Raw genomic sequence first — 90,096 nt, 5'->3', positions numbered from 1 at the left:
CCCTCGGATTCCGGAACCTCACCAACTACATCGCGCGCAGCCTGCTCGAATCAGGCGGCTTCAGACCTCGACTACACCCTCAATTACGATGAGCCTCCAATCGTCCCGATCCACCGGCATAAGGACCTGCATGGACAACTACGCGGAATTCATCGAGCGACTCGACACCGCCTCCGCCACTCGGCGCCCGGCAGGAGTCGCTCCAGCTGTCACTCGGCATCTTGGAGGCAGTTCTCGCGCAGAACAGCGACGGCCTCACGCTCTGGACGCAGCGCCGGACACGCACTGACGCTCTGCTGGCGAAGCACGCAACGAACTCGGAGACGCAGCGCACCCTGACGGAACTGCGCGGTGTCGCGTCGACGATGGAGCCGATGTTCCGCACGAGGACCGAGCGGCTTGGTGAGAGAGTCGCCGTCGTCCGCCGGCGCAGCGACGAGATCGAGGAATCGCTCAACGACCTCGCGCGGAGCAAGCTCAAACTGGAGACGTCCCGAATGCTGTCCCGCGAGCGGGAGAACCTCCGCAAGGCGATGACTGATGTCTCCGGCACGCTGGAACAGCCTGTCGCGGCTGATATCGATCCCGGAGTGAGGGAAGACCTCAATGCCACGCATGAGGCGATCATCCTGGCCGAGGCCCTGCTGGAAGTGAAGGCGAACTGACCACGGCACCAACGAAAGTGACCCAGAAGGACATCATCGCCTTCACGTCGAAAGAATGGGACGGCAGGCCCGCCAAGCAGGTGCCGAGCATGTTCGTCGGCTTCATCGTGATCGGCTACGTACTGGGCCCGATTCTCATGATCCTCATCGCGCCCCTAAGGAGCTTCAATGTGCTGTCGCTGTTCGCCGTCATGACCGCCGTCCTCTTCACGGCCCTGGCGATCAGCGGCGAACGGTCGAGGCAGCAGAAGTTTCTGAGCGGACTTGCCGTGACCATCAACACGACCGTCCTCGAGCTGACCGGCAATCCGCAGGACCAATTGTCCCTGGCCAAGGTCGAGGACCTCGTCACGCACGGCCAGTGCATTCCCCTGCTGGTCAATGGAGTGTCGGGGCTCGAGCTCACAGCGCTTCGCGAGAAGCCACCTGAGCCTCCGCAGTGTATCAAGAAGGACCAGCGGATCGTCTCGACGGTGCCCGACGTCGTCGTCACGACGCGCATTGTCATCACTACTACCCCGCCGGAGTACGGCATCACCAGCTTCGACAAGCTCCTGGCCGCCGACACGCCAACGTGAAGCAGCAGCGATCGCGTGCGGACGCGGCTACGATCAGCTACTTGCCGGAGGCGGGCTGCTCAATGCCTGGCACTGGCGGTGACGGCGGCGCGGGGAGCGAACCAGCGATGTGTTGCAACGCTCCCCCACATACCAGGAGCACCAGGGCCAGCGTTACGAGGCACCACAGTGCATCGAGGCAGCCCTTCTGATTCCTTTGACGTCGCCGGCTGACAGGCCGTGTGGAACGCACCCGTGGGTCCGCTTGAATTCGGTGGACAGGTGTCGGCCTCGCAGCCGCAACCCGCCGGGCTGAGAGCGCGGCGGACGACGCGTTCGACCGGTCGAGCAGGGCAGTGGTCGCCACGGCCGGGCTCAACGATCCGGCCAGCAGTTCCTCGAGGTAGTCGTGGATCGCGTTGACGAACGGTTCCTCGAGAACAGGCGGCAGCGCGAGGACCGCATCCACCAGCTGATCAATGCCCACGACCCTCCCGCCCGTGCTCGTCGAACCCTCGAGGTCGGGCTGTCCCACCAAGCAGATCCACGCCTGCACCATCGTCCGATGCTGCGGCTCGAGCAGAACGGCGACGGCGCTGCATTGCTCGAGCAGGGACGCCGTTTCCTTCTTACGCGCGTAGCCGTTTTGGCTCAGCTCTCCATCGCGCAGGCGCACATCACCCGACCAGTTCTTGGCATCGATCATTAGGATCCCGCCGGGGCCGATCGCGAGGTGATCGATGTTCGCCCTCTGCCGGCCCGGCCAATGGACATCGTGGAGGACTCGCCAGCCGTGAGGTTCCAGCCGGCGCAGTTGCTCACCCACCCGTGCCTCACCCTCGGCCCCGGCAAGCCATGCCTGCTGAGCCTTGCGCGCCTGCTCGAGTTCCGTCTCCAGTCGGGAGACCCGCTCCCCCATCCGCCGCGCCTGTTCGGCTGCGCCCTGTCCTGCTTCCACGTTCCCCCCTACGTCTAGCGCCCCAGCCTAGAAGGGCTTGGGTGTCATGAAACGAAGGAAAGCACTAGGAGAAAGGCAGGATTCCGCTTGGCACCCGAATCGCTCCTCGAGTCCCGCTCCCACGCATTGGCAACGTCGGGACAACGGTACGCACGGCCCTCGCCGCCCGGGATAGACCCCACCAGAATCGAGCGATGGAACAGCGCAGCCCGGAAGAAACTTTGAAGGAGTCGTACCCCGGCATCGGGATCGCCCTCGGCGCAGGGGCCGGATGCGCCATCGGGGTGGCGATCGCCGGCGGACCCGGCATCGCGATCGGCACCGCCATCGGTGCGGGTGTCGGTCTCGTCGTCGGTGCGATCGCCCAGTCAGCGTCCCGGTCAACGCCAGGCTCCTCGTCGGGGAGTCACGACGCCTGATCTCAAACGCTGACGTCACACGCGAACGACCACGGCGGCCTCCACCTGAGTTCGCCACGCCTCAGGACGGACGGCTAGCCCGTCAGGCGCCCACGGACTGCCAGTCCGCCCGGGCTGCCCAGATCAGGAAGGCGAGCGCCGGGACGCTCCACAGCCAGAAGCCCCAGCCGAACAGCATGAGCCCCAGGTGGAAGGCGATGACGCCCGCCCAGCCGACCTTGGCCCACTGACCGCCACGCAGGAGCAGCACTCCCAGGGTGGCCTCGCCCACGGAGAGCGCAAGACCCCACCGCGCCGGAGCAGCCATGAAGATCTCGCTCCAGGCCTTTTCGACCAGCGGGATGAACGACTCCTGGGCGAAGGGCGCATACAACTGCGGATCGGCCATGACGATCCCAAGATGCACTCCTCCCGTGAACAGGAAGAACCCGCCCACGATCTTCCGGGTAAGGCCCGTCCGCTTCAGGCCCTCGCGCTGATCGGGAGCGGATGGCTTGTCCTTCGTGAACTTCAGCATGCTCGCCTCGGCTTCCGGATGGGCCCGCACGACGGGCGGCGGAATCGTGTCCAATTCCATTGTTTTGGTTAGGGCCCTGAGGGACAGGGCCCTTGGTCCCCGGACGGAGACCCGCAGGCAACTCCCCCGCTCCGCCCCGCGGACCTTTGGCCCTATCAGGGCCCGGGACCGCCTTGTGATGCTGGACGAGGATCCCGTCCCGCCAGCTCCGGAAGGCAGACGACACCCGATGGCCACCGACCTCGACAAGGACCCCACTCCCTCCACGCGCGTGCGGACGCTGATGGAACCCGTCTGGGCCGACCGCCGGGTGGGCGCTGCCGTAGCACTGGCCGTCGCCGTCGGCTGCGGCCTCCTGCTGGGTTGGTGGACTCCACGCGGCCCCCTCACCACTGCGGAATCGCTCGGCACGATGCTCCTCTGCCTGCTGGTCGGCGTCGCCACCGGATTGGTCCTCCGGTCGCGGTGGGCCATGCTGGCTGCGCCCGTGGTGGTCATCGTCGTCTTCGAACTCACGCGCATCGGCACTGACGGACCCACCGTCGACGAAATCGCCACAAGCCCGTACGGCATCTTCGCGTTCATCGTCGGGCGTGGTTTCCATGCCCTCCTCGCCCTGCCCGCGATGATCCTGGGCGCGGCACTCGGCGCCGGAGCAGCGCGACGACTCACGCGCACCCCTGGTGAGGCCCATCGCGCGAGTGCCGGCGTCGTCGTCCGCCGTGCCGTGGCGGCCCTCACGGCGGTGGCACTCATCGCGCTCGCGGTGGTGCTCGCCCGGCCAGCCGGCACGGCCCCCATGCAGGCCGCGGACGGGGAACCTATGCCCGAGAGCATCGCCGAACTCACAACAACGGAGACCGGCGGCAAGGACCTCGGCATCATGCTGCGCGGCGTCGACGTGGAGAAACCCGTCCTGTTGTTCCTCGCGGGCGGCCCGGGCGGATCCGAACTGGGCGCGATGCGCAACCATCTGCAGGAGCTGGAGGAGCACTTCGTCGTCGCCACCCTGGACCAGCGGGGCACCGGGACGTCCTACCCGGAGCTGGATCCGGCGTCCACCCTCACCCTCCAGAGTTCTGTCGAGGACGCGATCACCGTGACGAACGCCCTGCGGGAGCGCTTCGCCGAGGACCGGATCTACCTGATGGGCCAGTCCGGCGGGACGATCTACGGCATCCTCGCTGTCCAGCAGGAGCCGGAGCTGTACCACGCGTTCATCGGCACCGGGCAGATGGTGAGCCCGCTCGAGACGGACACCATCTTCTACGAGGACACCCTCGCCTGGGCCGAGCAGAGCGGCGATACAGCCCTGGTGGAGGAGCTGGAACGGATCGGTCCGCCACCCTACGAGGACATGCTGGACTACGAGACCGCCCTTGCCTACGAGCACCAGGTGTACCCCTACGACCACACCGGCAACTCGGAGGGCGAGGGCGGGTTCTCGGAGAACTTCATCGTCCCCGAGTACACCCTCACCGATCAGGTCCATCTGCTCGGCTCGTTCATGGACACCTTCTCCGTCATCTACCCCCAGCTCCAGGACACCGACTTCCGCACCGACGTGACCAGCCTCGAGGTTCCCGTCTACTTCGTGCAGGGCGCTCACGAGGCCCGCGGTCGCGCCGAACCGTTCGCGGAATGGTTCGAGCTGCTCGAGGCCCCGGTCAAGGAGTCCACGGAGCTCGCGACCTCCGGCCACCGTCCGCTGTTCGAGCAGCCCGACGAGTTCGTGGCCTATCTGCGCGACACAGTGCTGGTCCGGACGCCGCCGTCCTGAGTGGACGCCCCGCGGCCGGGAGCCCTCCGGGCAGCCGATGGTGCAGCAGTGTGCAGGTCAGTCCCCGCCTTAAATACAGGATTCGCCCGACGCGGGGAGGCCACCCGGCTCCATAGCCTCGTCCGCATGAACCTTCCCATGATCGCCGGAACCATCTCGACCGTGCTGTTCGCCCTGTCGACGCTGCCGATGCTGCTCAAGGCCGTGCGCACCCGCAACATGGAGTCCTACAGCCTGGGGCACATGGCGCTCAGCAATGTCGCCAACATCGTCCACTCGGTGTACGTGTTCAGCCTGCCGCCGGGGCCCATCTGGATGCTCCACGCGTTCTACGGTGTGGCGTCGGCGCTCATGCTCGTCTGGTATCTGCGTTTCTCGAGGACACCCCGGGACGCCGCCGACGTCGTCGCAAGCACAACCGACGACGACGCCGTGACGGCCGCCGGTCGGCGCATCGCTTGACGCGCGGACGGACGGGACAAAAACCCCGGCCAGCCGATAGAAATGCCGTGGTGCGGAAGGTCCCGCAGGACTACCGTTGATCCCCTGATGGACACCGAGGAGCTGACCGAACTCCTGAGCACCGGGCGGGCGGAACACGCCCGGGGCGAATGGCGTGCCGCGTTCGACGCCCTGAGCGCGGCCGACGCCTCCACTCCCCTGGACGTCGAGGACCTCGAACTGCTCGGCAGCGCCGCGTGGTGGAGCGGCAATGTGAAGGAGAACTGCGAGGTCTCGGAGCGGGTCTTCCAGCACCACTGCGAGAACCAGGCCCTCCCGCGGGCCGCGATGAAGGCGCTCGAGCTCGCCCTCCTCTGGGTGAACCGGGGAGACCTCGCCGTCGGCTCCGGATGGGTCAGCCGCGCCCGGCGCATCCTCCGGGACCTGCCCGAGAGCCCCGCCCACGGGTATCTCCTCTATCTCGAGGCCGTCCTGGAGCTGGACTTCTCCGGCACCGCCCCGCCGCCGTCGTACATCTCGCGGCTCCGCACGATGAGCGAGCGCTTCGCCGACCCCGCGCTGATGTCCCTCGGGCTCGTGCTGTCCGGACTCGCGGATGTGCGCAGCGGCGAGACCGCGCGGGGCTTCGCCGAACTGGACGAGGCGATGCTGCCGGTGCTCGCCAACCGGATAGCCCTGGAGTGGGTGGGCGACATCTACTGCACGGTGATCCACGTGTGCCACGAACTCGCCGACTACCGCCGCATGCGGTTCTGGACCGCGGCCACCGAACGGTGGTGCGCCCGCTTCGGCAGCGAGGTCATGTACACCGGGGTCTGCCGCGTGCACCGCCTCGAACTGCTGAGCATCGAAGGCAGTTGGCACGACGTCGAACCGCAGATCGAGCGCGCCAGCGCCGATCTCGTGGACAAGGACATCTGGGCCGCCGGCGAAGGCTACTACCAGCTTGGGGAGATCCGGCGGATGCGCGGGGATCCGGAAGGCGCGCGGGCCGCGTACGCGCTGGCGAAGAGCTGCGGCATCGAGCCGCAGCCGGGACTCGCGCTGCTGGAGGCGGCGGACGGCGACGACGAAGCCGCCTACGCGGGGCTCCTCGCCGCACTGCAGGGACGGGACCGGCTCGCGCGGGCGCGGCTGCTGGGTCCGGCCGTCGAGGCGGCGCTGCGGCTCGGGCTCGGGCAGGAGGCCGAGGAGCTGTGCAGCGAACTCGAGCACACGGCCGAGCACTACGGGAGCGCCGGTTTCCGCGCGTGGGCGCAGAAGGCGCGAGGCATCCTGTTGCTCACCAGCTCCCACCCCGCCGAGGCCCTCGCGTCGCTGCAGGGCGCCCGGCGATTCTTCGAGGATGCCCGGGCCCGCTACCCGAGCGCCGTCATCCACCGGTGGGAGGCCCTGGCGTACCAGGCGCTGGGCCAGCCACAGGCTGCGGCCTGGAACACCGCGGCCGCGCGGACCATCTTCGAGGAGCTCGGCGCCGTCGCCGAACTGCGACCCATGGTGGCGCGCAGCGCACCGGGCGGACTGACCGCGCGGGAACTCGAAGTCCTCGCCGCGATCGCCTCCGGCGCGTCGAACCGGGAGGCGGCACGTCAGCTGTTCATCAGCGAGAAGACCGTGGGACGGCACCTCGCGAACATCTTCGGCAAGATCGACGTCACCTCCCGCACCGCCGCCGCGGCCTGGGCGCGCGAGAACGGCGTCGCACCTGGTCCGGGCGGCTGAAGCTGCTTCCCGATCCGCCGCTTCTTGTGCCGCCGCTTCCGGTGCCGCGCCGCCGTCGCACCGCGTCCCGCCGTCGCCGTCGTGCATGATTCGCCGTCGTGCATCATTCGCCCCACTGCCGCCCAACCGGAATGCAGCGTTTGCCCGATGCAGCGCCGGGGCCCTGATTCCTAGGCTCGATGCAGCGGGACAAGCCCGCACGAACCCAGGGAGCACACCATGTCAGTCAGTACGGAACTCGGAACGGCCGACGCCGACCTCGCGGCCGTCGAGGCGTTCGGCGAGCGGTGCATCGGCCTGCTCAACGGCGGCAGCATCGCCGTCCTCATGAGCATCGGACACCAGACGGGCCTGTTCGACGCCCTCGCCATCCTGCCCGCCGCCACGAGCGCGGAGATCGCCCGGACCGCCGACCTCAACGAGCGGTACGTCCGGGAGTGGCTGGGCGGCATGGCATCGGCCGGAGTCCTCACCTACGAGCCGACCGACAGGACCTTCGCCCTGCCCGCGACGCACTCCGCCCTGCTCACCACCGCCGCAGGGCCGGACAACCTGGCCCGCATCATGCAGTACGTCAGCATGATGGGCGAGATGGAGCAGCGGATCGTGGACTGCTTCCGGAACGGCGGCGGCCTCTCCTACACCTACTACCCGCGCTTCCACGCGATCATGGCCGAGGAGAGCGCCGGGGTCAACGACGCCGCGCTCATCGACACGATCCTCCCGCTGATCCCCGATCTTCCTGCGCGACTGCGGGCGGGCATCCGGGTGGCGGACATCGGCTGCGGTAGCGGCCACGCCGTCAACCTGATGGCGAAGGCGTTCCCGGCGAGCACGTTCACCGGCTACGACTTCTCCGAGGAGGCCATCGCCGCAGCCCGTGCCGAAGCCGCGACGCTGGGCCTGGCCAACGCCCGCTTCGTCCTCCAGGACGTCGCCCGACTGGACGAGACGGACGCCTTCGACGCCATCACGGTCTTCGATGCGATCCACGACCAGGCCGACCCCGCGAGAGTACTGCGCGCCATGTTCACCGCGCTGCGCAGCGGCGGCAGCCTGCTCATGGTGGACATCAAGGCCTCGAGCAACGTGGAGGACAACATCGAGCTGCCCTGGGCCTCGTTCCTGTACGCCCTCTCGGCGGTCCACTGCATGAGTGTCTCGCTCGGGCTCGACGGCGCCGGCCTCGGCACCGTCTGGGGGACGCAGCTCGCGCAGACGATGCTCGGCGAGGCAGGCTTCACGGAGATCGAGGAGAAGGCGATCGCATCCGACCCGTTCAACGCCTACTTCACGGCGTCGAAGGAGTGAGTTGCCCCTCCGGGGACTCTGCTCCGCGATCGGCGGGCGGCCTGTCCGGGTCGCCCGCCGGTCGCTGGTCCGGGCCCGGCAGCATCGTCTCGAGGTACGCGATGATCGCTGCAACACCCGCCTCGAATCCGAGCTCCGAGCGTTTCCCTGCTAATGATGCATCCGCGAACGCACCGTGCAGCGCGGGTTGGCCCTCGGCGTCGGCGAGCCAAGACAGCTCCGGCGACGCCATATCCAACGCGGAGCCGAGCATGAAACTGTCGAGGACGGTCACGGCCACGACGACGTCGTTCGCGGCAAAGCCCTGCTCCACGAAGACCGCGGCGAGGTGCTCGTAGATGTCGAGCGTCGCAGTGTCCGTCACGGCCTCCCCCACGAGCAGCGGGATGGCCTTCGCGTGCTGGCCCAGAGCACTGCGGTAGCTCCTCGCCCACGCCGCTGCCCGATCGCGCCAGTCAGGGCCGGCCGTGAAGAAGTCCCCCGCCGCCAGTGCGTCCGATCCGATGACGGACCGGATCCCGTTGATGATCTCCGGGCGTCCGTCCACGTGGTGGTAGATGGAGGACGGGCTGACCGACAGCTGCTTCGCCAGCCCCGGCAGCGTAAAGTCTCCGAACTCATCCACGAGCTCCAGTGCTGCCCGATAGATCTTCTCCGGCGACAGAATCGCCTGGCGTGGCCGCCCCATACTCCCCCTATGTACCGACGGCTGTGCCGCCCTCTACTGTTCCGGTCCCCGCGCCGCTCGCGTCGTCGTCGTCGTCGTCAGAACACGATCACGCTGCGTGCCCGCTCACCCCGCCGCATCGCGTCGAAGGCCTCGTTGACCCCGTCCAGACTGATCCGATGCGAGATGAGCCGATCGACGGGCAACCGCCCCGCGAGGTACAGCGCCGCAAGCCGCGGGAAGTCCCGCCCGGGCACGGTCGAGCCGTAGTTGGAGCCGATGAGCGACTTCCCGCTCTCCGCGAGCATCAGCGCATCGATGGACACCGGGCTGTCCTCCGGCGGCAGGCCCACGATGACGGCCTTGCCTCCGGGGGCGATGAGCGACGGAAGGGACTCGATGGTCTGCACCCGCCCGATCGCCTCGAACGCGTACGCGGCGCCTCCCCCGGTGATCGCGGCGATCTCCTCCGCGAGCCCGTCCGACGGCACCAGTGTGTGGGTGGCGCCGAACTCCCGCGCCGCTGCGAGCTTCTCCTCGCTGAGGTCGACGGCGATGATCGGGTTCGCGCCGACGAGCCGCAGCGCCATGATGATCGAGAGCCCCACGCCGCCGGTCCCGACGACGACGGCGGCCGTCCCGGCCTCGACGCCCGCATCGTTCACCACGGCCCCGAAGCCCGTGGCGACGGAGCAGCCGATGAGGCTGGCGACGTCGAACGGGACCTCGTCGGGGATACGGATGGCGCCGGCTTCGGGGACGACGGCGTACTCGCTCATGGACCCGACGGTCAGGTACGGGAACACGCGCTCGCCGTCGAGGGTGAGCGGGCTGCTGCCGTCGGGCAGGAGGCACTCCTCGGACCGGCTGCCCGTGCAGACGTAGGACTTCCCCGACAGGCAGGCGGTGCAGCGCCGGCAGGGGTAGAACCAGGAGAGGATCACGTGGTCGCCCACCGCGACGTCGGTGACGCCGTCGCTGATCGCCTCGACGGTCCCGGCGCCCTCGTGGCCCATCACCGTGGGCGAGGGCAGCGTCCAGTCGCCGTCGAGCACGTGGCGGTCCGATCCGCAGACGCCCGACGCGCCCATGCGGACGAGGACGGTGCCCGGGGCGGGGTCGGCGACCGTGACGATGGTCAGGTCGAGGTCCTGCGAGCCGCGGCGGTGGACGGCGGCGCGGGCGGTGCGGCTCATGCGCGGCCCTCGGCCTTCTCTACGTCCACGTCGGCCGCGTAGCCGCCGACGCCGCGGCGGACGTAGAGGACGCGGGCGAGCACGTAGTAGACGATTCCGCCGACGATCGCCGCGGGGAAGGACGCCGTGATGTAGCCGAAGACGGGCAGGGCGGTGAGCGTGACCGGGTTGTAGATGACGAGGTAGAAGGCGGCCCCGACGACGACGGCGGCCATGCCTGCCCAGTTGACGCCTCCGTGGAAGTGGTAGGCGCTCTCATGGCGGTGGCGATAGAGGTCCTCGAGCACGACGCGCTGGCGGCGCAGCAGGAAGTAGTCGGCGATGATCGCCCCGCACATGGGCGCCAGGAACGCGCCGCTGAGGGTCACGAACACCATGAACCGCTGATACATGAAGCCCGGGAAGAACGCGAGGACGGCGGGCAGGACGAAGAACGCCGCGCACAGCCACGCCCACCGGACCCCGGAGAGCAGATTCCCGCTGGCCTGCCGGATGGCGAGCACCGTCGAGTAGACGATCGAGGACGTGCTGGTGATGTTCGCGAACGCGATGAACAAGAGGATGAACGCGCCGACGATCGGACCGCCGAACGGCAGCATCCAGACGGTCGGATCGGAATCGCCGAGGGTCAGGGCCGCGGCCATTCCGACGACCTGCGCGATCAGCGTGGCGCCGAACAGCCCGAGGTAGGACGGCCAGAGGGCGGCCTTCGGGGTCTTGGTCAGCCGGGCGAGCGAGCCCATGACCGGGTACCAGGACACGCCGACGCCCACGTTGAACTCGACGGCGAGGGCGAAGTTGAGCCGCTCGTCGTCGAACGGTGCGAGCGGTGCGGCGCTGAACAGCGTGTCCCACGAGGTGTTGAGGACGAGGAAGACCATGAGGAAGACGGTCACGACGATCAGGCCCGGCGCGATGAACTTGTTGAACCGGCCGATGGTCACGGGTCCGCGGGAGAGGATCCACCAGGAGACGGCGATCGCGACGAGGGCGAAGACCGTGACCATGAGGCTCTCGGGCCCGAAGTCGGTGCTGAACGCGGAGTTGGAGACCTGGGTGACCGCCCGGCCCACCATGATGGCCAGCAGCGAGGACCAGCCCATCTCAGTGATCAGGATGACGGTGAAGACGAGGATGCCCACGCCCACGAGCCCGAAGACGGGCCGGAGGATGGTGTACTGCTCGACGCCGTAGCGCTGGCTGGCGACGACGCTGGCCAGGATCATGAATCCGAGGCCGATCGCGTTGCCGATGATCATGGCGGCGATGCCCTGCTGGAAGCCGACGAGCAGCGCCGTCGAGCCTCCGACGAGGAACGCCCACGTGGCGATGGCGAGGCTGATGTTGACGCCGGTGAAGTCGGCGCCGTTCCAGATGCGCTCCCTGCGCAGCAAGGGCAGGGAGCCGAGCGAGCCGCCGGTGCCGGCGTCGCTGCTCTTGCCCTGCGTGCTCTTCGTGCCCTGCGGGTTCTTGGTGCTCACAGCGCCAGCACCAGGAAGCCCAGCAGGGTGATCCCGAGGGTCACGAGGGTGTACAGGCCGAGGTCCCTGCCCGAGAGCGCGGCACGTGAGGCGTCGCCGTGCTCATGCGCCGCGATCTCGCCGAGCCTGGACTGCAGATTGCTGGGCGTCGTTGCGTCAGCTGAATCCATGATGCGTTTCTCCAATAATCGAATGTCATTCGGTTTGGGTCCATCGTTGTGCCTATCATGAGGGCTGTCAATGGATCGGCCGTCATAATCCGTGCGAAAAACCTTCGCACAGCCGGCCTCCCGGAAGGAGAAGCGATGCCCGCTCTCGCTGTGCTCCAGGCCGCAGGGACGGTCGACGCCGTGGAGGAGAACCTCCGCCGTCTCGACGGGTACGCCGCCCGCGCCGCCGCCCAGGGCGCGGAGATCCTCGTGACCCCGGAACTCTTCGCCACCGGCTACGCTCCTGCGCTCGCCGCCGAGTCCGACGGGCAAGCCATCCGGGACGCGCTCGCCTGCATGGCGCGGCGGTACAGGATCGCACTGGTCGGATCGTCCGTCGAGGCCACCCCCGACGCGCGGCACATCACCGCCTCCCTGTTCGACCACCAGGGTGCGGAGCTGACCCGGTACCGGAAGGCGCACCTGTTCGGGGCCGAGGAGCGGGCCGTCTTCGCCCCGGGCAACGAGCTCCCCGAGCCGGTCCGGTTACTGGGCATGACCGTGGCGCTCGGCATCTGCTACGACGTCGAGTTCCCGGAATTCGTGCGCAGTGCCGCGCAGCGCGGCGCCGACCTGCTCCTCGTCCCCACGGCGGTGCCAGCCACGGGCGACGTCGGGAACCGGTCGCCGGTCCACACCTACAACGCGAAGCGCATCTCGACGCTGCTGGTGCCCGCGCGGGCGTTGGAGAACGGCGTGTACATCGCGTACGCGAACCACACGGCGCCCGGCTTTACGGGGCTGAGTTGCATCGCGAGCCCCTACGGGACATTCCTCGGGCTCGCAGGGGACGGCGAGGAGCTGCTCTTCGCGGGGGTGGACCAGGCGGAGGTGCGCCGTGCCCGGGAACTCAACACCTACCTGACCTGCCGACGTCCGGAGCTCTTCGCCTGACGTCTCCCGGCTGTCGTTACCGCCGGCGGTGGCGACAATCGAGGCGTCCGGGGCTCACCTGTAGACGTGCAGCGCCCCGCCGTACCCGAGGGGTATGCCATGCCCGCGCAGCCAGGAATCCAGCACCTCGGTGACCGCAGCGAACTTGAGCTGCTGGATCGGCGCGACGATGGCGTGAGGCTTGTTCCCGGCGTCGACCGCGTCCGCGCCTACTCCGATGCGCCAGTTGTGGACTGCTGCGTCATCGCGGTACGCGACCTCCAGGTGGTAACCGCTCCCCGTGTTCATGACCTGGGCGTAGCGGCCCGAGGGACCGTGGTCGAGGTTCTTGGACTGGAGGATCAACCAGTCGCCCGCCGTGGCGATCAGCCTGACCAGACGGACCACCTCGGCCCGCGAGTCGAGGTCATGCCAGGTGCTGCAGTGATCGTCGACGCTGACCATCCACTCGAACGCCTCCTCTGCTGCCGGATGCAGGAGGAGGTCCAGGAGGGTTTCGTCGACGGGCGCAGCAACCAGCGGGGCGAAGCCATTTGCGGTCATGATCACGTCCCCCACAACGAGAGCTCCCAGCATCCGACTCCTTTCATACGGTGGTGACAATTCATGATTTCCCGTACCACTGACATTCCGACTGCGTCGGAACGACGGCCTTAGTCTGGGTGGGACCACCAGACCAGGAAGCACCGGGAGAACCATGACCTACGAACTGCGCACCTATACCGCCAACCCCGGCAAGATGGACGCCCTCGTGGAGCGCTTCCGCTCCTCGACCATCGGCCTCTTCACCGAGCACAACATGAAGAGCCTCGGCTACTGGACGCCCGTCGGGAGCGACGACGTCCTCGTGTATCTCCTCGAGCACGACGGCGACCCCAAGGCCAACTGGGCGGCGTTCGGCGCCGATCCGCGGTGGACCGAAGCCAAGGCGGCGTCGGAGACGGACGGTGCGCTGGCGGCGAGGATCGACTCCGTGCTGCTCGAGGCGACGGACCTGTATCCGGTGGCGCAGGCGCGATAGGACCCGGGACCTACGCCAGTAGGGTCCGGCGTCGGCATGGCGTGCCGGCGTGGTGGGCTCCACCAATTGTCCGAAGAGCCCGCTATTCCTATACCCGGAGTCCTGTCCTCTGTACGATCAGGCTGAGCTCCAACGAGGGAGCCCCGGCGAAGGGAGCAATGTAATGGAGCATAGGCTTTTCGACCTGGGGGATTTCAGCCTTCAGAAGGGCTCGGTCCTTCCGTCCGCTCAGTTGGGGTACACGACGCTGGGTGAGCTGAATGAAGCCAAGGACAACGTCGTGATCTGCCCGACCTGGTTCACCGCCACTCCGGCTGACACTGCCATGTGGATGACGGGCGAGGACCGCGCCCTGAAACCGAGCAAGTACTTCATCATCGTGCCTAACCACTTCGGCGCGGCCGTTTCTTCCTCGCCGAGCAACACACCTCCCCCGTTCGGCAGGGGCACATTTCCGCGGGTCACCGCCTATGACAACATCAATGCGCAGTACCGGCTCGTGACGGAGGAATTCGGTATCGAGAAGATCCGGCTCGTGTCGAGCTGGTCCATGGGTGCCTGCCAGGCGTATGCGTGGGCGGCACTGCACCCGGAGATGGTGCAGGCCATCGCGCCGATCTCCGGCTCCGCCCGCACGGCACAGTACAACAAGGTGTTCCTGCACGCGCTGACGCGGGCCATCACCGCCGATCCCGACTGGAACGACGGTTTCTACGGCGACAAACCCCCGGTCCGCGGCCTCCGGACCTTCGCCTCCATCTACGCCGGATGGGGTTTTTCAGAAGCGTTTTACCGCGAAGAGGTATACCGCGGATTCGGCGCGAGCAGTATCGAGGAATTCATCGAGATCTTCTGGGACCCGTTCTTCCTCAAATGCGACGCGAACGACCTGCTCGCCCAGATCCAGACGTGGAAGCACAATGATCTCGGAGACCATCCGAACTTCGGCGGTGACTTCGATGCCGCACTCGGAGCCATCCGCGCGAAGACGATCATCATGAATGCCGAAACGGACCGGTACTTCCCACCCATCGACAGCGAGTACGAAGCCGGCCACATACCGGGCGCGACCACGAGGCCCATTCCCACCATCTGGGGGCATCTTGCTCCCTTCAATCCCGTGGACCAGCAGTTCATCGACCAGGGAATCACGGAACTGTTGGACAGCTGATCGAAGACCCCACGACGATGCCCGGCACCGAGCGTGCCGGGCATCGTCGTGTCAGGCGACTGACAGCTTCACCGACAGGCTGCTAGCGGCTGAGCCGTCAACCGGTTGACAGCTTCACCGACGGGCCGCTAGCGGGTGAGCGGCCGATCGTCACCAGGCGAGGTCCGCCCGGTCCACCACTTCCGCGTACTTGGCCTGCAGGTCGTACAGCGTCGCACGCTGCACCGCGTCCTCCCGGTCCCCGACGGCGTCCCGCACCACGATCGGCACGAAGTCGTGCTGGATGGCGTCGACCGCCGTCGCCCGGACGCACCCGCTCGTGCTGACGCCGACGATGATCACGGTGTCCACCCCGGCCTCGCGCAGCAGGACGGCCAGCTCGGTGCCGAAGAAGGCGCTGGCCGACTGCTTGACGATCACCTCCTCGCCCTCGCGCGGCGCCACCTCGGGCATCAGTTCACCCATCGGTGATGCTTCTCTGGGCGTCGGACCGATGAGCAGCCGCAGCGCCGGGACCTTCCGCAGGAAGACTCCCCCGTGCGCGGCGTCGTCGAATCGCACCACGGTATGGAACACCGGGACACCGGCGGCCCGGGCCGACGCCAGGACGGCGGCGGCCCCGGCCAGGCTGTCATCGGACGGGAGGCACAGCGGACTCGACGCGTCGAAGTACGCCCGCATCAGGTCCACCGCGATCACCGCCCGCTGCCGGCCGGGCGTCAGGGTCCCGTCGAAGCCGGACGAGAAGCCCGACGACGCTGCGGGAACAGCGCCGGACGGCGCCGCACCCCCCGCGGCGAGCCCTGCAGGCGATTCCGCAGCCGGCTCCCCGGACGGCTCCACAGCCGGCTTCCCGGACGGTTCTGTAGGCGAAGACGGGCCGCCCGCGGAGCCCGAATCAGCAGCCACTACACCGCCAGCGGAGGCGTGGGGGCCGGCCGCCCGGTCTCGGCCATGCTGTTGGCCAGCAGGTTCTCCATCGTGTCGCCGCGGTTGAACAGCGGCAGCGGCTCCTCGCGGCCTTCCCGCATAGACGCGCGCAGGGAGGACGTGGCAGCGGCGTCGAGCTCGCCGTCGTCGTCGCACACCACCCCGTACGTCCGCGCGCCGGCCTGCGTCACAAGTCCACGCCGCACCTCCTTGCACACCAGTTCCGGGTCGCGGGCGAGCGGATCACCCCAGCCGCCGCCGCCCCACGTCACGAAGTGGAGCACGTCGTCCTTGCCGACGGCGACGTCGTGCACCTTGGAGCCGAGGACCTCGCGCGTGCCGTCCGCCCGGTCGATCCACTTGGTGCCGCGCGCGCCGGGCTCGCCGCCCTTGACGCCCCACGGGTAGGTGAGCCAGCGGTCGTCGTGGATGGCGATGGTGCCGGCCTCGAGGAACCGGTAGGCGACGTCCACGCCGTTGCCGCCACGGTGCAGGCCCGCGCCGCCGGTGTCCGGGATGGTCTCCCAGCGGTCGATGATCAGCGGGTAGTAGCTCTCCAGGTACTCGCACGGGATGTTGACGAAGGAGGGCCACAGCGAATGGCCGTCCGGCCCGTCGCCCACGGGACGCCCGGGGATGCCGCCGAAGCCGATCGAGTACAGCTGGAACCACTCGCCCTTCCGCTCGCCGGCGCTGTAGTTCCCCGAGTACATGAAGTGCGGGGAGGAGGAGAAGCCGGCCGCGTTGAGCAGGTCCGGGTTCGCCTGGCCGAGGAGCCCGCCGAAGAGGTCGAACAGCCGGCCGATGCCGTGGTTCCTGCCGTTGAGCGCCGCCGGATAGGCCGGCTTCCAGAACGAGTTCTCCGGGATCTCCACGTCCACGAGCGGATAGAAGCCGTCGTTCCAGAGGATCTGCGGGTCCGCGACGGTGATCATGTAGATGCCGAAGAACATCCGGATCAGGTTCTCGTTGATGTAGTAGTTGATGGGCCCCTGCGCCTGCGGGCTGCTGCCCGTGAGGTCGATCAGCACCTTGTCGCCCGTGCGCGTGATGGTCATCGTGAGCTCGTACGGGCCGTACCCGCGGCCGTCGTCGTCGATGTAGTCCGTGAAGGAGAGTGGCTTGCCCTCCTCGAACACCAGCGCGAGCAGCACCTTCATGGCGCGGTAGTTCCGGTCCAGTAGGGCGTTCAGCGCGGACGTGTAGGTGTCCACGCCGAACCGGGCGCACATCTCCTGGACCCGGCGCGACGCCGTCCGGCAGGCGGCGACGATCCCGTTGAGGTCTGCACGGTTCCAGTCGGGCTTGCGCACCTGGTTGAGGATGATGCCGAGCGCCGTGTCGTCCCGCTCGCCCTTCCGGTACAGCTTGAAGGGCGGGATGATCACGCCCTCCTCGAAGATGGTCCGCGCGTCCGTGGGCATGGACGCCGGCGTCTTCCCGCCGACGTCGGTCATGTGCCCGAACTGCGACGCCCACCCGACGATGCGCCCCTCGAAGAAGATGGGCATCACCACGAGCCAGTCGTTCGCGTGGCTGATGGCCGCGCCGCAGGAGTACGGGTCCGACGTCATGAGGACGTCGCCCTCCTCGATGGTGCCGCTGAAGTTCGCCAGGAAGTCCGGGATGGAGAGCCCGAACTGGCCGACGATCATCTTCCCCTCGGGGTCGGCGATGAGCGGGAACTCGTCGTGCTGCTCGCGGATGCCCGGGGACAGCGCGGTGCGGAACAGGGTCTCGTCCATCTCGTAGCGGGCGCTGCGCAGGGCGTTCTCGATGAGGTCGAGCGTCACCACGTCCACGTCCACCGCGGTCAGGGGCGAGGTGGAGGTCTCGATCAGCTGTGCCATGGGTCAGTCCTCACTCGGGCTCGAAGTGGTTGCGGCGTCGTGCTCGATCGGCCGGATGAGCAGGCTCCCGTGGTGGTGCACCGTCGCCTCGTGCCCCGGCAGCACCAGCGTGGTGGAGTCCATCTCGGCGACGACGGCGGGACCGGTGATCACGTTGCCGGCCTTCAGCAGGTGCCGGTCGTAGATGGACGCCTCCTGGTGCTGACCGCCCACGAAGATGGCGTGCGTGCTCCGCAACGCGGGCAGGGGGTCTTCGGGTCCGGCGTCGAGGGTCACCGAGGCGACCTGGGGTCGCGGCCCGCTCACCGTGGCGCGCGCGGTGACGAACTCGTGTTCGTTGTCGAGGAGGAACGCGAAGAGCCGCTCGTGCTCGGCGTCGAAGTCCGCGCGCAGGGCGGTCAGGCCGCCGTCGCCGCCGCTTTCGGCGAAGGTCCGCAGGTCGATGGCGATCGGGATCTCGAAGCCCTGCCCGTGGTACCGCAGATCCGCGGAGTAGGTGACCGTCAGGTCCGCCTCCTCGAGGCCCGCTGCGAGGAGCAATTCCTTCGCGGTGGCGGCGAGTTCCTCGAGGACGGCACGCACCTGGGCGTCCTCGAGCTCGCTGAACCGCCGCACGAGGGTGCGGGCCGATTCGTCGCGGAGGCTCGTGGTCGCATCGCCGTAGGCGCAGAGCACACCGGGCGACGGCGGGATGATCACCGGCCACGCGCCCGTCAGTTTGCCGAGCGCGTTGGCGTGCAGCGGGCCGGCGCCGCCGAAGGCGACGAGGGCGAAGTCCCGCGGGTCGAACCCCTGCTGCGTGGATACGAGCTTCAGCGCGCCGTAGATGTTCTCGTTGACGATGTCGATGATGCCCTCGGCCCCGGCCTCCATGCTGTCCAGGCCGAGGGCCTCCGAGATGGTCTTCACCGCGGTGGCGGCGGCCTCGACGTCGAGCCCGATCTCGCCGCCCGCCAGCTGCGAGGGGAGGAATCCGAGCACCACGTTCGCGTCGGTCACCGTCGGCTCGGTGCCGCCCTTGGCGTACGACGCCGGGCCGGGCACCGCGCCCGCGGACTGCGGACCGACGCGCAGGGCGCCGGTGAGCTGGGGGACGTGCGCGATCGACCCGCCGCCGGCGCCGACCGTGCGGACGTCCACCGAGGTGGCGCGGACGGTGAGGTCCCCGACGGTGGTCTCGCGGCCGATGCGCGGCGTGAGGTCCTGGACGAGGGCGACGTCGGTGGAGGTGCCGCCCATGTCGAAGGTGAGGAGGTTCTTGAAGCCTGCCTGCTCGGCGGCCCACACGGCGCCGGTCACGCCGCCCGCCGGCCCGGAGAGCAGCAGGGACACGGGGTTGTCCGCGGCGACATTGCCGGAGACGAGGCCGCCGTCGCTCCTGAGGATGGAGAGGTGGCCCTCGATACCGGCGGCGTCCAGCTTGTCCTCGAGGTTGCCGACGTAGCGCGAGACCTGGCCCTGCACGTAGGCGTTGGCGACCGTGGTGATGGTGCGCTCGTACTCGCGGAGTTCGGGCAGCACGATCGACGAGCGGGAGACGGGGACGCCGGGCAGTTCCTCGGCGGCGAGCTCGGCGATGCGCGCCTCGTGGTCGCCGTTGGCGTAGGAGTTGATGAGGCTGATGCTCAGGGCCTCGATGCCGCGCTTCTTCAGGCGGCGGAGCTGGGTGCGGACGTCGTCGTCATCGAGCGGTATGCGCACCTCTCCGGTGGTCGTGGTGCGCTCGCTGACCTCCACGGTGTCCTCGAGATCGGCGAGCGGCTCCGGTTTGGGCCAGATGATCCAGCCCGCCAGGCCGCCGGGCACGAACGACCGGGCGATCTGCAGCACCTGCCGGAAGCCCTTCGTGGTCACCAGGCCCACGCGGGCACCCTTGTGCTCGAGGATCGCGTTGGTGGCCACGGTGGTGCCGTGCAGCACCTCGGTGACCTCGGACATCGGGACGCCTGCGGCCCTGCAGACCTGCTCGATGCCGTGCAGGACCCCGATGGACTGGTCCTGGGGGGTGGAGGCCGTCTTGTACCGGTGGGTCTCGCCGGTGGCCCCGTTGATGAGGAGGATGTCCGTGAACGTGCCGCCCACGTCTACGCCGAGCCGAAACGCCATCAGTTCTCCTCAGGTTGGTTGATCGTCGCGGGCACGCCGGCCTCGCTGCCAGTCAGCGTAGGGGCGCCCCGTCGGCAGGTCAATGGATTGCATACAACTACTTGGACCGGTCGCGTCATCTCCTTGACTCACCCCGCCTGCGGTGTGAAGTTGTATACGTTCGGGCGCCCCGCCCGTGCTGATCCGAAGCCCGGAGGCCTGCCGATGACTGCCGACCCGTTCGCTGAAGCATCCGCCGACGCACCCGCCACGGGCCCCCTCGCGGGTCTACGCGTGGTGGAGATGGGCCAGCTCCTGGCCGGTCCGTTCTGCGGCCAGCTCCTCGGGGACCTCGGCGCCGACGTCGTCAAGATCGAGGACCCGGCGGCGGGCGACCCGCTGCGCCAGTGGGGCCGGCAGCTGCCGCAGGGGCAGTCGCTCTGGTGGTCCGTCGTCGGGCGGAACAAGCGCTCGGTGACCCTGAACCTGCGCGACCCCGAGGCCCAGGACCTCGCACGGAAGCTCATCGGCACGGCGGACATCGTCGTCGAGAACTTCCGGCCGGGGACGATGGAACGCTGGGGGCTCGACTACGCGACCCTGGCGGAAGCGAATCCCGGCCTGATCATGGTGCGCGTCTCAGGGTTCGGGCAGGACGGGCCCTACGCCCAGCGTGCCGGCTACGGGGCGATCGGCGAGGCGATGGGCGGCCTCCGCTACGTGGTCGGCGATCCGTCCACCCCGCCGTCGCGCATGGGCATCTCGATCGGCGACACCCTCGCCGCCCTCTTCGCGACCATCGGCGCCCTCGCCGCCGTCCGCGAGCGCGAGGTAAGCGGGCGCGGGCAGGTGGTGGACTCGGCGATCTACGAGGCGGTGCTCGGCGTCATGGAATCCCTGGTGCCGGAGTGGCAGATCTCGGGGTACCAGCGGGAGCGGACCGGGGCGATCCTCCCGAACGTCGCACCGAGCAACGTGTACCCGACCCGGGACGGCAAGTGGGTGCTCATCGCGGCGAACCAGGACACGGTGTTCGGTCGGCTCGCAGCCGTCCTGGGCCGGCCCGAGCTCGCGACCGACCCTAGGTACGCCACCCACGGCGCGCGGGGCGAGCGGCAGGAGGAACTCGACGACCTCATCGCCGCGTACACCTCCACGCAGGACGCCGCCGCGCTGGAGGCGTCGCTCGAGGAGCACGGCGTCCCGGCGGGCAAGATCTTCCGGCCCGTGGACATGCTCGCCGACCCGCAGTACATCGCACGGGAGTCCATCACCGAGGTGCAGCATCCGGTCCTCGGCCCCGTCGCCCAGCAGAACGTGTTCCCGCGGCTCAGCCGCACCACCGGGACCATCCGCTGGCCCGGTCCGGCGCTCGGCGCGCACACCGCCGAGATGCTCGCGGAGGTGGGGGTCGACGACGGCGCCCTCGCCTCCCTGCGCGAACGGGGGCTGGCATGAGCATCCCCGGGCTGCCCGCCTCGATCCGCCTCGTGGAGGTGGGCCTCCGCGACGGACTGCAGTCGGTCCCACAGATGCTGCCGACCGCCGACAAGGTGGAGCTGGTGCAGCTGCTCATCGACGCCGGCGTCCGCGAGATCGAGGCCGTGAGCTTCGCGCACCCGAAGGTCCTCCCCCAGCTCGCCGACGCCGCCGACGTCATGGCCGCCGTCCCCCGCGTGGACGGGGTGCGTTACCGCGGCCTCGCGCCGAACCTACGCGGCGCCGAACGGGCCGTGGACTGCGGGCTGGACGAGCTCGTGGTGGTCGTCTCCGCGGACGAGGAGGTGAGCCTGCGGAACCAGCGGCTCACCGTCGACGAGATCCTGGCCGACGTCGAGCGGATCGGTGCGCTCGCCGCGGCGTCCGGGGTGCGGCTCGTCGTCGCCGTCGCGTGCGCGTTCTTCGCGCCGGCGCGCGGACCCGTGCCGCGGGAGGAGCGGCTGCGGGTGGTGCGGGCCGCCGTCGACGCCGGCGCCGACGGCGTCTACCTCGCCGCGACGTCGGGCGAGGAGGAGCCGGGCGAGATGTACGACGGCGTCGCCGAGGTGCGGGCGCTCCACCCCGGGCTGGACGTCGGCGTGCACCTCCACAACCGCAACGGCTTCGCCCCCGCCAACGCGCTGGCGTGCATGATGGCCGGCGCCACCTGGCTGGAGGGATCGTTCGCGGGGCTCGGCGGGGACCTGTGGTTCCCGGGTGACCCGACGGTGCTCGGCAACGCGGCGCTCGAGGACCTCGTGCACCTGTGCGACGGGCTCGGTATCGCGACGGGCATCGACCTGGCGGCGTACATGCTCGCCTCGGACCGGATCGTCGAACTGACCGGGCGGGCGTCGTCGTCGTTCGTGTCGAGGGGCGGGACGCGCAGCGCCCTGGCCGCTGCACGCTGGCCCGACGCGCTAGCGTGACAGGCATGGACACCCTTCCGACCGCCTCCCCCGAAGCCTCAGGTGACAGCGCCTACGGGCAGGTGCGCTCGATGATCGCCTCGGGCGAACTCGCCGCCGGGTCGTGGCTGCGCGAGACGACGCTCGCCGATCGCATCGGCGTCAGCCGCACCCCCATCCGCGAGGCCCTCAACCGGCTCGCCGCCGAGGGGCTGGTGGAACTCAGCCGCAACAAGGGTGCGCAGGTGGTCAGCTTCTCCCCCGACGACGTCGCCGGCCTGTACGACGTGCGTGCCGGGTTCGAACCGCACGCCGTCCTGCTGTCCGTCCCCCAGCTGACGGACGACGACGTGGCCGAGCTCGCGGCCCTGTCCGAGCGGATGGAGGCGGTGGTCGCGGAGGGCGGCGACCTGGCCGGGCTCGGTGCGCTCAATGCGGCGTTCCATGGCATCTTCATCGAGCGGTGCGGCAACCGCCATGTGGCGACGGCGCTGCAGACCGTGATGCGGCCCGCCGTCGTCGCCCACACCTTCCGCAGGTACAGTGCCGAGGCGCTGCGCCGGTCCATGCAGCACCACGCGGAACTCGTCGCGGCGGCGGCGGCGCGGGACGGCGAGTGGGCCGAGGCCGTCATGCGGACGCACATCCTCGCCGCGCGCAACGCGGCGGGCGCCCACCCGTCGACGCGCTAGGGCGGCCGGACCCTCGCACCGGACGGGCACCGCCCCCGGCCGCGACAGCACAGGGGACGTCAGCCTGCGTTGGGCAGTGACACCTCGACCAGTCCGGCCATGACGCGGGTCCTGAACGCCGGCTGCGGCGACGTCGCAGGACCCTGCACGACCTCGCCGGTCTTCATCGAGAACGTGCTGTTGTGCCAGGGGCAGACCACGCAGGCGTTGCCGCGATCGTAGGTCAGTGTGCCTTCGCTGAGCGGCCCGGATAGGTGGCTGCAGGTGTCCGAGAGGACGGAGACGTCATTGCCGCGGCGGAAGACGACGAGCGGGACGTCGCCGAGCATTGTCCGCTCGAACTTCCCGTCGGGGAGGTCGGCGAGTGCGCCGATCGCGTGCCAGCCCGGCTCGACACGGTGCGGGACGTCCTCGGCGTGGTTGGCGCCGAGCGACTGCCGATAGGACATATGACCGCCGAGGAATCCGCCGGCGGAGACGACGACGAGGCCGGTGTAGGAGAGCAGCTTGCCGGACTTCCCGCGCAGGCGCTGGACGAGGGAGAGCGTGTACAGCCCGACGGCGACGATGTTCGCCGCAGCGTGCACGATGCCGACGCGCTGCTGCTGTTCGTGTGCCTCCGACCAGTCGGTCCAGCCGGCCACGGCCGTGGGACCGGCAGTGACCACCCCGGTGCCGATGAGGATAGCCGATGCCTTGGTCGAGCCGGGGATCGCATCGAGGATGGCCGCGGAGAACCACGTTCCCGTCGGCACGAGGATCATGAGCGGGTGCAGCGGGTGGCCGATCGGCACGCCGTGGAGGATGTCGCGGAGGGCGCCGGGCTTGATGACGGCCTGCACGACGTCGCGCATCGTGGTGACCATCGGGTCGAGCCCGGTGGCGTTCTCGAGCTTCTCGACGGATTGCAGGGGGCGGAGGGTCTTCATGGTGTCTCCTCAAGGTGCGGGTGGGCAGCAGCGGAGCTATCGCCTGATTTTCGAAGCATACTGAGGATCACCGACCTGTGGCAGTGGGATCCGGTACGACTTGTCGACCTTGCCCTCACCGGGGACGCCGTCGACGCGCCGGGCGGTGTTGCCGGGGAGGATCGCGGCGACGAGCGACATCAGCGGAAAGCGCTGGTCCTGGCCGTGCCGTCGTAGCCGCCGCTGGGCGCCTTGATCCCGAACAGCGCCCCGAGCGTCGGGGCGACGTCGACCGTTCGAGCCTGCTGCGTGGAGACCTTTCCTCGTACCACCCGCGGACTGCCGCCGCCCACGAAGAACGGGATCGGCTCGGTTGCCGGGTGCCCGTGGTTGCCGGGGATGGGGTTGGAGAGGATCGTGGGGTCGGAGAACCGCCAGCCCGCCCGGCAGGTCGCGATCAGGTCGCCCGCCTCGGCTCCGAGCCGGAGACTGGAAGGGTTGCTGACTGCCAGGACGCCCGGATGCGCGGCGACGAGGCCGGAGATCTCAGCGAGGCCACGGTCCTTGGCGTCGGCCGATCCCGTCCAGTAGAGCAGGTCCGCTCCTCCGTTCTGCGCGATCACGATCTGCGAGCGGAGGTCCTCGCGGCCCCGCAGGATCAGGTCGACGGAGATGAGGTTGGTCGGGAGTGACCAGTCCATCGAGTGATCGGCGAGAACCATGAGCACGCTGCTGTCCCACGTGCCGGTCGATTTCAGGTGACCGACGAAGCGGCCGATCTGCGCGTCGGTGGCCACCAGCGCCGCCGTCCGTGCCGCCCGGAGCGTGGTGCCGGTGAGATCGCTGTGGCCGAGACGGTCGATGTCCCCCAGATTGGTGAAGACCAGGTCCGGGTCCGCGGCGTCGACCATTGCGATCAGCGCGTCCATCGTGGCGACGTCGGGTGCGTGCCCGGTGACCGGGATGAGCGGCTGCGGCTCCCACCGGTAGGTGGCCCGCTCCCCGAAGATCCCGTAAAGGTATTCCTTGCTCAGCACGGTCCCGGTGGTGCGGCCCGTGGCGTTGAGGCGCTCGAGCAGGGTGGGGAATCTGAGGTCGGACGGCCGGTCGAGGTCACGGAGGACCGCCTCGGCGCGATCGAAGATCTTGTTGGCCGGCACTCCTGTCCGGTCGGGCCGGGCCCCCGTCATCATCATCACGTGGTTGGGGATGGTCTCCATGACCGGTAGGGACCGCGCCGCCGGGAAGGTGGTCCCGGCGGCGCGCACCGCTGCGAGATTCGGTGTGAGAACCGGGCTGATCTCGTCCGGGCGGCACCCGTCGATCACCAGGACGTAGGCGCGGAGGCGCCCGGCCGGCGTCTTCCCGGGACGCGCCCAGGCCGCTGCCGGCGCACCGGACAGGATCACGGCAGCCCCGGCGGCGGACCCCCACCGGAGGATCTGACGGCGCGTTGCTGAGTCGTTCATGTCTGCACTCCTGTTGGTTCCATCCGCACTCATGCCCGCGTCACCTTCTGGGTGCCGGCAACTACCTGCCAGGACTCCGACAGACGCGCTGTGGCGGCCCTGTCCGTCCGCTCCGACAGCACGTACCAGTCCATCCGCACCCCCTCCGGACGAACCTCCATCACCGAGTACCCGTGGGAATCGAAGTCGAGGTACTTCACGTGGGGGTTGTTCGTCCTGAACGACGCTTCGACGGACAGGGAGGCCGTGCGCGGCGGGACCCTGAGGATGTCATCCAGGTTGTCGCTCGTCACCGAGGTGCAGACCAGTTCCGTGCCCACGGACGCCCCCGTGAGGGGATACGTGGCCCGATCGGCCGGGAGGTCGCACGCCCACCCGGAGTGGATGTCGCCGGTCAGGAAGACGGTGTCCGCGATGGCGTTGTCCCCGAGGTGCCGGAGCACGCGCGACTGGTCGGCGGTGTAGCCGTCCCACTGGTCGATGTTGTAGGGGACGCCGTCGACCGTGGTGGAGCCGACCAACTGCTCCATGCCGGCGGTCGCGGCGGCGGGGAGCGCGGGAGGGAAGCGGACCGGGGTGATCATGACGGGGTTGCCGACGAGCTTCCACTGGGCCTGCTGCGCGGACAGCCCCTCGAGGAGCCACTCCATCTGCGCGTCACCCGTGATGCTCCGGTCGGCGCTGCCGATCGCCGGGTCGGTGGTCCCGGAGGCCTGCTGGTCCCGATAGGAGCGGAGATCGAGCATGGAGAGGCTTGCCAGCGATCCGAAGGTCAGGCGGCGGTACAACTGTCCGCCGACCTCGTAGCGGACCGGCATCCACTCGGCGTACGCCTGCAGTGCCGCAGCCTTGCGATCCACCCACGCACCTTCCACGCCCTCCGTATGGTTCTCGGCCCCTCCGGACCAGGCGTCGTTCGCCGACTCGTGGTCGTCCCACGTCACCACGAAGGGCGCGACGGCATGCAGCGCCTGCAGGTCGGTGTCCTGCTTGTACTGCGCGTGCCGGCGCCGGTAGTGCTCGAGGGTGGTCATCTCCACGGGCGGGTCGTGAGGCCGGACGACGACGTCGCGGGCCTGGTACTCGCCCGGCGCGTATTCGTACAGATAGTCGCCGAGGTGGAGCACGAGGTCGAGGTCACCGCGCGCGGCCAGATGCCGGTAGGACGAGAACCACCCTGCCTGGAGGTTGGCGCAGGACACCACGCCGACGCGCAGCAGGTCCACGGACGCGCCGTCCGCCGGGGCGGTGCGGGTGCGTCCGATCGGTGACCGCTCCGCGCCGACCCGGAAGCGGTACCAGTAGGTCGTCGCCGGCTGCAGCCCGCGCACGTCGACCTTGACGGTATGGTCCCGCTCGGCTCCGGTCTTCGACGTGCCGCGCGCCGCTATCCTCCGGAAGTCCTTGGTGGTGGACATCTCCCAGACGACCGGCACGGCCGGCCCCTTGCCGGATCCGGGCGTCGCGTCCCTCCGGGGCGTCACCCGGGTCCACAGCAGGATGCCGTCCGCGAGGGGATCACCGGAGGCGACACCGTGGGCGAAGATGCCGGCGGCGGCGGCTGCCGGGCGGGAGGGAGCGGTGGCAGCGGAGGCGACGGCGGTGCCGGCGACCGACAGGGTGCCGGCCCGGAGGACGGTGCGGCGGGAGATGGAGGTCATGTCCCGATTAGATCCCGCGGGAGGCCCGCGCTGGTCGCTCGAGCACGATCGTGGCGCAGAGTTCGCCCGGCGTTCACCCGCTGTCCGGTCCGGCTGCGCCTGGGAGGACGAACCGGCGCCGGCCGGAGCCCGTTTCGGCGCAGGACGGGAAGTCCTTGACAAAAGGGGGGGGGCACCGCCGGAGGTTCGAGGTCCACCATCGACCCAGGGAGCCCCGTGACCGAAACCCTCTCGGCATCGGTACCAGCTGCACCGGCTGCACCTCAGGAGGACACGGCCCGGGGCCTCGACGCGGGCAGGGCCTCGGGCTGATCAGTGCTCTCGGAGCGTCCGCCGGTCCCGCCACGCTCCCGTGGACCACAGCGCCCACAGAACCAGGACGGGCTGGAAGAACAGGCGGGTGAGGCGGGCGCCGTCGGTGTCGAGCCCGAAGGCGCTGACGCCGTCGACGTACTGGGCGATGTTCCCGGGGAAGATCGCGACGAAGAAGGCCGCGACCGTCCAGCCGACGACCACCCGGTACCGGCCGAGGGCCACCAGGGCCGCGCCGAGCACCAGTTCGACGACGCCCGACGCGACGACCACGAAGTCCGTGTCGAGGGGCAGCCAGGCCGGGACCTGTGCGGCGAACTCAGCCCGGGCGACCGTCAGGTGGGCTGTACCGGCGAACAGGAGGAAGGCGCCGAGCACGATGCGCGCCGTCGTCCGCAGGGTGGAGGTGCGCTTCGGTGCTGCGAGGGACGCCATTCTGGGCACGATAGCACCTGCGCTTGCGCCGTCCGTCCCGCCTCCGACGAGTAGTCGGCGGAGAGAAACGGGTAGTTGCACGGTTCTTCAGCCGCGACCGGGTCTCCTACTCTGGGACGGGCCGGCGAGCGTGCCTCGAGCGCATCGGTCGGTGAGATGGGGGAACATGAAGAAGTGCCGTCCTGGCGATAAAATCGGTGTGCTGTCGTCATCGGACCTCGAACCACGTACCGTGCCTCGTGTAAGCAGGCCGCCCGGATCCCATCCGCCCTGAGCGCGGTCGACCGGTCTTGATGACCGGCAGCCAGCCGCAGGACCACCACGAAGGAGATCGTCATCGCCCCCCGCAACAGCACCAATGCCCGTCTGCGCACCACCCTCGCCCTGCTAGCCGACCACCAGGCGTCCGGCTCCGTCGTCGCGCCCAGCGAGCTGATGGCCAAGGCCGTCGCGGAGGTCCCGTTCGATGACAAGGAAGCGGAGCTCCTCGCGGGCGGCGTCCCCCGTGGCTTCAAGGCCCTGACGACGGCGACGTCGAAGCTCGTGAAGGCCGGCTGGCTCGTCAAGGGCCGCAGCGGCTGGACCGCCACCGATGAGGGCGTCCGAGCCGTCGCGGCCTTCACCGACCCCGAGCAGTTCGTCAACGCCATGATCAGTGGCACCCCCGTGCCGGAGCAGGCCGAGAGCGTCGTCCACGCCCCCCAGGCGCCGGAGCAGCTGGGCGAGGAGGCGCACGCCTCCCCGGCCGAGGATCCGACGACGCCGGACGTCCCCCCGATCCCCGACGTCCCGTCCGACGCGGTGACCGAGCCGGCTCCGGCCGGGCTCGTCGCTGCAGCCGCCGAGGCCCTGGCCGCGTCGCCGACCGACGCGCCCACCGGGTCCGCCGCAGACGTGGCCTGGCAGGACCAGCCGCAGTCCGTGGCGCTGTCCGGCGACTTCGCCCCGCTGTTCGGCGACGCCGGCCACTGGAGCACGGACCTCCGCGAGCTGCAGTTCGCCTGGGATGCGACGGAGAACCTCTGGCTGCACACCCTCCAGCTGCCCGCCGGGACCTACCAGTTCAAGATCCTCGTCAACGGATCCTGGGAGGAGAACTACGGACGGTTCGGCACACGCGACGGCGCCAACCACGAGCTGCACCTGATCACCGACACCACAGTGACGATCTGGTTCGACTACGAGACGAAGGACATCCGGACCTCCTAGGTCCGGATCGACCCACGGCCCCGTCCGCTGCCTCCGGGCGGCGGGCGGGGCCGCCGTCGTTGTCGGGGTGGGCGCCGACCGCTGCTAGCGGCGATCGATCAGGGACGTCGCAGCACGCGACGCCGATGGCGACCCCGAGCGCAGGATCTGCAGCGCCAGGAGGCAGGTGGCCTGCCCTTCGAGTGACGTCAGCGACAGGCGGAGCAGGCCCTCGAGCTTCCCGAGCCGCTGGGCCAGTGTGTTGCGGTGGATGAACAGCTTCCCCGCGGTGCGCCCCGGCTGCGCGTCGTGCTCGAGGAACGACTCCAGCGTGCCGAGCAGATCCACCGAGTGCGCGGCGTCGTATGCCAGAACCGGCGCGAGGAGCTTGTGTGCACCGGCGCGGGCACCGGAGGAGGCCGTGGAGGCGATCAGCGAGCGGATGCCGAGATCCGGTGCCCGCACGGGCGCGCTGACCTCCCCGACCATCGTCCCCGCCTGATGGATGCCAAGTCGCAGTTCATCGATGCTGTGGCAGGACCCCTTGAGCACGAGGGGCTGGCCAGGGAGCTCCCGGACACACGCCGCAAGCAGCCCGGCCGCGGCATCCTCCGCGTCCGCGCCGTCCAGCGGCCCCTGGGCGAAGGCGTAGAGGACACCCGCCCTGACCTGCACCCGCACGTCGTCGAACCGGGACTGCATTAGGAGCCGGATCCGCCAGGCATTGGAGAGATTGCGGCGTCCCGCGCTCGCAGCCAGCACGAGTGTGGGCTCGTGGACGTCCAGCCCGGTGGACCGGAACGTCGAGGTGAACTCCTCCAGGGCGACGCCGGACCAATCGGGCACCTGGTCCAGGAGGGTCTCGAGTTCGCGTTCCTTGTGCCTGGTGGTGTGGAGCGCGGTCTGCAACTGCACGGCGATGATCGACGCCGCGGGTGCGAGCAGCGTCGCCACGGGGTGGTCCGACGTCGCCTCCCGCACGACCAGCTGGAACGAGTCACCGCTGCCCATGGGCAGCGGGATGCTGCCATGCCCGCTGCCCGGTGCATCCGTGAGATCGGCCTGGGTCCAGACCGAGGCGGACGGCGAGCGCGCGATGACCACGCCTGCTGCGTCCACGATGGCGAGTTGCCCCACGGCCGCCTGCGCGGCGGCGTCGAGCACCGCCTGCAGGTGCGAGCCGGAGGCCGCGAGCTGTGCACACTCCTGCGCCAGCTCCCAGGACCGGTTGACGGCCGTGAAGCGCTCCACCTCCAGGACGTTGGTCACGTGGCGGTGGACCTGCAGGAAGGGGACGGACTGCGGGATCTCCAGCAGCGGCACGTCGAGGGCAGTGGCGGCCCGCACGAGCCCGGGTGGGATGAGTCGGTGCGCCGTCCCCGTCCCGAAGGCGATGGCCGCCACCCGGACCCGGACGAGCCGCTCCACATAGGCGGTCCACGTGCGCTGGTCTTCGATGTTCAACCCGATCCCGTTGGTCAGCAGGACGACATTGTCACTGAGGAACGGTGTGGGGTCGATGGTCTCCGCCGGGGCGCACCAGCTGATGTCCCGGCCCAGCCGCTCCACCGACGACGGCGTGTGGAGGCGCAGCTGGAGGGCATCCGCCGCGAGCAGATCGGCAACGATCATCGAGACCTCCTATGTGCGGCTGCCCTTCCGCAAGGGAGAACCGAGGGCAAACGCCCACTATATCGACACCCGAACGCTCTCTATGGTTGTCGCATGACGGACGTTGCAGAGCGGCGCGGGACGCCGATGATCAATTCGGACATGGGCGAGTCCCTGGGCCTACACTCCTTCGGGAACGATCTCGCCCTCCTCGAGACCGTGGACGCCATCAATGTGGCCTGCGGCTTCCACTCCGGGGATCCGGACACGATGGCGGCGACCGTCGCCGCGGCGAAGGAGAAGGGCGTGCTGGTCGGCGCCCATCCCGGGCTCCCGGACCTCGTGGGCTTCGGGCGCCGGGAGATGAAGCTGTCACCCCAGGAGGTGGAGCACATCGTCCTCTACCAGGTGGGTGCGCTCAGCGCGTTCCTGCGTTGGGAAGGCGTGAGCCTCAGCCACATCAAGCCCCACGGATCCCTCTACGGCATGCTGGCCCGGGACGCAGACCTCATGAGGGGTGCCGCACGCGTGGCCCAGCTCTTCGACGTCCCCGTCTACGGCATCGCCGGGACCGCCCACCAGAGCGTCTGCGAGGAACTCGGCGTGCCCTTCGTGGCCGAGCTCTACGTGGACCTCAACTACGGGCCGGCCGGCGAGCTCCTCATCCAGCGCCGCCCCAAGCCGACCGACCCTGGCGCGGCCGCACGTCGCGTCACACGTGCCCTGACGGACGGCGTCGTCGAGGCCTCCGACGGCACGCTGCTCACCATCCCGTTCGACACCGTCTGCGTCCACTCGGACGCACCCAACTCCCCCGAGGTGGCAGCAGCAGTCCGCTCCGCCCTCGACACGCTCTGACCCCCAGACACCCACCCGAAAGGACCACTGTGGCCGACATCGTCTCCCCACTGCCAGGCATCTTCTACCGCAAGCCCGGTCCGGACAAGGACCCCTACGCGAACGAGGGTGATGCCATCGAGGCGGGCCAGACCATCGGAGTGGTGGAGATCATGAAGCAGTTCTCGGAGATCCGCAGCGACGTGGCCGGCACCCTGCAGAGTTTCGCCGTCGAGGACTCCGGGACCGTGAACCCCGGTGACGTCATCGCCACCGTGTCCGAGGACTAGCAGATGGAACGCCTGCTGATCGCGAACCGCGGGGAGATCGCCGTCCGCGTCATCCGCGCGGCACGGGAACTGGGACTGGAGACCGTCCTCGCCGCGAGCGAGCCGGACGCGGATTCCTACGCGGCATCGCTCGCCGACACCGTCCGGGTGGTGGGCCCGGCGCCCGCCGCGAAGAGCTATCTCGACGGTGCCGCGATGCTCGCGGTCGCCGAAGCCTCCGGATGCGATGCGCTCCATCCCGGGTACGGCTTCCTGTCGGAGAATGCCCGCTTCGCCCGCTCCGTCCTCGACGCGGGCATCACCTGGGTGGGCCCGTCCCCCGACGCCATCGAACTGATGGGTAACAAATCCCGCGCACGGCAGGCCGCGCGGGACGCGGGCGTGCCGACGTTGCCCGGGAGTGACGGCGCCCTGGACCCCGACGTCGATCCCCTGCCCATCGCACGGGAGGTCGGCTATCCCCTCGTGGTCAAGGCGTCCGCCGGCGGCGGAGGCCGCGGCATCCGACTGGTGACCCAGGAGGGGGACCTGCTCCAGACACTCGACGTCGCCCGGGCCGAGGCACAGGCCGCGTTCGGCGATCCGACGGTGTACCTGGAGCAGTTCGTCTCCCGCGCGCGCCACGTCGAGGTGCAGATCCTCGGCGACGGCGAGCGCGTCATCCACCTCGGTGACCGGGACTGCTCGCTGCAGCGCCGCCAGCAGAAGATCATCGAGGAGGCTCCCGCTCCGCTGCTGTCCGACGACGTCCGCGACACCATCCGCGCCTCGTCCATCGAGCTCGGCCGACAGTGCGGCTACGCCGGTCTCGGCACCGTCGAGTTCCTCTACGATCCGGACCGTGAGCAGGCGGCCTTCATCGAGATGAACACCCGGCTCCAGGTGGAGCATCCGGTGACGGAGATGGTGACCGGCATCGACCTCGTGCGGGAGCAACTGCTCGTCGCGGCCACCGGTCGGCTGCGCCTCAGCCAGGAGGACATCACCTTCCGGGGCCACGCCTTCGAGTTCCGCATCAATGCCGAGGACCCGTCCCAGGGGTTCATGCCGAGCCCGGGCACCCTGTCGCGCCTCGACTGGCCGGGCGGCCCCGGCGTAAGGATCGACTCCGGCGTTGTCGCGGGATCCGCCGTCGCACCGTTCTACGACTCCCTGCTCGCCAAGCTCGTGGTGTGGGACGAGACCCGCACCGAGGCCATCCAGCGGTCGGCGCGGGCACTGGCGGAGGTGAGGATCGAGGGCGTCAAGACCACGCTGCCGCTCCTGTCCACGGTCCTGCACCGGCCCGAGGTCCGGGACGTGACCCACCATTCGAAGTTCATCGAATCGACCCCCGACCTCCTCGGAGCTGACGCATGAGCCACGCACCCCAGCACCTCGACGCCGCCCGCTACACCTGGGGCGGCGACGAATTCCTCTTCGTCGAGATCTCCGAGAGCATGAGCCTCGCTGCCAACTTCAAGGCGAACGCGATGGCGGCCCGACTCGCCGCGCGTGCGATCGACGGCGTCGTGGACATCTGCCCGGCCAACGCCTCCCTGCTGCTGCGTTTCGATCCCGACACGGTCCCGCCGGACGACCTGGAAGCACTCGTGCGGCAGGTCGAGGAGGAGGTCGCGCACCTGAGCGAACAGACACTCGAGACCCGCATCATCGAGATCCCCGTCTGGTATGACGACCCCTACACGCGGGAGACCGGCGCGCGCTTCCGCAAGGGCCACCAGCGGCCCGAAGGCACGGACCTGGACTTCGCGGCGGAGGAGAACGGCCTGTCCTCGCCGCAGGAATTCATCCGGAAACACCACGAGTCGCCGTGGCTGGTGTCGATGGTGGGGTTCGTCGCCGGCCTGCCGTTCATGTTCCAGATCGTCCCGCAGGAGGATCAGCTCGAGGTCCCCAAGTACCTCAGCCCACGCACCGACACGCCGCCCCTGACCGTGGGGCATGGTGGGTGCTTCGCCTGCATCTACTCGGTGCGGGGCGCCGGCGGTTACCAGATGTTCGGCATCGCCGCAGCGCCGATCTTCGACCCTGCCCAGAAGCTCGCCGACTTCTCCGACTTCATGATCTTCTTCCGACCGGGAGACATCGTAAAATTCAAGCCGATCGACGAAGACGAATACAAGGCGATCCAGGCGGAGGTGGAAGCGGGAACCTTCACCTACCGCCAGACGCCCGTGACCTTCGACCTGCAGAAGGCCGTGACCGACCCCTCCGCGCACAACCAGGACATTCTGGAGAAGCTCAATGGCATTTGACATCCTCGAACCCGGCCTCGCCACCTCGGTCCAGGACCGGGGCCGGTTCGGCTACTACAACGTGGGCATCCCGCAGGGCGGGGCCATGGACCAGCTGTCCGCATCGATGGCGAATGCGCTGGTGGGCAACACGGACGATGATGCCGTCCTCGAGTGCGCCTACCTCGGGCCGCGTTTCACCACCGACACCGACGCCGTCATCGCCGTCACGGGCGCGCCCGTCGAGGTGCGGGTGAACGGGACGCCGATGGACGAGTGGAGTCGCCTGTCGCTGGCCGCCGGGGACGAGGTGTCCTTCGGGATGCTCTCCGGCGGGACGCGCTACTACATCGCAGTGCAGGGCGGGGTCGATGTGCCCGTGGTCCTCGGGAGCCGCAGCACCTACACGCTGGGTGCCCTCGGCGGCCTGCAGGGCCGCACCCTCAAGGCCGGCGACACGGTGCCGGTCGGCGCCCCCTCGGGCTCCAGGCCCGCGATGGAGGTGATTCCCGAGAACCTGCGCCCCGTCTTCGCGAAAGAGGTGACGGTCCGGATCCTCCCCGGCCTCTACGATCACCGCCTGACCACGGAGGGCATGGAGACACTCGTGAGCACGGCATGGAAACTGACGCCCGTGGCGGACCGCATGGGCCTGCGGTACGCGGGGCCGGACCTCGAATGGAAACCGCGCATCCAGCCGTTCGGCGCGGGATCGGACCCCTCGAACATCGTGGACGCGGGCTACGCCATCGGATCCATCCAGGTGCCGGGCGGCAAGGAGCCGATCGTGCTGCACCGCGACGCCGTCTCCGGCGGCGGGTACGCGATGGTGGCGACGGTCATCAGCGCCGACATGGACGTCGTCGCCCGAAGCGCACCAGGGACGCTGACCCACTTCGAGCCCGTGACGATGGAGCAGGCCCTCGCTGCCCGGGCCGAAGCAGCCAGGATCCGCCGCGCCGTCTGGGGGTAGTGCGCCCGATCAGGCGATCCGAGCGCTTTCACTTTCACCGACGGGGGCTTCCCGGATGAGGGCGTCCCGGACGGGGGCGTCCCGGACGGCGACGGAGGCGCTGCTCTCCCGCACGAAGAGTTCCGGCGGGTGGCGCACCGACGCGACCTCCTCGCCGGCCATGACGCGCCGGAGCATCCCGGCGGCGGTCCTGCCGATCTCGAGCATCGGCGAGCGCACCGACGTCAGCGGGATGGGCAGCTGCGCGGCCAGGGACGTGTCGTTGAACCCGACGACGGCGATGTCCTGGCCGACGACGAGGCCCGCGGCCCGGAAGGCGCCCATGGCCCCGATGGCGGCGAAGTCGTTGACGGCGAACACCGCTGTCGGGGCCGGACGGACCTGCTCCAGCAGCTCTTCCCCTGCCCGGCGGCCGCCCTCCGTATCGAAACGTGACGGCAGGACCCGGTCCCCGGGCACCTCTCCCCCCAACTCATGCCAGCGTTCGACGAACCCGGCGGTCCGGTCCACGCCCGTGCTCGCGTACGGCTCGCCCGCGATGATCGCGACGGAGCGGTGCCCCGTGTCCCACAGGTGGTCCGCGACGAGGCGGCCCCCGCCCGTGTCGTCGCAGGTGGACGAGGGGAACCCCGGGTAGCGGCGGTTCATGAGGACGAAGGGCACGTGCCGCTTCGTGAGGTCGTCCACGAGGCTGCTGCCCGCATGGACATCGCCGAGGATCAGGCCGTCCACCCGTCGGGCCAGCATGATCTCGGCCTTGCGGCGCTGCTCGTCGAGGTCGTCGTGGGAGTTCATCACGAACGTCGAGTGGTTGCTCTCGGCTGCGGCCTCCTCGACGCCCTCGTACATGGTCGCGAGGACGATGTCCGAAAGCCGGGGCACGATGACACCGATGGCCCGCGTGCGCCGGGTCCGCAGGCCGGTCGCCTGGGGGTCGGGTGAGTAGCCCCGCAGCTTCGCGAGGTCGCGCACCCTTCGGGCGGTCTCCTCCGACGCCGCACCCCGCGCCACGTCCTTGTCGGAGTGGAGGACACGCGAGACGGTCGAGACGTGGATCCCCAGTTCCGCCGCGAGGTCCTTCAGGGTCACTGCCGCACGCCCCCTGCCTGATGCATTCACGCGTCCTCCTCCTTTCCTGCCCATGAGTTTATTTCCGTCCCGTGAAATCTCGCGCAATCCATTGACGAGACCCAGCTCACATCCTATGGTTTTCCTCAGTCAACCCAAACGTTTGGGTTTCGTCCAGTCCGCCGCACGTCCACCCCGCAGGACACCTCATCCCATCCCGGAAACCCTTCGTCCCGCAGTACTCACCCAAACGATTGGGTAAGGAGAGAGCACCGATGGAATCACTTACCGGGCACGTCGCACTCCTCGCGACGGGAGGCACGATCGCCTCCCGCGTCGACGGTGCGGGCGGGGCCACCCTCGCTGCCGACGCGGGCAGCGCGGTCCTCGCTGCGGCCGGCACCGGAACCGTCGCGGTCGACGTGGTGGATCTCATGCAGAAGGGCTCCTACCTGCTCACCTTCGACGACATGCTGGCGGTCTGCGCGGCCATCCGGGCGGCGCTGGAATCCCCGACGGCGCTCGGCGTCGTCGTCACCCACGGCACGGACACCATGGAGGAGACGGCCTACCTCGCCGACCTCCTCCACGACGACCCGCGACCGGTCGTCTTCACGGGCGCGCAGCGCGCAGCCGACAGCCCGGAGCCGGACGGTCCGGGGAACCTGCGTGCCGCACTCGCCCTTGCGGCGTCACCCGATGCACGGGGCAGGGGCGCGCTGATCGTGTTCGACGGCGAGGTCTTCACGCTTCCTGCCACACGGAAGACCGAGACGGCGAAGCTCCGTGCGTTCAGCAACCCGGACCTGGGGCCCACGGGATCGATCACGACCACCGGTGAGATCCTGCTGGGCCCTGCGCACCGGCGGCCCACACCGCTCGGGACTCCCCCGACGGGGGCCGGCGTCCGTGTGGACATCATCGCCTGCTACCCGGGAGCGGACGCGACCCTCTTCGCCGCGGCGCTGGCCGCCGGCGCGCGCGGCATCGTCCTCGAGGCCACCGGCCTGGGGAACGCGAACGCGGAACTGTGCGACGCCGTCCGCGGCGCCGTGCAGGGCGGCGTCGTCGTCGTCACCAGCACCCGCGTCCACGCGGGAGCGGTCCAGGGCGTGTACGGAGCGGGCGGCGGCAGGACGCTCGAGGATGCGGGAGCCGTGCCCTCCGGACTGCTCCGACCACCCCAGGCCCGCACCCTCCTGCAGGCCCTGCTCTCGCTCGGCCTGCCCACCGAGCAGGTGGTCGGGCGCATCCGCCGGCGAGGCGACCCCGACCTCCTCGGTCCAGCTCCGTCCGACTGACCGATCTCCCGATTTCCCATCCGCACCAGGAAAGGCCGCCCCATGACGAAAAACATCCAGATCGCCTTCGGCGTCGACGTCGATGCAGTTGCCGGAATGCTCGGCTCCTACGGCGGCGAGGACTCGCCCTGCGACATCTCCCGTGGACTCTTCAGCGGAGAGGTCGGCGGCCCGCGAATCCTCCGGCTCTTCGAGAAGTATTCCCTTCCCTCCACCTGGTTCGTCCCCGGCCATTCGCTGGAGACCTTCCCTGATCTCACGCGCATGATCGTCGACGCCGGTCATGAGATCGGGGTCCACGGCTACTCGCACGAGAACCCGATCGCCATGACCCGCGAGCAGGAGACGGCAATCCTCGACAGGTCGATCGAGCTCATCGAGAAGGTCTCGGGGCGTCGTCCCACGGGCTATGTCGCACCGTGGTGGGAGTTCTCCCCCATCACCAACGAGATCCTGCTCGAGCGCGGCATCAAGTACGACCACTCCCTCATGCACAACGACTTCGAGCCGTACTACGTGAGGGCCGGGGACAGCTGGACGAAGATCGACTACACCAAGCCCGCCGAGGCCTGGATGAAGCCGCTCGTCCGGGGGCGAGAGACCGACCTCGTCGAGATACCGGCGAACTGGTACCTCGACGACCTCCCTCCGATGATGTTCATCAAGGCATCGCCGAACTCGCACGGCTTCGTCAATCCGCGGGACATCGAGCAGATGTGGCGCGACCAGTTCGACTGGGTCTACGCGGAGATGGACTCCGCCGTCTTCACGATGACGATCCACCCCGACGTCTCGGGCCGCCCGCAGGTCCTCCTCATGCTCGAGCGCCTCATCCAGCACTTCAACTCCCACCCGGGTGTCACCTGGCACACCTTCGACCAGATCGCCGACTCATTCCTGGCACGCAACCCCCGAAAGGAAGTCAACTGATGTCCATCAAAGAGGCGGGCGTCGATCTCTCGACGCCGACCGGGAACGAGCAGCGCCAGTTCCCCGTGTTCTCCAAGAAGAAGACCAGCACGGCGACGATCCTCGCCCTGTGCGCCTGGACCGTCGCCGTCTTCGACTACGGCCTGTTCGGCACCCTCCTTCCGGCCATGCAGTCGGAGTTCGGCTGGACCGCACCCGAGGCCTACGCCATCAACACCTGGATCGCTGTCGGAACGGCGATCGTCTGCTTCGGCATCGGCCCCGTGATCGACCGGCTGGGCCGCCGCAAGGGCATGATGCTGACCGTCGGCGGCACCGCCGTCGTCTCGGGCGTCACCGCCTTCATCCCTGCCGGCCTCGGCGCGCTCAGCAATTCGCTGCTCGTCGTCGTGCGTTCCTTCGGTGGACTGGGCTTCTCGGAGCAGGCTGTCAACGCGACCTACATGAACGAGGTCTACCAGGTCACCGAGGACGAGCGGAAGCGCAAGCGTCCGGGCTTCCACTACTCCTTCATCCAGGGCGGCTGGCCGCTCGGCTTCCTCCTCGCGAGCGCCCTCGCCCTGGTGTTCCTCCCGATCCTCGGCTGGCGCGCCCTGTACCTGATGGCCACGCTCCCCGCGGTCATCATCGTGCTGCTCATCAGCAAGAAGCTCAAGGAGACGCCGCAGTTCGAGCTGCACCACAAGCTGACCGAGCTCGAGAAGGGCGGCAAGACCGAAGAGGCGCACGCTCTGGCCCGCGCCTACGGCGTCGAGCACTCCTCCACGGCCCCCCTGAAGCGCATCTGGGAGCCGGAGTTCCGCCGCAACACGATCGTCTTCTCCCTCGCGTGGATCCTGAACTTCTTCGGCATCGCGATCTTCAGCGTCCTCGGCACCTCAGTGCTCGCCAACGCCAAGGACGTCCAGCTGTCGGACGCCTTCTGGATGCTCATCGTCATCAACCTCCTCGCCTACTTCGGCTACGTCTTCCATGGCTGGGTCGGAGACAAGTTCGGCCGGAAGCGGACCATCATCGTGGGCTGGATCATCTCGGGCCTGTCCTTCGCCGTGATGCTGAGCCCACTGGTGTCCAGCCCGTTCCTGATCATCGTCACCTACGGCACCGGCCTGTTCTTCCTCGTGGGGCCCTACGCCGCGATCCAGTACTTCATGGCCGAGTGCTACCCGGTGAGCTGCCGCGCCACGGGGCTCGCGTTCATCGGCGCCATGAGCCAGCCGGGGACGATCATCGGCGGCGCCCTGTTCACCATCGTCGCCACGCAGTCCGGCACCGGCGCCGCCGCCCTGTGGGTGGGAGCCGTCGGCACCCTCCTCTCCGGCGTCCTGATGATCGCCGCGCGTCCCGTCCCGGCCGTCGCACTCGAGGAAGCGCATGCAGCACTCTGAGGTAGCGATCGTCACCGGTGCCGCCAGCGGCATCGGTCGCGCACTCGCCGTCCACTATGCGACCAGGGACGTCCGGACCGTCATCGGCACGTTCCCCGGCGACCCGCACGATCCGGAGGAGACCCTCTCCGGCGTGCGGGCCGCAGGCGGCGACGCCGTCATCCACGAAGTCGACGTGCGCTCCACGGAGTCCGTGGACGCCTTCGCCCAGCGCGCCCTGGACGAGTACGGGCGCCTCGACTACGCCGTCGCCAACGCGGGCATCCTGCGCAACGCCCCGCTCGACGACCTGACGGACGACCTGTGGAACGCGATGCTCGACGTCGACCTGACCGGCGTGCTCCGAACGCTCCGGTCGGCGTCCCAGCGGATGACCGGACCCGGTGCGCTCGTCGCGGTGTCCTCGATCGCCGGGGGGATCTACGGATGGGAGGAACACGCCCACTATGCCGCGGCCAAGTCGGGCGTCCTCGGGCTCATCCGCAGCGTCGCCTCGGAGCTGGGGCCGCGGGAGATCCGTGCGAATGCGGTGATCCCGGGGCTGATCGAGACCCCGCAGTCCCTCGATCCCGTCAACTCCCTCGGCCCCGAAGGCCTCGAGCGCGCGGGCAAGGACATCCCGTGGGGTCGTGTCGGCAGGCCGGAGGAAGTCGCGGACGTGATCGGATTCCTGACCTCCGACGCGTCGCGCTACGTCACCGGGCAGTCGCTCGTCGTCGACGGCGGCCTGACCATCAAGATGCGCGCGTGACAGCGACGGGCGTCGGTCCCCGCCGCGCGGGGCCACGGGGCGTGGTCGTGACCGGAGGTGGCAGCGGCATCGGGGCGGCGATCGCCGAGGCGTTCGCCGCCCAGGGGGACAGGGTGGTGGTGATGGACCGGGTCCCCGGCCGGGGGATCATCGAGGTCGACGTCGCACGCGAGGAGAGCGTGCGGGATGCCTTCGCGGAGGCCCGGGACGGGATCGGCACCGTCGACGTGCTGGTCAACAGTGCCGGACTGCTCACCGAGTCCCCGCTCGAGGACATGACGCTCGCCCTGTGGACGGAGACCATCTCGGTAGACCTCACCGGCGTGTTCCTCTGTTGCCGGGAGGTCGTCAAACCCATGCGGCTCCAGCGGTGGGGGCGGATCATCAACATCTCGTCGCAGCTCGGCATCAAGGGGGGCATGGGCCTGGGCCATTACAGCGCGGCGAAGGCAGGCGTGATCGGCATGACCAAGGCGCTCGCGCTCGAGGTCTCGGCGGACAACGTACTCGCCAACTGCATCGCCCCGGGGCCGATCGAGACGCCGCTCGTCGACGCCATCTCCGAGGACTGGAAGGTGGCCAAGCGCAAGGAACTACCGCTGCGGAGGTTCGGCCTGCCGGCCGAGGTTGCACCGACGGCCCTGCTCCTTGCGAGCGATCCCGGAGGGAACCTCTTCGTCGGCCAGACCCTCGGCCCCAACTCGGGTGACGTGATGCCGTGACGGCTCGCACCCCGGACCTCTGATGTGCGGCGCCTGCGGCCGCGCCGTCGTCGCCGATCCTGTGCTGGGACCGGTCCGGCGAATGCGGGACCTGCTGCTCGTCGCCCAGATCGTCAATGTACTCACCGACGGCATGCCGGGCGGGCCAGTCGTCCGGGTAATCGGGGAACGATGGACCGTCGCAGGGCGCACGGGACGGACGAGCGCGTGTGACACCGTACGGGAACTCTGGCTCGCGATGCTGGACCACCACGGAGCGGGCGCGGCTTCGCGCATCGCGGAACGGCTGGCGCAGGGTCTGCCCGGTGCGTCGCCGCTCGCGGACCGGGTGCTGCGCGAGGGGCTGGAGGCAGCGAACGACGTCCTGGGCGGCGCCGCATCCTCCTAGGCACCATCCTCGGCCCCGCCTGCTGCCCAACCGGGCGGCAGGCGGGGCCGTCGTCGTTCCGGTGTTTCGCCTGTCCGCCGCCCGGGTCCGACGTCGTTCCAGGGTTTCCAGCCCGGCTCAAGGTGGTCCACGTCGTCGTTCCGGGGCTCCTGCTCACCAGGGTGACGACCGCCGTCGTTCGCGCTGCGGGGCGCCTGGCGGCCGTCGTCGTTCGTGGTTTCTACCCGCATCGCGCTGGTCGGTCCGGGACACTCCGAGCACCACGCCGTCCGGCGGGGGAAGGAAGGAACGACGGCGCGGCTGACGCGCCGACCGATCCGCGAGCGGCAGCCTTCCCTCAGGTTTCCCCAAGGACTCGCGATACTCCCCCCCCTCCGGCATCGGCAGTACAGCAGGATGGGGCGGGGATCAGTCGGCTGGGGGAAGTGCGGGGCGCATGGGGTCAATGGATCGCGAGTGGTACCACGAGGGTCGCGATGCACGGATGAAGGCCGCTCAGGGGTCGCCATCGGGCAGGATTCCGCGGTGGACACTCGACGACGAATCCGGCGCGCCGTCCGCTCCCCCGCACTGGCGGGTCGCCCCCTCCTTCGAGCAGGCACCGACCAGGAGGCGCACGGCACCGGCCACCAGGCGCCGGAGGCGACTCGGCACGATGGCCGCCCTGGTCCTGATCACCGCCCTGTATGCGACGCCGTCGCTGTTCGACCGTTTCGTCCTTCCGGTCGCATCGCCCTACCTGCCCGGCGCGGACGTGCCGCCGCCCGGAGTCGAGGCAAGTGGCGTGCCGCTCGGGACGCCGCCGCCCGCACCGGCGTCCACCGCGTTCAACCTGATGGATTCGCCCGTCGAGGACCAGGAGTGGGTGGCCTACGACCCGTGCCGCCCCGTGCACTACGTCGTCCGGCCGGACAACGCACCGGCAGGATCGGAGGGACTGGTCCAGGAGGCCGTCGCGGCAGTGTCCGCCGCCACGGGCCTCCAGTTCATCGACGACGGCACCACGACGGAGGCACCCTCCGAGGAACGCGACCCCTACCAGCCGGAGCTGTACGGGAAGGCCTGGGTACCGGTGCTGATCACGTGGACCAGCGAGGCGGAGATCCCGGGACTCGCCGGTGACGTCGCCGGACTCGGCGGCAGCGACTACGCCCAGGCGCTCGGGCAGCCGCTGGTCTACGTGGGCGGGCAGGTGCAGCTCGATGCACCCGACGCCGCCGCATCCCTCAGCTATCCGGACGGGCGCGCGTATCTGAGGGCGACGATCATGCACGAGCTCGCGCACGTCGTCGGACTCGACCATGTGGACGACCCCGACGAGCTGATGTACGAGCAGAACGTCGGGCGGATCTCGTTCGGGGAGGGCGACCTTGCCGGCCTCGCGCTCCTCGGCGCAGGGCCGTGCGCGCCGGGACTCTGACGTCGACGGGTTATGCCTGGTGCGCGGTCGACGGCGACGAGAGGCACACCTGAAGCCTGGACCGCGCCCCGAAGAAAAATCCTAAAGAACTGAGGAAAACCCCTCTACATCCCCTTGACGACGTAAATTAACTAGATGAGCAATGATGCCCTCCCGACAGCCGTCAGACCGTTCGATCCCGACGGCGGCAGCGAACAGTCTGCGGAGGCGCTCGAGGCGCTGATCACCTCGGTCGAGAGGGAAGTCGCCGAACTCCAGTTCACCCGCTTCACGAACGACGACGCCGTCGCCCTGGGGCAGCTGATCGTCCAGCTGGGTGCGGGGCGCAACCTGCCGATCGCGGTCTGCATCCGGCGGCCGGACCACATCCTGTTCCGGGCCGCGCTCGACGGGACGACGCCCGACAACGACTTCTGGCTCGACGCGAAAAGCCTCACGGCCGAGCGCTACCTCGTCCCCTCCCTGCTCGTCGGCCTTCGGGGCCGACGCAACGGCGGGCGGGTGGAGGACGATCCCCTGTTCGATACGACGACGTACGCGGCGCACGGTGGCTCCTTCCCGCTGTACATCAAGGACGTCGGTCCGGTCGCCACCGTGACGGTCTCCGGCCTTCCGCAGCTCGAGGACCACAGGCTGGTCGTCGAGGCGCTGCGCACGTTCCACGCCGCCGACGGCCTGTAGGAGCCCACGACGACGCGATGCGTCCTCGCGTTACCGGCGTGTAGGGGTGCCTCCTGCTCGACCGGCATCCTCACCATCTCGTGGCACCGCCGGCCGATCCGCGAATTGAGGGGTGTCGGTGCTGGGGAACCGGCCTGGCGTGCCGGTGCTCTCGCGGCGGGATGGCAACGCGTCGGTGCGAACCACGGAGGTCCGTCGGCGGGCGGGCACCGGGGCAACAACGGATCGTCAATCGGAATACCGAGGCGATCCACACCGGGCGACTATGTGGACAACTGAGGACGTCTCTCCCTCCACATTCGTTCTCCTCGAACGCCATTAGTACGTACGTTCGATAAAATTCAGGCATGGCTACCGCACCGATCGAGCGCTACACCGCACGTCCGAGTCTCCTCGACTCGGCATGCACAGCGCTTGCCGACTGCGCACGCGAGGTAGGTCAGGGCTACGGCATCCAATCCCGACAGGACGCCGCAGATCTCATCATGAAGATCGAACACGTATCGAGGATCGTCGACCATCTACAGGTCCTGGCTGCCCGCATCGCCGAGGAGCATCATCTTGCTGACGACGATGGGGAGCAGCCCACCGGCGGCTCCCTATTGGCGCGGGCAGAGCAGGCGATCGCCGGGAACGCCCAGTCCGGCCTTGCCTCCGAAAGCACGTCCACATCGACGGGTAACGGGTCCAGGAACTGCACCGACTTCCTCCGCGCCACGCTGGGCATCAGCCGCGCCGAGGCGAAACGACGGCTGACTCTTGCAGACCTGGTACTCCCCCGTACCTCGCCGACCGGCGCACCTGTTCCCGCCAGACTCACTGCGCTGGGCGCAGCAGTGACCTCCGGCAGTATCAGTGGGCGAGCAGCGACCGTCGTCGCTCAGGCGGTGCAGCGGGTGGACTCGTTCGCGACACCCCAGCAGCTCGAGTCGATGGAGCACCACCTGACACGACAGGCGATGGAGGCCGACGAAGACATCCTCCGGGTGCTCGCACGTCGATGGGAGGGCGTCCTGGACCAGGATGGGCAGGAGCCAAAAGAGAAGGTACTGCGCGCACGACAGGGCGTCTTCTTCCGAGGCCGGCGCCATGGACTGCACTTCCTCGAGATCGGTGCCACGGATGAGCAGTTCGAACTGCTCGCGACGGTCATGAATTCGACGGCGAACCCGCGCGGCGCAGCGGGTAGGACCGGTGGCCCTACACCTGACCTTGCACCGGGGGCTACGGACGCGTCAGGTGCCTCGGACGTCCGGGGCGCCCCGGGCACCCTGGACGCTGATGACACGAGAATCCTGGCCGCCGGCCTTGGCCTGGACGAGGGCAGAATCCCTTCCGATGATCCGCCGGCGGCAACGAGGGCCCAGACCCTCCTCGACGGGCTGGTCACCGCCTGCAAGGTCACGTTGAGCACAGCAGCGCTGCCGTCGGCAGGCGGCCATCGCCCGCAGGTCATGGTGACCATCGACTACAAGGACCTCATCGGCGCCACACACAGGCCGGGGTATGCCGTCTTTTCCGGGCAGATGGATGCAGGGAGCATCAGGAAGCTGGCATGCGATGCTGACATCCTCCCGCTTGTTCTCGGAGGTAAGAGTCAGGTACTCGATGTCGGCCGGGCACAACGGCTCTTTCCGCCGCACCTCCGGCGAGCGCTCGTTGCGAGGGACAAGGGCTGCGCCTTTCCCGACTGCTCAATTCCTGCCAGTTGGTGCGAAGCACACCACCTGAAGCCCTGGTCATCCGGCGGCACGACGAGCGCCGACAACGGCGTCCTGCTGTGTTCGCGCCATCACCACGTCATTCATCAGGGGACATGGTCGGTGTCATCCCGGAATGGCATTCCATGGTTCACCGGGCCCGGGACGCTTGGTCCTCCGGGAAGCGCCCGGCGGAACAGATACTGGCAAGCAGGCCAATCCGTCGATGAAGCACTGATCGACGACGCCTCGGGGCCGAGCCCGGACGTCTCGAAGCGCAACTCCCGCTTTCTGGAGCACAGCACCGGATGATGGAGCGTTTGGTCTGAAGGGTCCGAAGGGTCCGAAGCGTTTGAAGCGTTTGAAGCGTTTGAAGCGTTGAAGCGTCGTATGCGTACGAATCGTTGTATGCGTCCGGATCGTCCGCTGGACCGGACCATCTGGCGCGAACACTCGTGAAGCAGGACCGCACCCACCACACACCAAGCGCCATCGTCGCCCGGCCCACACAGAAGGCGACGCCCTCAACTGGGCGCCGCCTTCACCCCGCTGAGACCGGACTACAGTGCGGCCTCGATGGCCTCAGCGACCGGCGTCTCACCGCTGTTGAACTGGATGGTCTTGTCCACCGTGCCGAGGTTGCCGAGCACGACGGCCGCCACGAGGGCGACATCGTCGCGGGCCACCGAATCCTGCTGCGGCTTCGCGGACACCTCGATCTTCCCGGTTCCGGGGTCCGTGGTGAGCGATCCCGGCTGGAGGATGGTCCACGCGAGTGTCGAGTTGCGCAGGTGCTCATCAGCCGCAGCCTTCGCCTCCCCATAGTGGAAGAAGCCGTTGTCCTCCGGAACGCCATGATCCTTCCGTGCACCGAGGTAGGACACCATGACATAGCGGCCTACGGACGCCTCCCGGGCAGCATCCATCGAACGGATCGCAGCATCCCGATCCACGGCATACGTGGCTTCGGGGCTCGCACCACCTGCACCGGCAGACCAGACGACTGCGTCGTGGCCACGGAAGACATCAGCCATCTGCGCCACCGACAGTTCGGAGACATCGGCCACCACGGGGGTTGCACCTGCCTGCTCGACGTCGCCGGCGTGGTCCTGGTTGCGGAAGATCGAACTGACCTGGTGGCCCTGGCTGGTGAGGATCTTCGTGAGGTGCAGTGCTACTTTTCCGTGCCCACCGATGATGGCTACGCGTGACATGGGAACTCCTTCTGTCGAGTGACTGGTCGTCGGATACCTTGTCTTCGACGCTAGTCCTCCATGGTCGGGCTGGCCACCTTCCCGTGATCGTTCCGCCGCCAGCGCAGACCTATTCCCAGGTGCCATCACCAAGTGGCAGCGCCGCTCGTTTCCGGCTGATGCGTTGGAACCGGACGGGTCCAAGCGCCAACCCGGCCCAACGTCACCAGCCGATCCGCCGACACGTCAGGGTCGGACGGGCTGAAGCCGATACTGCGCGCCGCGGTGCTCGTCCGGCAGACGATCGCCCTTCCCGAAGAGCTTCTGGCGCAGTGTTCCTTCCGTGTACTCCGTCGGATAGGCACCACGCTTCTGCAGTTCCGGCACGACGAACTCGATGATGTCCTCGAAGGTCCCGGGCGTGATCGCATAGGCGAGGTTGAAGCCGTCGACATCGGTCTCCTGGACCCATGCCTGAAGTTCATCGGCGACCTGCACACCTGAGCCGACGATGCGCGGCCCCAGCCCCCCGATCCCCGCCGATTCGGCGATGTCGCGCACAGTCCACGGCGAGCCGTCGTCGTTCACCTTCTGGAAGTTCGCGACGGCGGACTGGATGGCGTTGGACTTCACGTTGCCCAGCGGCTCGTCCGGATCGTAGACGGAGAGATCCACGCCGAGCCATCCTGAGACGAGCACGAGGGCCCCCTCGTAGCTGACGTACTGCTGGTAATCCGCGTGCTTGGCCTGGGCCTTCTCCTCCGTCTCGTCCGTGATGACGGTGAGCAGCGTGTAGATCCGCACCGAGTAGCGATCACGGCCTTCGGCCTCGACCGCATCCCGGATCTTCCTGACGACGTCCTTCAGCTTCTCCTTCGTGGGCGCAGCGACGAACACCGCCTCGGCGTTGCCGGCCGCGAAGGCGATGCCACGGGAGGACGCTCCGGCCTGGAAGATGACCGGTGTCCGCTGGGGCGAGGGCTCACTGAGGTGGATTCCCGGGACCTTGAAGTACTTGCCGTCGTGGTTGATGTCATGGACCTTGCCCGGATCGGTGAAGACACCGGTCTCGCGATCGCGGACCACTGCGTCGTCATCCCACGACCCTTCGAGCAGCTTGTAGAGGACCTCGAGGTACTCATCCGCGTGGTCGTAACGCGCGTCGTGCTCGAGCTGATCCTCATGACCCATGTTGCGTGCAGCGGAGGGCAGGTAGCCGGTGACCACGTTCCAGCCGACGCGCCCCTTGGTGAGGTGGTCCAGCGTGGAGAGCCTGCGCGCGAAGGGGTAGGGGTGCTCGTACGCGGTACCCGCGGTGACACCGAACCCGAGGTGCTCCGTGACGAGCGCCATCGCGGAGACGAGCAGGAACGGATCATTGACCGGGGTCTGCGTGCCCTGCCTCAGCGTGGCCTCGTTGGAACCGCCATAGACGTCGTACGTGCCGAGGACATCGGCGATGAAGATGCCATCGAACAGTCCCTTCTCCAGGGTCTTCGCCAGATCGGCCCAGTACCTCAGGTCCTTGTAGCGCCAGGACTGGTCCTCGGGGTGGCGCCACAGACCGGGCGACTGATGACCCACGCAATTCATGTCGAAAGCATTGAAGCGGATATGGCGCGGTGATGTGGGCATGAAGAATCCTCATATCGGGGCACTGCCGTGGCGGAAGCGCCATACTTGCCCGCACTGCCTGTGCCGGGCCGAATCCTCACCTGGGGCACCCCACTACAGCGAGAGGGTTGCCGTCCAACGAACCAGGGTTTTGCGTTGGAGCTCTTGATTCTGGTGTCGAGCGTAAGTGGGCCCGCACGCCGTCGTCCACCCGCGGCCGTCACGGCGCGTCACGAATCCACCGTCCCTCACGGCGCGGAGAGCGCGTCGAACCAGAGCACAGGAGTTACTCCGAATGTTCTTCTGCAAGCAAACGGCACCGCGTTCATCGCAGCAGCGATCCTCACTCACCTCCGCAGAGGGCACCACCGCGGGGCTCCACCACGCCCTGAGCGCAGAACGGACCGGCAGGTCCTCGCCCACAGCGGGCGTCCATCCCGCCGAGGCGTACTGCCGGCGACTACCGCAGGTAGGACGCCCCGTTGACGTCCACCACGGTGCCACTGACCCAGAGCGGAGCCTCGGTTGCGAGCCACACGACGGTCTGCGCCACCTCCTCCGGCGTCGCGACGCGGTTGAAGGGACTCTGTGCACGCACCGCGTCGCCGGCCGGACTGTCGAGCACGGTCCTGCCCATGTCGGTCTCGACGAACCCGGGCGCGACGGCGGCAGCGAGGATCCCGTGGGGCGCGAGTGCCACGGCGAGGGACTGGGTCATGGAGTGCAGCGCCGCCTTGCTCGCGCCGTAGGCCGGCGTGACGGGCTCCCCCCGATACGCACCGCGCGATCCCACACCGACCAGCCGCCCGCCCTCCGGCCCTGTCGGCCGGTCGAGGAGATGCCGTGCGACGAGCCAGGACAGGTTCGCGGGCCCCAGGAGATTCACGTCCAGCGTGCGACGCCACGCTTCCTGCCAGTCGTCGAAGGACACGGTGTCGATCGGGTGCGCCTCGAACATCCCGGCGTTGTTCACCAGCACGTCGAGCCCACCCAGCCCATCTACCGCCCCGTCGACGATGCGCAGGCAGGCCGCGGGGTCACCCACGTCCCCGACGACCACCACGTGGCCGTCACCCGGAAGCGCATCGCGCACCGCCGTGGCGGCGCGCTCATCACGGCCGGCATGGACGGCTACACGGTGTCCACGGCCGGCGAGGTCATGTGCGATGGCAGCGCCGATGCCTCTGCTCGCACCGGTCACCAGAATGTTCGAAGTCATGGTTCAGACCGTACATCGTGGACCGCGCCGCAGCGGGGAGGGCTGAGTCCTCCATGGAAGAAAAAAGGCCGAACGACCCGAACGGGCACGTTGACCCCGGTCACCACGGATGCGAGGGTGGCTGGATGAGCACCGACGCGGTAGTCCAGATCAGCAACAACGAGGCCGGGAGCCGCTACGTGGCCACCGTCGACGGCGGTCCCGTCGGCACCGCGGCCTACGAACGGTCCTCCGATTCGATCACCTTCACGCACACGGTCGTCGATCCGGACGTCGAGGTCACGGAATCGGCAGCAACCTCATCCGGTACGCACTCGACGACGCCCGCGGGCAGCACCTGAGGGTCGTTCCCCAGTGTGAATTCGTGGCGGCCTTCATCCAGGAGCACGCTGAATACCAGTACCTGACGGCTTAGGCCGTTCCCCTGCTCCCCTATCGTGGGGCCGCGTCGAGGACACACCGCACAGCAGGCTCTGGATACACGGCCCCGAGATCAACGAGATCCGGCTCTGCTTCCTGTCGAAGCAGGCCACCGACCGACGACGGGGCACCGGCAGACCCGGCGTCCCGTCGTCGTCCGGGCTCTGAAGGTCAGAGCCAAGACTCTCGGGCCCGACCCGTCCGAGCTGGACATGTCCGGCCCAGAACCGTCCGGGCCGGAACCGTCGGAGCCAGAACCGTCCGGGTATGACTGTCGAGCCGGAACGGCCCGAGCCAGAACCGCCCGGCCCGATCTGTCGGGCCAGACCTATCGGGCTGGAACCGTCCGAGCCAGAACCGCCCGGGGTATGACTTCGGGCCGGAACCGTCCGGGCTAGAACTGGATGCCGCGCGTGAGCGCGCCGTCGATCAGGAGGTTCGCACCGGTGGTGCGGCTCGAGCGCGGGCTCGCGAGGAACACGACGGCGTCCGCCACCTCCTGCGGAGTGCCCATCCGACCGGTGGGGTTGAGGGCCATCGCGGTCGCGAACAGCTCCGGGTTACCCTGCTCGATACCCGGCCACACCCCACCCTCGTGGTACGTGTTGCCCGGCGAGACGGTGTTCGCCCGGATCCCCTGCCCGGCGAGCTGGAACGCGAGACCCGCCATATAGGCGATCAGCGCCGATTTCACCGTCCCGTAGGGGCCGGAGGCGAAGTCCACCTCGCGTCCCGAGACGCTCGAGATCGCGGTGATCGACGGCGTCGCACTCCGGGCCAGGTACGGCAGCGCGGCCTTGACCAGGCGCACCGTGCCCATGAGGTCCACCCGCAGGCTGGCTTCCCAGTTCTCCTCGGAGTCCTCGATCGCGAGGGCGCTGACATTGCTGACCACCGCGTCGATCCCGCCGAATTCCTCCCCCATGGCTGCCACCCAGGCGGCGAGCGCCGGTCCGTCGCCGACGTCGACCACGTGGCCGACCACCCGGCCGGTCGACGACGACAGCGCCGCCTCCGTCTCCGCGATCTCCGCGGCATTGCGGGCGCAGAACGCGACGTTCGCACCCTCGGCCGCGAACGAGTCGACGATGGCGCGGCCGATGCCTTTCGTGCCGCCGGTGACGAGCGCGGTGGTGCCGTCGAGATGCAGATCCATGGGACTCCTTCGATCAGTAGGTGGTGTCGGGTGGGGCCGTCAGCGGAGGTCGGCGCTTTGCCGTCGCAGGTGCGCGTGGAGGCCGCCGTACGCGTCGACGGCGGGGAACAGCGCCTTGGGAGCCTTGACCACCACGCTGTAGTTGGCGTCGACGGCATTGGCGATGGGGGCCTGCGCCGTCTGCGTGAGGAGCTGGTAGGCGTCCAGCTGGTGCAGACCGAAGAGGTCCCCGAACCAGCGGACCATCTCCAACTGGCCGATGCGCCAGGAGTCCTCCATGGGGCGCGAGGACCCCACGGCCATCCAGTGGTAGTCCGTCTCGAGCCTCGGCCAGGCGGGAGCCCCGCCCTTGATGAGCTCCACGATGATGGTCGAGTGCATCGCCCCCTCGACGGCGGTGCCGCAGGCCTCCCCCTCGCCCTGGCGGTAGTGGCCGTCGCCGATGGAGAACAGCGCACCCTCCACGTTCACCCCGAGGTAGACCGTGGTACCCGCCTTCACGTCGGGGGCGTCCATGTTGCCGCCGAACCGCTCGGGCACCAGCGACGACCGGACCTCCCCGCCGGGCGGGGCGACGCCGACGGTCCCGAGCATCGGCTCGAGCGGCAGGGCCACCTCGAAGTCCCCGAGCCGCGACTGGAATCCGACGGTCCGGCGCTCGGTGTCGACGTGGTAGATCCAGGTGATGTCGGGCAGGGGATCCTGCAGGGACGCGGTGCGGTCGGTACTGGTGAGTCCCCCGAAGAACGGGATGGTGGCGGACGCCCCGTAGGAGCGCGCCGGCGTGAGGTCGACGACGTGCAGCGCCAGCGTGTCCCCCGGCTCCGCCCCCTCGACGTAGAACGGTCCGGTCTGCGGGTTGACGAAGTTCAGGTCGACCTTCTCGCCCGACACGTCATCCACCGAGGTGAGCGCATTGTTGAACGCGTCCTCGGACCAGAGCCGGAGCGCGGTGCCGGGCCGGACCGTCAGGACGGGAGCACTGCCGCCGAAGGTGTACACGAGCTGATCACGCCGGGGGTGGTACTCGATGATCTCCATGACCGGATGCTACGGGGCGGTTCCGGTACGGACAAGGGTGGGAGAAGCACCGGGGCGACGGTCAGGCACGGCCCTTCAGGATGAGGTTCCAGTAGACCTTCGGCAGCACGAACCGCTCCATCACGTACGTCAGCCGCCGCTCACGGGCGAGATTGTCCCACCCCGGCACGGTCGGCATCGGGGAGTACTTGTCGTCGAACTCCGAGAAGACCACGGTGTTGTGGCTGACCACGAACGGGCAGGCCGAATAGTGGTTGTACTCGGCAGTGGGCTTCTTCCCCTTGAGCACGGCACGGAGGTTCTTCGCCAGCACCGTGGTCTGCATGCGCAGTGCAGCCCCGGACTTCGAATTGAGCGTGGACGCGGCATCACCCAGGGACCAGATGTTCGGGAAGCGCGGATGCCGGAGGATGACCGGATCAACCTCGACAAATCCCGCCCGGTTCCCGTGCGCCGGCAGGTCCGTGGACTTCAGCCACTCGGGGGCGGACTGGGGCGGCACGGCGTGGAGGACGTCGTAGCCCAGGGTCTCCGAGGTGCCGCTGACACTGTTCGCCAGCTCGACGGTACGGCCCTCCGGGTCGACGGAGGCGAGTTCAGTGCTGTACCGGACCTCGATGCCGTACTCCTCGATCTTCCGGTTGAGTTCCTCGTCGATGATATCCATCCCGAAGATGGTGGGCGTGGACACGGCGAGGACCACGCGGATGTCCTTGAGCACACCCTGGCGCTGCCAGTGGTCGCACGCCAGGTACATGGGCTTCTGCGCCGCACCGTCGCACGACGCCGGTCCGGGCGGCTGGGTGAAGACGACGGTGCCGCGGGTGAGGTCCCGGAAGAGCTTCCAGGCCTTGGGTGCGAGCTCGTATTCGTAGTTCGAGGCGCCGTGTGGCCCTTCCATCGCCTCCTTGAGGCCGGGGATGGCGGTCCAGTCGTTCTGGATCCCGGGACAGACGACCAGGTGGTCGTACGTGACGGCGCTGCCGGACTCGAGCAGCACCGTGTTGGAGCCGGTGCTGACGTCCGTGGCCTTGTCCTGGATCCAGGCGACCCCCGACGGCATGACGTCCGCCTGAAGCCGCACGGCCTCGAAGGCGTCTGCCGTACCGCCGGCGATGTGCGAGAAGAGTGGCTGGTAGAGGTGCCGGCTCCTCGGCTCGATCACGGCGACGTCCTTGAAGCGGTACCTGCGCAACCGTCCGGCCAGCGAGACGCCGGCGTTGCCGCCGCCGATGATCAGCACCTGGTGGTGGCGTTTCTCGCCGGGAGCCGGCCTGACGGGGACGGCGTGTCCGGCCGGTGCGGTGCTCGTGCGGAAACGGATAACGGCTACCTCTTCTGTGTCGCCCTGCGCGGCCTGTCTTCCGACAGTACCTCCCGGCACCGGCCCACGTCAGGACGCATTTCCCCGGTGACGCAGCCCCCGAAATGCGCCTCAGTCCCGCGCGTACCGCCGCACGAAGGCGCCGAGGATGGCTGCGGGATGGTCCACTGCGGAGGCACGTGCCCGCTCGATGTAGTCGTCGGCCTCCTCGGGCGGGAAGTACCCCGCGTGGCGGTAGGTCCTGATGCGGCCGACGAGCGCCTCGACGTCGAGTTCGGGGTGGAACTGGGTGGCGTACACGTTCTCGCGCACGCGGAACATCTGCACGGGGCAGGTTGCGGACGACGCCAGCAGGACCGCCGACGACGGCAGCGCGGCGCATGCCTCCTTGTGTCCCACATAGGCGGAGAACGACGACGGCAGCCCGGTGAGCAGCGGGTCGGCGCGGCCCTCGTCGGTGAGCGTGATCTCGATGGCGCCGATCGGCTCCGCGTAGGTGGTGTCGATGATGGCGCCCTGGTGCCGACCGAGGGTGCCGACGCCGTAGCAGGCTCCGAAGAACGGGAAGTCCTCAGCCACCACAGTATCGAGCAGCCGGCCGAGCTCGCTCTCGACGCGCACCTGCACGGCGCCCTTCGACTCCTCGGGGTCCGAGGAGTTGAAGGGGCTGCCCCCGAGGAAGATCCCCGAGTAGTCCGCGAGGTCGAGCTCGGGCAGGGATTCCGCCTCGAGCCGGACGCGCCGCAGCTGGCCCTCGGTGAGGCCACCGAAGCTCAGGAAGCTCTGGTATTCGGCTTCGGCAGCGTAGTCGTCGACGCGGGTGGCCAGGAGCAGGAACGGTTTCACTCCTCGATGCTACTGGGCCGGCAAGGCAAGCCGATCCTCTGTAGCAGGACGAGGGGTGCGGTGCTTTACTGCTTCCATGACGGATATGCCGGTCCAGCGCAGCGAACCTCATGACAGCAGCGTGGCAGGGCGCCTGAACTGGCTCCGCGCCGCGGTTCTCGGTGCGAACGACGGCATCGTGTCCACCGCCGCGACCGTCGTCGGCGTCGCCGGCGTGACGAATGCGGTCGCGCCCATCCTGGTGGCGGGGACGGCTGCCGTGGTCGGCGGATCCGTATCCATGGCGCTCGGCGAGTACGTCTCCGTCAGCAGCCAGAAGGACAGCCAGGAAGCCCTGATCGAGAAGGAGCGCCAGGAGCTCGCAGAGGATCCCGACGGCGAACTCGCCGAACTCGCGGGCCTGTACGAGCAGAAGGGGCTGACTCCGGAGACGGCCCGCCAGGTCGCAGACGAGTTGACCGAGCACGACGCCCTCGCGGCACACCTCTCCGCGGAGCTGAACATCGACGAGCTCGAGGTCGCCAATCCCTGGCACGCGGCATTCGCGTCCGCGGCGTCCTTCGCCGCCGGTGCGGTCCTCCCCCTGCTCGCCATCCTCCTGCCGCCGGCCGAACTCCGGATCCCCATCACATTCGTGGCTGTGCTCGTCGCCCTGGCCATCACAGGTGCGATCAGTGCCCACGTGGGCGGCAGCTCCCGACGGCGCGCGACGATCCGGCTCGTGATCGGCGGCGCACTGGCCATGGCCTTCACCTATCTGGTCGGGGCGCTCCTGGGCACCACCGGCATCGCGTAGGCACCCGGCTGCACCGGCCCCGCGATACCAGCCCAGCGATACCGACCCCGCGGCACCAGCCCAGCGATACCGACCCCGCGGCACCAGCCCAGCGATACCGACCCCGCGACACCGACCCCGCGGTCCTCTCATCGGCTTCGGCCGGTCGGTCAGTCGGCCGGCCGATGGGACAGCCGGCAGGTGAGACAACCGGCAGGTGAGTCAGCTGGCATGGGACAGCCGGCAGGTGAGTCAGCCGGTCGGTGAGTCAGCTGGCATAGGACAGCCGGCAGGTGAGTCAGCCGGTCTGTCGGACAGCCTGTCGGCCGGCCGAGCCGCTCGACACCGCAGGCGCACAGGTCCTGATGGACCAGGACAGGCACCCCAGACGACACCAGGCCACCGGGATCACCCGGCGGCCTGGCGAGCTACTGCTCCTGCTGCTCCTGCTCCTCCTGCTAGTGCCTGTCCGGACTAGCGGTCGGCCCCCGCACGGTCCTCCACATCGGCGTCCAGCGCGGACAGACCGGTCAGCTCGTCGAGCTCATCCAGTTCATCCAGCTCGGACAACTCGGTCAGCTCCCTGGCCGACAGTTCGGACAGCTCCCTGGCTGCGCGATCTACATCGGCCCTGAGGATCTCCACCGGACCGGCACTGTGACGGCCATGGGACGGCTGGACGGCGACGACGTCGGACTCGCCCGAGGTCCGACGTCCACTCTCGTCGCCCCGGTTCGGAGCAGCTGCATCCAGCTGCGCGGCGTCAGCCGCAGGCTGCCCATCAGCATCCGCGAGCTGCGTACCCGCCGGGGAGCCGGACTGCGTCCCGGTGACGGCGAGCCGGGTACCCGACTGGGTGTGCAGCGTGCCGCCGGTCGTCGACATACCGGACCGGGGCTCCGACGGCGCTCCGGCGACCGACGGCGTCGCACCGGGCGCAGCGGTCGCGGCTGGCGACATGGAGGCGGCCGGACCGGCCGGTGCCGCCTGCGCGAAATCGACCGTACGACGCAGCGGGGTCTCCTTGATGAACAGGACACAGACGAGTCCGACGACGGCGATGACCGCGGTGATGAGGAAGATCAGTGCCGTGCTGTCGCCGTAAGCGGCCCGCACGATGTCGGCGATCGGCGCAGGCAGGTCGACGAGGTCGAGCGAACCACCCGCCGCACCCCCACTGGCGGGGATGCCTGCAGCAGCGAGTCCCTCGGTGGTCTTGTTCTCCACCTGCGTGCCGAGGATGGCGCCCAGGACGGCGACACCGGCCGCTCCACCCATGGAACGGAAGAAGGCGACGGACGCGCTGGCCGTGCCGATGTCCTTGACCGCCACGGTGTTCTGGACCGCGAGGACGAGGTTCTGCAGCAGGAGGCCGAGACCCAGGCCGAAGACGAAGGTGTAGATGCCCACGACCCACAGGTCGGTCAGGTGGTCGATGGTCCCGGCGAGACCGAGCCCCGCGATGAGGAAGAGGGACCCTGCGACCAGGAACCGCTTCCACTTGCCGAACCTGGTCACGAGCAGTCCGGCGCCGATCGAACCGATGAGGTTGCCGGCGATCATCGGCATGGTGAGTAGCCCGGCCTCCGTCGGCGTTGCGCCGCGTGCCACCTGGTAGTACTGGCCGAGGTAGCTGGAGCTGGCGAACATGGCGACGCCGACGGTGATCGAGGCGATGATGGCCAGGGCCGTGGTGCGCTGGGAGATGATCTTCAGCGGGATGATCGGCTCGGTCACCTTGGACTCCACCAGCAGGAGGAGGGCGAGCAGGATGAGACTGCCACCCACCATGAGGGCGCTCTCGCGGGAGAACCACTCGTAGTAGCCCTCCTTGCCGGCGAAGGAGACCCAGATCAGGAGCAGGCTGACGCCCGCGGTCAGGAGGATGGACCCGAGCCAGTCGATGCTGGCCTTGCGGCGCGTGTCGGGGAGCTTCAGGGTCACCTGCAGCAGCACGAGTGCGATGATCGCGAGCGGCACACAGACGAAGAACGTCCAGCGCCAGCCGAGGGGCGAGTCCACGATGAAGCCACCGAGGAGCGGTCCGCCGGCCGTCGCCACAGCCATGACGCCGCCCATGTAGCCGGAGTACCGGCCGCGCTCACGCGGGGCGATGATGGTGCCGATGATCGCCTGCGCCAGGGCGGTCAGGCCACCCATGGCGACACCCTGGATGACACGGGCCGTGAGGAGCAGCGGGATGGTCTGGGCGAACCCTGCCAGGACCGAGCCGGCCACGAAGATCACGATGCTGAGCTGCACCAGGACCTTCTTGTCGAACAGGTCGGCGAACTTGCCCCAGATCGGCGTGGTCGCGGCGTTGGCCAGCAGCGCCGCCGTGATCACCCAGGCGAAGTCGGTCTGCGAGCCGTTGAGGTCGCTCATGATGGTCGGCAGGGCGTTCGCGACGATCGTGCTGCTGAGGATCGCCGTGAACAGGCCCGCGAGCAGGCCGGTGAGGGCCTGCAGGATCTGCTTGTGGCTCATGGGCTCGCCGGCCCCGTGGTGGTGCGACGTCGACGCCGGTTGCTGCTCGGGGACTCCGGCTGCCTTCGTCCTGGTGGGATGGGTGGCCATCAGTGGTCTTCCTTCACGATCTCGGACGCGGGGTCCAGGTGGTGACGGCCGTCGTTGCCCGTGCTGTCTGATGCTGCATGTGATGCTCCGGTGGGTGTCGCGTGGGGCGGTCCGTCAGGGTGCGGCCCCGTCGACCGCAAGGCGATCGTGAGGTGCTGGACGGAGAGTGACGCCGCTTCGGCCTCGCTCTCCGTCCAGTCGGACAGGATGCCCCGCAGCGTCTCCGCCCTGCGCTCGTAGGTCTCGGCGAGACACGCCCGGCCCTGCGGTGAGAGCGAGAGCAGGCAGGCCCGCCCGTCCAGCGGATCCGCGGTGCGGACCACGAAGCCGTACTGCTCGAGGTCCGCGAGCTGTCTACTCAGGGCGGACGCGCCGATACCGAGCCGGGCCGCGAGCGCCGACGCGCGCAGCGGCCCGCCCTCGGCGATGAAGAAGAGGACCCCCGTGTGTGCCGGACCCAGCTCCGAATGCTTCATGCTCGCCGCTGTGACCGCCCGCAGCGCACGCTGCAGGTCGAAGATGTTGTGCACCAGCTCTGCGGCGGTGGACTGCCCTACGGACATGGAGGCTCCCGGCTCATATACTTCGTTGCTCTAAGTAACGGTACTTCTGCCGTTTCGTTAGGTCAACTAACTAAACCGGGATCCGACGTCGTTCATCGCACAAACGGGCCCTCTCGAGTCAAACCGCGCCGCACGGATGTCGAAGGCTTGCGGCCGCCCACGGTAGCCTGTTAGGCCTGAGGTATCAGGGCGGGTAGACCACCTGTCGAGGAGTGCCCATTTCTGGGCCGCGAAGGAGGACGTCCGCGATGACGCGCAAGGAACCCCGTGTAAACGAAGTCGACGAGAAGGACATCGAGGTCTCGAAGCGGCCCAAGGACTGGGCAGCGGGCATCCCCGGTGTCTATCACTCCATGAAGCCGGCGATCGAGCACATGGGCGTGAAACGCACCCTCCAGACCGTCCTCAAGATGAACCACAAGGACGGCTTCGACTGCCCGAGCTGCGCCTGGCCCGATCCCGCCAAGCGCAAGACCTTCGAGTTCTGCGAGAACGGTGCCAAGGCCGTCACCTGGGAAGCGTCTCCCGTGGTGATCTCCTCGGACTTCTGGGCCGAGAACTCCATCACCGACCTGCGTGAGCGCTCCGAGTACTGGCTGGGCATGCAGGGACGGCTCGTGGAGCCCGTCTACAAGCCCGCCGGCGAGGACCACTACCGGCCCGTGAGCTGGGACAAGGCGTTCGAGATCGTCGGCAACAAGCTGAAGAGCCTCGACACCCCGGACGATGCCGCCTTCTACACGAGCGGCCGCACCTCGAACGAGGCGGCGTTCATGTACCAGCTCTTCGTCCGCGGCTTCGGCACCAACAACCTGCCCGACTGCTCCAACATGTGCCACGAGTCCTCCGGCTGGGCCATGGGCCAGACCATCGGCATCGGCAAGGCGACGGTCACGTTCGACGACTACGCCGACGCCGACCTGATCATCGTGATGGGCCAGAACCCGGGAACGAACCACCCGCGCATGCTCACCGAGCTGGAGGCCTGCAAGGAGTCCGGCGGCCAGATCGTCTCGGTGAACCCGCTGCCGGAAGCCGGCCTCAAGCGCTACAAGAACCCCCAGAAGGTCAAGGGCGTCGCAGGCAAGGGCACCGAGATCTCCGACCAGTTCCTCCAGATCCGGCTCGGCGGCGACATGGCGCTCCTGCAGGCCGTGTCCAAGCGCGTGTTCGAGGCCGAGGCCAAGAACCCCGGCACGGTGCTGGACCATGCGTTCCTCGAGGAGCACTGCGAAGGCCTCGACGAGCTGCGCGACTACCTGCTGAAGCTCGACGACGCCACGGTCCTCGAGGCCACGGGCCTGCGGATCGAGGAGATCGACGAGCTCGCTGCCCGCTATCTCGCCGCTGACAAGGTGATCATCACCTGGGCGATGGGCATCACGCAGCAGAAGAAGGGTGTCGCCACGATCAAGGAGATCATCAACCTCCTGCTGCTCCGCGGCAACATCGGCAAGCCCGGCGCCGGCGCCTCCCCCATCCGCGGCCACAGCAACGTCCAGGGCGACCGCACCATGGGCATCTGGGAGCAGATGCCCCAGACGTTCATGGATTCCCTCGGCAAGGAGTTCAACTTCGAACCGCCCCAGGAGCACGGCGTCGACGCCGTGGAGTCCATCCGGCGCATGCGTGACGGACAGGTCAAGGTCCTCGTCGCGCTCGGCGGGAACCTGGTCTCGGCGATCTCCGACACCCAGGTGGCGGAGAAGGCCTTCGAGAACACCGACATGACGGTGCAGATCTCCATCAAGCTCAACCGTTCCCACCTGATCACCGGCGAGGAGGCGCTGATCCTCCCCTGCAAGGGACGCACGGAGATCGACCGCCAGGCCACGGGCGAGCAGTTCGTGTCCGTCGAGGACACCGTGTGCGCCGTGCACCCCTCCTGGGGCAGCGTCGAACCCGTCTCCGACAACCTGCTCTCAGAGCCGGCGATCATCAGCCGGCTCGCCCGTGCCACGATCGACGGCAAGATCGACGCCGACTGGGAGGGCTTCGAGAAGGACTACGACCTCATCCGCGAGCACATCGCCCACGTGGTCGAGGGCTGTGAGGACTACAACGTGAAGATCCGCCGGAAGGGCGGCTTCATCATGGCAAACGGGCCGCGCGACTCACGGACGTTCAACACGCCCACCGGCAAGGCCGTCCTCACCGTCAACGACCTCGAGTACCTCGAGCGTCCCGAGGGCACGCTGATCCTCCAGTCGCTGCGCTCCCACGACCAGTGGAACACCACCATCTACGGTCACAACGACCGTTACCGCGGCATCAAGAAGGGCCGCCACGTGGTGTTCATCAACCCCGAGGACATCGCCGACCTGGGACTGGAGGACGGCCAGAACGTGGACGTCCACGGCGTGTACGACGACGGTGTGCAGCGCGTGCTCCGCGCCTACCGCGTGGTCTCGTACCCGACGGCGCGCGGCTGCGCCGCCGCGTACTACCCCGAAGCGAACGTGCTCGTCCCCCTCGACGAGGTCGCAGAGGGAAGCAACACCCCGAGGTCCAAGCAGATCATCGTCCGCTTCGAGAAGAGCACCCACACGGCACCGGCGTCGCACGACCACGTCGCTACCGTGCAGGCGCCCGACGTCGAACCGGACGGCTTCCCGACCAACGGCACGACGACGCGCGCGAAGAAGGCCGAGGCGGCGAACGCCTGACAGCAGCCGCCCGGCAGGCGACCCCCGGTCCTGACCGGGGTCGCCTGCCGGGTACGGCCGGTGCTCGGGTGTTGGCCGAGATCAATGGACGGCCAGGAGTGGGTTCGGCGGATTCTTCCGCCGGACCCACTTTCATGTCCGGATCCATGCCCGGATCGATGCCCGGATTGCGGCGTCGCTCATCGCCGCCCGGCGAAGCCACGTGGGGTGTCTCCACGGATGCCTCCGGGGAGAAGCGTGATCGCTCCCGTAGCGGGACCATCGGCCCTATGGGAGCCCTCCTCGTGGCCCTACCGTGATGCTTGAGTGCGGAGGGCCCGCCCCCGGGCCCTCCCCGTTCTCACCACACACCCGCACGGCGCAAGGAGATCGGTCATGGACGTTCTGGAAGGTATCTGGGATTTCGTCTGGTTCTTTTTCTGGACCTTTGCGTTTATCGCGTATCTGATGGTTCTGTTCTCGATCATCGGTGATCTGTTCCGCGACCACGAGCTGGGCGGATTCGCGAAAGCGGTCTGGCTGATCTTCCTTCTGTTCCTCCCCTTCATCACGGCACTGGTCTACGTGATCGCCCGTGGGAAGGGCATGAGCGAGCGCCAGATGAAGATGATGCAGCGCGATCAGGAGTACGAGACCCAGCGCATCCGGTCGATCGCGGGCTCCAGCTCAGCCGACGAGATCAGCAAGGCGGCCTCGCTGTACCAGAGCGGAGCGATCACGGCGGAGGAATACGAGTCGCTGAAGGAGAAGGCCCTCCACTAGCGGCGCCCCGTACGACTCGCCGCATGACCGGCGTCCCCTCTCACACATCGATTCCCAGGAGGAACCGCAGTGACCACCACAGAAACGTCAGCAGTCGACGACGAGACTCTCGTCGCCCCGATCGACTTCGTCCTCCTCGAGTTCTCACCCGAGCGCCTGACCGGCGAGGCTGCCCCCGCGCTCATGGACCTCGTGGAGCGGGGAGTGATCCGCCTCTTCGACCTCCAGATCGTCCGCAAGGCCGAGGACGGGAGCGTCGACGTCATCGAGCTCACCGATCCCATCTCGGAGAGCGGCGGGTTCTCCTCCTTCACCGGGGCGTCCTCCGGGATCCTCGGCGTCGACGACATCCGTCAGGCGACGGACGCCATGAGCCCGGGCACGATAGCCGCGCTCATCGTCTACGAGAACACCTGGGCAGCCCGGTTCGTGTCCGCGGTCCGCCACAGCGGCGGAGAGCTGATCGCCAGCGCACGGATTCCGGCCACCGACATCATCGAGGCGCTCGATGCGCTCGATGCGACCAACTGAGGAGATCACGACATGCCAGGTCTATTGCGCGGGGTAGCCCGCACCGCCGTCGTCGCCGGCACCGCCACCGCCGTGAGCGGACGCGTGCAGCGCCGCCAGGCCGCCAAGTTCGCCGACCGCGACGCACAGACCGCCGCCGACCGCAGCCGAGCCTACGAAGAGGACATGGCGGCAGAGGAGCCGGCACCGAGGGACGAGGCAGCGGCTCCTGCCGCTGCGGCGGAGCCGCCCCGGGACATGATCACCCAGCTCAGGGAGCTCGCAGCCCTGAAGGAGGACGGGATCCTCACCGAGGAGGAATTCGCGGCGCAGAAAGCCAAGCTCCTCGCCTGACGGCCCGGCGGGGCGACGGGGTCGCAGCCTCGGCCCTCTCCCGGCCGGTGCATTGCCCTCTCCACAGCCGGTGCACATCCCGTGCGCGGGCGTCCCTCGTTCGGTTTCCTGAGCGCAGCTTCCGCCCGTGCCCGCCCGTGCCCGCCCGTGCCTACCCATGCCTGCCCATGCCTGCCCATGCGCAGGTGCCTGCCTCTGCCTACCCACGACCTGCTCAGCTCCGGCCGTGGCAACGTGGTCGGTCCGAAGGAGGGACGCGGCAATGCTGTCCGCCATGTCAGTGGATGATCACCTTGAGGCCGATCATCGCGAGACCGAAGAGCGCCGTCGTCAGGGCCCCGAGGAGGCGTATCGGCATCGTCGCCCCTCGCTTGAAGAACGCGAAATATCCGAGGACCGCAAGGGCGGCGACCTCGACCCAGAGCGCGAACCACATGGCATTCTCGTCGTCGATGACGCGGGTAGCCCCCAGCAGGAGGATGACGGCGGGGACCGCCGCCCCGATGACCAGACCCGATGACCGCCGCACGGACGCCCGGAACGCCGTCCGCAGTTCCACACGGTCATGTCGACCGACGTTCAGGTGTGCGAGCGTCCCGGCGTAGATGTGGGCTAACCAGAACACCAGTACCGTTCCGACCACGGTCCAGAAAACCGCCCAACTGCTGTCGCCGTGCCTGCCGGCGGTGACAATGATCCCAGCCACGAGGATCAGGGCATAGATGGCCTCCTCCGACACGAATCCTGCTTCGACAATCGGACGGTCTGGCGCTTCCGGCTCAGTCATGGCCACAGGATACGCCGTGGCACTCCGCCCACGGATGGGGTCGCCCACCACGGCTGCGTCTCGCCCGGGTCCGTCACGTGCGCTGCACCACCTCGTGGGACTCGCGCCCGGCGGCTGCGCGGATAGACTGCTCCGGTCGTGACGACGGGGAGGAGCAGACGCCGTGGCAGAGCAGCGGGACACGCAGCAGACGGAGCAGCCGGTCGGCCGGCAGGGTCAGCAGGGCCGGGTCATCCGAGTCCTCGTGTGCGCCCAGATCCTGGGCGGACTCGGGGCGGGGGCCACGCTGTCCCTCGGCGCGCTGCTCGCAGCCGAGACCTCCGGGTCGAGCGCATGGTCCGGGATGGCCGCCACCATGGCCACCCTGGGCGCCGCGGCCGCGGCCGTCCCCCTCGCAACGCTCGCCCAGCGCAGGGGACGCCGGGTGTCCCTGGCCACGGGCGCCGTCGTCGCCGGTATCGGCGCGATGCTGGCGATCCTCGCTGCATCGCTCTCCGCGTTCCCCCTGCTGCTCCTCGCGCTGGCGCTCCTCGGCGTGGGTTCCGCGACGGGACTGCAGGCCCGTTTCGCAGCCACCGATCTCGCCACCGAGTCGACCCGCGGGCGGAGCCTCGCGATCGTCGTATGGTCGACCACCATCGGGGCGGTCCTGGGTCCCAACCTCTTCGAACCCGGCGCGGCCGTGGCCCTGGTGCTCGGCATCCCGCCGCTCAGTGGGGGCTTCGTCTTCTCCGCAGCAGCGCAGGCCGGCGCGGCGGCCGTCTACGCGCTGGGGCTCCGGCCCGATCCGCTCCTGACCGCACTCGCCCGACAGGCGGATGCCCGGCCTGCGGGCAGTGCGCCACCGGCCCGCCGGCGCGGCCTGCGCATCCTGGCGGACAACCCGACGGCCCGCTTCGCCGTCGTGACCATCGCGGTCAGCCACGCCGCGATGGTCTCGCTCATGTCCATGACCCCGGTGCACCTCCACGACCACGGCGCAGGGCTGTCCATCGTCGGGTTGACCATCAGCCTGCATGTGGCCGGGATGTATGCGCTGTCGCCCGTGTTCGGCTGGGTCGCGGACCGTTTCGGGAAGACGCAGGGCATCCTGTGCGGGCAGATCTTCCTGCTCCTGGCCCTCATCACGGCGTGGCGTGGATCGGAGTCCGAGGCATGGGTGGCCACGAGCCTCGTGCTGCTCGGGCTCGGCTGGTCGGCCTGCGTGGTCTCGGCGTCGGCGCTCCTCACCGGGGCGGTGGGTGCTGCGGAGCGGGCACCCGTCCAGGGCTCCTCCGACCTCGTGATGAACCTTGCCGGCGCACTGGGCGGAGCCCTCGCGGGCCCCGCCCTGGTGCTGCTCGGCTACTCAGGCCTCGGCCTGGCCGCCGCGGTGCTCGTCGCCGTCGTCGTGGCCTGGACACTCACGCGCCTGGTATCGACGCGGCGCGGGGTGCCCGCGGCGGCGTGACGCGCTACTGGGCCGAGCCGGTCCAGCCCTTCTGCTCGTTCGTCTGCTCGTCCTTCTCGATGATGGTCAGCACGGTCTTCACGGCCTTCTCGATGGCGGCGTCCGTCTCGGCCCGTCCCTCGGTGGTGACGGTGCCCGCGGCATAGCCGACCATGAAGGCACTGATGACGCCGGCGTCCGCGGTCAGCAGGTGCGAGGTGCGTGCGGCGAGTTCCACGATCCTGGCGTGGTCCAGTTCGAGGTCGAGGACCTGCAGGGCCTGGCCGAGAGTGCGGCTCCAGTCGTTCAGGGTGCGCTCTGCGTCGTCGGGCGTTGCCATGGTGTCTCCTCGGGTCGGGGGTGGTCGTTGCTGCCAACGGCAATCGGCTGCTCGTACCAACCTCTACCACTGGGACTGCTCTCGTTCAACGCCGACACCTCGATCCCCGGCTCTCCTTGACTTCACCCAGCGCGGGGGATGTAATTCACAGACGATCCGGTGACACGATTCACCACTTGTCTCGTTCAGGCCCACCTCGACGGAGAGGAACCTCCCCACATGACCATCCCCCACCCCACGATGACCGGGCGTACGCGCCTAGCCGCCGCCCTCGGAGCCACCGTGCTCCTGGCCACCGGCACGGGAGCCGCAGCCATCGCAGCACCCTCGCCGGCCCCGGCAGGGACGACGCCGGTAGCAACCAAAAAGGCTCCCCCGGCGTCGGCCCCCGACTTCGGACCCAATGTGACGATCTTCGACCCGGGCATGCCCGTCAGCGAGATCCAGGCCGCGGTCGACGCCGTCAACGCCCGGCAGATCGACAACGAGATGGGCACCGAGCGTGAAGCGCTCCTCTTCCTGCCGGGCACCTACGGCACGGACGCCGAACCCCTGCAGTTCAAGGTGGGCTACTACACGGAGGTGGCCGGCCTCGGCGCCTCCCCCTCGGATGTGACCATCAACGGCAAGATCGAGGTCTACAACCGCTGCCTCGAGGACAACGGCACCAGCAACTGCATCGCGCTCAACAACTTCTGGCGCACGCTCTCCAACCTCACCCTCGAGGTCAATGGTGCAGGCCAGGACGGCTGCCGTGCGAGCGCGAACTTCTGGGCCGTGTCCCAGGCCGTCTCGCTCCGGCGCGTCAATGTCACCGGCGGCACGCTCTCGCTGATGGACTACTGCACCGCGGGCCCCCAGTTCGCCAGCGGCGGTTACCTCGCCGACTCGAAGGCCGGTGACATCATCAACGGGTCCCAGCAGCAGTGGTTCACCCGCAACGCGGAGATCGGCAGCTGGTCAAACGGCGTCTGGAACGCCGTCTTCTCGGGTACCGAGGGCGCACCCGCGGACGGTTCCTTCCCCACTCCCCCGTACACGACACTCGACCGGACCCCGGTCAGCCGCGAGAAGCCCTACCTCTTCACCGACACCTCCGGGTCCTACAGCGTGCGCGTTCCCTCCGCCCAGACCGAGTCGCGCGGCATCTCGTGGGGTGACGGCCTGACAGCCGGGCGCACCATCCCGCTGTCCGAGTTCTTCGTTGCACGACCGGGCGATTCCGTCCAGGCCATCAACAACGCGCTCGCCCGCGGCAAGCACCTCCTCCTCACCCCGGGCGTCTACGACATCGCGCAGACCATCGCGGTGAAGCGCGCCGACACGGTGGTGCTCGGCCTCGGTCACGCGACCCTGACCGCCGTGAACGGCGCCACGCCGATGCGCGTCGCGGACGTGCCCGGCGTCGTCATCGCGGGCGTCACGATCGACGGTGGCACCGTGAACTCCCCCGTCCTGCTGCAGGTGGGCACGAAGAACGGCAACAACGGGGCGAAGCACAGCGATCCCTCGAACCCGACGACGCTGAGCGACGTCTACTTCCGGATCGGCGGCCCGCACGTGGGCAAGGCCGACGTGAGCCTGGAGGTCAACAGCGACAACGTGCTGATCGACCACACCTGGGTGTGGCGTGCGGATCACGGCAACGACGGCGCGTTCGGCTGGGACATCAGCACGGGGCGCAACGGCGTGATCGTGAACGGGGACGACGTCACCGCGACGGGCCTCTTCGTGGAGCACTACCAGGAGTACAACGTGATCTGGAACGGCGAGCGGGGCCGCACGGTCTTCTTCCAGAACGAGTTGCCGTACGACCCGCCCAACCAGGCGGCGTGGCAGCACGACGGCGTCCTCGGCTGGGCCGGCTACAAGGTGGCCGACGACGTCGAGAACCACACCCTGTGGGGCGGCGGCTCGTACATCTTCACGAACGTGGACCCGAGCATCCACGCCACCCGCGGCTTCGAGGTGCCGGAGACCCCCGGTGTGGTGCTGAACCACCTCCTGACCGTGAACCTGGGTGCGGGCACGATCGACCACGTCGTGAACAACACCGGCGCCCCCGTGAGCAACGCCAATACCGGGATCCCGAGCTACGTGGTGCGGTACCCGGCTCCGTAGCGTGGACCCAGTCGTAGAGAAGAAGTAGACCAGCAGTGACGGGAAGGGTCGGAGCGAGCTCCGGCCCTTCCCGCGTTGGGTAATGGGAGATGCGCCGTCAGCCCGACTGCCGCTCCACGAGCCGCAGCCCGTCACCCGGCGGCTCGGGCTTCTCCTCGGAACCGTCGAGGTCCGCCAGGACCAGGGCCGCGAGGTAGCGGGCCTGCACCTCGATGGACTGCGCGACGGTCGTCAGCGGAGGCGCAGCGAGCGCTGCCGCAGAGACGTCGTCGACCCCCACCACCGCCACGTCGTCCGGGCAGGACAGCCCCGCGCCCCGCAGCCCCGCGAGCACGGCGAGCGCGACGTCGTCGTTGTAGGCCGCCACCCCGGTGACCCCCTGCTCCCGCCAGGCCCGGGCGGCAGTCGCCGCGGCTTGGGCGGCGAGCGCGACAGGACGGGCGACCGGCTCGGGGAGGCCGAGCTCCGCACAGGCACGCTGCACCCCGAGCAACCGGTCCCGCGCGAAGCCCTCGAGGCGGGGATCCGCGGGCCACGCGTAGCCGAGGTGCCGCGCTCCGCGCGCGGCGAGGCGCCGGGCCTGCAGGGCGCCGATGGCGAGCTGGGTCTCCGACGGGAGATCCGGGTCCCGCTGATGCTCCTCGCCGAGGGTCCCGAGCACCTGGATACCGGCCTGCCGCATCATGAGGAGGTCCTCGCCGGCGAACGGGGCGAAGCCGATCACCGCACGCGGCGTCACAGCCCGCCACAGCTCGGCGAGCGGGCGGGTCCGCCGCCCGTGATGCACGAGGACCGACAGCCCGCGGCCGGACAGCCCGTCGGCGAGTTCGTCCAGCAGGGTCTCGATGACGGGACCCACAGGCCAGTCGGGCAGGATGCACAGCACCAGGTCGCTGCGACCGGTGCGCAGGGCGCGGGCGGCAGCCGACGGCGCGTAGCCCAGCCGGGCCGCGGTCTCGCGCACACGGCGTCGGGTCTCCTCGGAGACGGTGACGCCCTCCCTGCCGGTCAGGACGTAGCTGACGGTCGTCCGCGAGACACCGCTCTCGCGGGCCACGTCAGCGCTGGTGATCCCGGCCACCGCTCCCCCTTCCGTCCCCCGACTCCTGCCTGCCAGTGTAGGCGGGGCCCGGCCCGGACCCGCCGCGGGAACGCACCGCCCGCGGCGTCGTCCCGCACCACCGGCGGACGCAGCGCGTGAGGGCGGACTGCTCGGACAGCCCCACCAGGGCGGCGACCTGCTGCAGCGGCAGGTCCGTCCGGGTGAGCAGCCGCAGCGCGGCGTCCCTGCGGGCGTCGTCGAGCAGGGATTCGAAGGACGTACCCTCGACGGCGAGCCGCCGCTGGAGGGTCCGCGCGTGCATGCCGAGGAGCCTCGCGGCGGAGTCGATGCGCGGTGGCGCCGTGCCCAGCATGCGGTCGATCGCGTTCCGGACCTGCGGCGCGACCACACGCCCCGGCTCGGGGAAGTGGCTGTGCAGGTAATCGAGGGCGATCTCCCGCAGCGTCCCGTCCACACCGGCGAGCGGGCGGTCGAGCAGGCTCCTCGGCACGCGCAGGAGCGAGGCAGGCTGACCGAACCGCACCTCCGCGCCGAAGAAGTCGACGTACCGGGCGACAGGCGCCTTCGGCAGGTGCGAGAGGTGCACGGAATGCAGGGCGTACGGCCCGTCCACCAGGAAGCGGATCATGCGGTGCGAGAAGGCGAGGATCGCGTCGATGGCCTGCCGCGGCGGCGCACCCTCGGCGGATCCGTAGCAGAGACCCACGTCGCCGGGCCGCCCCTCCGGGTCCGCGACGATGGTGAAGCGCAGCACCGGGCTGTGGAGGAACAGGAACTGCGAGGCGCACTCCAGGGCCGCGCCGACGGTCGGCGAGTTCTGGATGGCGACCGCGAGCGGGCCGAGGATGCCGATGTCCTGGTACTCCGAGATGCGCAGGCCCAGGTCCGGGCAGGGCAGGGCGCGTGCAGCCCCCTCGAGGAGCTTCGCCATGGCGATGTCGGAGACGAGGACGTCGTCGCTGTCGATCGCCTCCAGGGGCACGCGGTACTGCGCCGCGAGCACCGCGGCGTCGCCTCCGAACTGCTCGACGACGTCGCGGAAGCCGCGCATGCCGGCGGATCGGATGACAGAGCCCATGTCGTCCAAGGGTAAATAGCTGTCGCGTGAAGTCAAGTAAGCGGGTGGGTTCGCCGCGAGAATGGGAAGCATGGAATCCCGCATCGAACACCTCGACGTCGTCATCGTGGGCGCCGGTCTCTCCGGCATCGGCGCCGCCTACCGGGTCTCGACCGAGCTGCAGGGCAAGAGCTTCGCCGTCCTCGAAGCGCGCAGCGCCATCGGCGGCACCTGGGACCTCTTCCGGTACCCGGGCGTGCGCTCCGACAGTGACATGTTCACGCTCGGCTACCCGTTCCGCCCGTGGACCGAGGCGAAGGCGATCGCCGACGGCTCGTCGATTCTCAAGTACATCCGCGACACCGCGGAGGAACCCCTGATCCGGGACAGCATCCGCTTCCGCACCAAGCTGGTCAGCGCCGCCTGGTCCTCGGAGGACGCCCGGTGGACCCTCGAGCTGGACATCACGGACGACGACGGCGCCGGTTCCGTCACGGTGGAGCGCCGCCGGCTCACCTGCGGCTTCCTCTACCTCTGCAGCGGCTACTACAACTACGACCACGGGTACGAGCCGACCTTCCCCGGGCTCGACTCCTTCGAGGGCGAGGTCGTGCGGCCCCAGTTCTGGCCGGAGGACCTCGACTACACCGGCAAGCGCGTCGTCGTGATCGGCAGCGGCGCCACCGCCGTCACCCTGGTGCCGTCCATGGCGAAGGAGGCCGCGCATGTGACGATGCTGCAGCGCTCCCCCACCTACATCACGGCCGTGCCGAGCCGCGACAAGTTCTCCGACGCCGCCCGCCGCCACCTGCCCGCCGGGATCGCCCACCACGTGGCCCGTGCCAAGAACGTCCTGTTCACCCAGGCGTTCTACCAGCTGTGCCGCCGCCGCCCGGAGATCGCCAAGAAGCTCATCCGCACCCAGACCGCTCGCATCCTCGGTGACGAGAAGACGGTCGCCGAGAACTTCACGCCCGCCTACAACCCGTGGGACCAGCGCCTGTGCGTCGCGCCCAGCGCGGATCTGTTCAAGGCCATGAAGCAGGGCTCGGCGTCGGTGGTCACGGACACCATCGCCACCTTCACGCCGCACGGCATCCGTCTGGCCTCCGGGCAGGAGCTCGAGGCCGACGTCGTCGTCACCGCCACCGGGCTCTCGATGCTGCCGCTGGGAGGCGCGACCTTCACGGTCGACGGCGCCCCGGTGAACCTCGGCGACTCCTGGGTGTACCGCGGCCTGATGGTCAGCGGCGTCCCGAACCTCGCCCTCTGCGTCGGCTACACGAACGCGTCCTGGACGCTGCGGGCGGACCTCAGCTCGCGGTACGTCTGCCGCCTCATCCGGTACATGGACCGCCACGGCCACCGCTCCGGGGCACCCGCCGTCGACGGCCCCATGAAGGCGCGTCCCATCCTGGACCTGACCTCCGGCTACGTGCAGCGCGCCGTGTCGGCGTTCCCCAAGCAGGGCGACCGGCAGCCGTGGACCATGCGGCAGAACTACCTGCTCGACGCCCCCACCGCGCTGCACGGCAACCTGGCGAAGAACGTGGTCTTCGACGCGCCCGCACCGCCTGCCCCAACGGCACCCGACCTCCAGGAGATCCACGCGTGAGCATCCAACCCTTCCAGTTCACCGGTTCCATCGCCGTCGTCACCGGCGCCGCCGGGGGCATGGGCGAGCACCTCGCCCGCGGCCTCGCCGAGCGCGGCAGCACCCTGCTGCTCGTGGACCGTGACGCGGACCGGCTCGACGCCGTCGCCGCGTCGATCCGCGCCACCTATCCGGGCGGCAGCGTCACGACCTTCACCGCAGACCTCGCCGATCGCGACGCCGTCGAGCGTCTGGCGACCGACCTGCTCGCCGCGACCGACCGCGTGGACCTGCTCATCAACAACGCCGGCGTGGCGCTCGCGGGCCGCTTCGACCAGATCAGCATGGACGACTTCGACTGGGTCATGGCCATCAACTTCACCGCCCCCGTGCTGCTCACGCACCGGCTGCTGCCGCGGATCGCGCCCGGCGGGCACATCATGAACGTCTCGAGCCTGTTCGGCCTCGTGGGACCCAAGGGCCAGACCGCCTATTCCGCCAGCAAGTTCGCGCTGCGCGGGTTCACCGAAGCCCTCCGCAACGAACTGCTGCCCCGCGGGATCGGCACCACTACGGTGCACCCCGGCGGCATCAGGACGAACATCGCCCTCAACGCGCGGATCGGCGGGAACCTGAGCGACCGCGACGTCAAGCACGCGAAGGAGGACTTCAACAAACTCCTCACCTTCCCCGCGGACCGTGCCGCCGAACTCATGCTCGAGGCCGTCAAGGCCCGCAAGGCCCGTCTCCTGATCGGGCTCAGCGCGAAACTGCCCGACGTCGTCGCCCGCGTGGCGCCCATGTCCTTCGGGACCCTCGAGCGGCGCGGCACGAGTCTCGCCCGCCTTGCGGGAAAGGTGCGCCGGTGAGCGGCGTCCGGGCGGGCGTCGGACAGCCGACCGGGGTCCCGACACAGGGGGGCGCCACACCAGCGACCTCCGCACCCGGGGTCTCCACACCAGCGACCTCCGCACCCGGGGTCGACGACGGCTACCTGCGGGTGGACGGCGTCCGCGTCCGCTATCGCGACGCAGGGGCTCGGGAGAAGCCGCCCGTCCTGCTGCTGCACGGGATCGGCCGCAGCCTCGAGGACTGGGAGGGGCTCTACGGGCGCCTCGCCCCTGACCACCGGGTGATCAGCGTGGACCTGCCCGGCTTCGGCCTGTCCGAGCGCACGGCGGGCCGGTACTCGATGGAGTCGATCGCCCGCTTCGTGATCGCCGCGCTCGACACCCTCGGGGAACACCGGCCGCTGCACGTGGTTGGCAACTCGCTCGGTGGTGCCATCGCCATGAAGATCAGCGCCCTCGAGCCGCAGCGCGTGCGGAGCCTGGTGCTCGTGAACAGTGCCGGTTTCGGCAAGGAGGTGACGATCGCGCTGCGCCTGCTCGCCGTCCGTCCGCTCGGCCGGCGGCTCATGAGGGACAAGTCCCGCAAGGCCGCCTATCGGACGGAGCGGGCCCTGTTCTACGACAAGCGGTTCGTCACGGAGGAGCGTCTCGACCACGCGCAGGAGGTGGGCCGGAACCCGGTGTACGACTACGTCCTGCTCGCCGTCGCGCGCCACCTCGGCACCGTCCGCGGCGTACGTCGCCGCTGGCGGACGGAGCTGCTCCGCACGGTCGCGGCGCAGCACAAGCCCACCCTCGTGGTGTGGGGCGACGAGGACCGCATCCTGCCGGCGTCGCACCTCGAACATGCCCGGACCGTGTTCCCGCACGCCGAGGTGCACCTGTTCGAGAAGTGCGGTCACATGCCGCAGATCGAGCGGGAGGACGAGTTCGACGCCCTCGTCCGGCGATTCGTGAGCGGGGTCGAGGCGCAGGGATAACCCGGTTCCGCCGCGGGGACCGCGCGTCCCGTCGCATCGTCGGATCTGCCCACCGGGCATCGCCACACGGTGGGTATGGTCTTTCATGCCCACCGGGCGGCCTCACGTGGTGGGCACATTCGTTCCTGACCGTGTGGCCTCACGTGGTCGGCACATTCGTTCCTGACCGTGGGGCCTCACGTGGTCGGCACATTCGTTCATGCCCACCTGGCAGCCTCACGTGGTGGGCGCATTCGTTCATGACTGCCGGGCGTCGCCCTCTTCTCGAGGCGTGGACTGCATGGTGGAATGACCCATGCCGCGCATCATCTTCTACACCGCCACGACCCTCAATGGCTTCATCGCAGACGAGCACGACTCGCTGGAGTGGCTCTTCGCCGTCGAGCCCCCTCCCCCCGAGCACTACGAGCGCTTCCTCGACGGTGTGGGCGTGCTGGTGGAGGGCTCGACGACGTACGAGTGGGTGCTGGCCTTCGAACGGCTGCTGGAGGAGCCGGCCAAGTGGGGTGCGCTCTACGGCGACCGTCCCACCTTCGTCTTCACCAGCCGAGGACTACCGATCCCGGAGGGCGCGGACGTGCGGCTCGTGTCCGGGGATGTCCGGGCCGTGGTCGGGCAGGTGCGCGACGCCGCTGGGACGCGGGACATCTGGGTGGTCGGCGGCGGCGACCTGGCGGGGCAGTTCCTCGCGGCGGGCCTGCTCGACGAGATCCGGATCGCCGTCGCGCCCGTCGCACTGACGGGTGGAGCACCGCTGCTGCCCCTGCGGGTCGAATCGGACCGGCTGACGCTGAGGTCCGTCGAGCAGCAGGGGCAGTTCGCCGTCCTGACCTACGACGTCGCGGCAGGAGACCGCTAGGCCACCGTGTCTCAGCGGCGGTTGCGGCGAGCTGCGGCCCTGAGCTGGATGATGCGGACCGCGCCGATGAGCGCCACGACGGCGCCGCCGCCGACAGCCGCGATGAGCAGCGCGAGCCCGAGCGCAATGGTCCCCTCGAGGCCGAAGAACGTCACGAGGACCGGGGCGTCGTTCTGCAGGAAGAACTCGATCAGGAGAAGCAGGAGCACCAGGGCGGCGATGACCGCCGTCCAGATGGCACCCGCCCGCGTGTGGGACTCGCCCTTGCCCGCCGGCGCCGTCGTGCCGTGATGCGGCTGGGGCGTATCGCCTGAGGTCATGGTGGATCCCTTCCGTCGGAGGGCAGGCCGAGAGCCCTGCCCGAAGACTCCAGCCTACTACTAAGCATGCTTACTTGTAGGCCGGTGCCATCCGGGAGGGACCACGATCAGGAGGACCCCATCACCCCCGGTCGGCACCCGGCACGTAGGCCTCCTGCCAGCGCTCGAGCTCCTCGAGGAACTGCGTCCGGGCCGGCTCCGGCGAGAGCGCGAGGTCGTGGATACCGCCCTCGATGCGCACGAGGGTGACGAGCCTGCCGAGCTTCGGCGCGCGGCCCGCGATGTGCGCGACGTCGAGCACCACGTCGGTGGACGAGATGCGCGCGGGCTCCTTCACGGGATTCGAGGTGGCGTCCGAGCATGCGACGAGCACGGGGCAGTCGATCGCGAGGCCGCGGTTCAGTTCGGCGTGCCCGCGGCGGATGGCGCGCAGCCAGCCGGCGACGACGGGGAACCCGCCGTGGGGCTTCCACGCCAGGTCGTAGTGCCATTCGCCTCCCGACTCCCGGTGCAGATACCGGCCGTACGCGGATCCGAGTTTCCCGACGACGACCCTCGGCCTGAGCGTCCCGAGGCGGTGCACCGCCGCGGTGCCGAGGGTTCGCTGGAACAGGCTCGCATTGAGGTCGAACCAGGGACTGTTCAGGACGAGGCCGTCCACGATCCCCTGCCCCCGACGGCGGTGCGCCCACAGGGACGTGACCAGGCCGCCCGTCGAATGGCCCATGACCACGAGCACGTCGTGGCCCTCCTCCTCGCGGATGATGCGCGCGGCCTCGTCGAGCTCCTCGTCGTACGCCTCGAGCGACGTGATGTAGTTCGGCGTCTGGTGCTCCCGGACGGACCGCCCGTACTTCCGGAGGTCCAGCGCGTAGAAATCGTAGCCGGCCGCCAGCCAGGTGTCGGCGAGGTGGGTCTGGAAGAAGTAGTCCACGAAGCCGTGCACGTAGAGGACGGCGCGGCGCGAGCCACCGGGGAGGGCTCGGCGCACGAGCGTCGCGACGACGTCGCCTTCCTCGTCGGGACGCAGGGAGAGCGTCCGCACCTCGTAGTCCGCCCCCAGGATGTCCTCGCGGTAGGCGTCCTGCTGTTCTGTATTTGTTGTCATCATGATCCTCGTCGATCTGGTCCTGCCGGACGGCCGCCGGCGCTGCACGGACGGTCCGCCGCGCACCGTTCACCCGGGGCAATACCGCCGTCACCAGTGTGTCACCCGTCACCGATACGCTGTCGCCACCGCACCACGAACAGGAGCTGATTCCACGTGTCACAAGCTTTCACCAAGGGGCATCGCCGCGTCGCAGCGGCCGTCGCCGTCGGCTGCGTCGCAGCACTCGGACTCGCGCCCGCAGCATCCGCCGCACCCGGCGGGGCCAAGGGTCCCAGGGACGCCACGGCCACCATCACGGTCATGGGCACCAGCGACCTCCACGGCTATATCGAGAACTGGGACTACTTCACCGACACCGAGTACGACGACGCCGCGCACAACGACGTCGGACTCGCCAAGGTCTCGGGGCTGATCAACCAGGTCCGCGCCGATCGAGGCGAGGAGTCGACCCTCCTCATCGACGCCGGCGACACCATCCAGGGCACGTCGCTGACGGACTACTTCGCCAATGTGGAGCCCGTGACCGAGACCGGCGAGACCCACCCGATGGCCGCCGCGATGAACGCCATGGACTACGACGCCGCCGCCCTCGGCAATCACGAGTTCAACTACGGCCTGCCGCTGCTGCGCACGTACGAGGATCAGCTGGACTTCCCCCTCCTCGGGGCCAACGTCCAGGACTGGGACACCGGCGCGGCCGCGTTCACGCCGTACGTCATCAAGACCGTCAGGCTCAAGGGCCAGAAGCCCATCAGGGTCGGTATCCTCGGGCTCACCAACCCGGGTGCCGCCATCTGGGACAAGAACAACGTGCAGGGCGAGCTGCGCTTCTCCGGCATTGTCGAGCAGGCACAGAAGTACGTCTCCGAGATGAAGGCGGCCGGCGCGGACGTCGTCGTCGTCAGCTCGCACTCCGGCACGTCGGGTACCTCGTCCTACGGTGGCGACCTGCCCGTCGAGAACGCGTCGACGCAGCTGGCCGAGGAGGTCCCCGGCATCGACGCCGTCCTGGTCGGCCACGCGCACCAGGAGATCCCGGAGCGGTTCGTCACCAACCGGCAGACCGGCGAGCAGGTACTGCTGACCGAACCGAAGAACTGGGGCATGCGGCTCTCGGTCATGGATTTCGAACTGACGAAGGTGCGCGGACAGTGGGATGTCACGTCCGCGAGCTCCGAACTGCTGAACGCCGCCACCGTCCCTGCTGATCCGTCGGTGTCCTCGATCGTGGCCGAGCAGCACCAGCGCGTCATCGACTATGTGAACACCGCCATCGGCACCGCGACGCGGACCATGTCCGCAGCGGACTCGCGCTTCCGCGACACCGCTGTCATGGACTTCGTGAACACCGTCCAGGCCGACGCGGTGGACAGGGCACTGGACGGCACGCCGAACGCCGATCTCCCGGTCCTCTCGATCGTGGCGCCCTTCAACCGTGCCGCCGTGATCCCCGAGGGTCCCGTCACCATCCGCGACATGGCGGGCCTCTATGTCTTCCCGAACACCCTCTTCGGGGTCGAGATGACGGGCGCCCAGGTCAAGGACTACCTCGAGTACTCGGCGAAGTACTTCAACCAGACCGCTCCCGGTGCCCCCGTGGACCCGGCGACGCTGACCAACGCGGCGGGCACGCCGGATTACAACTACGACATGATGTCCGGGGTCTCCTACGACATCGACATCAGCAAGCCCGTGGGCCAGCGCATCGTGGGCCTGAGCTACAACGGGGCGCCGATCGATCCGACGCAGCGCTTCGCCGTGGCCACGAACAACTACCGGCAGTCCGGCGGCGGCAACTTCCCGCACATCGCCACCGCTCCGGTGCTCGTGAACCAGACCACGGAGATCCGGCAACTGCTGATCGACTACCTGATCGCGGAGGGCACGATCGACCCGGCCGCCTTCTTCGTGGAGAACTGGAAGCTCACCCGCAACGGTGAGCCCGTCTTCGAGTAGCACCGGACTCCCCGGCCTCTACGGCCTCTTCAGGAGCAGGACGCGGGCCTCCGGGTCCGCGTCCTGCTGCCGTTCGGCCTAGATTGGGAGCATGATCATCGATAGGACCATGGACGGGGCACGGGGAAGAACGGGCGGCGGCGACGGCGGCACCGGCGGCACCAGCACCGCTGACGGCACCACTGACGGCAGCGGCAGCACCATCGACATCACGGTGGCGGCCCCGGCCGACGCCGCGCAGCTCGCCGCCGTCGCGGCCGTCACCTTCCCCCTGGCCTGCCCTGCCGATTCACTCCCCGAGGACATCGCCCGGCACATCGAGACCCAGCTCTCGGCGGAACGCTTCACCGGATACATCGAATCCGCCCGGCACACGATCCTCTGCCTCCGCGAGGGCGAGCGCATCGGCGGCTGGAGCATGGTGGCGCTGGATCAGCCCACCGATGAGGACGTCCTCGGTGCGCTCTCGATCTCACCCACCGTCGAACTCAGCAAGTTCTACGTCCACCCCGACCACCACGGTCGCGGTGCGGCCGCGGCCCTGATGCAGCGCACGCTGGAACTCGCCGCCGGGTCCGGGCTGCCGGGAGTGTGGCTCGGCGTGAATCAGGAGAATGCGCGGGCACTCAGGTTCTACTCGAAGCACGGTTTCCGGCGCGTCGGGACCAAGCGCTTCCGGCTGGGCGACCGCTTCGAGGACGACTTCATCCTGGAACAGGCGCTCCCCGGTGGTGCGGCGGGCGCCTGAGGAGCGTGGAAGGGATGACGCGATCGTCCCGGCGGGCATCTGTCACCCCGATCCGGCCCGGGACGTCGTGGAGGATCCGACCGTCCTCCGGAGGACAGCCTCGATCATCTCGAAATCGATCCGCACGTGCTGCCGGGCTACCCGGTCGGCGGCGTCGGAGTCTCCCGAACAGATGGCAGCCACGAGGTGTTCATGGTCCGTCAGCGCCCGCGCCTCCATGGCTTCGACGCCTTCGATCGGACCCCACGGGTGCGACGGCGCGGCAAGGTTGAGCCGCGCCTCGACCTCCGCCAGGAGAGCCGTGAGGACGGTGTTGTGCGCTGCTGCGCAGATGGCTGCATGGAGGGCGGCATCGGCGGCCTGGGACGCGTTGCCGGAGGCCGCCATCCGGAACCCGTCGAGACGGGCACCGAGCACGACGACGTCGTCGTCCGTCCTGTTCTCTGCGGCCGAGCGGGTCACCGCACCGTGGAGGAGGCACAGCGTCTCCCGCAGGTCACGCATGGATGCCCACCGCCTGCCGAGCGACCGCTGAACCGCCTGCTCCGAGGACCTCTCCCACTGCCGCGTGACGAAGGACCCGCCATGCCGGCCGCGCCGCGTCTCGAGGAGCCCCAGGGATGCCAGCCGCGCGATCGCCTCACGGACGGCCATCCTTCCCACCCCGAGGGACCATGCGAGCTCCCGCTCGGGAGGTAGACGGGATCCCGGCAGGTACTCCCCCACCGCGATGGCCGTGATGAGCCGGTCGGCGATCTCATTCGCGCGGGTCGGTGCGGGCAGGGGTGCCGAGAGAAGACCCTCACACGTCGGGGCCGCGCCCTCTGGCCCACCCGTCGCGGTCATCCACCCAGCCTAGAGGAGGTTCTATCTCCCCGAAAGAAAAGGTCTTTTCATCAGACCATTTATGCGCGAAGATACTGCTCAGACCGAACGGGCCTGCCCTCGGCCCCGTGGTCCTGATCTTCCTTCCGGCGCGTCATCCCCCACGGAGTATCCGCGCGCCTCCCGCTGAATGAAAGGCACATCGTGGCCACACGCCATTCCGACGAGCTGAGCGCGCAGCAGCAGCTCGAATCGTTCGGCTACAAGCAGGAACTCAAACGGTCCGTCTCCACGACCGACCTGCTCATCTACGGGTTGATCTTCATGGTGCCCATCGCCCCGTGGGCGATCTTCGGCACCGTCTACAACGCCGCCGACGGCATGGTCCCCCTCGTCTATCTCATCGGGCTGGTGGCGATGATCTTCACCGCACTGTCCTACTCCCAGATGGCGAAATCGATTCCCCTCGCCGGTTCCGTGTTCTCCTACGTCGGTCGCGGAATTCACCCCACGGTCGGCTTCTTCGCGGGTTGGGCCATCCTCCTCGACTACCTCCTCGTCCCGACGCTCCTCTATGTCTTCGCCGCCGAGTCGATGATCGGTATCTTCCCCGGGTCGGCGCGCTGGGTGTGGGCGTTGATCTTCGTCGCGATCAATACCGCCGTCAACCTGCTGGGTGTGAGCTCGCTGAAGCTCATGAACCGCATCTTCCTTGTCATGGAACTGGTCTTCGTGGTGGTGTTCATCATCATCGCCGTGACCGCGCTGAACGGCGGGACGATCCCCGGCGCCGAGTTCTCCTCCGCCCCGGTCTGGGACGCGAGCAAGGTGAGCGGACCGCTGCTCGCCTCCGCGTTGTCCATCGCGGTTCTCAGCTTCCTGGGCTTCGACGGGATCTCGACGATGGCCGAGGAGTCCACGGGCAAGCGCAATGCCGCCGGCAAGGCCATGATCATCGCCCTCTTCATCGCCGCCTTCTGCTTCGTCACCCAGACGTGGCTGGCCAGCCTGCTCGCAGCGGATCAGGGCCCCTTCTCCGACGAGGCTGCAGGCAACGCGTTCTTCGACCTCGTCGAAGCGGCCTCGAACAGCACCTGGGCCACCGCCTTCTTCGTGGTGAACGTTCTCGCACTGGGCATCGCGAACGCAATGGCCGCCCAGGCGGCGACCTCCCGTCTGCTCTACTCGATGAGCCGGGAAGGGCAGCTGCCGAAGTTCCTGAGTTCCATCAACTCCCGCAAGGTCCCGCAGTACGCGATCATCACGGTGTCCGTCATCTCGGCCGTGCTCGTGCTGTTCTTCGTCGGCCAGATCGACGTCATCGCGGCTCTCGTCAATTTCGGCGCACTGTTCGGGTTCCTCCTGCTGCACATCTCGGTGGTGGTGCACTACCTGGTGCGGAAGAGGTCCACCAACTACCTGCTCCACCTGGTGATCCCCGTGATCGGTTTCATGATCATCGGATACGTCCTGCTCAATGCCGCAGTCGAGGCCAAGATCGGCGGCATCGTCTGGCTCATCATCGGCGCCGGCGTCTTCGCCTACTACCGGAAGACCGGACGCACCACCGACGTGTCGGGGCTGGCCTCCGGCCCCACTGACCAGGACCCCCAGCCGGTCACCACCGGCGAACGTGAAGGACTCCGACCATGACCAGCACTGCAGCTTCCGCGGCACCCCTGACCGACGGACTCGACCACTTCCTCGACAAGTCCCACGGCAAGCCGGGCTTCACCGCCGACGTCGAACCCGCCCTGCGCGTCAGCCCCGGCACCGGGGCGCGCATCGGCTTCGAGACGAACGACGAGGTGTACGCGCAACTCCACGAGCACAAGGACATGGCCAAGCTGACGGCCCAGCTCAATCCTGTCACCGGGCCCCTGTACGTGGAGGGCGCCCAGCCCGGCGACGCGCTGGCCGTCACCATCCACGAGATCCGGCTGAAGGATCACGGCTGGTCCGTCAGCCTGCCGGGCGTGGGCGCGCTGAGGGAGCGGATGGGCTCGGACATGTTCACGCGACAGGTCCCGATCGATGAGGACGGCGTGCACGTGACGGATCGCCATGCCCTTGCACCCGCCCCCATGATCGGGTGCATCGGGACGGCACCGGCGCAGGGCTCGCACTCGACGGTCATGCCGTCCTATGCCCAGGGCGGGAACATGGACCTCACCGAGTGCCGGCCCGGGACCACTGTGTACCTGCCGGTGATGACGGAGGGCGCATACCTGTCCATCGGCGACATCCACGCCATCATGGCCGAAGGCGAGTCCTCCTTCGTGGCGATCGAGGCCGAGGGGGTCGCGATTATCAGCGTGGACCTCGTGAAGGGCCTCGCCCTCCGCGCACCCCGGGTGGAGACCGAGACGGAATGGATCTTCGTGGGCCTGGGCGATCCGGTACAGGACTCGATCCAGCGCGGCTACGAGGATGCTTTCGACTTCCTCGTGGACACCCACGGATTCACCACCGGAGATGCGTACGCCCTGCTCAGCGCGACGGGGCATTCGCGGCTGGGCGGACCCACCGGCAGCACCGCTCCCGATCCGCTGCACCCGATGGCCCCTGTGGGCGCCGTGACCACCCACCGCCTGCCGAAGAGCATCCTCATCCCGTAGGTCGCCTGACGGATCGAGGACCGCACCCGTCCCATCGGGTGCGGTCCTCGGTCTTCCGGCTCGGAGGCGAGATCACCGGCCGGCCCATGGACGCGGCGGAACGCCCGTGCTACGCGACGGTGAGCTCGCCCATCTGGCCCCAACCTTCGGCGCCGATCCGCTCACTGATGATCTCCGGCGTCTTCACGAGTGCCTGCGGCATGTCCTGCATCGCCTGGGAGAAATGGTCGCTGTTCACGTGCGCCTCCGCGGCGTCGTCCTGGAACGCCTCGACGAGCACGAACTGATGGGGGTCTTCGACGCTGCGGGACCAGTCGAACCAGAGGTTGCCCGGCTCCTGGCGCGTCGCCTCCGTGAAGTCCCGCGTCAGGTCGATCCAGCGGTCGCTCCACTCGGGCTTCACGGTGAACTTGACGACGATGAAGATCATGGGATGGTGCCTTCCTGATGGATGCTCGGTACCCCTCCAACCTATAAGGTCCTCTCCCGGGCCGCATGCCATCCGGCCTCGTGTGCAGGGAGGGTTGTCAGATCGCGAGGCTCGGGTGCAGCTTCTCCATCGACCATGAGCGGCCCCGGTGGGACGCGAAGACCGACAGCGCCGCTGCCAGCGCGAAGAAGACCAGCAGCTGGGCGGCCGCGAGCCAGACGACGCCGAGATCCCCGCCCGCGATCAGGTGCCGCAGCCCGGTCACGGCGTGGGTCATCGGCAGGAGCGGGCTGAGGAACCGGAAGAACCCCGGCTCGGTCGCCACGGGATAGGTCCCGCCCGCTGTCGTGAGCTGCAGCATGAGGAGCACCAGCGCCACGAGCCTGCCGACACCGCCGAGCAGCGCGACGAGCGCCTGGTGGATGGCCGTGAAGACCAGCGCTGTGAGGATCGTGAAGGCCAGCAGTCCCAGGGGGTGGGGTGTGGTCAGGCCGACGCCGGCCATCAGGATCCCCAGCAGGACCAGCGCCTGGAGGACCGCCAGAAGGGCACCCTGCAGATACCCGGCCGCGGAGACGCGCCACGACGCCGCCGTGGAGGCCAGGGCCCGCGGTGAGACGGCCCGCAGGACGATGTACGTCACCATGCCGCCCACCCACAGGGCCAGGGGGATGAAGTAGGGCGCCATACCCTCCCCGTACGCATCCACCGCGTTGGCGTGCGTCCGCCCGATCGCCACCGGCGAGGACGCGACGTCGCTCAGTTCGGCGCGTTGCCCCTCGGTGTAGTCGGGCACCTGCTGCGCACCCTGGTCCAGCTGCTGCGCGAGGTCCTGCGATCCGCTGGAGAGTTCGCTGAGCCCGCCCTCGAGCGAGGTGGCGCCGTCGTAGGCCTGGCTGGAGCCGTCCGAGAGCGACGCCGCTCCCCCGGAGACCTCCGCCGCTCCCGTACTGAGCGTGGCTGCTCCGGTGGCGAGCTGCGCGGCGCCGCCGGAGGCGGACACGAGCCCGTCGCGGAGGGCCGGGGTGTTCGCGGCGAGGGTTGCCGTCCCGTCCTGGAGGCCGACCAGCCCGCCGGTGAGATCGGCGGCACCCTGCGACACCGTCCCCGCACCGGAAGCCGCTCCCCCGGCGCCCGTGGCGAGATCGGCAGCACCGGCCGCGACCAGGCCTGCACCGTCGGCCGCACCGGTGGCGCCGGTCGAGGCCGTGCGGGCACCGGCGGCGAGGTCGGCGGCGGACGCAGCGAGCGTCCCGGCTCCGGTCGTGACCTTCTCGCTGCCGGTGGCCGCCGCGTCCGCGCCGGCGCCGAGCTGCTGCAGCGCGGCGAGCCGCTCGGCATCGGAGAGTGCGGCGTAGCTCGCGGTGAGCTGTGCGATCCCGTCGGCGACGGCACGCGACCCGCCCGCTGCCGGCCCGGCGCCGGCCTCGAGGTCGGTGGCGCCCGCGGAGAGGGCGTCCGCTCCGTCGCCCACCTGCGCGACGCCGTCGGCGACCCGGCGGGTGCCGTCCGCCAGGGTCGCGGCGGAGGTGGAGAGCCGACCTGCGCCGTCGGCGACGGCCTGCGTCCCGGCGGCGAGCTGCGCGGCACCGTCCCGCAGGGTCGTGCCGCCCGTGGCGGCCGCGGCGGCGCCGTCCGCGAGCTGCTGTGACTGCGGGACCAGGTCCACCGTCGCGGCGTCGAGGCGCCCCAGTCCGGCGGCGAGGTCGTCCGCCCCGGCCGAGAGGTCGGCGGCGCCCCCGGCCACCCGGGTGGTGCCGGAGGACAGCCTGGTGCTGCCGTCGACGAGGCTGCCGAGTCCGACGACGAGCGAGGCACTCCCCTCGTCCGCGCTGCGGGCGCCGTCGGCGATCGTCCCGGCCCCTGCGCCCGCCTCGGCGAGCTTGCCGTGGAGGGAGGAGAACCCGAGGTAGATGCTGTCGAGGTAGTCCGCCGTGGCGCCGGACCCCACCTGGCGCTGCAGGCTCGCGGCCACGGTGTTGCCGACCTGGCCCACGATGTAGCTGTCGGCGTCGTTGGTGGTGATGTCGAGCATCGCCTGCGCGGGCTCGTCGCCGCCGACGGAGGCGAGGGTCGAGGAGAACTCCGCGGGGATGTCCAGCGACGCGGCATACGTGCCGTCGTCGAGCCCCCTGCGGGCGTCCTCGCTGCTCACCTCCACCCAGGTGAACCCGGCGTCCTCGGAGGAGGTGAGGGTGTCCGCCAGATCGGCGCCGGCGGAGACGGTGCTCTCGGAGCCGTCGGGGGCCGCGGCGGTGGCGGGCTCGTCCTCGTTGACGACGGCGGCCGTGAGATGGTCGAGACTCCCGGTCGGGTCCCAGTTGGCAGCGAGGTAGAGCCCCCCGTACAACGCGGGGATGATCGCGATGATCAGCAGGGCGGCCCTGGATTTCAGGGTGATGCGGAAGCGGGAGAGTTCCGTGCGGAGCAGGGAGAACACGGGGTTACCTGATTTCGGAGGCGGAAGCGGAAGCGGAGGCGGAAGCGGAAGCGGAAGCGGAAGCGGAAGCGGAGGCGGAAGGCTCGGGGGGTGCTGCGGGAACCGGGTCGACGCCGAGCGCGTGCACGACGACGGGTCGCAGTGGCAGCGCGCTGATCCGGGGCCCGGCGTGGCGGAGGCCGTCGAGCTCGCGGGAGTCCTGGCAGGTGGCGACGACGGTCAGCGGGGCGGAGTCGTCGCGGCGCGTCCGCTCGACGGTGAGGAGCGCTGCCCAGGCCGCACGGCGTTCGTCGGCGGTGCGGAGCCTGTCGACGTCGTCGACCACGAGGACGTCGGGGCCCGGGATGAGTGCGAGGACGACACCGAGCGTGAAGCGCGCCACCGGTGAGGCGTCCCGCACGAGTTCGCTGCGGTGGAGCCGGGCCTGCGCCAGCGCAGCCGCCGCGGGGTCGTCACCGAAAGCGTCCTCGAGGGCTCCGAGCAGGTTGTTCGCGGTGGTGATGATGCCGTCCACCTGTTCACGGGAGGCGGCCGGCCTCCACCAGGACCCCGCCAGCTTCAGCGCATCGGCCACGTGGTGCCGGACGGTGAGCGTCTCGTCGAGCGGCACCACGGTGTCGTTCCCGGTGAAGCCGACGCGACGGCGCACCGCGCCGGCGTGCCGCGGCAGCGCGTGGCCTAGGACGGACGCCTGACCGGACGTCACGACGAGCCGACCGGCGAGCGCCAGGGCGAGGGCACTCTTGCCGGCCCCGGAGGGTCCGGCGAGGACGGCCAGCGATCCGGCGGGGACCTCGACGGTGACACCCTCGAAGATCATCCGCTTCCCGGCGCGGAGGGTGAGGTCCTCGACGGAGAGGGCCGGTGCGGGGACGGCGGGGAGGGGCTGCGATGCGGGCGGGGTGCTGGTCATGAGTCCTTCGATTTCAATACTTTGAGTATTCAGTACCAATGGTATCGTGATTGCAGGAGGACGGATGACGATCATGGACACGGACAGCAGGGGCGCGGCGGGCGGGCCCCGACGCCGCCCACGCCGGGAGGACGTACGCGCGGGACTGCTCGCAGCGGCCCTCGAGGTCTTCGAGGAGATCGGCTACGTCGCCGCCCGCCTCGACACGATCGCGCAGCGTGCCGGCTACACGAAGGGCGCGGTCTACTCCAACTTCGGCTCGAAACAGGAGCTCTTCGCGACGCTCCTGGGCGAGCGCCTGGCCGATACCGCCGCCGACGTCCTCAGCCGGGTGGACCATCTGACCTCGCTGGAGGAGACGGTGCTGCACGCCGCCCGCCACCTCGCCCGCGGCGTGGTGCGCGAACAGCGCTGGCACGCGCTCGTCGTCGAGTTCGCCCTGCAGGCCGGGCGTGACCCCGACGTCGGGCAGGTCTTCCGCGAGCACCGCCGCACCCGCCGCGCACTCCTCGCCTCGACGCTGGCCGAGCGGGCCGCCGCCTTCGGCGCGCCGTCGGATCCGGCGCACTACACCGTCTTCGCGACCATCCTGCTGGCCACGGTGAACGGCATGGCCGTCGAATGCGCGGCCGACCCCGAGGCCATCACCGAGGAGCAGGTCACCGAGAGCATCGCGGCGGTGCTGCATGCAGCCCTCGCCCCCTGACGGCCGACTGCTCAGACCCCGGCAACGTCACCGCCGGCATCACCGTCGGAACCGGCCCACCGGTGCAGGACGATCGCGGGGAGACGCATGAGCTGGGAGCCGGTCCTCGAGATCGTCGTCGCGGTCCTGGCCACCTACGGTGTCCTCCTCGCCTGCCTCGCCATCTATGCGCGCCGGCATCCCGACGTGATCTCGCTGCGGGACGCGCTGCGCCTGGGCCCGGACCTCCTCGGGCTCATCCGCCGCCTCGCCGCGGACCGCTCGGTCCCGATGCGGGCGCGCATCCTGCTCGGCCTGCTCGCGGTCTACCTCGTGGTGCCGATCGACCTGGTACCGGACTTCCTGCCCGTGATCGGCTACGCGGACGACGTCGTCGTGATCGCCGTCACCCTGCGGGCGGTGGTGCGGGCCGCCGGTCCGGAGGCCCTGGTCCGCCACTGGAAGGGGTCCGACGCCGGCCTGCGTGCCGTCCGCGCGCTGGCGGGGGTGCGCGGACCCGGAGCCGACGGTACGGACGGAGCCGACACCGACGACGGCGACGACGGGGCTGACGGGGCGGGCCGCAACACGGCGTAACGCAAAGGCAGGGACGGTTTTTCAACGGGCGTAGTCTCCTGCGCATGCAGCAGTCCGCGGGATCGATCCCCACCCTTGACCTCAGCACCGCCCGTTCTGCCGATGGATCCTTCACCCCCGGCTTCATCGAGGAACTGCGCGACGCCGCCCACACCGTCGGCTTCTTCCACATCGTCAACTACGGCGCCACCCCCACGCAGGTGGATGATCTCTTCGAGGTGACCCGCAGCTTCTTCGAGCTCCCGCTGGAGGAGCGCCTCCGGATCCACAACCGCTCGTCGCCGCATTTCCGCGGCTACGCCGGCCTCGGGACCGAGATCACCCGCGGCCGTCCCGACGCCCGCGAGCAGATCGACTTCTCCCCCGAGCGGGAGCCCCTGGCTGACTACCCCGCCGACGAGCCGTACTGGCTCCTGCAGGGCCCGAACCTCTGGCCCCGCACCGCGCTGCCCGACCTCGAGGAGAAGGCCATGGCGTGGGCGGCCCTGATGGCGCACGTCGGCGCCGAACTCCTGTCGGCGATCGCCGTCGCCCTCCACCTCCCCGAGGACTACTTCACCGAACCCTTCGAGGGCACTCCGGCCTGGATGGCCAAGCTCGTGCACTACGTGGGCGGGGTCGTCGAGGGAGCCGGCTCGCAGGGCGTGGGAGCCCACGCCGACTACGGCTTCGTGACCCTCCTGCTGCAGGACCAGGTGGGCGGCCTCGAGGTCCTCCCCCATGGCGCCGACGAGTGGGTCCCGGTCACGCCGATCCCGGGGGCTCTCGTGGTGAACCTCGGCGAGATGCTCGAGGTGGCCACCGAGGGCTACCTCGCGGCCACCATCCACCGCGTCACCGCCCCCGCACCGGGCGTGGACCGCTACGCCGTCCCGTTCTTCTGGTCCCCGCGCCTCGACGCCGTGATCGACCCGGTCCCCCTGACCGACGACCTGCGGGCCACCGCCCGCGGCATCTCGGACGACCCCGAGAACCCGATGCTGTCCTCCTACGGCTCCAACGTGCTGAAGGGGCGGGTGCGCGCGCACCCGGATGTCACCGAACTCCACCACCCCGAACTGGCGCGGAAGTAGCTCCTCCGGGAAGCCGTCCCGCCCACACGACGACGGCGGCACCCACCCGGGTGCCGCCGTCGTCGTCCAGGAACCTGCCGGGAAAGGGCTCAGGCCTCGCCCATCATGAGGCCCTCGATGGAGTGCTTCTGCGTGATCGGCACCAGGGTGTCCACCACGGGGCAGGCCACGTGGCGGCGGACCCGCTCGGGCAGGGCGTCGAAGAAGGGCTTCGTCACGGCCATGGCGTGGTGTTCGGCGTTGCCCGCGCCGGGGGCGTCCACCCCGAGCACCAGGACCGGCCGGGACTTCTCCGACTCGTTCTTCGTGCCGCGGTGGATCGTCAGTGCGGACCGGGCGGAGATGTCACCCATCGTCGGGTATTTGCGCTCCGCGAGGCCCTCGTACCGCCCGTACGCCGACTTCGGCGGGAACATCCCGTGGTCGAAGCCTTCCGGCAGGTCGAACTGCGTGCCGGGGGCGACCTCGAAGGGACCCATGTCCTCCTCGGTGTCGACGCCCGTCAGATTGAACGCCAGCGACGTCAGCCGCCCGTCGTTGCGGGTCTCCTCCGGCATCGGGAAATCGCGGTGCCACGGCTGGTTGACGGCGCCGGGGCCCGGGACGTCGAAGCCGAGCTCTACGATCTCGTAGTCGGGGCCCAGGACGGACTCGCACACCATGCGCACCCACGGGTGGTCCACGAGATCGACCCAGCCCCGCATCTGTTCGGGGTGGATCTCGACGTAGTACCGCTTCGGTCCCCGTCCGACGGCGCCGTTCGGCCGTGCGAGCGCCTCGGCGAAGGCCGCGTCGATGTCCTCGCGCATCTCCGCCGCCCACTCGCGGGTGAACGCGCCCTGCCGTGAGATCACCCCCCGCATGTAGAGCCCTTCGACGGCGGCAGCCGCCTCGGGGGACGCGCCGTCGGGGATCCGGGATGCGACCGGCTTGTGCGTGCCGGCGGGCTCATGCATGGTCGGGCCTCCAGTCCTTGCCCATCACGATCTTGCGGATCTCCGCCACGGGGAGCTTAGGCTTCCGGTTCTCGTCCGTGAGGCCGTTCGCCTCCTGCAGGGTGTCCGTCAGCTGGGTGTAGCAGAAGCCGGACAGGAAGGGGCTGTCCTGGAGGGCCGAGAACAGCGCCTCCAGGCGCCGCGCGAAGTCCTCGCCGGACTCGGCCGTGGAGTAGCCCCACGTCTCGATCGGGCTGTTCGGCGCATAGAGGATCCCGCCGAACTCGGACACCATGACCGGCTCGGTCCTCGGCAGGCCCGGCAGGACGCTCAGCCGGCGCCCGGCGGGTCCCACGCCGTCGACGAGCGACTGGAACGTCGGCAGGTCACGGTAGTTCGCGTGGAGGTCGTCGTACGTCGTCGCGTAGTCGTGGATGGTGAAGATGTCCGACTCCACGTGCTCCCAGCCGTCATTGGAGATGACCGGGCGGGACGCGTCGAGCGCCTTCGTCAGGTGGTACATGGCCTGCGCGAAGTGCTTCTGCGCCGGGCTGTGGGAGATCTGCTGGACGCCCCAGCTCTCGTTGAGGGGCACCCAGGTCACGATGCACGGATGGGACCGGTCCCGCTGGACGACGCTCGCCCATTCCCGGGCCACGCGCTCCATCGCCGTCGGCGAGAACTCGAAGGTGCTGCCCATCTCCCCCCACACCAGCAGGCCGAGGCGGTCCGCCCAGTACAGGAAGCGGGGGTCCTCCACCTTCTCGTGCAGGCGGGCGGCGTTGAAGCCGAGATCCTTGATCAGCTGGACCTCCTCGCGCAGTGCGGCCGCGTCCGGGGCGGCGAGGAGCGAGTCGGGCCAGTAGCCCTGCTCGAGCACCGACCGCACGTAGAAGGGGCGGTCGTTGAGGAGGAAGTGGCGTCCGGCCGTCCCGACGCTGCGGAGGCCGAAGTAGGACCACACCTCGTCCACAGGAGAGCCGTCGGCATCGAGCAGGGTGACGGTGGCGTCGATCAGACGGGGGTGATCCGGGGACCACAGCAGCGACTCGTACGCTTGGCCGTTGGCCTGGTGCGGGATCACGCAGTCCATCACGACGCGGGACTGCAGGGCCGACGTCGAGTGGGTGCCCAGCGGCTGACCGTCGAAGCTCAGGTCCACGCGCACCGTCAGGGCGTCGACCCGCTGCGGCGAGATCTCGAGCTCCAGGCGGGCGGAGCCGTTCGGGACGTCGGGCTCCCAGGTCACGGCCTCGATGAACGACGCGGGGACGGATTCCAGCCATACGGGCTGCCAGATGCCGGTGGTGCGGTGGTACCAGATGACGTGCGGGTCCTCGAGCCAGTCCTGCTTGCCGCGGGGCTGCGCGACGTCGTGCGGATCGTCCTCGGCCCGGACGACGAGGACGAGTTCCTCGCCCGTCCTGGCGTGGCTCGTGACGTCGAAGGAGAAGGGGCTCTGGCCGCCCTCGTGGGAGCCGAGGAGCTGACCGTTGATCCAGACCGTCGCCCGGTAGTCGACCGCGCCGAAGTGGAGGAGCAGCCGGTCCTCCTCGCCGGAGCGGCCGCTCGCGTCGATGTCCGCCTGCGTGATCCGGCGGCGGTACCAGACCACGGGATGGAAGCCGGTCTCGTGCACGCCGGACAGCGCGGACTCCGGGGGGTACGGGACGGTGATGGTGAGGGGGAAGCGCTCACCGGCGGAGAACCAGTGCTCCGCTTCGCCGGCGTCGTCGTCGTCGTGGTCGAACTCCCACTGGCCACCGAGATCCACCCACTGGCGTCGGAGGAGCTGGGGCCGCGGGTAGGTCCCGTCCTGGGTGCTGGCTGTCAACGCTTCTGGAGTCCGCATCCCGCCATCTTGTCGCATATTTTCAGCGCTGTAAAGATCTCAGTTCGGCTGGAGGACGGGCGCTCCGAGGGGCGCACTCTCGCGGATCGTCAGGGCGTGGGAGACGATGCGGTGCCGTCCGACACCGTGATAACCGCCGATACGCTCCAGCAGCAATTCGAGGGCCGTGGCCGCGAGTTCGCGCTTGTCCGGCGCGATCGAGGTCAGCGGGGGGCTCGCCCACCGGCCGAGCTCGGTATCGTCCCACC

Annotated in this window: 86 protein-coding genes and 1 riboswitch (1 of these 87 running past the window's edge); of the genes, 48 read left to right on the top strand and 38 right to left on the bottom strand. The window is 69.1% G+C overall.

Features of this window, described 5'->3' with window-relative positions; all coding sequences use genetic code 11:
* The first annotated feature begins 221 nt into the window (after positions 1-221).
* Positions 222-665, top strand: coding sequence for a hypothetical protein (locus tag IWX63_RS12505; protein WP_199278483.1), 444 nt, complete (start codon positions 222-224; stop codon positions 663-665).
* A gap of 17 nt (positions 666-682) precedes the next feature.
* A complete protein-coding gene (locus IWX63_RS12500) occupies positions 683-1,243 on the top strand; it encodes a hypothetical protein (RefSeq protein ID WP_199278482.1) in 561 nt (186 codons plus the stop codon).
* Positions 1,244-1,280: 37 nt separating this feature from the next.
* Here IWX63_RS12500 and IWX63_RS12495 read toward each other — a convergent pair whose 3' ends face one another.
* Positions 1,281-2,180, bottom strand: coding sequence for a nuclease-related domain-containing protein (locus tag IWX63_RS12495; RefSeq protein ID WP_199278481.1), 900 nt, complete (start codon positions 2,178-2,180; stop codon positions 1,281-1,283).
* A 194-nt stretch (positions 2,181-2,374) separates the two neighbouring features.
* Here IWX63_RS12495 and IWX63_RS12490 point away from each other — a divergent pair, with 194 nt between their 5' ends.
* Positions 2,375-2,599 carry a hypothetical protein gene (locus tag IWX63_RS12490; RefSeq protein WP_199278480.1) on the top strand — a complete coding sequence of 75 codons (225 nt, stop codon included), beginning with the start codon at positions 2,375-2,377 and terminating at the stop codon, positions 2,597-2,599.
* 82 nt (positions 2,600-2,681) lie between these two features.
* Here the strand turns inward: IWX63_RS12490 and IWX63_RS12485 are convergent, their stop codons facing one another.
* Positions 2,682-3,170 (bottom strand): hypothetical protein, encoded by a 489-nt coding sequence (locus IWX63_RS12485; protein ID WP_199278479.1) that lies wholly within the window; start codon positions 3,168-3,170, stop codon positions 2,682-2,684.
* A 175-nt stretch (positions 3,171-3,345) separates the two neighbouring features.
* Between IWX63_RS12485 and IWX63_RS12480 the strand changes: the two genes are divergently transcribed.
* From IWX63_RS12480 to IWX63_RS12465, 4 genes are all read left to right on the top strand, one after another.
* Positions 3,346-4,896: an alpha/beta fold hydrolase gene (locus IWX63_RS12480; protein WP_199278478.1), complete on the top strand. Its 1,551-nt coding sequence runs from the start codon at positions 3,346-3,348 to the stop codon at positions 4,894-4,896.
* 126 nt (positions 4,897-5,022) lie between these two features.
* On the top strand, positions 5,023-5,358 hold the full coding sequence (locus tag IWX63_RS12475; protein ID WP_334685844.1) for a hypothetical protein: 336 nt from the start codon (positions 5,023-5,025) through the stop codon (positions 5,356-5,358).
* Between the two features lie 87 nt (positions 5,359-5,445).
* Positions 5,446-7,080, top strand: a complete 1,635-nt coding sequence (locus IWX63_RS12470; RefSeq protein WP_199278477.1) for a LuxR C-terminal-related transcriptional regulator — start codon at positions 5,446-5,448, stop codon at positions 7,078-7,080.
* 219 nt (positions 7,081-7,299) lie between these two features.
* The gene (locus tag IWX63_RS12465) at positions 7,300-8,391 is read left to right on the top strand and encodes a class I SAM-dependent methyltransferase (protein ID WP_199278476.1); all 1,092 of its coding nucleotides are present in this window, start codon (positions 7,300-7,302) and stop codon (positions 8,389-8,391) included.
* On the opposite strand, the gene IWX63_RS12460 is transcribed toward IWX63_RS12465, so the two are convergent.
* The 4 genes from IWX63_RS12460 to IWX63_RS12445 all read right to left on the bottom strand — a co-directional run bounded on the left by IWX63_RS12460 (position 8,372) and on the right by IWX63_RS12445 (position 11,905).
* Positions 8,372-9,079: a TetR/AcrR family transcriptional regulator C-terminal domain-containing protein gene (locus IWX63_RS12460; RefSeq protein ID WP_199278475.1), complete on the bottom strand. Its 708-nt coding sequence runs from the start codon at positions 9,077-9,079 to the stop codon at positions 8,372-8,374. The genes IWX63_RS12465 and IWX63_RS12460 overlap by 20 nt on opposite strands.
* Positions 9,080-9,156: 77 nt before the next feature.
* Positions 9,157-10,254, bottom strand: a complete 1,098-nt coding sequence (locus IWX63_RS12455) for a zinc-binding dehydrogenase (protein ID WP_199278474.1) — start codon at positions 10,252-10,254, stop codon at positions 9,157-9,159.
* Positions 10,251-11,735 carry a purine-cytosine permease family protein gene (locus IWX63_RS12450; protein WP_199278473.1) on the bottom strand — a complete coding sequence of 495 codons (1,485 nt, stop codon included), beginning with the start codon at positions 11,733-11,735 and terminating at the stop codon, positions 10,251-10,253. The genes IWX63_RS12455 and IWX63_RS12450 overlap by 4 nt, the downstream gene beginning before the upstream one ends.
* Entirely contained in the window at positions 11,732-11,905 is a 174-nt protein-coding gene (locus IWX63_RS12445) for a hypothetical protein (RefSeq protein WP_199278472.1), read from the bottom strand. The genes IWX63_RS12450 and IWX63_RS12445 overlap by 4 nt, the downstream gene beginning before the upstream one ends.
* A gap of 135 nt (positions 11,906-12,040) precedes the next feature.
* Here IWX63_RS12445 and IWX63_RS12440 point away from each other — a divergent pair, with 135 nt between their 5' ends.
* A complete protein-coding gene (locus IWX63_RS12440; protein WP_199278471.1) occupies positions 12,041-12,838 on the top strand; it encodes a nitrilase-related carbon-nitrogen hydrolase in 798 nt (265 codons plus the stop codon).
* Positions 12,839-12,892: 54 nt separating this feature from the next.
* Here the strand turns inward: IWX63_RS12440 and IWX63_RS12435 are convergent, their stop codons facing one another.
* Entirely contained in the window at positions 12,893-13,381 is a 489-nt protein-coding gene (locus IWX63_RS12435) for a hypothetical protein (RefSeq protein ID WP_199278470.1), read from the bottom strand.
* Between the two features lie 154 nt (positions 13,382-13,535).
* Here IWX63_RS12435 and IWX63_RS12430 point away from each other — a divergent pair, with 154 nt between their 5' ends.
* Together IWX63_RS12430 and IWX63_RS12425 are read left to right on the top strand one after the other, a co-directional pair.
* On the top strand, positions 13,536-13,859 hold the full coding sequence (locus IWX63_RS12430) for an NIPSNAP family protein (RefSeq protein ID WP_199278469.1): 324 nt from the start codon (positions 13,536-13,538) through the stop codon (positions 13,857-13,859).
* 163 nt (positions 13,860-14,022) lie between these two features.
* Positions 14,023-15,030, top strand: coding sequence for an alpha/beta fold hydrolase (locus IWX63_RS12425; RefSeq protein ID WP_199278468.1), 1,008 nt, complete (start codon positions 14,023-14,025; stop codon positions 15,028-15,030).
* Between the two features lie 150 nt (positions 15,031-15,180).
* Here the strand turns inward: IWX63_RS12425 and IWX63_RS12420 are convergent, their stop codons facing one another.
* From IWX63_RS12420 to IWX63_RS12410, 3 genes are all read right to left on the bottom strand, one after another.
* The gene (locus tag IWX63_RS12420; protein ID WP_334685843.1) at positions 15,181-15,873 is read right to left on the bottom strand and encodes an isochorismatase family protein; all 693 of its coding nucleotides are present in this window, start codon (positions 15,871-15,873) and stop codon (positions 15,181-15,183) included.
* Positions 15,874-15,938: 65 nt separating this feature from the next.
* On the bottom strand, positions 15,939-17,810 hold the full coding sequence (locus tag IWX63_RS12415) for a hydantoinase B/oxoprolinase family protein (protein WP_199278467.1): 1,872 nt from the start codon (positions 17,808-17,810) through the stop codon (positions 15,939-15,941).
* A gap of 3 nt (positions 17,811-17,813) precedes the next feature.
* Positions 17,814-19,916 carry a hydantoinase/oxoprolinase family protein gene (locus IWX63_RS12410; protein WP_199278466.1) on the bottom strand — a complete coding sequence of 701 codons (2,103 nt, stop codon included), beginning with the start codon at positions 19,914-19,916 and terminating at the stop codon, positions 17,814-17,816.
* Positions 19,917-20,120: 204 nt separating this feature from the next.
* Here IWX63_RS12410 and IWX63_RS12405 point away from each other — a divergent pair, with 204 nt between their 5' ends.
* The 3 genes from IWX63_RS12405 to IWX63_RS12395 are packed head-to-tail and all read left to right on the top strand — an operon-like array spanning position 20,121 to position 22,974.
* Complete coding sequence (locus tag IWX63_RS12405; protein WP_199278465.1) at positions 20,121-21,353, top strand: CaiB/BaiF CoA transferase family protein; 1,233 nt, start codon at positions 20,121-20,123, stop codon at positions 21,351-21,353.
* Positions 21,350-22,303, top strand: a complete 954-nt coding sequence (locus tag IWX63_RS12400; protein WP_199278464.1) for a hydroxymethylglutaryl-CoA lyase — start codon at positions 21,350-21,352, stop codon at positions 22,301-22,303. The genes IWX63_RS12405 and IWX63_RS12400 overlap by 4 nt, the downstream gene beginning before the upstream one ends.
* A 5-nt stretch (positions 22,304-22,308) precedes the next feature.
* The gene (locus IWX63_RS12395; RefSeq protein WP_199278463.1) at positions 22,309-22,974 is read left to right on the top strand and encodes a GntR family transcriptional regulator; all 666 of its coding nucleotides are present in this window, start codon (positions 22,309-22,311) and stop codon (positions 22,972-22,974) included.
* A gap of 59 nt (positions 22,975-23,033) precedes the next feature.
* Here IWX63_RS12395 and IWX63_RS12390 read toward each other — a convergent pair whose 3' ends face one another.
* From IWX63_RS12390 to IWX63_RS12375, 4 genes are all read right to left on the bottom strand, one after another.
* Entirely contained in the window at positions 23,034-23,903 is an 870-nt protein-coding gene (locus IWX63_RS12390; protein ID WP_199278462.1) for a Rieske 2Fe-2S domain-containing protein, read from the bottom strand.
* A 179-nt stretch (positions 23,904-24,082) separates the two neighbouring features.
* Positions 24,083-25,351: an alkaline phosphatase family protein gene (locus tag IWX63_RS12385; RefSeq protein ID WP_199278461.1), complete on the bottom strand. Its 1,269-nt coding sequence runs from the start codon at positions 25,349-25,351 to the stop codon at positions 24,083-24,085.
* A 29-nt stretch (positions 25,352-25,380) separates the two neighbouring features.
* The gene (locus IWX63_RS12380) at positions 25,381-27,012 is read right to left on the bottom strand and encodes an alkaline phosphatase D family protein (RefSeq protein ID WP_199278460.1); all 1,632 of its coding nucleotides are present in this window, start codon (positions 27,010-27,012) and stop codon (positions 25,381-25,383) included.
* A gap of 312 nt (positions 27,013-27,324) precedes the next feature.
* Positions 27,325-27,759 carry a DoxX family protein gene (locus IWX63_RS12375; RefSeq protein WP_199278459.1) on the bottom strand — a complete coding sequence of 145 codons (435 nt, stop codon included), beginning with the start codon at positions 27,757-27,759 and terminating at the stop codon, positions 27,325-27,327.
* A 435-nt stretch (positions 27,760-28,194) separates the two neighbouring features.
* On the opposite strand from IWX63_RS12375, the gene IWX63_RS12370 reads away from it, so the two are divergent.
* Positions 28,195-28,968 carry a pullulanase X25 domain-containing protein gene (locus IWX63_RS12370; RefSeq protein WP_199278458.1) on the top strand — a complete coding sequence of 258 codons (774 nt, stop codon included), beginning with the start codon at positions 28,195-28,197 and terminating at the stop codon, positions 28,966-28,968.
* An 84-nt stretch (positions 28,969-29,052) separates the two neighbouring features.
* Here IWX63_RS12370 and IWX63_RS12365 read toward each other — a convergent pair whose 3' ends face one another.
* Positions 29,053-30,579, bottom strand: a complete 1,527-nt coding sequence (locus tag IWX63_RS12365; RefSeq protein ID WP_199278457.1) for a PucR family transcriptional regulator — start codon at positions 30,577-30,579, stop codon at positions 29,053-29,055.
* Between the two features lie 93 nt (positions 30,580-30,672).
* On the opposite strand from IWX63_RS12365, the gene pxpA reads away from it, so the two are divergent.
* The 5 genes from pxpA to IWX63_RS12340 are packed head-to-tail and all read left to right on the top strand — an operon-like array spanning position 30,673 to position 34,895.
* The gene (pxpA, locus tag IWX63_RS12360) at positions 30,673-31,416 is read left to right on the top strand and encodes a 5-oxoprolinase subunit PxpA (protein WP_334685842.1); all 744 of its coding nucleotides are present in this window, start codon (positions 30,673-30,675) and stop codon (positions 31,414-31,416) included.
* 29 nt (positions 31,417-31,445) lie between these two features.
* Positions 31,446-31,685 (top strand): acetyl-CoA carboxylase, encoded by a 240-nt coding sequence (locus IWX63_RS12355; RefSeq protein WP_199278456.1) that lies wholly within the window; start codon positions 31,446-31,448, stop codon positions 31,683-31,685.
* Positions 31,686-31,688: 3 nt separating this feature from the next.
* Positions 31,689-33,044 (top strand): acetyl-CoA carboxylase biotin carboxylase subunit, encoded by a 1,356-nt coding sequence (locus IWX63_RS12350; RefSeq protein ID WP_199278455.1) that lies wholly within the window; start codon positions 31,689-31,691, stop codon positions 33,042-33,044.
* The gene (locus tag IWX63_RS12345; protein ID WP_199278454.1) at positions 33,041-33,943 is read left to right on the top strand and encodes a 5-oxoprolinase subunit B family protein; all 903 of its coding nucleotides are present in this window, start codon (positions 33,041-33,043) and stop codon (positions 33,941-33,943) included. Before IWX63_RS12350 ends, IWX63_RS12345 begins: the two co-directional genes overlap by 4 nt.
* Positions 33,933-34,895: a biotin-dependent carboxyltransferase family protein gene (locus IWX63_RS12340; RefSeq protein WP_199278453.1), complete on the top strand. Its 963-nt coding sequence runs from the start codon at positions 33,933-33,935 to the stop codon at positions 34,893-34,895. The genes IWX63_RS12345 and IWX63_RS12340 overlap by 11 nt, the downstream gene beginning before the upstream one ends.
* Before the next feature lie 9 nt (positions 34,896-34,904).
* Here the strand turns inward: IWX63_RS12340 and IWX63_RS12335 are convergent, their stop codons facing one another.
* A complete protein-coding gene (locus IWX63_RS12335) occupies positions 34,905-36,014 on the bottom strand; it encodes a LacI family DNA-binding transcriptional regulator (RefSeq protein WP_334685841.1) in 1,110 nt (369 codons plus the stop codon).
* 224 nt (positions 36,015-36,238) lie between these two features.
* On the opposite strand from IWX63_RS12335, the gene IWX63_RS12330 reads away from it, so the two are divergent.
* The 9 genes from IWX63_RS12330 (at position 36,239) to IWX63_RS12290 (ending at position 45,556) form a co-directional block, all read left to right on the top strand.
* A complete protein-coding gene (locus tag IWX63_RS12330; RefSeq protein ID WP_199278451.1) occupies positions 36,239-37,264 on the top strand; it encodes an asparaginase in 1,026 nt (341 codons plus the stop codon).
* A 42-nt stretch (positions 37,265-37,306) separates the two neighbouring features.
* Positions 37,307-38,194 carry a polysaccharide deacetylase family protein gene (locus IWX63_RS12325; RefSeq protein ID WP_199278450.1) on the top strand — a complete coding sequence of 296 codons (888 nt, stop codon included), beginning with the start codon at positions 37,307-37,309 and terminating at the stop codon, positions 38,192-38,194.
* The gene (locus IWX63_RS12320; RefSeq protein ID WP_199278449.1) at positions 38,194-39,582 is read left to right on the top strand and encodes an MFS transporter; all 1,389 of its coding nucleotides are present in this window, start codon (positions 38,194-38,196) and stop codon (positions 39,580-39,582) included. The genes IWX63_RS12325 and IWX63_RS12320 overlap by 1 nt, the downstream gene beginning before the upstream one ends.
* Positions 39,569-40,333 (top strand): SDR family NAD(P)-dependent oxidoreductase, encoded by a 765-nt coding sequence (locus IWX63_RS12315; RefSeq protein ID WP_199278448.1) that lies wholly within the window; start codon positions 39,569-39,571, stop codon positions 40,331-40,333. Before IWX63_RS12320 ends, IWX63_RS12315 begins: the two co-directional genes overlap by 14 nt.
* Complete coding sequence (locus IWX63_RS12310) at positions 40,330-41,055, top strand: SDR family NAD(P)-dependent oxidoreductase (protein ID WP_199278447.1); 726 nt, start codon at positions 40,330-40,332, stop codon at positions 41,053-41,055. Before IWX63_RS12315 ends, IWX63_RS12310 begins: the two co-directional genes overlap by 4 nt.
* A gap of 82 nt (positions 41,056-41,137) precedes the next feature.
* Positions 41,138-41,443, top strand: coding sequence for a hypothetical protein (locus IWX63_RS12305; RefSeq protein ID WP_199278446.1), 306 nt, complete (start codon positions 41,138-41,140; stop codon positions 41,441-41,443).
* Positions 41,444-42,098: 655 nt separating this feature from the next.
* Positions 42,099-42,863 (top strand): matrixin family metalloprotease, encoded by a 765-nt coding sequence (locus IWX63_RS12300; RefSeq protein WP_334685840.1) that lies wholly within the window; start codon positions 42,099-42,101, stop codon positions 42,861-42,863.
* A 135-nt stretch (positions 42,864-42,998) separates the two neighbouring features.
* Entirely contained in the window at positions 42,999-43,544 is a 546-nt protein-coding gene (locus IWX63_RS12295; RefSeq protein ID WP_199278445.1) for a heme-degrading domain-containing protein, read from the top strand.
* Positions 43,545-43,891: 347 nt separating this feature from the next.
* Positions 43,892-45,556, top strand: a complete 1,665-nt coding sequence (locus tag IWX63_RS12290; RefSeq protein WP_199278444.1) for an HNH endonuclease signature motif containing protein — start codon at positions 43,892-43,894, stop codon at positions 45,554-45,556.
* A gap of 248 nt (positions 45,557-45,804) precedes the next feature.
* On the opposite strand, the gene IWX63_RS12285 is transcribed toward IWX63_RS12290, so the two are convergent.
* From IWX63_RS12285 to IWX63_RS12275, 3 genes are all read right to left on the bottom strand, one after another.
* On the bottom strand, positions 45,805-46,458 hold the full coding sequence (locus tag IWX63_RS12285; RefSeq protein WP_199278443.1) for an SDR family oxidoreductase: 654 nt from the start codon (positions 46,456-46,458) through the stop codon (positions 45,805-45,807).
* Between the two features lie 225 nt (positions 46,459-46,683).
* Positions 46,684-48,072, bottom strand: coding sequence for an LLM class flavin-dependent oxidoreductase (locus tag IWX63_RS12280; RefSeq protein WP_199278442.1), 1,389 nt, complete (start codon positions 48,070-48,072; stop codon positions 46,684-46,686).
* A gap of 36 nt (positions 48,073-48,108) precedes the next feature.
* Positions 48,109-48,222, bottom strand: a riboswitch (SAM riboswitch).
* A gap of 289 nt (positions 48,223-48,511) precedes the next feature.
* On the bottom strand, positions 48,512-49,270 hold the full coding sequence (locus IWX63_RS12275) for an SDR family NAD(P)-dependent oxidoreductase (RefSeq protein ID WP_199278441.1): 759 nt from the start codon (positions 49,268-49,270) through the stop codon (positions 48,512-48,514).
* 125 nt (positions 49,271-49,395) lie between these two features.
* Between IWX63_RS12275 and IWX63_RS12270 the strand changes: the two genes are divergently transcribed.
* Both IWX63_RS12270 and IWX63_RS16945 read left to right on the top strand, forming a co-directional pair.
* Positions 49,396-49,611, top strand: a complete 216-nt coding sequence (locus tag IWX63_RS12270) for a GNAT family N-acetyltransferase (RefSeq protein ID WP_334685839.1) — start codon at positions 49,396-49,398, stop codon at positions 49,609-49,611.
* Positions 49,557-49,685, top strand: coding sequence for an N-acetyltransferase (locus IWX63_RS16945; RefSeq protein ID WP_442859129.1), 129 nt, complete (start codon positions 49,557-49,559; stop codon positions 49,683-49,685). Before IWX63_RS12270 ends, IWX63_RS16945 begins: the two co-directional genes overlap by 55 nt.
* A 399-nt stretch (positions 49,686-50,084) precedes the next feature.
* Here the strand turns inward: IWX63_RS16945 and IWX63_RS12265 are convergent, their stop codons facing one another.
* The 4 genes from IWX63_RS12265 to IWX63_RS12250 form a co-directional block, all read right to left on the bottom strand.
* Positions 50,085-50,846: an SDR family NAD(P)-dependent oxidoreductase gene (locus tag IWX63_RS12265; RefSeq protein WP_199278439.1), complete on the bottom strand. Its 762-nt coding sequence runs from the start codon at positions 50,844-50,846 to the stop codon at positions 50,085-50,087.
* 39 nt (positions 50,847-50,885) lie between these two features.
* A complete protein-coding gene (locus tag IWX63_RS12260; RefSeq protein ID WP_199278438.1) occupies positions 50,886-51,887 on the bottom strand; it encodes an acetamidase/formamidase family protein in 1,002 nt (333 codons plus the stop codon).
* A gap of 61 nt (positions 51,888-51,948) precedes the next feature.
* Positions 51,949-53,130, bottom strand: a complete 1,182-nt coding sequence (locus tag IWX63_RS12255; protein WP_334685838.1) for an NAD(P)/FAD-dependent oxidoreductase — start codon at positions 53,128-53,130, stop codon at positions 51,949-51,951.
* 192 nt (positions 53,131-53,322) lie between these two features.
* Positions 53,323-54,057: a glutamine amidotransferase gene (locus IWX63_RS12250; protein WP_199278437.1), complete on the bottom strand. Its 735-nt coding sequence runs from the start codon at positions 54,055-54,057 to the stop codon at positions 53,323-53,325.
* Positions 54,058-54,133: 76 nt separating this feature from the next.
* Between IWX63_RS12250 and IWX63_RS12245 the strand changes: the two genes are divergently transcribed.
* On the top strand, positions 54,134-54,853 hold the full coding sequence (locus tag IWX63_RS12245) for a VIT1/CCC1 transporter family protein (RefSeq protein ID WP_199278436.1): 720 nt from the start codon (positions 54,134-54,136) through the stop codon (positions 54,851-54,853).
* Between the two features lie 453 nt (positions 54,854-55,306).
* On the opposite strand, the gene IWX63_RS12240 is transcribed toward IWX63_RS12245, so the two are convergent.
* Positions 55,307-57,319, bottom strand: a complete 2,013-nt coding sequence (locus tag IWX63_RS12240; protein ID WP_334685847.1) for an MFS transporter — start codon at positions 57,317-57,319, stop codon at positions 55,307-55,309.
* Between the two features lie 89 nt (positions 57,320-57,408).
* Positions 57,409-57,972 carry a MarR family winged helix-turn-helix transcriptional regulator gene (locus IWX63_RS12235; protein ID WP_199278434.1) on the bottom strand — a complete coding sequence of 188 codons (564 nt, stop codon included), beginning with the start codon at positions 57,970-57,972 and terminating at the stop codon, positions 57,409-57,411.
* Positions 57,973-58,220: 248 nt separating this feature from the next.
* Here IWX63_RS12235 and IWX63_RS12230 point away from each other — a divergent pair, with 248 nt between their 5' ends.
* The 4 genes from IWX63_RS12230 to IWX63_RS12215 all read left to right on the top strand — a co-directional run bounded on the left by IWX63_RS12230 (position 58,221) and on the right by IWX63_RS12215 (position 62,264).
* A complete protein-coding gene (locus IWX63_RS12230; protein ID WP_199278433.1) occupies positions 58,221-60,638 on the top strand; it encodes an FdhF/YdeP family oxidoreductase in 2,418 nt (805 codons plus the stop codon).
* A 375-nt stretch (positions 60,639-61,013) separates the two neighbouring features.
* Complete coding sequence (locus IWX63_RS12225; protein ID WP_199278432.1) at positions 61,014-61,400, top strand: SHOCT domain-containing protein; 387 nt, start codon at positions 61,014-61,016, stop codon at positions 61,398-61,400.
* A gap of 69 nt (positions 61,401-61,469) precedes the next feature.
* On the top strand, positions 61,470-61,931 hold the full coding sequence (locus tag IWX63_RS12220) for a DUF6325 family protein (RefSeq protein ID WP_199278431.1): 462 nt from the start codon (positions 61,470-61,472) through the stop codon (positions 61,929-61,931).
* 12 nt (positions 61,932-61,943) lie between these two features.
* Positions 61,944-62,264, top strand: coding sequence for an SHOCT domain-containing protein (locus tag IWX63_RS12215; protein ID WP_199278430.1), 321 nt, complete (start codon positions 61,944-61,946; stop codon positions 62,262-62,264).
* Between the two features lie 277 nt (positions 62,265-62,541).
* Here the strand turns inward: IWX63_RS12215 and IWX63_RS12210 are convergent, their stop codons facing one another.
* Entirely contained in the window at positions 62,542-63,051 is a 510-nt protein-coding gene (locus IWX63_RS12210) for a hypothetical protein (RefSeq protein ID WP_199278429.1), read from the bottom strand.
* A 163-nt stretch (positions 63,052-63,214) separates the two neighbouring features.
* Between IWX63_RS12210 and IWX63_RS12205 the strand changes: the two genes are divergently transcribed.
* On the top strand, positions 63,215-64,501 hold the full coding sequence (locus IWX63_RS12205; RefSeq protein WP_199278428.1) for an MFS transporter: 1,287 nt from the start codon (positions 63,215-63,217) through the stop codon (positions 64,499-64,501).
* 4 nt (positions 64,502-64,505) lie between these two features.
* On the opposite strand, the gene IWX63_RS12200 is transcribed toward IWX63_RS12205, so the two are convergent.
* The gene (locus IWX63_RS12200) at positions 64,506-64,820 is read right to left on the bottom strand and encodes a DUF6457 domain-containing protein (protein WP_199278427.1); all 315 of its coding nucleotides are present in this window, start codon (positions 64,818-64,820) and stop codon (positions 64,506-64,508) included.
* A 240-nt stretch (positions 64,821-65,060) separates the two neighbouring features.
* On the opposite strand from IWX63_RS12200, the gene IWX63_RS12195 reads away from it, so the two are divergent.
* Positions 65,061-66,941, top strand: a complete 1,881-nt coding sequence (locus tag IWX63_RS12195) for an adenylyl cyclase (protein WP_199278500.1) — start codon at positions 65,061-65,063, stop codon at positions 66,939-66,941.
* 97 nt (positions 66,942-67,038) lie between these two features.
* On the opposite strand, the gene IWX63_RS12190 is transcribed toward IWX63_RS12195, so the two are convergent.
* The gene (locus IWX63_RS12190) at positions 67,039-68,022 is read right to left on the bottom strand and encodes a substrate-binding domain-containing protein (protein ID WP_199278426.1); all 984 of its coding nucleotides are present in this window, start codon (positions 68,020-68,022) and stop codon (positions 67,039-67,041) included.
* On the bottom strand, positions 68,000-69,082 hold the full coding sequence (locus IWX63_RS12185; RefSeq protein WP_199278425.1) for an AraC family transcriptional regulator: 1,083 nt from the start codon (positions 69,080-69,082) through the stop codon (positions 68,000-68,002). Before IWX63_RS12185 ends, IWX63_RS12190 begins: the two co-directional genes overlap by 23 nt.
* A 70-nt stretch (positions 69,083-69,152) precedes the next feature.
* On the opposite strand from IWX63_RS12185, the gene IWX63_RS12180 reads away from it, so the two are divergent.
* The 4 genes from IWX63_RS12180 (at position 69,153) to IWX63_RS12165 (ending at position 73,345) form a co-directional block, all read left to right on the top strand.
* On the top strand, positions 69,153-70,676 hold the full coding sequence (locus IWX63_RS12180) for a flavin-containing monooxygenase (protein WP_199278424.1): 1,524 nt from the start codon (positions 69,153-69,155) through the stop codon (positions 70,674-70,676).
* On the top strand, positions 70,673-71,524 hold the full coding sequence (locus tag IWX63_RS12175) for an SDR family NAD(P)-dependent oxidoreductase (protein WP_334685836.1): 852 nt from the start codon (positions 70,673-70,675) through the stop codon (positions 71,522-71,524). The genes IWX63_RS12180 and IWX63_RS12175 overlap by 4 nt, the downstream gene beginning before the upstream one ends.
* Positions 71,521-72,486, top strand: a complete 966-nt coding sequence (locus IWX63_RS12170; RefSeq protein WP_199278423.1) for an alpha/beta fold hydrolase — start codon at positions 71,521-71,523, stop codon at positions 72,484-72,486. Before IWX63_RS12175 ends, IWX63_RS12170 begins: the two co-directional genes overlap by 4 nt.
* Positions 72,487-72,781: 295 nt before the next feature.
* Entirely contained in the window at positions 72,782-73,345 is a 564-nt protein-coding gene (locus IWX63_RS12165; protein WP_199278422.1) for a dihydrofolate reductase family protein, read from the top strand.
* A gap of 11 nt (positions 73,346-73,356) precedes the next feature.
* Here the strand turns inward: IWX63_RS12165 and IWX63_RS12160 are convergent, their stop codons facing one another.
* A complete protein-coding gene (locus tag IWX63_RS12160) occupies positions 73,357-73,665 on the bottom strand; it encodes a lipopolysaccharide assembly protein LapA domain-containing protein (RefSeq protein ID WP_199278421.1) in 309 nt (102 codons plus the stop codon).
* Positions 73,666-73,786: 121 nt separating this feature from the next.
* Positions 73,787-74,776: an alpha/beta hydrolase gene (locus IWX63_RS12155; protein WP_334685835.1), complete on the bottom strand. Its 990-nt coding sequence runs from the start codon at positions 74,774-74,776 to the stop codon at positions 73,787-73,789.
* A 153-nt stretch (positions 74,777-74,929) separates the two neighbouring features.
* On the opposite strand from IWX63_RS12155, the gene IWX63_RS12150 reads away from it, so the two are divergent.
* Positions 74,930-76,732 carry a bifunctional metallophosphatase/5'-nucleotidase gene (locus tag IWX63_RS12150; protein ID WP_334685834.1) on the top strand — a complete coding sequence of 601 codons (1,803 nt, stop codon included), beginning with the start codon at positions 74,930-74,932 and terminating at the stop codon, positions 76,730-76,732.
* Positions 76,733-76,823: 91 nt separating this feature from the next.
* On the top strand, positions 76,824-77,480 hold the full coding sequence (locus IWX63_RS12145) for a GNAT family N-acetyltransferase (RefSeq protein ID WP_334685833.1): 657 nt from the start codon (positions 76,824-76,826) through the stop codon (positions 77,478-77,480).
* A gap of 42 nt (positions 77,481-77,522) precedes the next feature.
* Here the strand turns inward: IWX63_RS12145 and IWX63_RS12140 are convergent, their stop codons facing one another.
* Entirely contained in the window at positions 77,523-78,326 is an 804-nt protein-coding gene (locus IWX63_RS12140) for a FadR/GntR family transcriptional regulator (RefSeq protein ID WP_199278420.1), read from the bottom strand.
* A gap of 183 nt (positions 78,327-78,509) precedes the next feature.
* Between IWX63_RS12140 and IWX63_RS12135 the strand changes: the two genes are divergently transcribed.
* Both IWX63_RS12135 and IWX63_RS12130 read left to right on the top strand, forming a co-directional pair.
* Entirely contained in the window at positions 78,510-79,958 is a 1,449-nt protein-coding gene (locus IWX63_RS12135) for an APC family permease (RefSeq protein ID WP_199278419.1), read from the top strand.
* A complete protein-coding gene (locus IWX63_RS12130; RefSeq protein ID WP_199278418.1) occupies positions 79,955-80,923 on the top strand; it encodes an acetamidase/formamidase family protein in 969 nt (322 codons plus the stop codon). Before IWX63_RS12135 ends, IWX63_RS12130 begins: the two co-directional genes overlap by 4 nt.
* Positions 80,924-81,032: 109 nt before the next feature.
* Here IWX63_RS12130 and IWX63_RS12125 read toward each other — a convergent pair whose 3' ends face one another.
* The 3 genes from IWX63_RS12125 to IWX63_RS12115 form a co-directional block, all read right to left on the bottom strand.
* A complete protein-coding gene (locus IWX63_RS12125) occupies positions 81,033-81,353 on the bottom strand; it encodes a putative quinol monooxygenase (protein WP_199278417.1) in 321 nt (106 codons plus the stop codon).
* A 97-nt stretch (positions 81,354-81,450) separates the two neighbouring features.
* The gene (locus IWX63_RS12120) at positions 81,451-83,793 is read right to left on the bottom strand and encodes a YhgE/Pip family protein (protein WP_199278416.1); all 2,343 of its coding nucleotides are present in this window, start codon (positions 83,791-83,793) and stop codon (positions 81,451-81,453) included.
* Between the two features lie 4 nt (positions 83,794-83,797).
* A complete protein-coding gene (locus tag IWX63_RS12115; protein WP_199278415.1) occupies positions 83,798-84,706 on the bottom strand; it encodes an ATP-binding cassette domain-containing protein in 909 nt (302 codons plus the stop codon).
* 64 nt (positions 84,707-84,770) lie between these two features.
* On the opposite strand from IWX63_RS12115, the gene IWX63_RS12110 reads away from it, so the two are divergent.
* From IWX63_RS12110 to IWX63_RS12100, 3 genes are all read left to right on the top strand, one after another.
* Positions 84,771-85,412 carry a TetR/AcrR family transcriptional regulator gene (locus IWX63_RS12110; protein WP_199278414.1) on the top strand — a complete coding sequence of 214 codons (642 nt, stop codon included), beginning with the start codon at positions 84,771-84,773 and terminating at the stop codon, positions 85,410-85,412.
* 87 nt (positions 85,413-85,499) lie between these two features.
* Positions 85,500-85,988 (top strand): YkvA family protein, encoded by a 489-nt coding sequence (locus IWX63_RS12105; protein ID WP_199278413.1) that lies wholly within the window; start codon positions 85,500-85,502, stop codon positions 85,986-85,988.
* A gap of 44 nt (positions 85,989-86,032) precedes the next feature.
* A complete protein-coding gene (locus tag IWX63_RS12100) occupies positions 86,033-87,061 on the top strand; it encodes an isopenicillin N synthase family dioxygenase (RefSeq protein ID WP_199278412.1) in 1,029 nt (342 codons plus the stop codon).
* 89 nt (positions 87,062-87,150) lie between these two features.
* On the opposite strand, the gene IWX63_RS12095 is transcribed toward IWX63_RS12100, so the two are convergent.
* The 3 genes in view from IWX63_RS12095 to IWX63_RS12085 are tightly spaced (at most 39 nt apart) and all read right to left on the bottom strand, a layout consistent with a single transcriptional unit that may run on beyond the window.
* Positions 87,151-88,017 carry a phytanoyl-CoA dioxygenase family protein gene (locus IWX63_RS12095; protein WP_199278411.1) on the bottom strand — a complete coding sequence of 289 codons (867 nt, stop codon included), beginning with the start codon at positions 88,015-88,017 and terminating at the stop codon, positions 87,151-87,153.
* Positions 88,010-89,848, bottom strand: coding sequence for a glycoside hydrolase family 2 protein (locus tag IWX63_RS12090; RefSeq protein WP_199278410.1), 1,839 nt, complete (start codon positions 89,846-89,848; stop codon positions 88,010-88,012). The genes IWX63_RS12095 and IWX63_RS12090 overlap by 8 nt, the downstream gene beginning before the upstream one ends.
* Before the next feature lie 39 nt (positions 89,849-89,887).
* On the bottom strand, positions 89,888-90,096 hold the final stretch of the coding sequence (locus IWX63_RS12085; protein WP_199278409.1) for a LacI family DNA-binding transcriptional regulator. It continues 823 nt past the right edge of the window; 209 of the gene's 1,032 nt are visible here — the last part of the coding sequence; its start codon lies beyond the right edge, outside the window; it ends in the stop codon at positions 89,888-89,890.

Source organism: Arthrobacter sp. CAN_A2 (genome assembly GCF_015752045.1).
Classification (GTDB): domain Bacteria; phylum Actinomycetota; class Actinomycetes; order Actinomycetales; family Micrococcaceae; genus Arthrobacter_D.
This window is presented reverse-complemented; position numbering and strand designations above follow the sequence as displayed.

Excerpts from the sequence above, each read along its gene's own strand:
- IWX63_RS12475 (WP_334685844.1), top strand. The coding sequence starts at position 5,023 with ATGAACCTTCCCATGATCGCCGGAACCATCTCGACCGTGCTGTTCGCC.
- IWX63_RS12400 (WP_199278464.1), top strand. The coding sequence starts at position 21,350 with ATGAGCATCCCCGGGCTGCCCGCCTCGATCCGCCTCGTGGAGGTGGGC.
- IWX63_RS12300 (WP_334685840.1), top strand. The coding sequence starts at position 42,099 with ATGGCCGCCCTGGTCCTGATCACCGCCCTGTATGCGACGCCGTCGCTG.
- IWX63_RS12430 (WP_199278469.1), top strand. The coding sequence starts at position 13,536 with ATGACCTACGAACTGCGCACCTATACCGCCAACCCCGGCAAGATGGAC.
- IWX63_RS12460 (WP_199278475.1), bottom strand. The coding sequence starts at position 9,079 with ATGGGGCGGCCACGCCAGGCGATTCTGTCGCCGGAGAAGATCTATCGG.
- IWX63_RS12140 (WP_199278420.1), bottom strand. The coding sequence starts at position 78,326 with ATGACCGCGACGGGTGGGCCAGAGGGCGCGGCCCCGACGTGTGAGGGT.
- IWX63_RS12260 (WP_199278438.1), bottom strand. The coding sequence starts at position 51,887 with ATGGAGATCATCGAGTACCACCCCCGGCGTGATCAGCTCGTGTACACC.
- IWX63_RS12455 (WP_199278474.1), bottom strand. The coding sequence starts at position 10,254 with ATGAGCCGCACCGCCCGCGCCGCCGTCCACCGCCGCGGCTCGCAGGAC.
- IWX63_RS12465 (WP_199278476.1), top strand. The coding sequence starts at position 7,300 with ATGTCAGTCAGTACGGAACTCGGAACGGCCGACGCCGACCTCGCGGCC.
- IWX63_RS12105 (WP_199278413.1), top strand. The coding sequence starts at position 85,500 with ATGAGCTGGGAGCCGGTCCTCGAGATCGTCGTCGCGGTCCTGGCCACC.
- IWX63_RS12155 (WP_334685835.1), bottom strand. The coding sequence starts at position 74,776 with ATGATGACAACAAATACAGAACAGCAGGACGCCTACCGCGAGGACATC.
- IWX63_RS12265 (WP_199278439.1), bottom strand. The coding sequence starts at position 50,846 with ATGGATCTGCATCTCGACGGCACCACCGCGCTCGTCACCGGCGGCACG.
- IWX63_RS12350 (WP_199278455.1), top strand. The coding sequence starts at position 31,689 with ATGGAACGCCTGCTGATCGCGAACCGCGGGGAGATCGCCGTCCGCGTC.
- IWX63_RS12165 (WP_199278422.1), top strand. The coding sequence starts at position 72,782 with ATGCCGCGCATCATCTTCTACACCGCCACGACCCTCAATGGCTTCATC.
- IWX63_RS12445 (WP_199278472.1), bottom strand. The coding sequence starts at position 11,905 with ATGGATTCAGCTGACGCAACGACGCCCAGCAATCTGCAGTCCAGGCTC.
- IWX63_RS12435 (WP_199278470.1), bottom strand. The coding sequence starts at position 13,381 with ATGACCGCAAATGGCTTCGCCCCGCTGGTTGCTGCGCCCGTCGACGAA.
- IWX63_RS12125 (WP_199278417.1), bottom strand. The coding sequence starts at position 81,353 with ATGATCTTCATCGTCGTCAAGTTCACCGTGAAGCCCGAGTGGAGCGAC.
- IWX63_RS12340 (WP_199278453.1), top strand. The coding sequence starts at position 33,933 with ATGGCATTTGACATCCTCGAACCCGGCCTCGCCACCTCGGTCCAGGAC.
- IWX63_RS12110 (WP_199278414.1), top strand. The coding sequence starts at position 84,771 with ATGACGATCATGGACACGGACAGCAGGGGCGCGGCGGGCGGGCCCCGA.
- IWX63_RS12405 (WP_199278465.1), top strand. The coding sequence starts at position 20,121 with ATGACTGCCGACCCGTTCGCTGAAGCATCCGCCGACGCACCCGCCACG.
- IWX63_RS12195 (WP_199278500.1), top strand. The coding sequence starts at position 65,061 with ATGACCGGGCGTACGCGCCTAGCCGCCGCCCTCGGAGCCACCGTGCTC.
- IWX63_RS12130 (WP_199278418.1), top strand. The coding sequence starts at position 79,955 with ATGACCAGCACTGCAGCTTCCGCGGCACCCCTGACCGACGGACTCGAC.
- IWX63_RS12180 (WP_199278424.1), top strand. The coding sequence starts at position 69,153 with ATGGAATCCCGCATCGAACACCTCGACGTCGTCATCGTGGGCGCCGGT.
- IWX63_RS12100 (WP_199278412.1), top strand. The coding sequence starts at position 86,033 with ATGCAGCAGTCCGCGGGATCGATCCCCACCCTTGACCTCAGCACCGCC.
- IWX63_RS12280 (WP_199278442.1), bottom strand. The coding sequence starts at position 48,072 with ATGCCCACATCACCGCGCCATATCCGCTTCAATGCTTTCGACATGAAT.
- IWX63_RS12145 (WP_334685833.1), top strand. The coding sequence starts at position 76,824 with ATGATCATCGATAGGACCATGGACGGGGCACGGGGAAGAACGGGCGGC.
- IWX63_RS12345 (WP_199278454.1), top strand. The coding sequence starts at position 33,041 with ATGAGCCACGCACCCCAGCACCTCGACGCCGCCCGCTACACCTGGGGC.
- IWX63_RS12115 (WP_199278415.1), bottom strand. The coding sequence starts at position 84,706 with ATGACCAGCACCCCGCCCGCATCGCAGCCCCTCCCCGCCGTCCCCGCA.
- IWX63_RS12490 (WP_199278480.1), top strand. The coding sequence starts at position 2,375 with ATGGAACAGCGCAGCCCGGAAGAAACTTTGAAGGAGTCGTACCCCGGC.
- IWX63_RS12365 (WP_199278457.1), bottom strand. The coding sequence starts at position 30,579 with ATGATCGTTGCCGATCTGCTCGCGGCGGATGCCCTCCAGCTGCGCCTC.
- IWX63_RS12245 (WP_199278436.1), top strand. The coding sequence starts at position 54,134 with ATGACGGATATGCCGGTCCAGCGCAGCGAACCTCATGACAGCAGCGTG.
- IWX63_RS12285 (WP_199278443.1), bottom strand. The coding sequence starts at position 46,458 with ATGTCACGCGTAGCCATCATCGGTGGGCACGGAAAAGTAGCACTGCAC.
- IWX63_RS12215 (WP_199278430.1), top strand. The coding sequence starts at position 61,944 with ATGCCAGGTCTATTGCGCGGGGTAGCCCGCACCGCCGTCGTCGCCGGC.
- IWX63_RS12390 (WP_199278462.1), bottom strand. The coding sequence starts at position 23,903 with ATGAAGACCCTCCGCCCCCTGCAATCCGTCGAGAAGCTCGAGAACGCC.
- IWX63_RS12320 (WP_199278449.1), top strand. The coding sequence starts at position 38,194 with ATGTCCATCAAAGAGGCGGGCGTCGATCTCTCGACGCCGACCGGGAAC.
- IWX63_RS12330 (WP_199278451.1), top strand. The coding sequence starts at position 36,239 with ATGGAATCACTTACCGGGCACGTCGCACTCCTCGCGACGGGAGGCACG.
- IWX63_RS12275 (WP_199278441.1), bottom strand. The coding sequence starts at position 49,270 with ATGACTTCGAACATTCTGGTGACCGGTGCGAGCAGAGGCATCGGCGCT.
- IWX63_RS12315 (WP_199278448.1), top strand. The coding sequence starts at position 39,569 with ATGCAGCACTCTGAGGTAGCGATCGTCACCGGTGCCGCCAGCGGCATC.
- IWX63_RS12470 (WP_199278477.1), top strand. The coding sequence starts at position 5,446 with ATGGACACCGAGGAGCTGACCGAACTCCTGAGCACCGGGCGGGCGGAA.
- IWX63_RS12425 (WP_199278468.1), top strand. The coding sequence starts at position 14,023 with ATGGAGCATAGGCTTTTCGACCTGGGGGATTTCAGCCTTCAGAAGGGC.
- IWX63_RS12095 (WP_199278411.1), bottom strand. The coding sequence starts at position 88,017 with ATGCATGAGCCCGCCGGCACGCACAAGCCGGTCGCATCCCGGATCCCC.
- IWX63_RS12225 (WP_199278432.1), top strand. The coding sequence starts at position 61,014 with ATGGACGTTCTGGAAGGTATCTGGGATTTCGTCTGGTTCTTTTTCTGG.
- IWX63_RS12370 (WP_199278458.1), top strand. The coding sequence starts at position 28,195 with ATGGCCAAGGCCGTCGCGGAGGTCCCGTTCGATGACAAGGAAGCGGAG.
- IWX63_RS12295 (WP_199278445.1), top strand. The coding sequence starts at position 42,999 with ATGAGCAATGATGCCCTCCCGACAGCCGTCAGACCGTTCGATCCCGAC.
- IWX63_RS12290 (WP_199278444.1), top strand. The coding sequence starts at position 43,892 with ATGGCTACCGCACCGATCGAGCGCTACACCGCACGTCCGAGTCTCCTC.
- IWX63_RS12305 (WP_199278446.1), top strand. The coding sequence starts at position 41,138 with ATGCGGGACCTGCTGCTCGTCGCCCAGATCGTCAATGTACTCACCGAC.
- IWX63_RS12395 (WP_199278463.1), top strand. The coding sequence starts at position 22,309 with ATGGACACCCTTCCGACCGCCTCCCCCGAAGCCTCAGGTGACAGCGCC.
- IWX63_RS12235 (WP_199278434.1), bottom strand. The coding sequence starts at position 57,972 with ATGTCCGTAGGGCAGTCCACCGCCGCAGAGCTGGTGCACAACATCTTC.
- IWX63_RS12210 (WP_199278429.1), bottom strand. The coding sequence starts at position 63,051 with ATGACTGAGCCGGAAGCGCCAGACCGTCCGATTGTCGAAGCAGGATTC.
- IWX63_RS12160 (WP_199278421.1), bottom strand. The coding sequence starts at position 73,665 with ATGACCTCAGGCGATACGCCCCAGCCGCATCACGGCACGACGGCGCCG.
- IWX63_RS12375 (WP_199278459.1), bottom strand. The coding sequence starts at position 27,759 with ATGGCGTCCCTCGCAGCACCGAAGCGCACCTCCACCCTGCGGACGACG.
- IWX63_RS12380 (WP_199278460.1), bottom strand. The coding sequence starts at position 27,012 with ATGACCTCCATCTCCCGCCGCACCGTCCTCCGGGCCGGCACCCTGTCG.
- IWX63_RS12240 (WP_334685847.1), bottom strand. The coding sequence starts at position 57,319 with ATGAGCCACAAGCAGATCCTGCAGGCCCTCACCGGCCTGCTCGCGGGC.
- IWX63_RS12410 (WP_199278466.1), bottom strand. The coding sequence starts at position 19,916 with ATGGCGTTTCGGCTCGGCGTAGACGTGGGCGGCACGTTCACGGACATC.
- IWX63_RS12270 (WP_334685839.1), top strand. The coding sequence starts at position 49,396 with ATGAGCACCGACGCGGTAGTCCAGATCAGCAACAACGAGGCCGGGAGC.
- pxpA (WP_334685842.1), top strand. The coding sequence starts at position 30,673 with ATGACGGACGTTGCAGAGCGGCGCGGGACGCCGATGATCAATTCGGAC.
- IWX63_RS12185 (WP_199278425.1), bottom strand. The coding sequence starts at position 69,082 with ATGGGCTCTGTCATCCGATCCGCCGGCATGCGCGGCTTCCGCGACGTC.
- IWX63_RS12440 (WP_199278471.1), top strand. The coding sequence starts at position 12,041 with ATGCCCGCTCTCGCTGTGCTCCAGGCCGCAGGGACGGTCGACGCCGTG.
- IWX63_RS12325 (WP_199278450.1), top strand. The coding sequence starts at position 37,307 with ATGACGAAAAACATCCAGATCGCCTTCGGCGTCGACGTCGATGCAGTT.
- IWX63_RS12385 (WP_199278461.1), bottom strand. The coding sequence starts at position 25,351 with ATGAACGACTCAGCAACGCGCCGTCAGATCCTCCGGTGGGGGTCCGCC.
- IWX63_RS12230 (WP_199278433.1), top strand. The coding sequence starts at position 58,221 with ATGACGCGCAAGGAACCCCGTGTAAACGAAGTCGACGAGAAGGACATC.
- IWX63_RS12480 (WP_199278478.1), top strand. The coding sequence starts at position 3,346 with ATGGCCACCGACCTCGACAAGGACCCCACTCCCTCCACGCGCGTGCGG.
- IWX63_RS12200 (WP_199278427.1), bottom strand. The coding sequence starts at position 64,820 with ATGGCAACGCCCGACGACGCAGAGCGCACCCTGAACGACTGGAGCCGC.
- IWX63_RS12090 (WP_199278410.1), bottom strand. The coding sequence starts at position 89,848 with ATGCGGACTCCAGAAGCGTTGACAGCCAGCACCCAGGACGGGACCTAC.
- IWX63_RS12415 (WP_199278467.1), bottom strand. The coding sequence starts at position 17,810 with ATGGCACAGCTGATCGAGACCTCCACCTCGCCCCTGACCGCGGTGGAC.